Here is a 113,672-nt window from a genome sequence, read left to right on the forward strand (position 1 = left end):
GCATGATCTGAACCGCAGAGCCTCACCCGGACCGAGCTACACCACTCGACGGGACGCGACCCGCGTCCTCGTAGGGCAGTCTTCCTGCCGACGTTGTGTAGATCCAACGGAAGTACTGCGATGTTCCCAGCGGCTACGGCTTCCGACGTTGTTACGGCGTTGGATCGCCGTGCGAGAGCTCCGGAGCTGCCTGTTTGGTGTTGGTGTCAGCGTGACGCCTCCCACACCGTCAGAACATGGCGGGCTCCGCCTGCCACCTCGCATCGTGGTTGGCCTGGTTCCGCGAGAGCTCCGGCAGTCGACCGACCCGAACAGCCTCATGCGTCCTCGGCGCCCATGACGTCGGGGATGGCCACGGTGCCGGTTCAGTCAACCGGGGACGGCGTGGGCCCGGCTCAGCGGGAGCTCGGCGTGCACGGTGGTGCCTGTGCCGGGGGCGCTGAGCACCATGAGCCGGCCGCCCAGTGCTTCCGCCCGGTCCTTGAGCCCGAGCAGGCCGAATCCGCCGGTGACGTCGGCGCCGCCGCGGCCGTCGTCGCGCACCCGGACCCGCAGCAGGTCGCCGCCGGCGTCTCTGATGGTGTAGGCCTCGACGTGGACGGTCGAGGCGTGGGCGTGCTTGGCCGTGTTGGTCAACGCCTCGGCGACCAGGTAGTAGGCGGCGATCTCGATCTGCTCGGGCAGCCGGCCATCGAGGCGGACGTCGAGTTCGACCGGGACGGGGCAGCGGCGGGCGAGGGTCTTGAGCGCGGGGGGCAGGCCGCCGCCGGCGAGGATCGCCGGGTGGATGCCGCGGGCGAGCTCGCGCAGCTCGTCCAGAGCGGTGGTCGCCTGGGTGGCCAGGTCGTCGAGCTAGGCGAACACGACGAAGCCCCGGCTTAACTGAGTGAGCCGGGGGCTCTGCCACGTCGAGGGGCCGGTCTCCTCCTTGACGCGGCCGAGCCACACGCTGTGCTCGTCCGGGCGCCGGAGCCCCATGTCGGCCACGCAGTCCGCGCAGCAGCCGCCGGGCGTCAGCATGGCCATGTTCGGCCACCGGTGCTTGCCCGAGGTACATGTGTCTCTGGCCGTCCTCCTTCTCAGCTGCCCGTACGTGGCGCAGTACCACGCGGCCAGCAGGGACAGCACCTCCTGCGTGGGCAGGCACTTGTGCACTCGAGCACCGCGGCGATGTCGGCCAGCGGGTCGGCGACCGCCCGGAAGTCAGCAAGTATCAGCAGACTCCGTCAGCAGCCTTTCTTGATCACGTCTACGCTCATCTTCGAGATTCGGACCGAAACCGATGTAGTATTGTTACTTCGCGTCTCCTCCGTGAAAAAGCTCCTCGGATCGGCCGTTGCGGAGACGCAGAATTCGCCGGGGAGAGTCAGGCCGTCGAGGTAGACGAATTGACCTTCCAGATTCCACGCGTAGCGATCCACCCAGCCGACCGCGAGGCCCTGTTGAACGGTCAGGAGCTCCGGATGATCCTCCCCGCAGTCGCCGTAACCTTTCGGCACCTGCCCGTCCTGCCGAAGATCCTCCTCGATGCAGAAGCCTTCCTTATTCCCGCGACCCGCAGCGGCAACACCGACCGGGGCGAGCCAGTACCCCTCGAAGTCCTGGACGTGGAAATGATCGTGGTCGTCGAAAACGGAGAAGTGCATCACCGCATCGGTGGGGATGGTCTCCTTCCCTCCGTCGGCGTGATGCACCGTCTGAATTACGTCCATGTCAGTCGTACCGGTGCCGGGGCGGGAACCCGTCAACTCGAAAGGCCCTTCGCCGATGTTCTTGGCGAGCGCGGAGAACCTCAGTGTCGGCCGCCCATTGTCCTGAGCGAGGCGGAATTCGGTGAGCGGCAGCATCACAAGGTCGGGAAGCAGGGCGTTCGCCGCGACCGTGTTCACAGCAGGATCTATCGGTACCGCTGCCGACGAGCCCGGCGCCGGAACCGTGGGGCTCGTTCCGCCCGCACAAGCCGTTGTCGCGGCGAGCACGACGCCGGACATAATCGAGAAAGCACGATGTTCCAGTCTGACTCGATGGGTTCCCATCCGATCACCTTCATCAACCGTGGGGCACGAATGGCAGGGTACGCCGGACCACATTACTTCGCACGGTTGGAAGTGCCTGCCGCTTCCCTCGCGGGTTGACTGCCCCTTAGCGTGTTCAGTTCATTCCCTTCCGTACCAGCATCGTTTCTCTGCAGAGGTAGTACGGCTTGGTGCGACGGCGCAGGCCTGGTGACATCGTGGTCTCACTGCGATCGCCGGTAACGACGCTTGGACCGCTCCCGAGTGCCGACGGGGTTGTTCCGGCTAGCGAGGGTTTCGGGATGGCCCGGTCCGAGGATGCGCTCGTGGTCGCTGAGGACCTGCTGGTTCGGGTTGCGGCGCGGCGATGCTCACCCAGCGCATGCAGGGCGGCAAGGCGGCCGGGCGCGTGACCGCCGCGGCTGGGATCGAACGTGTGGCCGCGGCCAGCGGATTCGACTCCTTGTTATAGCTGCCAGCCGCGCCGCGGCTCACCCTATCGGCGGCGGCTGGGCGCTTCTGAGCCTTTCCGACCCACCTCTGACACCCTGGCCGGGTTGGCGCCTTATCAAGCGTCACTGCATGGGTCAGAGCCATCACAACAGGCGCCGCCGACACCTCCCGCCGATCGCATTTGCCCTTCGCGCACCCCGGGCGAGACGCTCACCGCATGGGCGCCAACGACGCTTGGTTGATCAGGTCCGCGAAGACCGGTGATGGCGCCGACCTCGCGAGCCTCGTCCCAGATCCCGACCGTCGCGCCTGGCGCCTCCGTAACGCGGACGAGGCCCGTGAGACGCTCCTGGTCGCCGAGCTGGACAGCCACGTCATCGGCGCTGTATCGATCCGCTGGAATGGCGGATGCGATGCCCCTAACCCATGGATCTACGGCGGCGAAGTATTACCGAACCAACGCCGCAAGGGGATCGGAACGAGCCTCTGGCAGGAGGCTCACCGACTGTGCCGAAATCGCGGTGCCAGGGCCACCAGCCTCGACGTGGACGTCACCAACGCTGGCGCCCGCCGCCTCTACGAGCGTTTGGGCTACGTAGTTGTCGGCCCGCACGAGCACCGCTGGGTGGGACGAGACAGCGAGACGGCGGCGGTCATAGCCCAAGGCACCGCCGACACCTGGCTGATGCGGTGCGCGCTGCCCGCCGAGGACGACTAGCCGACCCACAGCTAGTGGGGCCGCTGAACCATGAACCCCCGTCCCGGGAGGTGGCCCCGCGGAACGCCAGTGCAAGGCCGCAAGCGCAATGGCGAGCAGTGCACGAACCCCGCCCATGTGCGGCCAGCTGGTCTGCCGCAACCACGGTGGCGCATCCCCACAGGCCAAGGCCGCGGCGGAACGCCGGCTCGCGCTGCAGGCGATCGACGCCGACATCAACTCCTTCGGCCTGGGCGGCACGGACGTCGACCCCGGGGAGACGCTGCTGCGGCTGCTGGCGCAGGCCCGCGCTCGTGCGCCCGCACGGAAAGCTGGACCCACGAGGAGTTCCTCGCCGCCTGCCTGCAACGCGAGGTCGCCGCCCGCGAGGCCCACGGCGGGGAGGGACGCATCCGCGCTGCCCGGTTCCCTGTCCGAGAGTCCTTGGAGGACTTCGATTTCGACCACCAACGCTCGCTCAAACGAGAGACGATCTCGCATCTGGGCACGTTGGACTTCATCACCGCACGAGAGAACGAGGTCTTCCTCGGCCCGCCCGGCACCGGCAAAACCCACTGTGAGACTTCTGTTGGTTGCTCAAACCATGAGCGCCCCTGGTGCCGGCTTCGGCTATGAAGAGACTGACATTCTCCCGACATCGCGATCAGCGGTGGGATCTTCTTCGAGTCCGTCGTCTCGACACCGCTGCTGCGGACACCAGGTTTCGCGACACGCAGTCCGGCTGATGCTGGCCTGCGGCGGTCACTCGTTGATCGCTGCCATGGTCGGTGCCGGTGACCACGACTGACCCGAAAGATTCACTGGCCGAGACCATTCGTGCCCTGGCGTTGGATATGTCGTCGCTGGTCGCCGGCACCGGCCTGGCCCACCGAACCGCTGGCCTGATCAGAGGCCTGGCCGACCACATGAGTCGTGCCTCATCACAGTCCTGCCGCGCGGTGACCGCACCCAGGCCGGAGTTCCGCCCGGTCCGCGCGCGGATCGTCGACGACGAAGCGGTGGTCGACGCCCAGGTGTGCCCTGCGAGACGCAGGTGAACGGTGGGATTCGCCGGCTACGGGGTGGGCCGCTCGCAGCCGTCAGGCACCCATGAACTCCATGCGGTCCGGCAAACCGACCGACTTCAGGTGAAGCCATTCGATGCCCTTCTGATACCGCCCGGGTGCGTCGGGACCGTGTGCGGTCACGTGGTCGACGGCGGGCCTCACGGGTCGAAGGCCGACCGGAGTCGGTCGAGAAGCGAACCGAGTTCCACCTCGCCGTCCCGCGTCTGGCCGCCCATCTGCAGGAACGCGGTCATGACGGCTCGCGCGGCGTCGGTTTGCAGGAGTTCCTCGAACAGCCGGGCCTCCTCGATCAACCCCTCGCGCAGCGGGAGTTCTTCGGTGTTGAGGACCGACCGCTTGGCCCGCACGAGGGCGTCGACGGGATGGCTCGCGATGCTGTGCGCCAGGTTGTCGACGTGCTGGCGGAGCAGGTCCGGCTCGACGGCCGCGTTCAGATATCCCCACCGCTCAGCCGTCTCGGCGTCGAGGTCCTGGGCTCCGAGGATCATCTCCATCGCCCGGCCGCGCCCGATCAGCCGGGGAAGGCGCTGGGTGCCCGAGCCGCCGGGGAGGATGCCGAGTGCGACCTCCATCTGATTGACGACCGTGCGGCCGATAGCGCCGAAGCGCATGTCGCAGGAAGCGCTGAATTCGCTTCCCCCGCCCCCGACCCGTCCCCCGATCTCGGCGATTGTCACCTTCGGCATGGTGCACAGCCGTTCGCACATCTGTTGGAACGGGCTGAGCTCGTTCCCCACAGAGATGGGCTCCTCGCTCGCGGATAGCTCCAGCAGGAGCTCGACGTCGAAATGCGCTATGAAGAACTCGGGGTCGGCGCTTCGGAACACCACCACACGGACGTCGTTCTGCGTCGACACCCAGGTGCAAAACCGTCGAAGCTCGCGAAAAAGCTCACGGCTCATGACGTTGATCGGCGGCGCGTCGATCGTCACGGTCGCCACCCCGCGGTCCAACACGGTCGTGATCAGGCTCTCGTCGCTCACGGTTCCTCGTCTTCGCCAGGATCGTCCGGATCGGCGTTTCTCGGGGGTCCTGTGGTGTCTTCCGCCCTCACCTGCCAGCGACCGTACGCCGTGATTCTGTGCGTGGGTTTCCACCGCGGTGCGCCGGTGGTTGGCCGCGTAGCGCAGCTGTACGCCCGGCATCACGGCCGCGCCGAGCGCGGAGCCCCTGCCCCCGCAGAACAGATCCGCCACAATGATCAACACGCAGCCCCCGCCCCCCGTCACAGGGATCACCAGCACCTGCGTGGCAGCCTCGATCGTCGAGCTCATCGGGTGCCACCACGGTGGTTGCGGGCCCGGCAGGGCCGTGGTGGCTGCACGAACTTCGCGGGGATGTGTGGCGCCATCCTCAGGTGCTACCGCGCGTTCCGATACGAGTTGTCTGTCGGCGGATCCCTCCGTGTCTGATGGTCCACTCGCGGGTGGGCCATGATCCTGATATGGCCTTCATCCGATCTGCCTCCGATATCGACCTCGACGGCTTGCGGTTCGCCATGGTGTCGTCGACTGCGAGCGAGGTCGATCCGTCCTCGCCCACGGTCTTCGACTACCACGAGCGCGACGGCATGGTTTGGGGAGAGTACGAAGGCGATACGGTACGTATCGGCCGCTTCGTCGGCACGCGTGTGGGGCGGCGGATCTCTATCCGCTTCACGCACGTCGTCGACGCTACGGGTGAGGTGGTGGGCGGTGCGGCCGAGAGCCGTATCGAGCCGCACGACGAGGGCCTGCGGCTGGTGGAGGACTTTCGCACGGCCGACGGCGACCAGGTCAGTGTCTGTGCGGAAATCCGGTCCTAGTCGAGCCCGGCGTGGTCCTCGCCGGCCCGGATGAACCGCGTCATGCCTACCTGCTGTGTCGGGGGCGGAGAAGTCGGGACGTCGTGTGGCAGCAGGAAGGGCCGTCGGACCACCTCGTCCATCACGAGCACCGACTCCACCGCGCGAATCTCGGGGAGCAGGGACAGCACGTCGGTGACGAAGTGGTGCACCTCGGCCACGTCCCGGGCGCGGACGAGCAACATCGCATCGTGCTGGCCGGTGGTGACGGCGCAGTACTCGACCTGGCTCATCTCCGTCACCCGCCGCCGGAACGAGGCCCACGTCTGCGGGCTCACCGTGACGAAGACGAGCGTGCAGATCCCGAACCCGACCTTGCGCGGGTCGACCTGGGCGCTGAAGCCGCTGATCACGCCGGAGGTGAGGAGGTTCTCAACGCGCGTGTAGGCCGTGGCACGGGAGACCCCCACCTGATCGGCAAGCGCCGACATCGAGATTCGGCCGTCGCTCCGTAGTCCGGCGAGGATCCGCTGGTCGACGTCGTCCAGTGGAGCAGCGGTTCGTCCAGTTGATGGGGTGTCGGCATCCTTGCCTCTGGACATTTTTGCCCTCTCTGGCCGCGTCAGATCAAGTTCGTCCGACGTGATCGACTGTTACTGGACGAGCTGCGACCAGTGCAGCAGGATGCTGCCGAATCGTCTAGTTGACGCTGTCTGCGGGCGCAATCCGTCGAGCCGCGACAAGCGTGTGCGCGGAGGTACATATGACCGGTCCGATGTCCATCCGCGGCCGCGGCCGCTCGGTGGCGCTGGCTGCGGCCGCCGTGCTCGCGGCCGTGACCGTGGCCGCCTGCGGGTCCGGCTCGCCGGACGGCGGCGGTGGTTCTGGCGGCGGCACGCTCGTCGTCGACTCGAGCTTCGACCTCAAGACGATCGACCCCGGCCGCGAGTACGAGTTGACCGGTCAGATGCTCACCAAGGGCATGTACGAGACGCTGCTGACCTTCGCGAACAACGACCTGACCAAGCCGGTCGGCGAGCTCGCGACGTCCTACGAACTCTCGCCGGACGCGACGACGCTGACCCTGCCCCTGGCACAGGGGCGTGTCTTCTCCGACGGCACCCCGATCACCGCAGACGACGTGGTGTTCTCCCTGCAGCGCCTCATCGGCTTGAAGGGCAACCCGTCGTTCCTGCTCGACGGCGTCACCGTGGCCAAGAAGGACGCCACCACGGTGGTGCTCACCAGCGCGAAGCCGAACCCCGCCCTGCCGTTCATCCTGCCCAACCCGGCGCTGTCGATCGTCAACTCGAAGGTCGTGACGGCCCACGGCGGCACCACCGACGACAAGGACGCCGCCGAGGGGTACCTCAACAGCGCGTCGGCGGGATCCGGCCCGTACGTCCTCAAGTCGCTCGACGTGGCCAGCCAGGCCGTACTGACCCGCAACGAGGCGTACAACGGCCCGGACAAGCCCGCTTACGGCACTGTCGTGATCCGCAACGTCAAGGCCGCCACCCAGGCGCTCAACGTCCAGAAGGGCGACTCCCAGGTCGCTCTCGACCTCTCGGGCGACCAGGTGAAGGGTCTCGACACGAGCAAGGTCGCCGTCACCAGCGGCGCGTCCGCGTACACGATCTTCCTGCTGCTCAACCAGAGCGCCGAGGTTTCGCCCGCCACCAGCAACCCCCAGTACGTATCGGCGGTGAAGAAGGCCATCGACTACACCGGGCTGTTGGGTGTGGCCGGAACGGGCTCCGTGCAGCCCGCTGGCGTCATCCCGTCGATGATCGCGGGGACACTGCCCGCCGCCGACGCCCTCAAGCAGGACGTCGAGGGAGCCAAGGCGGATCTCGCCGCCAGCGGGATGGCGAACCAGAAGCCCAAGCTCGCCTACCCGAGCGACCTCACGCTGAACGGCCTGAGCTTCCAGACGCTCGCCGAGAGGCTGCAGTCCCAGCTCGCCGCCGCCGGCATCGCCGTGGACCTGGCGCCTGCCCCCGTGGCCACCGAACTGGACAACTATCGCAACGGCAAGGAGCAGATGGGGCTCTGGTACTGGGGACCGGACTTCCCGGACCCCTCCAACTACCTGGCCTTCGCCCCCGACGGCCTGATCGGCAAGCGCGCGAACTGGCCCGCCACCGCGGCGCCGGACATCAACACGGTGGCCACCACGGCGGGGGCGACGGTCGACACCGCGCAGCGCGATGCCGTCTACCAGCAGTTCCAGCAGAGCCTCAACGCCTCCGGCCCGTTCATCCCGCTCGTGCAGCCGCCGTCCAACATCGTCACGGCGACGTCGGTGACGGGAGCTGCGTACAACCCGATCTGGACGGTCGATGTCGGTGCCATCGGACCCAAGTAGTCCCGTCGAGGGCGCGGACAGGGATGCGTACCGGGCCGGCCACCCGCTGGCCCGATACGTGCTACGTCGCATCGTGGTGTCGGCGCTGCTCGTCGTCGGCGTCACGCTGGTGACGTTCGTGCTGACCAACCTCGTGCCCGGCGACACCGTCGCGGCCAACCTGGGGCAGCAGGCGGCCGAGGACCCGACGATCGTCGCGACCTACCGCGCCCACTACGGGCTCGACAGGCCGCTGCCGGAGCAGTACGTGACCTACCTCGGGAACCTGCTGCGTGGCGACCTCGGGGAGTCGCAGCAGACCCACCGGCCGGTCGTGGCGGACCTGTCGGGCGCAGTGCCCGCCACGTTGGAGATCGCGATCGGCGCGATCGTGCTGTCGATCCTGATCGGTGTCGGCCTGGGGGTGGTGGCCGCGGTGCGGCGCGGGCACCTGACCGACAGCGCGCTGCGGCTGGTGTCGTTGGTGGGCATCTCCGTGCCGACGTTCTGGCTGGCGATGGTGGCGTTCTACGTCTTCTCCTACAAGCTCGACATCGCCCCCGGGTCGGGCCGGCTCTCCCCGGCCACCACGCCACCCCCGGACGTGACCGGCCTGTACACGGTGGACTCGCTGCTCGCCGGGCAGTGGACCACGTTCGGCGACGCCGTCGCTCACCTGATGCTGCCCACGCTGGTTCTGACGCTCTACACGGTGGGGCTGCTCACCCGCTTCACCCGCTCCGCCGTGCTGGAGGTGCTCGACCAGGACTACGTCCGCTCGGCCCGGGCGAAGGGGCTGCCGGGGCACACCGTGCTCGTGCGCTACGTGCTGCGCGCTGCGCTGGTGCCGATCCTGACGGTGGTCGGCCTGGCGTTCGGCGCTCTACTGTCGGGCACGGTGTTGGTGGAACAGATCTTCTCGTGGCCGGGCATGGGCTCCTACGCCTACCAGGCGGCGTCGCACCTCGACCTTCCGGGAGTGATGGGTGTGGGGCTGGTCGTCGGTGTGATCTACGTCGTGATCAACCTGGTCGTCGACCTGCTCTACGGCGTGATCGACCCTCGGGTGCGGGTCACGTGAGTTCACTATCAGACGCGATCAGCACGGATCCGCTGCGCTCGAGCGGTCTGCGGGCGCGGTTCCGCAAGGGGGTCCCCCAGGCCTGGCGCACCCCGCTGGGCGTCACCGGCGCAGCGGTGGCGACTCTGTGGATCCTCGTCGCCGTACTCGGGCCCGCCCTGTGGCCTTACGGCCCGCTGGCCCAGGACTTCCCCCGCCTGGAGGCGCCCAGCGGCGCGCACTGGTTCGGCACCGATGAGCTGGGCCGCGACGTGTTCACCCGCGTGCTGGCCGGCGCGCAGGTGACTGTGCCGCTCGCGCTGCTGCTCGTCGGGCTGTCGGTGGTGGTCGGCGGCATCCTCGGACTGGCCGCGGGGTTCTTCGGGCGCTGGGTCGATGAGACCGTGATGCGGCTGACCGACCTGGTGATGGCGTTCCCCATCGTCATCCTCGCCATGGTGGTGGCCGCGGCGCTCGGGGCGAGCCTGGTCAACGCGGTGCTGGCCGCGCTGGTCGTGTCCTGGCCCGCGTACGCCCGCGTGACGCGGGGGCTCGTCGTGGGCGTCCGGACCGCCGACTACGTGCTGGCCGACCGGCTGCTCGGCTTCTCCGCCCTGCGGTCGCTGCGCACCGACGTCGTCCCGATGGTGGTGGGGCCGGTGCTGATCCTCGCGACCCTGGACATCGGCACCGCGACGCTGCTGCTCTCGGGCCTGTCGTTCCTCGGTCTCGGGGCGAAGCCGCCCACCGCCGAGTGGGGCTCAATGGTCTCCACCGCGGTCCAGAACTTCGACTCGTGGTGGCTCGGCGTGTTCCCCGGCCTGGCCATCCTCACCGTCGTGATGGCGTTCAACTTCCTCGGTGACGCGCTGCGCGACGCCCTGGACCCGCGCACCGCGGGCGTCCTCGGAAAGGCCGAGACACGATGACAGCGGCGACCCGATGACGGCGGCGACCCGATGACCGTGCTGGACATCGCCGGTCTCACGCTCTCCATCGGCGGAAACGAGATCCTGCGCGGCGTGGACCTGCGCCTGGAGGCGGGTCGGATCCAGGGGCTGGCCGGGGAGTCCGGGTCGGGCAAGACGATGACGGGGCTCGCGGTCATGGGACTGCTTCCGTCCAGTTCGCAGGTCACGGGGCGCATCACCTACGGCGACCAGGAACTCCTCGGGCTTCCCCCCGGCCGGCGCAACGCCCTGCGCGGCACGGAGATCGCCATGGTGTTCCAGGACCCGTCCACGAGCCTGCACCCGATGCTCAGCGTCGGCGCGCAGACAACCGACCACCTGCGCCACCACCTCCGGCTCGGCCGGGCCGCCGCGCGCGAGCGGGCCGTCGAGCTGCTATCCAGGGTGCGCATCCCCGATCCGAAGGCTGCGCTGCGCCGCTACCCCCACCAGTTCTCCGGCGGGCAGCGCCAGCGGATCGCCATTGCGATCGCGCTCGCCTGCTCGCCCAAGGTCCTCATCGCCGACGAGCCCACCACCGCACTCGACGTCACCGTGCAGGCTGGGGTGCTGCACCTGCTCCGCGACCTGGCGTCGGAGATGGGCCTGGCCGTGCTGCTCGTGACGCACGACCTGGGCGTCATGAGCGCGGTGGCCGACCGGGTCGCGGTGATGCGGCACGGCGAGGTCGTGGAGGACGGCGAACGCCATCAGGTGTTCACCGCCCCCGCGCACCCTTACACCGCGTCGCTGCTGGCGAGCCTGCCCGGCGCCACCGGCGGCGTGCAGAGCCTCGACGACGTGCGCGCGCTGGAGGCGACGTGAGCAAGCTGCTCGACGTGACGGGGCTGCGCGTGATCTACCGTGGCCGCCCGCCGGTGCGCGCCGTCGACGGCGTCGACCTCGCGGTGGAGGCCGGTCAGGTCGTGGGCCTGGTGGGGGAGTCGGGGTGCGGAAAGTCCACCATCGCCCGCGCCGTCTGCGGACTGGTGAAGCCCGCGTCCGGCACCGTGACCTTCGACGGCACACCCGTCACACCACTCGGGCTGCGCCGCCGCCCGGCCGCGCTCACCCGCGTCCAGATGGTGTTCCAGGACCCGTACGCCTCGCTGCACCCCCGGCGGGCGATCGGGGTGCAGATCGGCGACGGGGTGCGCGCAGCCGTCATCCGAGGTGCGGCGCCCTCCGAGCCCGCGGAGTGGCTGCGGCGGGTCGGGCTGGATCCCGGCGCCGCCCGCCGCTACCCCCACGAGTTCTCCGGCGGCCAGCGCCAACGCATCGCGATCGCCCGGGCACTGGCGGCGCGCCCGGACCTCCTCATCGGCGACGAACCGATCTCGGCGCTGGACGCGTCGACGCAGGCGGTCGTGGCAGCGCTGATGCGTGACCTCGCAGTGGACAGCGGGGCCGGGCTGCTGTTCATCTCCCACGACCTGTCGGTGGTGCGGCTCATCGCCGACCGGCTCGTCGTCATGTACCGGGGGCGGGTCGTCGAGTCGGGTCCGGCCCAGGAGATCTGGCGCGATCCGCAGCACCCTTACACGCGAGCGCTGCTGGCGGCGGTTCCGGTGCCCGATGGCTCTGGACGGCTGCCTGCACCGCCCGTCGACGGTGCCAGGTACCCGCAGGAGGCGGTCCTACGCTGACCGCCGGCCGACAGGACAGCGTCGGTCACGGGGATCGCCGTCCCGAGGGCGAGTGTCAGAACCGGGGAGTCGGGGAGCCGGTCGCCGTCAGAATGAACTGCGCGTAGGAGTCGGCGTTCATCAGGGCGCGCCGGCCCAGTGCGTACCAGTTCGGCTGCATCCGGGGCTGCGCCTCGTGCTGTCCGGCGTAATCGCCGGGGTCCCGCACGGCTCGTTTGCCGATCATGTCGACGTCCCGGAGGCCCGCCTGCTGCGGGCCGACCACCTGAGACACGCCGGCCAACAAGAAGATCCTGCGGAATGCGCTCGCGCGGGCCGTGCGACCTCCTCGCGTTCATCGCTCCTGATCAACAGAGTAGGAATGGATGCTGGCTCATCGAGAGAAGGCCGAGACCCTCAGCACCCGCACGCTGCAGGACATCAAGTCCATCCTCCGGCGAGCCATCACCCGAGCCCGAGCCCGCGACAAGATCAAACGCAACGTCGTCCTGCTCTGCGAAACCCCCACCGGGCAGGTCGGTCGCCCTTCGAAGGCCCTCACCCTGCCCCAGGCCCAAGCGCTCGTCGACCACGCCACCGGCTCAACAATGGGCGCCTACGCACTGCTGTCCCTACTCACCGGCGCCCGAACCGAAGAACTCCGCGCCCTCACCTGGAACCACGTCAACCTCGACGGCAACCCCCACGCGAGCCCACCGGTATTGCCCCACATGATGGTCTGGCGCTCCGTCCGAGCCGGCGGCGACACCAAGACCCGCACCTCCCGCCGCACCCTCGCCCTCCCCCAACGCTGCATCGACGCGCTCCGCGAGCACCAGACCAGACAACCACGCAACGCACCCTGGCCAAAGACCGCTGGGCAGACCAGGACCTCGTCTTCGCCTCCGAAGCCGGCACCCCACTCGACGCCGCGAACGTGCGGCGCGGCTTCCGCCGAATCGCCACCGCCGCAGGCCTCAACGCCAAAGACTGGACACCACGCGAGCTACGCCACAGCTTCGTGTCCCTACTGTCCGACGAGGGCGTCCCCATCGAACACATCGCCCGCCTGGTCGGACACGCCGGCGGCTCGACCGTCACCGAGACCGTCTACCGCAAACAACTCCGGCCCGTGATCAACGACGGCGCAACCATCATGGACCGCGTCTTCCCCACCCGAACCCGTAGTCACTCAGTTAGTCACACACCCCGACCCCGCACAGCAAAACGGCCCGGTCCTGAGCTCCATTAGAAGCTCCTGACCAGGCCGTTCGGCGGTGGGCGATACTGGGATCGAACCAGTGACCTCTTCGGTGTGAAGTGGGAGGGTCCGCTCCGAACCGCCCCGCCCGTTCTCAAGAAGCCCCTGCCCACCTGCGGTAATTGTCCGACGGCACCGAACTTGTCCCACGCGTGTAACCGCGTTTGCGGGCCTCTTGTTTACAGCTTCGTTTACAGGGCGAGTGCCACTCCGGTGGCCGGATTAGCGGTCCGCCCTGCGGAGTCTCCGATCCCTTCGACCGACTCGACCGCCCGCAGACACGTTGGGTCAACCTCAGAGCCGACGCCCGCATCCGGAGCCAGGTACGACCCGTTCGCGCCGCCGCGGGGCACGTTCGGGACCTGGGAGCCGTGGCTCACCATGATCGCTCCGGTCGTCGTGATCTGTGTGCCGTCGCAGGTCACTATCGCTCAGTCGCCCGACGAGGTTCCGGACACGTTCTTCGGCAGTTCGAACCAGCGGGTGCATGCGGTACACCGCTACGAACTCTCCGGTGATGGAGTGCGGTGCGGAGTGGTGGCGATGGCGAAGGGCCCGCCGACAGGTTGGCGGCAGCGACGGGGTCTGGTGGCCGCTGCGAGAGTCGTCTAGATAGCGGACCTGTCGTTCGACACATACACGAACACGAGGGCCTGGGACGCGCTCACACGCCGGGCCCGCTACCGCCGTGACCGATTATGGCCGGAAGGCGGCGACCTGCCCGGACAGGCAACCGGTGAGCGTGAAGCTGAAACACCTCTGGCAATAGTCCGGAGCCACATCCGCTCCTCGCCAAGCTGTCAGTATTGATTCGATCTCTCAGGAGCCTGGATCATAGCAACGATCTGCATGCATTCGTCCACTCCCTCCACCGCGGAGCCAAGACCAATATCATCGAGAGCCCGCCTAACGTGTTCCGCGCTCTCGAAGCGATGAGTAGTGGCGACCGACAGATCTAGCCGCGTGGCCAGGGCGAAGCTTGTCTCGAATTCGCCGCGGAACGAGTCATAGAACGCGCTGCTGGAGCTGTGAACGATGGCCGGATGTCCGGTGTTCGGTCCGCAGACTAGGACGTGTTGCGATGACAGGTCAAGTGAAACAACCCATACGTCAGGCTTCAGGGCCGGCTCGATTCGAAGGCGCGGGTATCGCTCCAGTGCCACAATACACGCGAGGACGGTGGCGCACGTTTCGAGCACGACACGTCGGACGTCCCACACCCCGGTTGCTGCACTATTTCGATATTGCAGATGACGCCGGACCACGTCCGGATCGCGCACGTCGAGAAGAGTTATCCTGATCCGAATGTCTCGGTTGTTTCGCGTGGATGCCTCTCCAAGCCAGCCGAGCGTTCGTGCTCGAAAATAAATGCCGGTGCGGGCGCGGATCAGCCATTCTCTGGTGCTATCAGATTCTGATCGAAGAAAGGAGCCGATTTGGCGCGAGGCGAGTGTCCTGGTTTCCTCCGACTCGTCCTGCTGAGGAAACGCAAAGATGAAGAGCGCAGCGATAGCAAGTGAGGCGGCCATGCCACCAATCAGCGCATCCGCGACCTGCGCAGCAGTGGTAATGGCCGCTGCACCGATGTCAGGACCAGGGGCTCGTAGCAGGGTGAAGCGCACAACGACAAGCAGGGCAAGTGCAAGTGCAGAGACGGTCAAGTAGGGGCGGCGCAGATCCCTGGATCGCATTGGATCCATCAGAGCGACCGCTCAACTTCTGAGAGACTTTGGGCGGGAGACCGGAAGCAGCGCGTGATCATCACGCGCATAGGCTGCCATCCGTGGCCGCGCTGCCGCCACGGCAACGAGGTCGGGGTCGAGCACCACAATCGAACACGTCCGCAGCGGAGCTCAGCCCATCCCCATACCCAGCTAAGGCGGTCAGGCGTGGGCGATCCCGTCGGGGTCTTCGTGACCTCGACCGCGGCGCACCTCCCTACTGCGACACGCGCCCGCTCGACCCGCCGCCGCCATCGGCGCCGCCGCAGCTGACCCCTCCGCCGCCTCGTCCCATGCCCACATCAACCGCGGCAGCGACAGATCGGCAGCCGACTTGCTCGCGCTGTAAACCACCGGCTCACCCGACGCGGTCATGTCTCCTCGACGGGCAGCCTTGTCCCCCAGCGGATCACCCGACGGTGCCCCACCGCAGCACCACGAGATAACCCGCCTTCTCCAACGCCGCACCGAACGACGCAGGACCATCCGCAGCAACCGCTGCCACGCGCACCGCCCGGGCCAGCTCGGCCCGGGCCGGCTCCCTGCCCTGCCTGCGCGCCTTCTCGATCTCCGCTCGCCCTGACGCACGCGCCGCCGTCCGATCGGCGGCATTGGTCACCGTCAGGCCCAGACGCTGTTCGATCCGCCGCTCTCTCTCAGCCGCGGAAAGTCCCGGCTCGGCCAGAACCTGCGACAGGAGTCCTGCCGCACCAGCACCACCGCAAGATGCACATGGTCATCGGCACGCCGAATCGCCACCCACCGGGGCCGCCCGCGTCCCCTTGCGTAGCGACGCCGGGGCCATCGAATAGTTCGCGTGCGACCGAAGCCCACTCCGCATCAGACAGCACCCGATCCCCCGCCGCGACCCGCGCCGAGCAATGCCACACATACCCACGCTTACCATCCACGTCGCCCTCCGGCAGACCGGCCGCGACAGCGGGCGCCCGCACTGCACGGATCAACGGCCCCAAATCCCGGTCGAACTCCCCCAGCCCGGACCGCACCGACTGCCAACCCGCGTTCCGCCCGTCCCAACTGGCGATCACCCGCGGCTGCACATGCTCCTGCGCCCGCCCCGGCCCCATCAGATAGGCGATCAGCCCACCGACCCGCCAGCCATGCACCACCTTCGTAATCACCGACTGCCCCGCTCGAACTCCGCCACAACCAGATCGATCACCACGTCCAGCCGCGCGAGGAGACACGCCACGCGCTCGGCAACTTCGACGGTGTGCGAACCGGCCATCTGCGCGGCGAGCGTGACGTCAGCATGCAGCCGCAACAAATCCGGAAGCCCGATCGATGTGATGGTGCCGCGCTCCGCCCGCATCGATCGCGGCCTGCCCGACCCAGGCACCAACCGCAAAGCCAGCAAGCGCCGCACGTTCTCGGAGCAACCCCAGTTCCGCACTGGAGAACCGGACGACCACCTGCCGACGCCGAGGCACCGACCCCCGCACCCGACGCCGCCGCACTCCCCCAGGGCCTTTCGTCGGGGATGAGCGCTCCGCAAGGCCCACACTCAACGCATCACGGCCTATCGAACCGTGGTCTCGCCAGCACCGCAGCTGGCCCGACCGACTACGTGACCGCAGACATACAGTGCTCATCCCAATCGAAATGTAGTTCGACCGCTTCACTGAGAAGCAATGCAAGCGGCCAGCCCGTCAGGGCGTTTCCGCAGGTCACCCGGCCGACTTGTCCGTAGACATCCGTCGCCGTCAATGAACGTGCGCACCGGTTGTCATGCAGTTAGTCACTCACCTCGGGAGTGCATGCGCGTCCACAGTCCGGACAACTCCCCGAGAGGACCTTGCGATGCCCCTGCGTCTCGCCAAGTTCGAGGTCACCCGCGTCCCGATGGCGCGCAGCCTCCGGCGCCGCTCCCGCCCCCACAAAGCCCTGGCAAGCTGGCAGCGCATCACCAGCCAGTACCCCAGGGTCTTCGCCCCCTGGGCATGGACATCGAATGCCTGGTGATCAGGGTGACAAGAGCGGGGTGACGGGAGACGGTCACGCTCCGTTCTGTGGGAGCCCAGGGGTGAGACTCGCCTGGGCCACCCGAACTAATCAGCCGTACTTCACGCTCAGGACCGGGCGATAGTCGGCAGGCGGCGACTCGGGTCAGAGGTCGATCGCGATGATCTCGTGATCGACGAGCCGGTCGAGCTCGATGGTCACCTGGCCGCCCTGCTGCCGGAACGGCAGCGACTCCCTACGGCGCGCCAGGCTCACCGCACGCGCCGTCACCGCTTTGGGGAGCCGGAGAGTTATCCGGAGCGGCCCGACCGGGTAGAGCTCCCGCACGAGCCCCTTCAGCGCCATGGGGTTGGTGAGGTTGACGAGGTGCACGGTCACCGACCCCGCCTGCTGCCACACGCTGACGTCGAGCAGACCCGGGCCCTGGACGTCGAGGACGCGCGGTCCGGGGGTCGCCCAGTCGAGCACGTTGGCGATGAGCCGGCCGTGGTCGGGGTTGAGGATCTCCCAGAAGGTGCGGTCGATGTCCCACGGCAAGTAAGCAACGCGCCCGTCGCCGTACTCGCGCAGCAGCACCTGCTGGTCGCCCGTCGGTTCGCGCGGGTACAGCTCCTCCATGGGCAGGTTGGGGTAAGCGGGGACGAGTCGCACGCCGCTGTCTACGCGTTCACCGGGTGCGGTCGTGTCGATGACCGGCACGCGGTACACGCCGTTGATGATCCAGTGGGCCCCGTCGAAGCCCGTGGCCGCCGGGCCGTCACCGAGTTCGAGGTAGGAGTTGCAGACCGGGCCGATCACCTCGCCCGCCCCGGTGGCACCGAACAGGTCGGCCAGACCGAAGTCGTCGCGGCGGACCCCCCGCTCGTCGTAGCGGGACGTCTCGTGGGTCGCTACGACCGCTCCACCACGCCGGACGAATGAGCGGATCTGCTCGCATTGCCCGTCGGAGAGCGCCGCGGCGTTCGCGAGCACGAGGGTGCGCATCCCGCGGAGGTGCTCCTCGTCGAGCAGGCCGTCGTGCACCATCTCGAAGGGGATCCGCGCCTCGACGAGCGCCTGGTACATGCCGAGGACGTGGTCCTCAACGCGCCCCTGCGGGTCAGCACCCCCGTAGTAGCGCGCGTTCTGCTGCGAGAACACGAGGCCGACCTCGGCGAGCGGACGCTCGTTACGCAGGTAGCGCTCGGCCCGCTCGGCGCCTTCGTAGATCTCCGCCACGGTGTCAATCCAGCGCGGGTCGCGAAGGTGGCCGCCGAACTTCGTGTACCACGGACGACTGCCGTGCGCGATGAGCCCCGCGACCCACAAGCGGAACTCGGACGGCGACTGCACCGAGTCCTTCCAGCGGTACCGCTCCTCGAGGCCCACGCCGAAGATGCCGCCCACGGGCTTCTCGCGCATGACCGCGCGGTACTCCTTGGCGCTCTTGCCGCTTGCCCAGAGTGCCATGAGCCCGTGCCGGGCCTGCCGGTCGGCGAAGAGGCCCGGCACGTGACCGGCGAGCCGGGTGGTGTCGAGCTCACTCAGCGCGCCGCCGCCGCCGTTGGGGATGAAGACGGTTCCGGGGCGCTCCTCGGCGACGGCGGCCGACCAGCGGTCGATGAGGGCCAGCAGCCGGTCCTCCCGCCACACGTGGAGCGCACGCTGCGCCGGGTCGGCCTGATCGGGCTCCACGGGGATCTCGTAGCCGGAGAAGGCGCGGAAGTCGGCGCGACACCGCTCGCAGTAGCAGATGCCGCTGCCCGCCCACCGGTTGCAGAAGATGCCGAGGACGTCGTATCGCCGCGCAATCTCGCGGTGGACCTCGGTCATGAACCCCTGGCCGTACGACCCGAGCACACAGGTCAACCACGCGCCGGGCATCGACTGGTGCGGCCGCGGGTTCCCGTCGGCGTCGACGGAGATCCACTCGGGGTGGGCGTCGAACGCGTCCTGGTGGACGGCGTGCGGATCGCTGCGGAGCAGCACCGAGATACCGCGCACGCGGGCCCCGGCGATCAGGTCGCCGAGGTGGTCGTGGTCGCCGAGCCACGCACTCCGGTGGTGGAGCGGGACGTCCGTCGGGTAGTAGGCCACGTAGCCCGCCGCCGACAGGCACACGCCGTCGACCCGCGTCCGCTCGAACAGCCCGATCCACTCGTCGGCGTCGAAATTCTCGAGATCGCGCTCCGCGAGGGTGAGCTGCCCCCACCGCATCGGCCCTGCGAGCCCGGTGGCGGAGCGAGCAAGACCGGGGAGCGTTGGCTCGACCGACCTGAGTTGCTGCATGGATTCGTCCTCGGATGTCCGGTGTCTCGTCGACTGTGGGGTGCGTCCTGTGGCTGCGCGGCACGCTGCCGACAACTTCGCCGGTCCGTGGCCCACGGCTCCGTGGACGGCAACGAGCCGGAGCGCCTCGAGTGGTTCCGCGACCTCGGAGGCCGATGACCCCGCGGATCCCACGGATCGCGAGCGGGAGCCGCACTGTCCGATCAGAGTCAGGTAAGGCCGCGGCTACTTGAACCCTGTCGTGGAGATCCCGCGGATCAGGTGCTTCTGCGCGAAGGCGAAGAACAGCAGCACCGGCACCAGCGAGAGCAGCGACATCGCCATCAGCGTGCCGATCCCTTGCTGCGACTCGGAGTCGACCAGCGAGCTGAGCGCCACCGGGACGGTGAAGGCCGCCGAGTCGGTGAGGTAGATCAGCTGGCCGAAGAAGTCGTTCCAGGTCCAGATGAAGGTGAAGATGGTCGTGGTGACCAGGGCCGGGCGCATGAGCGGAAGGATCACCGCGGTGAAGGTGCGGAAGGCGCCCGCACCGTCCAATGCGGCGGCCTCGTCCAGCTCCCGTGGGATCCCGCGGATGAACTGCACCATGAGGAAGACGAAGAAGGCGTCCACGGCGAGGAACTTGGGTAGCACCAGTGGCACGTACGTGTTCACCAAGTCGAGCTGGGAGAAGACGATGTACTGCGGGATGACCGTCACATGCATCGGCAGCATCACCGTCACCAGGACGACGGCGAAGTAGAACCGCCGTGCGCGGAACTGCAGCCGCGCCAGCGCGTAGGCGGTCAGCGAGCAGGACAGCAGGTTCCCGATGATGCAGCCGCCCGCCACGATGAGCGAGTTGACGAAGAACACCCAGAACGGCTGGTTGCCGCTGGTCCAGCCGGCGCGGAAGTTCTCCAGCGTGAGCTCGGTGGGGATGATGCTCGGGTCGGTCAGGACGAGGTTGGCCGGTTTGAAGGCGCTGACCGTCATCCACAGCAGCGGGTAGAGCATGAACAGGCCGAAGACGATCAGCCCGAGGTGGCGCAGCAGCGATCGGCGGGGCCGGGCCCTGGCCGGCGCCGCGACGGCAGTCGGCTCGGGTGCCGCGGCAGCGCGTTCGATGGTCTGTTCGGTCATGTCAGTCTCCGTAGAAGACCCAGTACCGGGACAGGGCGAAGTGCAGCGCGGTGATGAGGGCGATGATCACCAGCAGCACCCAGCCCAGGGCCGCGGCGTAGCCCATGTCGAAGTTCACGAACGCCTGTTGGTAGATGTACAGCGTGTAGAACAATGTGGAGTCCCGCGGCCCACCGGTGCCCGCGCTGACCACGTGCGCCTGGGTGAAGGACTGGAAGGCGCCGATCGTCTGCAGGATCACGTTGAAGAAGATGATCGGGGTCAGCATCGGCACGGTCACGCTGCGGAACTGGCGCAACGACGATGCGCCGTCGATGCGGGCGGCCTCGTAGAGCTCCTCGGGAATCTGGCGCAGCCCGGCCAGAAAGATGACCATGGGCGAGCCGAAGGTCCAGACGTTCAGCGCGACCAGCGTGGTCAACGCCAGCGACGGGTCCTGCAACCAGCTGGTGCCCTGGATGCCGATCAGCGCGAGCCCTTGGTTGATCAGACCGTCGTTGCCGAAGATCTGCCGCCACAGGACCGCGACGGCGACGCTGGTACCCAGCAGCGAGGGCAGGTAGTAGGCGCTGCGGTAGATCGTCAGGCCGCGCAGTCCGGTGTTCAGCACGAGCGCCAGCACCAGGGCGAACACCAGCTGCAGCGGCACCGAGAAGAACACGTAGACGAACGTGACCCGCAGCGACGTCCAGAATCGCGGGTCCTGCGCCATCCGGACGAAATTGTGCACTCCGGTGAACTCGGGACTGGACAGCACGCTGTAGTCGGTGAAGGCCAGGTAGAGCGAGGCGAGCATGGGCAGCGCCGTGATGGCCACCAAGCCCAGCAGCCAGGGCAGCATGAAGGTGTGCGCGACCAGCTCGTCGCGCCACCGCGTGCGCCGCGCGGTGGCGCGTTGGGCGACCGCCGGGGCTGCGGCCAGCGGAGTGGTCACCGGGCCGGCCTCACTGCGCCCTGGCAATGGCGTCGTTGATCTCGGTGATCATCGCGCCCGCCGCGGCGGGCACCGGCGTGTTGCCGAGCGCGATGTCCTCGATCGTGCGGGTCATGGTGGTGCGCCAGCTGCCGGAGCCCGCAGGCGCCTCGAAGCGCGGAGCGCGCGGCGCCGCGCGGTCCTCGGCGACCACCCGCAGCGTCTCCTTCTCGTCCGGGCTCGCGAACTGCTCCATCTCCCCGGCCACCCGCGGATTCGTGGGCGCGCCCATGGTCAGCCCGACGGTCTTGAGCATCTCCACCCGGTTGACGCAGTAGTTCAGCACCTGGCCGGCCAACTCGAGCGTCTCGTCCGCGGCGTTCTGCGAGATCGCCATCCGCGGGTAGTAGAGGTAGCGGAAGTCCGCTGTTGCGTCGGCCGCGACCGGAGGGTGCCGCAGGGCGAACCGGTAGTCCGGGAACTGCGGGGCGTCGTCGATGATGTGGTTGGAGTTGCCGAACACCATCAGCACCCGGTCGCCGATGGTGGGCCAGTCCGCGGTGACGCCGTCCTGTTCGCTGAGCGTGGTCGTCGCCCCGGCCTTGCGCAGGTCCTCCCAGTAGTCGAGCCACGAGGCGAGGCCGTCCTGGGTGAACCCGACCTTGCCGTCCTGGGTCCACAGCTGCTCCCCGCGCTGGCGCAGCCAGTACTCGAAGCCCAGGTCCGTGTCGGCGCTGTTGGCCAGCGCCTTGCGGCCCTGCGAGTTGTTCGCCGAGTAGTCCTTGGCGAACTCGGCGAGCGTCTGCCAGGTCCAGTCGGCGGGCGGCTCGACGCCGTCCTGCTCGGCGAAGGTGGCGTTATACCGCACGACTGGGACGAAGATGGCGAAAGGCAGGGTATTGAGCTGCCCGTCCAGCTCGAAGCCCGTCAGGTCCTCGGCGGGATAGTCAGAGAGGTCGAGATTCTCGATCTGGCTCAGCGGGCGGTACAGGTCGTTGGCGTAGTAGGTCATGACATTGGGGGAGGGCACCCAGAACACGTCGGCGACGGTGCCGGCGGCCATCTGGGTCGTCATCCGTTCCTGGAACGCCGTGTACTCGGCGAACTCCAGAGCGATCGTCAGACCCTGCACGGCCTGCTGCATCTCCGTGAAGGCCTGCTGGTAGTTCTGTTGACGGACGTTGTTGCCCCACATGGCATACCGCACGGTGCTCGCCGTGCCGCTGCGCCCTCCGACACCCGCGCAGGCGGACAGGCCCACCAACCCGGCCGCACCCAGGACACCGCCGAGCAACGCCCGCCGGCTGATCTTGTGCATGTCCTGCTCCCGTCGTTGGAAGATCACACCACTCTGAAGTGACGCAACTTGTCTGTCAATAGTGCATGTCAGGCGTGTGTTCAGACGAGCAGCCCGCGGCCTCACCAGGTCAGGTGCACGACCTCGAGCAGCTCGAGCCGGTCGACCGGAAGGCGGACGCAGCCGTCGTCGCCCGTCGCCACCCGCTGCTCGGAGCCCGCGACGAGGTGGCGCACCCGGACGGTGTCCACGCCTTCGGGCACGCGCATCAGCACCTGCTGATCGGTCAGCGGCAGCACCGCCCGGGCCTGGCCGCGCATGGCCATCGGCTCGGTGAGGTTGACCAGGGCCACCGCCAGCTCCCGCTCGCCGCGGCGGACCGCGACGTCGACGAGGCCGCTGCCCTCCACCCGCACCTGGCCCGGGTCTGACCCGAGCGCCCAACGCACCGACTGGGCGATGAGCTGCGCGTGGTCGGCTTGCAGTGCCTCCCAGTAGATCTCCCCGAGGTTGAACGCGGCGTACACGGTCCGCCCACCGCCCGGGTGGGTGCGGGCCACGACCGCCGGGGACTCCGGCCCGCCGCGTGGGTAGAGCTCTTCCATGGGCAGGTCCGGGTAGTCCGGGACGAAACGCATCGGCACCGTGACCTCGTCCGCCGCCTCCGCGGCGACCTCGATGCCCAGCACGTGCGTACCGCCGACGATGCGCTGCGCCCCCTCGTACCCGACCCGGATCGGATGCTCCTGCGCCAGGGACAGGTACGTGTTCTTCAGCGATCCGCGCACGTCGTCCGTCATTCGCACGCCGAACAGCGGACCGAGGCCGATCTCGCGACGCCCGTCCCCGTTCACCGTCACGGTCGCGTCGAAGGCGGCCACCACACCACCGCCCGCGGCGACAAAGTCCGTCACCACCTGCCGCTGCTGAGCGTCCAGGTCGGCACCGGCCGGCACCACCAGCACCCGGACGCCGGCCAGCCGCTCCGCGCTCAGCGCCTCGTCGGCCAGGTACTCGAACGGGATCCTCGCTTCCACCAGGGCCTGGTAGAAGCCGTCCTCGTGGGCCGTCGTCCGCCCGCTGTGCGCCGCCCACGGGTTGAGCCCGTTCGACCGCGGGCTGTCCAGGATGACGACCTCCGCGGTGGGAGTCAGCCGGGACAGCACGGGTTCGCACAGCTCGTGCAGGCGCATGGCGGCAGCGATCGGCTCGACCCAGCGGGTGTCGAAGCACTCGGCCTTGAACTTGGTGAACCAGGGCAGCGCCCCGTGCGCGAAGCCGTCGACGATCCAGCTGGTGAGCTCCTGGGGACTGGAGACCGCGTCCTTCCACCGCAGCTGGTGGCTCTCCGGGCCAACCGAGGTGATCAGCACGATTGGCCGCTCCGGGAACAGCCCGCGGCTGCGCTTGCCGATCCGCCCGGGAGTCCAGGACGGCTCGGTGCCCCAGCGGCCTTGCTTGTCCACGACGAACATCGGGTAGCGGTCGTCGACGAGCTCGCGCACCAGGTCGCGGGTGAGCATCGCGCCCCGGTTGGGCAGGAAGCGCACGTGCCCGCGCTCGGCGCGCACCGCGTCATCCCACCGCACCACCAGCTCGCTCAGCTTGCGCGCGCGCCAGCCCGTGTAAGCGCGCCACGCCTCGTCCGGGGAATCGGCACGGGGCAGCGCGAAGCCGGTGTCCGCGCGGAATTCCCGGGCGGCAGTCTCGGCGTAGGAGACCCGGCCGTGTCCCTCCCACCGGTTGGCGAACAGAGCGTCGACGTCGTAGCCGCGGACGATCTCCAGCGCGACCTCGGTAATGAACTCCCGGTGGTAGCTGCTGATCGGGTCGGTCCACCAGATGCCAGGTTGCGAGGGGTGCGGGACGGGTTCGCCGTTCTCGTCGCGGGCCAGCCACTCGGGGTGGGCGTCGGCGGCATCCTGGTGCACCGCGTGCGGGTCCACCCGGGCCATCACATGCATCCCCAATGCGCGGGCGCCGGCCACCACGGCACCGAACGGATCGGTGTCGCCGAGGTGGCGGCTGCGCCGGTGGTACGGGATGCGGGTCGGGTAGAAGGCCAGGTAACCACCCGCGCTGAGGCACAAGGCGTTGGACCGGGTCCGGCGCATGACATCGAGCCAAAAGTCGACGTCCAGCCGTGCCGGGTCGTCGTCGGTAAAGGTGAGCTGGGTCCAACGGGTGGCGCTGCGGAACCACAGCGGGGAGCGCAGGCGCTCGGCCGCAGGCTGCTCGTCGATCGACATCAAATGACCTCTCGCCGACGGTAATTGTCAGACATATGTACTTGAATGACGTTCTGTTGGCAAGGTTGGCCCCGAGTGTCTGACGTGCTGTCTCTACTGGCGTGCGATGATGCCCGGGAAGGGCGTTTGAGGAGGTGCAGCAGCGTGCCCACGCACATCAAGCTGGGGTCCGTCGTCGCTGGCAGAAGCCCCGTTTGAGTCGCTGCGCACCCGGATCATGAACGGCGAGATTCCCCCGGGTGACCGGGTGATCGAGCAGCGACTGGCCAACGAGTACGGGTGGCCCGAAACACTGCGAAAGTCGTGTCTGGAGCGGCTGACCGGCCTCGGGCCGCTGCGCCCCGCGGCTATCTTCAGCCGCACGACCTCCGAGACTGCGGCCACAGCGCACCTGGCCGGCCCCGCCGCCTGCCGGCCGAGCTGGCTCGCGCGCAGGCCACGATGTACAGCGCGGCCCAGCGCGGGGACTCCGCCGGGCAGCCTCGTTGACCATGCCGAACCGGTTGAGGTCACCCAGGTACCGGCTCCGGCGGTGATAGGGCACCCGGGTGGGATAGACGGCCACGTAGCCGCCGAGCGTGCATGACGTCGACCCAGAACGCCCGGTCGAACCGGAGCTGGTCGTCCTCGGCGAAGGTGAGCTGAGTCCACCGGCGGGCCTACTACAGCTGGTGCCGTCCGCATTCGCCGCGTCCACCGTTGCGAAGCCGTCGATTGCCACCTGCACCCCACACTCGACAGACAAGTAATCTCGCCAAGTCAGCATGCACGCCTGTCGGACTGACCGAGCTGTGGCATCATGCGCAGGTGCCTCCGTCAGCCCTCCCCCTTGCGACTTCGTCGCTGGTCGATGCCCTGTATGCCGCGCTGCGGACGCGCATCATCAACGGCGACATCGCGCAGGGCGAGAAGGTCACGGAGAACCGGATCGCTACGGAGTACGACGTCGCCCGCCCCACCGCGAAGGCCTGCCTCGAACGACTGATCATGGTCGGCCTGCTGGACCGTCCGGCGCACAAGACCGCGGTCGTGCCGACGCTGCGGGAGCAGGACGTCCAGGACATCTTCTTCACCCGTGACCTGGTGGAGACCTCGGCGGTGGCGCTGCTCGCCGGCCGCGGGCCGACCCCGTCGTCCGTGCGGCGCACCCAGGATGCGATGGAGATCGCGGCCCGCACCGGTGCGTTCCCCGACCAGGTCGCCGCCGACATCGACTTCCACTCGAGCCTGGTGAGCGAGACCGGCAGTCACCGACTGACCCGGATGCATCAGCTCATCCTCGGCGAGGTCCAGATGACGATGGGCCTCTACTCGGCGCACAGAACGGCCCCCGCGCTGTCGGTCGCGACTGAGCACGCAGAGATCATCCGAGCGATCGACGACCAGAACTCCGAGCTCGCGGTACGCCGCATGCGGGAACATCTCGACGCCGCTCGCGCGCGGATCCTCACCCGCATGCAGGAGACCGACGACGCGTGAGGCGGTAGCGCCCGCCACCGTCTCGCCCGTTGGTCCTCGCGACTTCGTTCGGTGATCCATAGACCATCGACTTCTCAACGATCCGCTCGAGTACTTGTCTTACAAGATCTGTTGGCGGTCAAATAGCAGGTAGTGCGCAGTCCCCTCGATCCCCTGGAGGACGACCAGCCATGCCCGATGCCTCGATGCCCGTCGCGGATCTGTGGTGGAAGCGCCCCTTCCGGATGTTCCAGACCAACATCCGGGAGATCGACGCCGCCCTGGACGTGGACCGGGTACTGGATCAGATCGAGGGCTACGGCGCGAACGCCTGGCTGCTGTCCGTCGGGGGGATCATCTCCAACTACCCGACGCAGCTGGCTCACCAGAGCCTGAACCCGGCGCTTCAGCAGCGAGCCTCCGGTGACCTCGTCGGCGACGCAATCACCGCTGCGCACCGGCGCGGGGTCCGGGTGCTGGCCCGGATGGACTTCTCGAAGGTCGCCAGGCCGATAGCCGAAGCGCACCCGGAGTGGTGCTACGTGGCCCCGGACGGGTCGCGTCAGGTCTTCGAGGGCCTGACCAGCGTGTGCCCGTCCGGGCTGTACTACCAGGAGAAGATCTTCGAGGTGCTCGGGGAGATCCTGGGCCGATACGAGATCGACGGGTTCTTCTTCAACTGGATGAGCTACAACGAGATCGACTACGCCAAGCGGTACCGCGGGGTCTGCCAGTGCCTGCCGTGCCGTGTCGTTTACGGCCCCGAGCTGGGCGGGACCCTCCCCACCGGCCCGGACTCCCCCGGGTACCTGCGCTGGCAGCGTCTGACCTCCGATGCGATCGACGAGCTGCTCGCCCGCGTGCGCCGGTTCATCGCGGAGCGCAGGCCGGAGGCGCCGCTGGTCATGCGGGACACCGCCGACATCGTGTTCCACGAGGCGAACAACGCGATCGGCCGAAGTCTGTGGCCGCACCAGACCTCGGAGCACGTGAGCGTGGCGCGCAGCTACCGCCCGCACGTGCCGGTGCTGGTGAACTCGGTGGCCTTCCTGGACATGCCGTACCGGTTGGTCAGCGAGGAACCGCGGATGTTCGAGCAGTACCTGCTGCAGGCCATCGCCCGCGGGGGCATCCCGTCGACCTACATCATGGGCACCAAGGACGACTTCGACTACGAGTGCCTGGCCGCCGGCTCCGGGGTGGTCCGGTTCCACCGCGACCACGAGGACCTCTACGCTGGCCTGTCGCCCGCGGCGCGCACGGCGATCGTGCGGCCGGACCCGGTCAAACCCACGTTCTCCAAGCCGGCCCTCGCCCAGGAAGAGTTCCGCGGGATCTGGACCGCACTGCTGGAGCGGCACGTCCCGTTCGACACGCTCCCGGAGAACCGCCTCGCCGCGCTGGGCCGGTCCGGTGACCTCGACCGCTACGCACTCGTGGTCCTGCCCGATCTCGGGGTGCTGGACGACACCGCGGCCAAGGAGCTCGACGGGTACGTCGCACGAGGCGGATCGCTGTTGCTCACCGGAGCCTCGGGCCTGGACGCGGAACGATCGCAGCTGGAGTCCAGCGGGGTCGGCGCGCGGCTGGTCACCATGGACACCCCGGAAACCACCTGGTCGTCGGCGGTGGTGCGGGAGGACGGCGGCGCGCTCCCGATCCTGGGGGCGTTCCACGTGGTGCGCGGCCGCGACGGCGCGCAGGCACGGATGTCGGTGCTGTCGCGGGCGCCGTACGGCCCGCCGGAGAAGTGCTACGGACACCTGCCGCTGGATCACCCGGCACGACTGGACCTCGCCCACGGGTCGGGGCGCACGGTGGCGCTGCCCTGGACACCGGGCCACGCCTACCGCGAGACCGGGCTCGGCGGGCTCGGCGACGTGATCGCGCAGGCCGCAACCGACCTGCTCGGGGAGCGCCTGGAGATCGAGACGGACCTGCCTGCGCAGGTCGAGGCCGTCGTCGGCCGGTCGGAGGCGGGGCTGGTGATCCATCTGCGGAACCTGACCGGCCTGCGCGGGCAGTCCTTCGGTGCCCCCGTCCCGATCGCCGCCGGGCGGCGTCTCACCGTCCGACACGACGCTGTCGATGGGGGCTCCGGCGGAGGCACCACCGTGCGGGCGGTCGTCGCCGGGACCACGCCACACGCCGCGACCACCGCCGACCGGACCACCGTCACTCTGCCCGAGATCGGCCTGTTCGAGGTCCTGGTCCTGAGCTGATCGCGTCCGTGGACCTCGAGCCGAAGGGGACTCGCACGCGCCCACCCACCCTCTCCCGGCGCCGGCTGCTACAGCTCGGTGGCCTCGCCGGCGCCGGGGTCGCCGCCTCCGCCCTTGTGTCCGGGTGCGGCAGCGCCCGGGAGGCCGACGGCACCGTCGCAGCGACAGGGTCGAGGTGACCACCCCGCATCCACCCGACCTTCACGTGCTCCACCCGCTCGACGAGGAGGAACCACCCATGGCAGGAGCCGACAGCGCCACTCGCAGCGAGGACGCCGCCCCCGGCCTGATCCTGGTGACCGGGCCGTCCCGCCCAGACACCGACCGCCGCCGCATCACCGAGGCGGCCGGTCCGCACGAGGTCCGGTTCGTCGACGCGGTCGATGCCACCGATCCCGCGCTGGCGTACGCCGTCGCCGTGGCAGGAACGGTCCCGGGCCCGGTGCTCGCCGCGGCCCCACGGCTGCGCTGGGTGCACGGCTGGGCGGCGGGCGCAGACGGGAACCTCACGCCAGAGATGCTGGCCAGCGAGGTCGTCCTGACCACCTCGGTCGGGAACGGAGCGATCCCGCTGGCCGAGCACGCGATGCTGCTGATGATGATGTTGAACCGGGATGTCCCTCGCTGGATGCGGGCCCAGCAAGACCACCGGTGGGACCGGTTCACCCACGGTGAGCTCGCCGGACTGACCCTGGGCGTATTCGGCGTCGGGCACTCGGGCGGCGACCTCGCTCGCAAGGCCCAGGCCTTCCGCATGCGTGTCCTCGGCTGCCGCCGCAACCCCGAGCGGACGGTCGAGGGGGTCGAGCGCATGTACGCCGTCAACGATCTGCACGCGTTCCTCGGCGAGTGCGACATGGTCGTGGTCACCGCCCCGGCGACCGACGAAACCCTCGGCGTATTCGACGAGAAGGCGTTCCGGGCGATGAAACCCACCGCCTTCTGGATCTGCTTCTCGCGCGGCGGCATCGCCGACGACGCGGCCCTGCTCACGGCGCTGCGCGAGGGCTGGATCGCCGGGGCCGGCATCGACGCGCACAGCGTCGAGCCACTGCCGGCTGACAGCCCGTTCTGGGACGCGCCGAACACCATCATCACGCCTCACAACGGCGCCACCACGGCGGCGACCGCACGGCGCGGGCTGGACATCTTCGTGGACAACCTGGCTCGCTTCGCCACTGGCCGCGACCTGGTCAACGTGGTCGACAAGGCCGCCGGCTACTGACTCACCCCTACCGGCGCCATCGGTGACGCCGGCCCCCACGTCAAAGCCCGCGGGGCGACGAGCCGCTCGGCGTGTTCGTCGCAGGAGAACGCGAGCCACGCCTCGGCCAGCCGGCGGGGCCGGGCGGTCGACGAGCTCGTACGCGCCGCTGACGGCCTAAACGCGGTTGCGGACGCCGAGCTTGCGGTTGAGGCGCCGCAGGTGTCTCTTGACGGCCGCCGAGGACATGACCCGGATCCTCCGAGCACTCGACGACGAAGACTCCAAGGACGCGGCTGGTGCGCGATGGAAGCCTTTCTGATGCCTCTCAGAAAACTACGACGACAAACGGCCTGGCCGGAAGCTCTTGAAAGAGCCTCTGACCAGGCCGTTCGGCTGTGGACGATACTGGGATCGAACCAGTGACCTCTTCGGTGTGAACGCGGATTGCCTGTAGGTCCAGGTGCTTGCGGTTGGCCTTCCGGCTGCTCAGCGTGCTGAGCCGTGCGACCTCGTGTTAGGAAATGTTATCCCTCGTGATGCCTTGCTGATGCTCGGCGATCTACCTTCAGGCGCCCCGAATGATCTTCATCTTCTGCTGGAACGAGGTTGTCATGGCGCGGCGGAGGGCGTGACCTGGGCGCTGGCGCCGCGGGGAGGTGTCCTCGTCGACAGCTGTTGACCCGCGGCAATGGCCACTAAATGGCCCACCGCGTCCCGGCTTCGCGCCTACTCTGGACTCCTGCGATTTCGTCACCCGGTCAATCCAGGTTCAGGTCGGCTGTAGAGATGGCCGGAGGTGGTGGGTCTTCGTCGCTGAGCAGTTCGAGGAGTTGGTCGGGCGCCAGGTTGGCGACATCAACGGGGCTGCTCTGGGAGATCACGCAGACGGTGACGTGCTGGGCGGAAAGTTGTTGGGCGCTATCGATCAGTTCCTGGGCTCGTAGCCGCTTGCGGATGCGGTCGGCGAGATCGAGCACGGCCAAGGCGGCTGACGGAATGGACATCACCAGGGCTGTGACCGCCACTGGGTCGACAGCCTTGTTTTCGTTTCGAGATTCCTCGGCAACGGACTGCGTGTCATCGGGCGCCTCGGCTACTTCATGGCCCCACGATTGGGCCAATGCTTCAAGGTCGCGCTTGGCGGCGTCAATGTTGGCGCCGGCAGCGCTTTGCAGTCGAATGATCATCGCTCTTTCGTCCCTCCGCCGGGCAGCGCTAGTAACAGTTCATTGATATGGATCATCAGTTCGAAATCCCCAATCTTGCTGGCGGCCGCCAGACTCAGCCCCAGCAGATCGCGGGCCTGATCCGCTTGACCTATGGACGCGAGTAGTTTACCGAGTGAAAATCCCACCACTGCGATCCCGTCAGATCGCCCCAGTTGGCGCATTGTTTGGAACGATTCGACCAGGCGCGGGCGGGCCGACTCGTAGTCGTCTCGTGCAAGGTCGATCCGGGCCAAGTCCCATGTGGCTGCACCGATTCCGTCGAGGTCGCCCAGCTGCTTGGTCACCTCGAGTCGCTTCTGCCGCAACTCGGCAGCTTCGTCGTAGTCCCCGCGCTGGTAGGCGATGTCGGCGATCTGACCCCAAGTGAGGGCCGTGGAGCGGATATCGCCGAGGCGTTCGTAGACCGGCAACTCGACTTCTCGGCGAACCCGAAGCGCTTCGTCGTAATCCCCGCGCTGGAACGCGATGTCGGCGATCTGACCCCAAGTGAGGGCCGTGGAGCGGATATCGCCGAGGCGTTCGTAGACCGGCAACTGAACCTCTCGGCAGATCCGGAGCGCTTCGTCGTAATCCCCGCGCCGGAAGGCGATGTCGGCGATCCGGCCCCAGGTGAGGGCCGTAGAGCGGATATCGCCGAGGCGTTCGTAGACCGGCAACTCGACTTCTCGGCGAACCCGAAGCGCTTCGTCGTAATCCCCGCGCCGGAACGCGATGTCGGCGATCTGACCCCAAGTGGTGGCCGTAGAGCGGGTATCGCCCAGGTGTTCGTAGACCGGCAACTCGACTTCTCGGCGAACCCGAAGCGCTTCGTCGTAATCCCCGCGCTGGAACGCGATGTCGGCGATCTGACCCCAAGTGGTGGCCGTAGAGCGGGTATCGCCCAGGTGTTCGTAGACCGGCAACCCGACTTCTCGGCGAACCCGAAGCGCTTCGTCGTAATCCCCGCGCCGGAACGCGATGTCGGCGATCTGACCCCAAGTGGCGGCCGTAGAGCGGATATCGCCGAGGCGTTCGTAGACCGGCAACTCGACTTCTCGGCGAACCCGAAGCGCTTCGTCGTAATCCCCGCGCTGGAACGCGATGTCGGCGATCTGACCCCAAGTGGTGGCCGTAGAGCGGGTATCGCCGAGGCGTTCGTAGACCGGCAACTGAACCTCTCGGCGAACCCGAAGCGCTTCGTCGTAATCCCCGCGCTGGAACGCGATGTCGGCGATCCGACCCCAAGTGGTGGCCGTTCCGAGGCTGTCGCCGAGGCGTTCGTAGACCGGCAGCTCGACTTCTCGGTAGATCCGGAGCGCTTCGTCGTAATCCCCGCGCTGGAAGGCGATCTCGGCGATCCGACCCCAAGTGGCGGCCGTAGAGCGGGTATCGCCTAGGCATTCGTAGACCGGCAACTGAACTTCTCGGTAGATCCGGAGCGCTTCGTCGCAATCCCCGCGCTGGAAGGCGATCTCGGCGATCCGACCCCAAGTGATGGCCGTTCCGAGGCTGTCGCCGAGGCGTTCGTAGACCGGCAACTGAACTTCTCGGTAAATCCGGAGCGCTTCGTCGTAATCCCCGCGCCGGAAGGCCATGTCCGTGAGATCGCCCATCACGGCCGCTGCTTCTCGCTCCGATCCTGCGGTCATGAAGACTTGATGGGTGCGTCGGAACAATTGTTCGGCCTGCTGGGTCTCCCCACGGGTGATGAGGCGACGCGCTCGCTCGACGATGACCCGGGCCTGGTCGAGCGGGTTGCCCAGCTCCTGTTCCCCGGCTACCGCCTCGCGCATCGCCCGGTCCAGTAACGCCTCACCGGCAGAGCCGTCGCCGCTGGTAAAGGCTGCATCAGCTACAGCTCGGAGCAAGCTGAGCGGCGCGTCTTGGTTGTGGCGGTCGAGAAGTTCGATCACGTCATGTCCGAACCGGAGTGCGTCAGCGGCCGGACCCACACGAAGTTCACGGATGGCGCCGACTGCGCATGCTGCGACGACAAGCGCGTTATCGCCCAATAGAGCGACCCGGGTCAGCTGCAGGTCCAATTCATAGTCGCGCCTGGGTCGCGGCGCCGTGCCACCCCAGGCGGCGAACAGCGAGGCGACTGTCACTGCGGCGAGGGCAGCCTGCTCACGGGTGCTCAGTGGATCGACCCTTCCCGCGGTCAGCGGGTTGGCGGCCAGCGCCGAGCGTGCCGGGTCGTACTGATCTTGGTAGGGGTCGAGTAACCCGAAGCCCCGCAGACGGTCCGGTGATCCACCCACCAGCTCGGCGAGTGTCTCGATCACCGACTGTGGGACTGGCAGATCGAATAGAGTGGTTGCCCGCAGCAGGGCGCGATCAGCCGGTCCGGCTTCCTGCAGCAGGGTGTCGAGGGCCAGGTTCTCCAGGAACACACGTACCTCTGCGTCGGACGGCAGATCGCCTTGGTGGAGGTAGGTCTCCATGCCTGCGACCGCTGCCTCGGCCCGCCGAAGCGGCACCTGCTCGCCATATACCAGCCGTAGACCGATCAGGTCTTGAAGACCGGGGTTTCCGCGGCTCACGCTCAGCGCTCGGGCGGCCAGCCCGGCTCGCTCGACCTGCTGTTGTGATGGGGTGAGGGCTTGTTGGCGGCGCTGGAGCTTGCGCTGAGCCACCGTCGACAGGGGCCGTAGCTGTACCGGCTGCAACTGGGCCTCCAACCCGTTCAGGGCGAAGGTGAAGCGGCTGGTGAGCAGGAGGCGGCTGTCGGTCTCGGCCGGGTCGAACGCCCGCAAAACTGCGGCCAGCACTGGCGCATGATCGGAGGCCACCTGGTGCGGGCCGGCGGCGTCGGCCACCAGGATCTGTTCCAGGTCATCGATGATCAGCAGCAGTGGCCGCTGCCCGTCCCCGGTCTGGGCGCAGGGACCAGCCAGGAGATCGATCAACACTGACTCGATCGCTTCGGGCCGTGCGCGCACCTCGGGCAGGCGTTGTGCGATCAGGTCCCGGGCTGCTGGGTTGGTGCGCACCGCTTCGGCCACCGCGTCCAAAATGGCCAGTGCGCTGTAGTCACCGAATACCACCGCGACCGCTCGGTCCGGGCACCGGTCGGCGATCCGGGCCGCCAAGCTGGACTTACCCAATCGGCCCTGCCCGTGCAGCAGCGCCCCCGAACGTTCGCCCGAGCGCAACGCCCGTAGCGCGTCCTGCATCTCCGGGCGTCGACCCACGAACATCTGTGCCGCGGCCACCGGAACCTGCCGTTTGCGACCCAGGAAGGTCTTGGTCCCGTGGGTGGCCGACACCAGCGACCGCTTCCGGCTTCCTGCCACCAGCGGTCCGCCGCCGCGCGGCCCCAGCCACAGGCGGGCCAGATGCCAGTCTTCTCGGAGCTGCGGGTTGTCCGATTCCAGCAACACACGGCGGGCATCACCCACCGCCACCGACAGTCGCGCCCGATCTGCCAAACTCCGATACAGCTGCTCGGCGAACAGCGTGGCCGCCCGATCACCGACCGAGCCGTCCCAGGCAATCACCGCCGGCACACCGGCGGTCACCAGCGCAGTCACGAACGAATGCGCCACCGGACGGCCACCACCCGCAGCCGGACCCGCCTCGCCCTTGCGCTCGCCACCCGGCGGCAGATGACCCGTAGCGTCGGCCCCCGTCGCGGTCAGACACGCCGAGACGAACAACAGCCGCGGCCCAACAGCCAGCAGACTCACCAGATCGGCGGCTGTAGTCGGACGCCCCTCACCGACGTCGTCCTCCATCATCAGCACCGGCACCCCCGGTGCGCCGGTCCGGGCCTGCCAGTTGTTCACCCCGTGGCACGACAAGTGCACCACGGGCATCCCGCCCAGGTCGGCCAAGCGGTGGCCCAGCTGCTCCGGGTCGCCGGTGTCGTCGACCACCAGATCTACACGGCTCTCACCCACAGCCTTGAGGATCGCCGCTTCCTCAGCCTCAAAGTCCAACTCATGCTGCCCGCGTGGGGAGGACGCCATGAACGCCAGACCCAACCGGAACTGATCCGGTACCGGCTGCTCGGTAGCCGTGCCCAGCCGCCGCACAACAGAGAACCGCATGAGCCCGTCCGCAGCCAGAAACCCCCCGTCAAGGCGGGCCAGTAGCTCGAACGGAGCCCGCAGCACCGCCCACGCCCGGTCCGTTGGCGACCCCTGCCCCACTATCTCGAACACCAACGGCGAGGTCGCTCGCTCCAGCACCGAGCTCAGCTGCCCATGCTCCCCGTCCAGCCATCGGTACAGCTCCCGACCCAGTCCAACGAACACCGCGGCATCGGAGCGGGTCTGCACCGCCCGCAGATAGCGGCCCGCCAACCCCTCCAACAGATCGACATCGGCCGGCTCGAGAACCCTGCGGGGCCCCATCCGCTCATGATCGGCCAGCACCTCGAAGCCGGTGCCGTCGACAACCACACCGGTAACCACCACAAGCCCCCATGTGAATCACGCTCTCAACGCTGCGTAACCTATCGACCCGATCTGGTGAGCGCTATCACGGCCTGGCCCGTGGTGGCGCAGCAGCAGCGAGCCTCTCGTTGAACCGCCGTCTGCTGATTTTTCGGTGTGAACGCGGTCCCACGGTGCCGGCCAGCGCCGACCAGGACGCCTCTGGCCGGTCAGCGTGCGGAGACGTATTGATGAGAGGCGGACCGTGTCAGGGCTCGTGATGCCTTCCTGCTGCCTCGCCGCAGATTCCGGTGCTTGCCAGTGCCATCCCGTCGATCTGGCGCAACTCGACCGCGCGGACGCTCGTGGGCGGCGCTCGATGCAGCCGCCTGCGACATCGTCAAGCTCCGCCCACGAGCGGCCGCGTGGTAGCCCTCAGGAATGATTGACGAACGGTGCCACCATTCTCCTGCGGGCCTGGGCAGACTGCAGCAATGGCATTCGAGTCCGCGGATCTCCACGCGACCATCGTCGCCCTACACACGAACCTCGTCCGCCCCTGGAAAGTCCGGATGCTGACACCCTCCGCCCCCGGGCTGTACGCGTGGTGGGCCGCACCGTCGATCCTGCCTGATCTCAGCGGTCCCCGTGCGCCCGTCGATGCCGGACACCCGTCTCCTCTACGTAGGACTGGCGAAGCTGCGCTCACGGCTCGGCTCGAACCACCTCCGCGAAGCGGTAGCTCGACGCTCCATCGCACGTTGGCCAGTTTCCTGTAAGACGAACACGGGTACAAGACTTGCTGGACGGATCGCGTCGTACTTGGTCGACGAGGACGAGACCCGCCTGCCGACATGGATGAGCGAGAACCTGCGGGTCTCGTGGTGTGAGCATCCCCGCCTACTGGACGTAGATTAATGCCCTCCGCCCTCCACTGAACATCGATCACGCCCCGGGCACACCGTCGAGATCATCAAAGCGGCCCGATGCCATTACACCCGCAGCGCAGGACCACGGTAGCCACCGCGCTGGCCACCGCGCTGGCTTCAGTGAATGGTGGTCTGTACCTACCTGCCCTCAACCCAGTTGCCGTATCAGCCTAGTCCAGGTAGAACTCAGCAAATTCGCGCGGAACTTGGAAATGTGTAGCGAGCACACCCTTCCGATAGACCGCGACGAGCGGAGGTGGCGCGTCTGGATCGAGTTGGCCCCTGGCGATCAGCTGCGCCGCAATTCGCCGTGGCGGCTTAGTAAAACCCCGGAGGGTTCGGTCAGGCGAGAAGCCAGCGATCTGGTACACCAAATCCCGCGAGATCCTCCCGCCGCGACGGGCGGCCTCGACAATGACCTCGGCTTGTGGCCGCCTCTCATCACGAAGCCGCTTCAGAAGTAGCTCCATGGCTTCATGCGTCCAGATATCGATCGGCAGATCGACGTAGTCAATATCATCTCTATATAGGTAGCCCGGGTCGAACGCACTCGCCTGTCGGGACTCACGAGTCACCTCGTCGAGCGGCTCAAAAAGCAAGGGAGTTCCGCCGGCCCCGTCCATGATTGTGATCGTCCGAGTCCCTGCATGTCGCGATCTATCACCGGCCTCGTAGGAAAGAACGGCTCGCTCGACGGACGGCGTGGTGCTGAAACGAACAATCTCCTGGTCGCTGGTGACCAGCGCCCACTCCGCGTCCGCTGATGTCCGGCTAGTGGACGTCAGGCGCGCCGGTCTCGGCAACCGCGGCCCCTCGAATTCTGCCTGCGCACTCACCACCGACTCGCTGCTGTCATCACTCTGTACGCCTTCCCGATGCACCACGATCAGAAACGGAGTGTTCGTAACGGCGAAGTAGAGTGACCCGTCAACAGCCTCAACCAAGTCTGCGGCGACCTGCGCAAGGCCAGAGAGTGGAAGTAGATCGCCGTCCTGCATTGACGACGCTGAAGCTCGACTATAGGCCGCTTCGAAGCCTTCGCTATATCGTGAGCCAGTTCCGGAGTCATCTGACAGCGGCCAGGTCCCAAGAGCTCGGCGGAATGCTTCTCGCATTTGGTTAACCGGAAACTTCCGCAAACCGCTATTAAAGGCCATCTCGCGGAGGACCTCGGCCGTCTCGAACGCCGTCCTCAGAATCCTCCGACGTGCAGGTGCACTGAGATCGACAAGTGAGATTTGCTGAGTGAAGGCGAATTGCTCTGCATCGGCCGTGAAACCGCTCGCAGAAAAGAGGGAGTATCGGTAGTGGAAGCGACGGAAGTAGCCGGGCGCAGCGCCTCTTGCCGCCGCCGCTGAATAGTGCTCGTTTACGTCATTGATCACACCTACCGCGTTTCGAACGTCGGATATCCCGACTGGCGCATCGCGATACTTCGCCTCCACGAACAATCTAACGGGGAGGCTGAATGGGATTTCCCATTCTAGTTCACCGAGGACATCCACCTGGTGATCGGCCCCTCGACCTCGCACCCGAAGACCGTTAGATGCCTGCGCTAGAGCCAGCGGATCCTGCGAGGAGTCCACCAGCAACAAGAAGCCTGTGTGCCTTAGTTCTCCCGCGAGCAACTCCTCTAGGACGTAGCCGCGTAAAGCCGAAGGTGAGATCACAGGACAATGATCTCATCCTTCGTCCGCATGCGCGACCATCGGTGCCCTCGGGTCTGCCCCATGGAGGGAGCTGATGTGCTGCGCCTATGCCTCTCTGCGCGGTGAACATGATTCTGCGGACGCATCCGACGCCTAAGACGACTGCCGTCAGGAGCGTCCCACTGTTGTCGCGGGAACAGCGGCGGCAGTGACCTTCGTGCCTTACATCGCCGGTCGAATTCAGGCCGGTCGACAACTGCCTGGACGGTCTGCCAGCGAACCCCCTCGTCAGCTCGGGCAGGCGCCGGGAGAGTTCGTCGAGGACCGCGGCGAGCCCGAACGCAACTTCCTGCCGCGCAGGCCGGCGTACTGCGACTGAATGGCGTGGTGCCGCGGGAACTTGGCGGCCTCGTCGATCAGCGCCTGGTCGGCCCTGATGGTTCCCAGCGGCGGCGCTCTTGCTCGTAGGTCATGCGTGTTCACCTCGATGCCTGGCCGTGCGGGTCGAGCTCCAGGGGAAGTCGAGCCGGTACAGCCTGCCGCGGCCCGCGGCTTGATCGCCATCGCCGCGGCGAGTGAGACCCCACACGGATATAGGAACGGCTCGAAGCGACCTTCCCAGCTCTTCGCGTCCGCCAGGCGTCCGAACCGGGCCAACCGGTGGCGGAGGAACCTCCTGCCGCCCCGGCCGCCCTCCTCCTGCGTGGCGCAGCTCGGACGAGCCAGGCCGGTGCTACCAGTTGGGGCCGAACTGGTTGGCCCACCCGGCTGGCTGAAGTCCGGCCTTCCGGGCAGTGCGGGCATTCAACCTATCCAGCCCGAGCCTGGACGAACACGATCGGATAGGGAGGTTGACTCAGGCCTCGGTTTCGTCGATGGCTGCGGTGAGGTCCGTCCAGGTGTCTGACAGAATCTTGTTAACGACGGTGCTGATATGGGCGGCCGTGTTCTGAGCCTTGCCTTCGACGATGAGCTTCTTCCTACCGTCTGTCCCGTCTTTGATCTCGCGGGTCTTTTTATTGCCGTTCCGGTCCAGTTTGTACCCTGTCAGAGCGATCCAGTGCTTGCGGTAGCGAAGCCAGTCGATGGCTTGAATTCGGTGTACGAGTTCGTCGTAGCCGATTGCAGGGTCATGAGCCTCGTTCTCGGCCGCCTTCTCCAAGAACAGAGCTTCTGACTCGTCCGCCGTTCGATGCTCATCGCCGGAATCAGGCCCTATGGCTGCTGCCAATGGTCCAATGACGTCCCTACGACAGTCGTGGTAGGCGATCGCGAGGGCCTTCAGTGCAAATGCCCAGCCGTGTACATAAATCAGCCTGTAGGGTTCATTGGCTTTGAGGGTTGGGTCTACCCATTTGTCGCCGAACTGATCGTCCAGCAGTTCAAGGAACTCCCGGCAGAATGGCAGGAAATGCTTGATGTGGTACTGCTTGATCTGTTCTTCTTTTCTCGCGCCGCGCGAGATTACATTTAGTAGTATCTGGTCCATAGTTGAGAGATCTGCGATGTTCTTGGTTGCGGTCTCGCTCGCCCCGCCCGTTCGGCCGTCAGCGAGACGATCTTGGAAGACGGTTCCGTCTATGGCTTCGCGGCGAAGGCGGGCCATAGCAGAGGAACTGTCCAAGGTAGCTACGAGATTCTTGTTCTTCTTTGAGCCGCGGCCATTGCGGTCAGCGAAGCTCTGTGCAGCCCGTTCTGCAGTGACGTTCAATTCGATTTCCAGAGTTGTGCCGAACGTCTCAAGGGCGCCAGACTTGATGGCGAGGCCGGTTTGGGCGGCCTGGAAGAGGGCGGCGGTCTGAGTTTGCCCGTCCGACTGCATCACCGGCTTCTTTGGCAGATAGAGGATTCCATAAAGCGCCATGGGGTTGGTCTCATCCAGGGCGACGAAGATCGTTTCTGGGAAGACCGCTGCCGACTGCCAGCCGCTTATGGTCGGGAGGTACGCGACACGGTCGTCGCGAATCGCTTCGACGTTGTACTGTTTGAAGTTGGCCAGGTTCTCCTTCTTGGCGCCTTTGAAGTCTTGCTGGGTCTGTTCGTGGGCTTTGAGCATGCCCTGCGCCTCCCAGTCCTCTGTCGGAGGGGCTGAAGGATCGTATCTGACAATTTCGATGAACTGCCGCAACGTCGGATGAAGCGTCGCCGTGACTCGATACCTCGGCTTCGCACCCTTGAGCGCCAGAACAACCCCTTGAATCAAGTGGCGCTTGCCCAGGTCATGCTGGAACTCGTATTGATTCTGGATAATTGCGGTCTGCGCTTTTGGGTCGGTCTGGTATCTCACGATCCTGAGCCCGCCGAATTCTTCATTTTCCGGGATGGTCGAGTCGGGGATCAGATTAATCTGCGGGAACGTCGGGAGGGGGGACATCAAGACTCCTTAATGTGTCGTGGCAGTAGGTCGCTAAGGTGAGGAATCGTAGGTATAGATGCGTGGGAATTGATTTGGGGTACACGGCCAGCAAGTCGAAATTTGGCGGGCAGTTCGACGAGTTCGATGCCCAAGTTGAGGACTTCGACGGCCGTTCGTACCTCGGACTGGAAATCGAAAGCGGCCAGAACTCCCCGAAACGTCCGCTCGAATCCCTCTCTTTGTCTCGCCACGGCGAGGTAAGTGAGGGCCTGGCCCAGTCCGGCGTAGCTCGCGGTGATCTTGAACTCCCAGATCCGGATGACCCCATCGCTACTCAGCGTCCGCATGTCGGCGCGAACGCGGGACCCCGCGTAGGTGTGTTCCGTCTTGATCAACATCTCGCCGGGGCGGAACTCCGGGAGCCGGCGGGCGTAGAGGTCGCGGATACGGCACTCATGCGCGAACCCCTCTTCGGGAGCGATGGGTAGCTCACCCAGGTCTTTACTCACATCTTGAAGATAGCATGCCTCGTCTTGGTGTTAGTGCGGCCCCTCCGAGAGAGGATCCCGCCGCTGCTGGACTCGGATGAGTGACGTCTCGCCCCACGTATCCCGACGCGCGCGCACGTGGTTCGGGGGTCTGACCTGGCGTCTCGTACCGAGGCGTCGGTGGCTGTCCAGGCCCACGACGGCGAGGCGGAGCACCGGGTGGGTCGCCTGACCGCGTGCGGCGCTGTGCATAACGGCCGGCAGGCAGTACGGCTAGCGCTCATGGCCCAGGCGACCTTCTTGCAGGCCGAGCCATCCGCCAGACCGAGCACACGCGCGGCCCGACAAGATCACCGCTGGAGTCGAGGGACATGGGTAACAAGTCCGCCGCGGTGACAGCGGCTGTGCACTTCCATCCGGGCCAACTGGTCGCCAGCGTTCAGACCTTCGAGCATCGTGCGGTGGACCTCCCCTTCGTCGCCGTGTCTCGCGGTGCTTGAGGATCGATCCGTTGTTGCCGTTCAGCTTCTGGTCACCGCGCTGTCCCGCGCCGACATAGTGAAACAGGCCGTCGTCACCCCATCCGTCGTAGTACCCGTGCTGGTGTCCGGTCTCCGGGTCGGTGAAGAAGAACAGGACGGTGTCGGAGCCGTTCGAGGGCGCGATACCGCCCTGGTTCGAGCCCCCATACCTCGTCGACCACTACTTCACCGACGCGCACGAGACCGAGGACAACGCTGCGCTACGCCAGGTCGTCGTGTTCCGCCTGCGACCCAAGAACAAGGTCACTGTCGACCTGCCGCACCTGCCGTTCACACCCGAACCTCGCCCGATCGTCGACGTCTTAGCCGTTGAGGAGCAGCACACCGAACGGGCCTACATCAGCCCCGATCGAGAGCCCTACGAGGCGGAACGACGCGAGGCCACCCTGGTCGGCCGCTACCGCGACTACCTGCAGTCCCAGGGCCACCAGGTCAGCCGCCTGCGCGTCCTTCCACCTGGCGAGTCGAGGCCTCTCTACAGCGACCTCTGGGACGAGACCACAGGAGAGCTCGTCGAGGCGAAAGGCACCGTCACCCGTGACCACCTCCGGCAGGCCGTTGGTCAACTGCTCGACTACGGCCGATTCGCCGACGCCAAGACTCACGCCATCCGAGGTCGAACTCCCCGACGTAGGTGACGATGCCGCGCGAGCCCCGAAGCCCTCGAGCGTGCGGCCCATCTCGTTGCCCTCCAGGCCGCGCGCTGATCTCCTCGCCTATCTCGCCGCCGCCGGACTCTCCGTCATTTACCCCAACGGAGACGACTGGGGAAGGGTAAACCCCGACTGCCCAGGAGGCAGACCTGCCAGATAAGCACGGGGAGGTCGAGTTCGTCGTGTTCGTCGGCGTTGATTTGTTAGGTCGCCGCCGGTCTGCCTGCCTCCCGGCACTGACCGGAGGCCCGTACTGAGCGCCCAGGCACCGCCGTGGGCAACATCAACCCGTCGCCGCCCGAGGGGCCGGGATCGCGTAGTCGGCCCACTCCCGGCCGGGGGTCGTCATCGACGCCCCACCGGGCGCGCAACTGCGACCCGCCCTGCACGGGATCGACCACTGCGCCGGCACCGGGGTGTGCGCGGCGTGGCCGGCCTCGTGCCGGGTGTTGAGGTCCGTACTCACGGCACGCGCCACCCGGCCCGTCGGCCCGCCGCGGCCAGGCGGGACGGGGCGCGGGGTGTCCGTTCAGCGGCGCGAGGCAGTCAGCGAGTTCCGCCGGTTGGGTCGTCCTGTCCATCAAGCGGTTACGGTGTGTAGCGGTCGGTAGGCGTGCGGGGTCGAGGGAGGACTTCACCGCTGCGTGGACGGTCAACGGGCATGCCTAACAGCGACGCGTGCTCTGCTGCGGCGCCTGCCTTAACCCCGAATCCCGGGCCGGCCGCGCGGGTTGAGCCTCCGCAAAGTAGGCGTCAGGGGCCTCAAGTTCACGCCCCCGACCAGCGTGATCGCCGAGTTGATGACCAGCCTGCCGCGGCGGTGGACTTGACAACCTTCTCGGCTGGCTCGTCGTCGACCGCAGCCTCTGGAATCGACGCGGCCGCTAGTAGCGCTCGTCGTCAAGAAGATCGAACCGCAGGTCGACAATCAGCCTTCGAAGCCCGCCGTCGTCAAGAAAGCTGCGCAGATCCGCCCATGAGGGGTAGTCCCGGCATATAACGGCGACATACGGTGCGGTGAAATCCCAGAATTCTGGATCTTCATCTCCATCGAAATAGGCAAGGCCCTGCTCCTTCAGCTGACCCACCAACCCGCGGAGCTCGAATGGTGTCACGTGCGCAACGTCCTCGAGTTCTGCGGCGTGCACACCGATGAAGCCCCCCGCAAGCCGACCCCGCTTTACGGCGATATAGAGCAGCTCGCGGGCGGGGAGACTCAGCGTGCGAAGGACGTCAGCAAACTCCTGCAACGCCTGAAGGCTGCGGTCAAGCTCGCCTCTATCGGACGGGCCTCCCCACCCCATGTGAAGGTGGAAACCCCGGAGGGACGTTGCTGGCGTGATGACGCTGCTGTCAGTCCAGTCCTGAACGCTCCGAACCAGAGCAGCGACCCCTGCCATGAACCGTGCCTCGTGGTCCCGCTTGATGGCGTGCATGCGAGCTACGTCAAAGAGGCTCTCGTCGTCCGTCACCACGTGATGTTCGTGACACAGCAGCAGCAGATTGGCCGCCGCTCGCCGCGCCTCGTTGTCCATCTCCGAGTTGAACCTCTCGCCGCCCGGCAGCGCGCCTTCGATGTGGCACACCTCCGCGATGAAGGCGCCATCCTCGTTGATCACGGCGTGCTCGCAGCCGGGGAACGCACATCGGTTGCCGGACAGGAGGAACAGCTCGCGCAGGGTCACCGGCCTGGGCTTCAGCCTCTTCGGTGTCTCGTTGATCGCCATCACCGGCATCTAACCGTGAGTGGTCCCGGTACGCGACGAGGGAACCAGCCCGCTTTAAGGGCACGTGATCTATGTCCCAGCCACCTCAACGCTGCAGACGTCGACCCATCGAGCGAACACGCTCAGGGCTGCCAGTTGCTCGAGAGCCTCTTGCTGCGTCAACGGGTAGTCGTGCTGATGGGCGACGGGGTTGCGGATAGCGATGAAGCAGCCGGCGCCGAAGCGGCCCGCCCCGTTCTGTAATGCCTTCCACGTGTCGGTATTCCTGTCGCCCGGGAAGCGGAGCCTTGGCCTACCAGGCTTTGCATCTTCGGCGCTGAACGCCTCCTGACAAAGTCCAGCCTCGCTCGCGTCGAGCCGACCGAGCTTCTGCTGGATCCGGGAGTTGACCGACTGAGCCGCGTGCAAGACGGCGACCTGCGGACTCCCCGCTTCCCACATGGGCCTAGCGGCCTCCCAAACCCATGGGTGGAGCTGGTCTGCAAGCAATTCAGGGCTGTCTGGACGCATCCGCCGCTTGGCCTCAGTTGCAACGGTGTGGAGCCCGAGTGCTCGCTGCGCAGCCCACCTAGCTTGGTCCCACCAGAGAGATGCCGACGTCCACTGGTCTTCAGGATCGCCTCGGCCGTAATTCCGGAGCTCAGGATCGACCGCATCCATCATGACCTCGACGGCGGGTTCCAGCCGTCGGATCTCCCCATCGACCTCGTCCACCTGGCTCGACAGCTGGGCGTAGACGCGTTCGTTGCCACCGCCGGTGACACGGATCTGCTCATGGAGCTCCCTGTATTTGTCGATCTTTGCAATGAAAAGCTCCAGTTGCTCAACGGCCCACGCCTGATCCACGCCGACAACCTACGGAGGCCGAACCTCGGCCAGTCGGCTGCCTACCGCCGTGTCAGCGCGCGACCGTTCACGAGTTCTGTCCGCTAGCGAGCGCGTGATAGCCCTCCGGCAGGTCGGGACCGCAATCGTTCGCGCACCCCCGGCGGTGCTCAACGGGCGTTGCGGTTGCTCGGCGACGACGAACGGGTCGGTAGCCAGTCAGTGAGTCGCTCAGCCGCCCACGGGCTGCGTGCATCGGAAGCCCCAGCCACGACAGGAGATCATCGACGACTCCCCTGCCAGCTGCGACGATCGATGCCATCCTTGCCAGGCGGCCCGCGCCGTGATGGCCCTCCGGAGGTCGGCAGGACGGCGCGGGCACCATCCTGTTGATCTGCCCGCCCAGCGAGGGGCTACCTATCAGCCCCCGGTCATTCATGAGAGCCCGAGTTGATCTTCGTGCCCTGCGAGCCGCTACTCTCGATCCGCAAGTCCGACCGAATCTGGAACTGGTGACGATGCGCGCTATCTCTCGCGTGGGGATTGGGGACGTATCCCTACGGCTACGTTCATGATGCGAAAGGGACCCTAAGAAGATCACTGGGCACGCCTGGGGCGCCAAGAACATTCTGTCGGATTCTTTTCGCATCATGATCATCGAGCCGAACCAGCGTCCGAAATGCAGCTAAGCAGGAACCCACCTCTGACTTTCCCAACGCGGGAGCAGCTTGCATTTAATGGCGCAGGGCCGGCTCAGCATAGATGAGGGCAAGCTCCACATAACTAGCCACCGACGCAGGAGGTGCGTTAACCAGGAGAGGAGGTTGCGGCGGAAGTGTCACATAGTCGTCACCCATATGCATGTCAATTTGCCACCCCTTATCGTACAAGAAGAGGCAGAGTGTTGCGTAGTTGTCATCGTCCCTACTGATATCGAGCCACGTTGTTGCGTCGATTTCATATATAGCCCAGGCGCTATCCGATTCCTCATCGGCGGTATTAGCATCGATACTGACAATATTGTCCCCTATTGGCCGCCATGCATTAAGAAGAGCTACGACGACCTCAATCTTGCCCAGCAGTTCCGCGTAGGTGTACATCGACCGAGTCTATGGCGACGCAGGCCGATGCGGACGACAGGGTGGCAGCGACGACGACCAGACTCTCGTAGATTCGGCGGGCTAGTGGCCGCCCAGTTGGAGCACAGCGCGTTACGGGTCCAGACAGCGATGACACGGCTTCACCGGAGGCTCGTCGGCGCTCACACTTGCGGGTGCAGAAGTCTGCCTATTAGCACGACCAATCGCTACGAGCGCGAGGAGTCGGGTCGGCAGGATAGAACTCTACGCAGCCAGTCTGACCAAGGAGCACGGACACAGATGGGCAAGCTCGTCCGCGACAAGATCCCCGGCATCATCCGCGCTGGTGGCCGGGAGCCTGACCTGCGCAGGCTCGACGAGCAGGAGTACGTGCGTGAGTTGCACGCCAAGCTCCTCGAAGAAGCCACCGAGCTAGCCAACGCGTCGAACAGCCAGGTCGTCGAAGAACTCGCCGACGTGCTGGAGGTCCTTCGTGCGATCGCGCGAATTAACGGGGTCAGCATGGGGGAAGTTGACGACGTGACCAAGCAGAAGCGCGCCGAACGGGGCGCGTTCGATCAGCGCTGGTACCTCAACTCTTGGTAACAGCAGCGGAGATTCGCGTCGGTCGGAGACCGCACGCACTCGGCGTACGGCTCACCGCTGCGGAGCGCCAGGAAGGACCGGTCGACGAGCACTTCGCCCTCGCTTCAGCGACTCCCGCTCGACGGCAGTGGCCGGGCGGAACGCGTCGCCGAAGAAACAATCAGCCCCGTCAGGGGCTACAGATGATCATGCGGTTCTCCCCGAGGCACCTCGTGGTGCCTCACGACGGCCACCACCTCACCGAGTGCTCCGTACTCGCGGCGAACTGCTCGGTACGGTGCCGCAATGCGCGACTTCGAGGACTTGGCTGATCGCCTGCGGGCTTTCGCGGCCGAGCGGGAGTGGGAGACGTTCCACTCCCCCAAGAACCTCGCCATGGCACTGGCTGGCGAGGTCGGTGAACTCGCCGCGGAGCTTCAGTGGCTGTCGGAGGCTGATGCGCAACCACACCGGTTCGACGACAGCCTCCGCCAACGGCTGGCCGACGAAGTCGCGGACGTGCTGATCTACCTCGTCCGGTTCGCCGACGTGTGTCGGATTGACCTTTTTACCGAGGCCTATGCGAAGATCGGCCGAAACGAGTCGAGGTACCCGGTCGAGCTGTCGCGCGGCAACGCCGTCAAGTACACGAGCCTGCCGGGGCACGACCGCCATCTCGGGGATGATCCCCCGACGGGTGATTGGGAGCGGTAGCCGACGTGGCTCAGGTGGTCATTCAACCGTCATACGGTAGTACGGATGCGCGCAAGCATTGGGACCGCACGCTCAAGGCGAAGATCACTTTCAGCGATGGTGAGTTGCAAGAGGCGTTGACCGATGAGCAGCTCACCGCCCTGATGGCGATGCACCCGGAAGGCGTCGCACGGTTTTGGGGAGCAACGCCCAACCATGACAAGCGGATGAGCACGCTTCGGCCCGGCGACGTTATCCCTTCATCGGGCAGCAGATCGTCAGGGGTGTCGGCGAGGTTGGGCACAGCTTCCGCAATGCCCCGTTAGCCAACGCGCTGTGGAATCCACACCCCACCAACGGAAGCTTCCACAACGTCTACAGTCTGTTGACCTTCCAGCCCGTGCACATCCCGTACGAGGAGATCTGGGCCCTGCCAAGCTTCAACCCCGGTGACATGTTCATGGGGCTGCGTTTCCTCGACGAAAGCAAGGGCGAGGAAATCCTCGCCGGCCTGGCGATCGACACCTTTGTGGCCGGGCGGCTCGCGAACGAGCAGGAGCAGATGGTCGAATCCGCCCTCGCCGGCGGCACGGTCATCCCTGCCGAGGCGTTAAACGCGACCCACACGTCCTACGACAAGACTGGCGGGACGGTCCTCGTCCACCGGGCCGAGGCGCTGCTCGTCAAGGAGTACATCGAGTCGCTCAACCTCGACGCTGGGAAGCGGTTCAAGACGCCCGAAGGAGGCATCGCCGACCTCTACATCGAAGGACAGGAAGGCATCGAGATCGTCGAAGCCAAGCGGGGCGCCGACCGGCAGTTCGTGCGCCAGACGCTTAGCCAACTACTGGACTACGCCCCGCACAGCCCGAAACCTGCCGATCTCCTTACTGCGCTGTTCCCATCGCAGCCCGCCAGCAGCAGCATCGAGTTACTGCACCGCTACGGGATCGACTGCGTCTACCGCACCGGGCCTGGCGTGTTCACGCGGCTTGCGGCACCCGACGATATCCGCTTCTACCTTCAGCAGCGTTGGTCCGCCGTGACCTGAGTAGCCAGGCGTCCATTGTCGCGATGGGAGCTCCAGGCCGAAGCGTGCGGGACGAGCAACGCGAGTCCAGGCAAACCGGCTTACAGCATGGACTCCCCGGACAAACCACGAGCCAATCGTCGGCGGTGAAGGGTCTAGCGTTCCGGGACCATGGCTCCCGGCTGGTAGCGCGACCGTCTCCGCCCATCCATCACTTCGTCGGCTCGCTTTGGGCCCCGAACTGCTGGCGTTGACCGAGACAGCGCGGCCTGTAGAGGCCCGCGAGTTGGGTCGACGCGCTCGGCGTCGAGTGGTGGATGCCAACTGGGCTTACCAACCAGCGGCGCAACAGTGAAGCTCCCGGCACGAGGTTGCGTACCTGCTCAACATCTCGCGCGGCATCGCCTACCAACACGTCCGCGACGGGGTGATCCCGGCCGAGCGCGTCGGCCGGCGCTGGCTGATACCGCGCAAACGGTTCCACGCCTGGCTCGACGGGCAGGCGGCTGCGTGATGGCAGGCGGGATCCGCAAGACCCCCGCGGGCAACTGGCGCGCGTACTGGCGTGAGCCGAGCGGGCGCCAGACATCCAAGACCTTCAGCACCAAGCGCGAGGCGACGGTGTTCCTCGCACAGATCTCGGCGGCCGCCAGCACCGGGGGCTATGTGTCCCCACATGCGGGCCGGGTGCTGTTCGGCGACCATGCCCAGCAATGGATGGAATCGTGGAACAACGAGAAGACGACTCACGCCCGTGATGGGTCGATCATGCGCACGCACGTGCTCCCCCCACTGGGGAACGTGGCAACTGGCCAAGATCGACCACCTCTCAGTACAGACGTGGATCACGGAGCTGAGCAGGCGTCTATCCCCGGCCACAGTCGCCGAGCGCCGACGCCTGACCAGCGCCGTGCTCCGGTCCGCGGTACGCAACCGGCTGATCGCCTTCAACCCTTGCGAGGACATCAAGGTGCAGAAGCGTCGGCGCCGCGACACCGACGAGCAGGTCATCGACCGCACCGCGTTCCGACAACGGCTGCTGCCCGCCGTTCCAGAGCGGCACCGCGGCATCGTCGGCGTAGCCGGCGGGTGCGGGCTGCGGTGGGGCGAAGCGGCGGGGCTCTGCATCGATGCGCTCGATCTCGACCGCCGGACGCTCCGCGTGATCCGAACAGTGATCGAGGTCGCAGGACACACCTCGTTCAAGCCCTATCCCAAGTCGACCGCCGGACGCCGCACGGTTCCCCTGCCGGGCTGGCTCGTCACGATCCTGCGGGGTCACCTCGACCAGTATCCGCTTGGCGAGGGTGACCTGATCTTTGCCAACGAGGTCGGTGGAGCACTGCGCCGCACCCTGTTCCGCTCGCGCGTTTGGCGGCCATCGCTCGTCCGCGCCGGCCTTCTCGGCTCGGTGATCCAGGACGGCGACGCCTACCTCAGCCGCTGGGTCGACGCCACCGGACAGCGGCACCGAGAGCGCTTCGGCACCGAGCCGGCGGCCGTGAAACACGTCGTGCACGAACACGACGGCGGGCTGCGATTCCACGACCTCCGGCACTCATACGCCACGTGGCTCGTCGACGATGGAGTGCCGCCCAACATGGTGCAACGGGTGATGGGACACGAGCGCTCGTCGACGACCCTCGACCTCTACACCCGCCGCACAGCGGACTCGACGCGGATCCTGCAGGCGCTCGACGACGAGGACCCGGACGACGGGACTGCCGGTGCGCTAGTGCCCGCGTGATGCCTTTCACGCCAATACAACGGCGAACGGCCTGGCCGAAAGCTCTAAAAGAGCCTCTGACCAGGCCGTTCGGCGGTGGGCGATACTGGGATCGAACCAGTGACCTCTTCGGTGTGAACGAAGCGCTCTCCCCCTGAGCTAATCGCCCCTGCCGTCGAAGACCCTACATCACCCGAACAACGGGCTCTGCAACCAGGTCCACCGATCGAGCCCCACCCAACCCGCCACCAGGTAGAGGGCGTTGAGCAGGTAGAGGGTGGCCAGCACGACCAGGCCCGTGGCCAGGAGGACAGCGATTCGGACGATGAGGGACTGTCGTCCGAGCCAGTCCGTCCAGGCGTCGTACTTGCCGCGGGCGTAGTGCAGCACCCGCTTCGCCCACATGAACTCGGTGGCGAGGATCGCGAGGCCGCCGAACACGATGAGCCAGCCAGGCCCGGGGTACGGGATGGCGACGATGCCCGCGATGAGCACGAGGCCGCCGAGGATCGCCACACCGATGCGGTAGGTGCGTCGCAGGGTTGGCTTCTCCTCGAGCCGGGCCCGGAAGCCGGGGCGCGGCTCGTCCTCCTCGGCGCTGCTCAGGTTCTCCACCCGCCCTCTGCAATCCGACGTCGACCGGTGAGGCCGTCCGATCCAGGCCCAGGATCCTACTGTGCGCAGCTCACCAGGGCGTCCGGACGGCCTCACCGCCGAAGCGGAGGACGGCAACCGGGTGGATCGACTCCAGGCGCCCCGAGCACGGCTGTCCCAAAAGCGCAGGTCAGGCGTTTGTCGGTTGGCCCAAACGGGTGAGGTTTGCCGATCTACACATGTGACTTGGGTTCTCCACCCGTCACATCTTCGCGGCGCCGTCGTTTTTCCTGATGACGAACCACGCGGGACCATGAAAGAGGACGCAGGATGCGCGACGAGCCCACGGTCATCTGCTCACCGGCGGTGTTCGAACTGATCGCCCCGGACGCCCCTGTGGTGCCCGTCAACGTCGATCTGACGTACAGCAGCCGGGACCCCTACGCGGTGCAGGCGTCGTTCCGGACCGGCAACGGTACGGCCGTTGACTGGGTATTCGCCAGGGATCTGCTGCACGACGGCCTGATCGGCCCGGCGGGCACCGGTGACGTCAGGGTGCAGCCCATGCCACTCGAGCCCCACAAGGTGCAGCTGGAGCTGTCATCGCCGTCCGGGCACGCGGTCTTCACCACGTGTGCGCAGACGCTCGGCGACTTCCTCCACCGCACCTACGTCGCCGTGCCGGCCGACACCGAGTACTCGTGGCTCGACTTCGACGTGGCGTTGTCGGACCTGCTGAACGACCCTGCGCGCGACTAAACCGCAGGTCGGAGGTCCTCGGCGCAGAACGTGGGGGGTGGTTTGAAGCCCCTCTAGCGGCTGCGCTAAGGTTCTCCCATCAACGCAGCGGACACGCTGCACATGCGGACGTAGCGCAGCTGGTAGCGCATCACCTTGCCAAGGTGAGGGTCGCGGGTTCGAATCCCGTCGTCCGCTCGGAGGAACCTCGGGTCCCGTCAGACCTCCACGGATCGAACTCCACGGAAGCTCCGCGGATTTCGGCGGAGTGGCCGAGTGGCTTAGGCAAGGGCCTGCAAAGCCCTGTACGCGGGTTCGATTCCCGCCTCCGCCTCGGGCGATTAGCTCAGTGGGAGAGCGCTTCCTTGACACGGAAGAGGTCACTGGTTCAATCCCAGTATCGCCCACCAATCCCATGAAGGCCCCCCGACCAGCACGGTCGGGGGGCCTTCATCATGTCCGAGGTCGCTCGACCCCAGCGCCGTGGGCCCGAAAAGGCACCAGAAAGGCACCACCCGCGTCACCGGGGAACTAGAAACAATCGCGGCGCCATCGTCGGGGTCCTCGTCATCGAGCTCGCGCAGGACTCGCGACGGATCATCGGTCCGCGGGGTGTGGAGATCCAGTGATACCCGAGGCGATGTGCAAGTCGACCGCGTTCAGTGCCGCCGCCTCGACCTTGACGAGCACGAGGTTGCCGGTGGCCGGCGATGGGTCGGCCTAGTCGATCACGCGCGGTGTGGTGCCGAGCGTGTCGATCACTGCGGCCTTCATGGTTGCTGCTGCTCCTTCGTAGCGGACGGGCGGCACCGAGCGTCGTTTGTCCATATTTCGCTGCCAAACGCGACGGTCGCGAGGTCTGTGAGCTCGGCGGCGACAGCGGCCGGGTTGGTCGTGTACGGGAGGTGGCCGCTTTCGATGACCACGAGCCTCGATCCGGGGATCAGGTCCCTGGCCGTCTCGGCGGCGCGGAACGGAAGGACGGGGTCATGTCGCCCCCAGACCAGCACGGCCGGGGCGGTGATCCTCCCGGCCTCGGCCCGGAGGTCGTGCTCGGGGAGGCTGAAGCTGTGCCAGATCTCGGTAACCGCCGTCACCCCCGGCGTGGTGCGCGTGATCGCGATGGCGCTGGCCCGCGCCCGGTGGTCGGCCGTGGTGCGCGGGCGCATGTATGCCTGGGAGAACAGGGGATAGATCAGGCGGACGAACCAGGGCCGGCTCATCAGCGCGCAGAACACGCGGCCAGCGAGCGTGGAGCCCTCGAAGCCGCCGCCGTCGATGATCATCAGGCCCCTGACCAGGTCCGGTCGTCTGATCGCTAGCCGGGCGGCGACGTTGCCGCCGACCGAGTTGCCGACCAAGACGGCGCCGTCGGGTGTGAGCGATTCCAGAAGTTCCTCGACGATCTGGGCCAGCCGCAGTTCGGTGGACGGCGCCGTACCGGCCGGGGACCGACCGTGACCCGGCCAGTCGACGCCGATGCTGCGGAACCCGTCGGGGAGCAGCTTGCGGATCTCGTCGTAATCGCGGAGGTCATGGCCACCGCTGGGCAGCAGGACGATTGGGTCGCCGGTGCCGTGAGAGTCGTACGCGACCGTGCCTGCGGATGTCGACAGTGTGGGCATGGGCTCAGCCTAGCTCGGTGACCGACCGGTCGGTCAGCGAGTTCTGTTCCCCGGTATCTGCAGGCATATGCTCCGGGCGATGACAGGGGGAACCAGGGCGTCCAGCGCGCTGCAGACACGCGAGGCGCTGCTCGACGCCGGCGCGGCACTGGCGGAGGAGCACGGCCTAGCCGGTGTCAGCGTGAACATGGTGGTCGCCCGCGCAGGGGTCGCCAAGGGGACCTTCTACGTCCACTTCAAGGACCGCGCGGCGTTTGTCGATGCCATGCACGCACGCTTCCACGCCCGGGTCGAGGCCGCTGTCGGCGAGGCGATCGCGGGACTGCCGCCCGGCGCCGAGCGACTCTTCCGCGGTTCCGAGGCATACCTCGACCTCTCGCTCGCGAACAGGGGCGTGAAGGCACTGTCGCTCGATGCCCGCTCGGACCCGGCTGTGCAGGGCTCGATGGAGGCGCGGCGCGAGCGCCTCGCGGCAGCGGGCGTGGCCGACCTGGAGGCCATGGGCTGGGACGACGCCGAAGAGGCGGCGCAGTTGCTGGGAGCGATGACCCGGGAGATCTCGGTACTGGAATTCGATGCCGGCCATCGGCTGCCGGCATCACGTCGCGTGCTGAAGCGGTTCCTCGGGATCTGAACAACCCCTTGGCCCGTGTCCCCGGCCGCTTCGCGTTCGCCGGTGCGCAGTGCTTTGCCAGGTAGACCCGAGACGCACAGGTCAGCCGACGGCGCAGTCCACCGGCCGGGATCGGTCGCCGCCGCTCTGCTGCGCGAGATAGAACTGCAACCGGCCGTCGTTCTCGGCCGCCACACGGCAGGCGATCGGCCAGCCGCGCACGGCGTACACGGGAGTGCCGGGAGGAAGGAAGCCGGTGTCGCCGTTCTGCGCCGGCGGCGTCATCCGGCCCGTGCGGTCGTTCAGTTCACGGAAGGAGCAGCGCGACCTCATGACCACCTCCCCGAGGTCGGAGCGCTCGACCACGTCGCGACTGCTCAGGTACGTGGTGGTGCCGATGACGATGAAGTCCACGTAGTCGACCATCGCCATGTCGGTTCCCGTCGTCGGCACCGCCGGGCAGCCGTCGGTGACCATGGGAGCAGCGGGCGACGGCGGCGGAGCAGGCTCGGGACGTGCGGCGGGCGGACTCGCCGAGCACGCCGCGGCGGCGAGCAACGCAAGCACCATGGGCGCGCGGACACGCGGTCGTGGAGCGCGGCGCCGATCAGGGGCTCGCACCGATCGGGTGTTCACGGCACGGGCGCCGGCGTGCGGGCCTCGAGCTCGGCGAGCTCGTCGGCGCTGAGGGTGAGGTCGGCGGCGGCGACGTTCTCCTCCAGATGCGCGAGCCGGACGGTGCCGGGAATCGGCACCACCGGAATCCCCCAGACCTCCGCTCGTTGCTGCACCCAGGCCAGAGCGATCTGTCCGGGCTTCGCCCCGTGGCGTTGCGCCACCTGCCGGAGCAGATCGAGAAGGGGTACGGCGTCGGCGGGAGGCGGCCCGGCGTCGGCGGATCCGGTGAGCAGGCCCGCACCCTGCGGGCAGTAGGGCACGACACCGACACCGAGCTCGACGCACACCGCCACCACCGCTTCGACGCGACGGCTCCACAACGACCACTCGGACTGGAGCGCGGCGATCGGATGGATCGTCTGGGCAGCGCGCAGCTCGTGACCCGTGACCTCGCAGAGCCCGAGGTGGCGGACCTTGCCTGCCGCGACCAGCTCCGCCATCGCCCCGACGGTGTCCTCGATCGGGACGGCGGGATCGCGGTGGTGCAGGTAGTAGAGGTCGATGACGTCGACGCCGAGCCGGCGCAGGCTCGCCTCGCAGGCCGCGCGCACGTGGTCGGGGTCGCCACGGAAGTACATCTCGCCGTCGGGGCGGCGGAGGGCGCCGAACTTGGTGCCCAGGACGACCTCGTCCCGTCTGGACCGCACAACCCGTCGACGAGCTCCTCGTTGCGCCCGTCGCTGTAGAGGTCGGCGGTGTCGAGGAATGTCACGCCGAGGTCCAGCGCCCGGTTGAGGACGGCCGGGGCATCGCGCTCGCGGGAGGGCACCATCCGCATGCAGCCGAGCCCCTGAACCGGGACCGTCAGCCCAGGAGCCAGCACCGTTGTTCGCACGACGCCATCGTGCCCGTTCTGCCCGACAAAAAGGACATGCAGTCCTCCGACCCTCAGTTGAGCGGCGCGGCGACCGCCCTCCGGTGCAGGGCGAGCAGCCGGGCCGGGAGCCCCGCCGGATCCAGGTGGCCGGTCCGCAACCAGGTGACCAGCGCGTCGACGTCGGCGCCTGTCCGGAGCGGGCCGATGCGGAGGGCAAGGCCGGTCGGCCGCCGATCCGGATCGCAGGCCTGCACGAGCACCACCGGCGCCCTCGGCCGCACCCCACACGCAGTCTCACCGAACAGGCATCCGGTGGTGACGAGCACGCCGTACCGGCTCGCCCGCACCACGCCGCGCAGCGCGTCGATCAGCTTGCCCGCGACCGTGCCCTCGTCACCGGCCCCACACGCCGGCGCCGTGCACAGCACCACGGTGAACCCCGCCCCGGACGCGCTCCGCATCCCGCACCCCCTCGGAAACAAAATGACAATCGTTGTCGTTACGGTGACTGTAGCAATCAGCGACGACCGAGGGAGATCACGATGCGCCCCGACATCCACCCCGCCTACGGACCCGTCGTCTACCAGGACAGGGCCACGGGTGAGGCCTTCCTCACCCGCTCCACCGAGACGTCCGGGGAGACGATCGAGTGGACGGACGGCAATACGTATCCGCTGGTCCGCATGGACATCACGGCCTACTCGCACCCGTTCTGGACGGGCGCGGCGCGCGTGCTCGACTCGGCGGGCGCGGTCGAGAAGTTCCGCCGCCGCTACGGCGAGCGCGGACGGCGATGACGTCTATGGGGTTCGCGCCCGACAGCCGGGCACGAACCCGTCAGGGCGTCGGCAGGACCTGGCGCGGGAGCAGGTCGGCGACCGCAGTGCCGTTGCGTTCGTCGCGGGCCTTCCACTCGCGCGGGTAGCCGAGCGACGCCTCAACGAAGCGCACCCCGTCCTCCCAGGTGACCCGCGGGATGTGCAAGTGCCCGTAGACGACGGTGGTCGCGCGGTATCGGACGTGCCAGTCGGCCGTGCGTTCCGAGCCGCACCAGAGTGCGAACTCCGGGTAGCGCAGCACGCGGGTCGGGAGCCGGGTGAGTGGCCAGTGGTTGACGAGCACCGTCGGGATGTCCGGGTCGCACTCCGCGAGCCGGCGCTCCGACTCGTCGATCCGCGCGGCGGACCACGCGGCCCGGCTCGGAAACGGGTCGGCGTGCAGCAGATGCTCGTCGGTGCAGACCACACCCGCCGCGTACGCGGCCTCCAGCCCCTCCTCCGAGGTCGTAGTGCCCTCCGGGAGGAACGAGTAGTCGTAGAGCGTGAACAGCGGAGCGACGGTGGCGGGACCGCCCGCCCCGTCCCAGATCGGGAACGGGTCCTCAGGCGTGAGCACATCGAGGGCGCGGCACCTCTCGACGAGCAACCGATAGCGGTCATCGCCGCGCAGCCGCACCGGGTCCTTGCTCTTGGTCCACAGCTCGTGGTTGCCCGGCACCCAGATCACCGTGGCGAACCGCTCCCGGAGCAGGCCCAGGGCCCACTCGACGTCTCCGACCTGCTCGGCGACGTCACCCGCGACGATGAGCCAGTCTCCGTCGGAGGTCGGCTGCAAGCTCTCGACGATGTCGCGGTTGTCCGGGTAGTGGACGTGCAGGTCGCTGACGGCGAGCAGCCGGGGGATCGTCACAGACTCAGTCGTACCGGACGCGAGGCACCTCCGCGCGCCGCCCCTCGCTGATCACACCGGCACAGCTCTGTCGGCCCGCGCGGTAACGTCGGACGAAAGCGACGGGGGGTCGAAAATGTCCGTGATCGCGGGCGCACGTCAGACGGTTCGATGGGGGCTTCGACACGCGCTGATCCGGCGCACGCTCGAGCGGAGGATGCGCGAGGGCGACGTGAGCGCGCGGCTCATGTTCGACGCCGAGGTGGTCGCCGACCCGTTCCCGTTCTACGACGTCCTGCGCGAGCAGGGGCGGCTGGTCGACAACGGCATCGTCCTCAACACCGCGCACCATGATCTCGCCACGGCCGTGCTGCGCAGCCCCGACTTCGGAGTGGTCGGCGGCCCGAGCGGCCGCGCCCCTGTCGCGTTGCGGATCGCAGAGCGCATGGCAGGCTCCGGACCGGTCGGGCCGGTGGAACCGCCGTCGATGCTCGCGGTCGACCCGCCCGACCACACCCGCTACCGCAAGCTCGTCACCAGGGCGTTCAGCGCCCGTGCGGTGGCCGCCCTGCGCAGCCGCACGGAGGAGGTGGCGGCCGAACTGCTCGACCAGATGGCAGCGAAGGGACGCACCGCCGACCTCGTCGACGATTATGCGAGCCTGCTCCCGGCCACCGTGATCGCCGAGATGCTCGGCGCGCCCGTCGAGATGCGTCGGCAGTTCCTGGAGTGGGGCGCGGGCGGCGCTTCGTCGCTCGACGCGGGGCTCTCCTACCGCGACTTCCGGCTCTCCGAGCGCCACCTCGACGCCCTGCAGAACTGGATGCTGGGCCACTTCGAGCACATCCGCCGCCACCCCGGCGACAACATCTTCTCCGCGCTCGTGCACGCCCACAGCGAGGAGGGGAGGCTCACCGAGACGGAGCTCACCAGCATCGCGGGGCTGCTGCTCGCCGCGGGGTTCGAGACCACGGTCAACCTCATCGGCAACGGCGCGGCGGCGCTCACCGCCCATCCCGACCAGCTCGACCTGCTCCGGGCCGAACCCGAGCGCTGGGCCGATGCCGTCGAGGAGATCCTGCGCTACGACTCCCCCGTGCAGCGCACCGCCCGGATCGCCGGGGCCGACGTCGAGATCGCCGGCGAGCAGGTTCAGGCCGGTCGGATCATCGTGATGATGGTCGGCGGCGCCAACCGCGACCCAGCGGTCTTCACCGATCCCCACCGCTTCGACGTCACCCGGGAGAACGCGGACGCGCATCTCGCCTTCTCCAGCGGCATCCACTACTGCCTCGGCGCTGCGCTCGCGAAGATGGAGGGCGAGGTGGGCCTGCGCGCGCTGTTCGACCGCTTCCCCGACCTCGCACTCGACGGTCCGCCGCGCCGCCGCCCCACTCGCGTGTTGCGCGGTTTCGATGCGATGCCCGTGCGGCTGACCGCCGCCACCGTCGACGCCTGACCTACCCGCCGCCGAACCATCCCGGTGCGTCGAGTCGGAACGGGGTGGTTCCGGTCATCGTGCGCAGGTCGGCCTCGAGTGCGGTCAGCCGCTCCGAGCCGAGCGTCTGCGCCCACTCGGCGCGCAGCTCGTCGAAGATCCGGGCGGAGCGCGCGAGGCTGTCGACCCCACGGTCGGTGAGCTGCAGCAACTTGCGGCGTGCGTCGTCCGGGTCGGTGGCGCGCCGCAGGTAGCCGAGCCGTTCCAGCGCGTCGACGTGCTTGGCGGCGGCCTGTTTCGTCACGCCCAGGCGACGACCGAGCTCGACGGCGGTGGTGCCGTCCCGGCCCACCGCCTGCAGGACGAAGCCGTGCACCGGCCGGACGTCGGGATGGCCCTGGTGGGCGAGCTCGGCATGCAGCCGGTCGATCAGCACGCGGAACCCGAGCAGCAGGCGCAGCGGCAGCTCGAAGCCGGGTGGATCACTTGACACGTTCGACAACCAGGTTCACTATTTCGACAACCACGTTGTCTACCTTAGGAGTTCGACCTCATGCCTGTCATCCGGCACGCCGACAGCCGCCGCACCACCACCCCGAACGCCGTGATGACCACGCACGCCTCGCCCACGCAGGGCGGAAGCACGCTCGCCGTCTGGCGCGTCGAGATGGCGGCAGGCGCGGCAGGCCCGCAGCACTCGTTCGACACCGAGCAGGTGTGGACCGCGGTGGACGGCGGCGCCACCGTCGAGCTGGACGGCGAGGCGCTCAGCATCCGGCCCGGCGACACCGTGGTGATGCCGGTCGGGGCGCAACGCCGGGTGGTCGCCGACGCAACAGCCGGGTTCGCCGCGGTCGTGGCCGCTCCGGCCGGTACCCGCGCGTCGGTACCCGGCGGCGGCGAGCCGGTGCTGCCCGCATGGATCGCCTGAGCCGCGGTGATAGTCGTCAGCCGCCGAGGGCGGCCAGCGCCGCCTCGGCCTGGCGCTGGATGGCCGCCAGCCGGGCCACCCCGACCTCGGCCTCGTCGGTGGCGCCCATGACGCCCCCGGCATAACGGCTGTACACGCCAGCCCCGATGCAGGCCCATCGCCAGCGCGCGAAGGCCACGTAGAAGTCCAGGTGGGAGACGTCGCGGCCGGAGCGCTCGGCGTAGCGGTCCACCAGCTCCGCGCGGTCGGCGTAGCCCTCCACGAGGCTCGGCCCGGCGATCGTGGGTGGCACCTCGTCGCCGGGACGGCCCCAGGACGCGATCAGCCAGCCGAGGTCGGCCAGCGGATCACCGAGCGTCGCGAGCTCCCAGTCGAACACCGCGCGCACCCGCCCGTCCGGACCGACCGCGAGGTTGCCCAGCCGGAAGTCACCGTGCGCGATCCGCACGTCGGCCTCCGGGAGCGCCGTGGCCTGCTCGACGAGCCGGGCGTGCACGGCGTCCACGGTGGACAGATCCGGTACCGACGACTCGTGCACCTGCCGGTGCCACCGGCGGAGCTGCCGCTCCAGATAGCTGCCGGAGCGGCGCAGATCACCCAGGCCGACGTCGTCGGGGTCCACGGCGTGCAGCGCGGCCATGACGTCGACGGCGTCGAGGCCCGCCGTGCGTCGGGGCGCCCCCGGTTCGAGCCGGTGTCCGGAGGCCTCGTCGCCGAGCACGTCGCCGTCGACGAACTCCATCAGATAGAACTCGGCACCGATGACGTCGGTGTCGGCGCAGAAGGCGACCGGTGGTGCCACCGGCACCGGGGTGGGCGCCACCGCCGTGATGAAGCGCCATTCGCGGTTCATGTCGTGAGCGGTCGCGAGCACCATGCCGGTGGGCGGGCGGCGCAGCGCCCAGCGGCGACCGGTGGCGTCGGTGATGCGGTAGGTGAGGTTGGAGTGCCCCCCGGAGATCCGCTCGATGTCGACGGGCTCGTCCCCCACCTTCATCTGGGGCACCTCGGCGCGGAGCCACTCGGTCAGCGGACCGGCGGGCACCGCATCGATCTCCGGTGATCGGCTCATGTCGCCATCCAATCCCCTCACCCCCCACCCCTCGCAAGCCGACCCCCGCCGGGGGCCGGGCGGCAGGGTCAGGTGGGGAGAGGGAGGACCAGGGTTTGCAGGAGGCGGTCCAGCTCGGCTTCCGGATCGGCGGTGATCCCGGTGTGCACAGGGCCTGCCTGCACGATCGTGCTGCGCGGAGCGGTCAGGCGGCGGAACCGGCGGCCGCGGTCCTCCTCCCCCGCGGGCCCGGCGTAGCGGGCGGCCTCCGCGCCTCCGTCGTCGCACACCGCCACGACGGCGTCGAGGGCGCGGGCGATCACCGCACTGTCGGCGGCGGGGTCGAGTGCGCAGAGGCGCCCGCTGTCGAGGTGCACTCGCGCCCCGAGGTAGTCCAGGGGGCGGCAGTACAGCAGTACGCCGGCGTTGATCGCCTCGCCGCGCTCGATCCTCGGGACCACCCGGAGCAGGGCGTACTCGAAGGCGTGCCGGCTCATGCGCGGTGCTCTCTCTGCGCGACGCGGAACGGGGGCTTCGGTCCCCGCGTGGGTGGCGGTTCGGTGCGCCCGTCCGCGCGGGCGGCGGCCGCCGCCTTCACCCCCGGCAGCCATGCCTCGCGTGCGTCACGGCGGGCGAGCACCTGCGCCACGATCGCCGCGCGGACGTCGTCGGGGCCGGCGAAACCCGGCTCGTCGGCGAGCCATCGGTCGGGCACGGCGTCGACCGCGCCTTGTAGCAGTTCGGGTGTGATCCGCGGGGCGAGCGCGGCGTCGGCTGCGTCGAGGTCGGGAGCGCAGCCGAGCAGCACGTGGTCGGCGGCGTCGAACGGCCTGTGCACCCAGCCCTGCGCGGCGGACCAGGCGTGCTGGAACGTGAGCGTGGCGCCGTGGTCGATCAGGTACGGCGCACCGTGCCAGAACAGCATGTTGGCGTTGCGCCACGAGCGGTCGACGTTGCCGACGAGCGCGTCGAACCACAGCACCCTGCCCGCGAGTTCGGGACCGACGGGGAACGCTCGGGGGTCGAGGTCGAGCGCGCCGGGCAGGAAGTCGATGCCGAGGTTGAGCCCCGGGCTCGCCCGCAGCAGCTCCTGCACCTCCTGATCGGGCTCGGAGGCGCCCAGGGCCGGGTCGAGCTCCACCGTCACGAGCTCCGGAACAGGCAGGCCCAGCCCGCGTGCCAGCTCCCCGGACACGATCTCCGCGACGAGGACCTTGCTGCCCTGTCCCGCGCCGTAGAACTTGACGACGTACGTGCCGAGATCGTCGGCCTCCATGAGCCCCGGCAGCGATCCGCCCTCACGCAGCGGCGTGACGTAGCGGATCGCCGTGACATGGCGCAGCATCCACACCCCCTGCTCGACGGGACAGTGACCGGGCGTCGCGCCCGCTCCGGGCCGGTCGCGCAACGGGCCCATCCTCGCACCGCGGCGCGCAGGCATTTCCGGCCCCGTCACACGGACTTGACGACCTCGCTTACCGTCATCGCACCACGACGACGACGATGAGAGGCGGGCGTTTGACTGCTCCCCGCCCTGGAGGACGGGGATTCTCCCAGTCGCCTGGGAGAGTTCCTGTTTCAGCGACCGCTGCCCGCAAGCGCTTGCGCGCGTGCAGGTCTTACGCCGTCTCCGCAGGCGAGCACGGCCAGCCCGGCCGCTCGTATGTTCAGCGCCGCGTTCACGTCGCGGTCGTGGTGCGCGCCGCAACGGCACGTCCACTCCCGCACGTTCAGCGGCATCTTGTCCCGGAGCGCACCGCACGCGGAGCACACCTTGGACGAGGGATACCAGCGGTCGATGACGACGAGGTCACGGCCGTACCACTCGCACTTGTAGCCGAGCATGCTCCGCATCTGCGACCAAGCAGCATCAGAGATAGCGCGCGCGAGGGAATGGTTGCCGACCATGTTCCGAACTGCGAGGTCCTCGATCACGATCGTTTGGTTCTCACGAACGAGACGAGTGGTGAGCTTGTGCAGGTGATCCCGGCGCCGGTCGGCGATGCGGGCGTGGACACGCGCGACCTTGACCCGGGCCTTCGCCCGGTTGTTGGAGCCCTTCGACTTCCGCGCCAGCCTGCGCTGAGCCAGCGCGAGCCGCTTCCGGTCCCGACGCTCATGGCGCGGATTGGTGACCTTCTCGCCCGTGGACAACGCGACCAGCGACGTGATCCCCGCGTCGATCCCCACCACACCCGCGGTCGGGGCTGCGTCGGACACGGTGGCTTCGACCAGCAGCGACACATGCCAGCGGCCGGCCACGTCCCGGGACACCGTGACCGTGCTCGGTTCGGCGCCCTCAGGCAGGGGCCGGGACCAACGAATGTCGAGTGGCTCGGACATCTTCGCCAGAGTGAGGCGCCCGTCGCGCCACCGGAACGCAGACTTGGTGTACTCGGCGGACTGGCCTCCACGCTTGCGGGACTTGAACCGCGGGTACTTGGCCCGCTTGTCCCAGAAGTTGGTGAACGCAGCCTGCAGGTGCCGGAGGCTCTGTTGAAGCGGGACCGACGAAACCTCGCCAAGGAACGCCAGCTCCGGATCCTGCTTCCAACCGGTGAGCAGGGCCGACGTCTGCACATAGGAGACGCGCCGCTGCTCCCCGAACCAGGCTGCAGTGCGGGCTTCGAGGGCCCGGTTGTAGACCAGCCGGACGCATCCAAAGGTCCGCGACAACTCCTGTTCCTGCCGGTCGGAGGGGTAGAAGCGGTACTTGAACGCCCGCTTCACCACCCGCTCCGTCACGCTCACACAATACGACCTCGCCGTGTGAGGCGCGGTTCACCCCTACGGACAGAACGGCTCCTCCCCAGCCTGAATGCAGGGGTATCCGCCGGTTTGGAGTCCCGATGACCGACGCGCAACCCATCGCCGCGACGAGCCCGGTCGATGAGGTGCCACCCACGGGGCGCCTTCTGGTGCTCGGCGTGCAGCACGTCCTCGTGATGTACGCGGGGTGTGTCGCCGTGCCGCTGATCGTCGGCACAGCGCTGCAGCTGGACACCCGCACGATCGGGCTACTGGTGAACGCCGATCTCGTGGTGGCGGGGATCATCACGCTGATCCAGACCCTCGGGATCGGGAAGATCCTCGGCGTGCGGCTGCCGGTCGTGACCGGCGCCACGTTCACCGCGGTCACCCCGATGATCCTGATCGGACAGAACTTCGGCCTGCCCGGGGTCTACGGATCGATGATCGTCTCGGGGATCTTCGGGATGCTGATCGCGGTGCCGTTCTCGAAGATCATCCGCTTCTTCCCGCCCGTCGTGACCGGCAGCGTCATCACGATCATCGGACTCTCGCTGATCTCGGCGGCGGCGGGGCTGATCGCCGGGAACGACCCGACCGCCCCCGATTACGGCAACCTCTCCGGGCTGGCGCTCGCCGGAGGGATCGTGCTGGTCATCATCCTCATCACGCGGTTCGTGCGGGGGTTCGTCAGCCAGATCGCGGTGCTCACCGGGCTCGTCATCGGGGCGTTGGTGGCGATCCCGATGGGGATCGCGGACTTCTCCGGCGTCGCCGAAACACCCTGGTTCGGGGTCTCCCCGCCGTTCCTCTTCGGGGCACCGGAGTTCCCGATCGCCGGCGTGATCTCCATGTGCGTGGTGATGCTGGTGATCTTCGCCGAGTCGACGGCCGACATGCTCGCGATCAGCGAGACCACAGGTGAGCGGCTGTCACCCGGGCGGATCGCGCGCGGGCTGGCCGCCGACGGGTTCTCCGGCGTGCTCGGGGGCGTGCTCAACTCGTTCCCCGACACGATCTTCGCGCAGAACGTCGGCCTGGTGCAGCTCACCGGCGTGCGGAGCCGGTTCGTCCCGGCCGTGGCCGGCGCGATCCTGCTGATTCTGGGCCTCGTGCCCAAGTTCGGCGAGGTGGTGGCGTCGCTGCCCGGCCCTGTGGTCGGGGGCGCCGGGCTGATCATGTTCGCGACCGTCACCGCCGTCGGCATCCGCACACTGCACAAGGTGCGGTTCGAGGGCACGAACAACCTCATGATCGTGGCCGTCTCGATCGGCGTCGGGATGCTGCCCGTGGTGGCGCCGTCGTTCTACGCGAAGGTGCCGGGCGCCTTCGAGATCATCGTCGGTTCCTCGATCACCTCGTGCGTGATCGTGGCCTTCCTGCTGAACCTGCTGTTCAACCACCTGCCGTGGCGACGGCCNNNNGCCGCCCGCCATCCGGCACGCAGCGGAGCCGCGCGCCGACGCGTGATCCACGCGCTTCGCCCGCCTCTCGGCGAGGAGCGCGGCTCGGGACGGCGGGGTCAGGCTTCCGACCTGCCCTTGACCGGGGTGCTGCGCCAGATCGAGGACTCCGTGTGCGCCGCGGCGCGCCGGGTGGGCGGCTGCATGTCACGCCGGTGCTGCTGCTGCCGCACGCGCACCAGGTGGTCGACGCTGTAGCGGCCCGGCCCCGTGGCGGCGATGGCGATCAGCCCGGCGGCGATGACGCCGACCAGCTCCCACCCACCGTTGGCGACGAAGATGCCGTTGGGGATGTGGACGAAGATCGCGGCCCCACTCATGATCACCAGCATCAACGCGCACACCACCGGCGTGAGCGCTCCGGCGATGAGCATGACGCTGCCGGCGAACTCCACCACCGTCACGAACGACGCAGAGATGATCGCGAGCGGGATGCTCAGCGTCTCGAATCCCTCTGTCGTGCGGCCGATGCCGTTGAGGATCAGCTTCTGATACCCGTGGGCGAACATGACGACGCCGATGAGGACGCGCGCCAGCAGGAGCGCCCAGTCGCGCGCGGGCGGTGACAGGGCTCGGTTCATCGGGTCCTCCGAAGCACTGGGTGATCAACCTGACTCGGTGCGTAACGACAGTCAACCCCACGTAGGCGAGTGATCACGCAAGGTCACCCGGAGGCCTCGGCGGCCGTACCGTCATCCGCGATGAGCAGTAGCCGCGACGGCTCGGTCGCGCATTTGTTCGACACCCGACCGGTTGCCGCGTTCGATCCGCCGTTCGCCTGGCTTTCGGCCGCCGATCGGCCGCCACCGCAGTGACGGCGAGTCGCGATGGCCACGTTCGCCGCAGCAGGAGTACCTGCCGCCGCGTGATCGGCTACGGAGAGTTTGGCGGCCAACCCTGTCTGCACCGGCCTCCTACGGAGTCACGCGCTGACAGCTGTCGCCGGGCCCTACTACCGTGCGAACGAGTAACGGCACGAGGAGGACTGAGCCATGGACGGACCGCTCACCCTGGCGATCGACGTCGGAGGCTCGGGGCTCAAGGCCTCCTTGCTGTCCCCGAAGGGCGAGATGCTCTCCGACCGTCAGCGCCGTGAGACGCCGTATCCGTGCACACCACCGGTCCTGCTCGACGAGCTGGCCGAGCTCGCCGCCACCCAGCCCACCTACGACCGGGTGTCCGTCGGCTTTCCCGGCGCGATCCGGCGGGGCAGGGTCCGCGAGGTGCCGGCGTTCTCCCGACGCGGGCCCGGCCAGGATCCGGATCCGGAGCTGGTGGAGCAGTGGACCGGCTTCGAGCTCGAGACCGCCCTCGAGAAGCGCTTCGGCAAGCCGACACGGGTCGCCAACGATGCCGACGTGCAGGGCAGCGCCGCGATCAGCGGCCACGGCATGGAGCTCGTGATCACCCTCGGCACCGGCGTCGGCTGCGCGGTCTTCTTCGACGGCATGCTGCTGCCGCACATGGAGTTGTCGCACGGGCGCTTCGGTGAAGGCCTGTCCATCGAGGTGTCCTGCGGCGACAACCAGCGGCACAAGGTCGGCAAGGAGCACTGGCGCAAGCGCGTGATGAACGCTCTCGACGCGCTCGAGGCGATGGTGCTGCCCGACCACACCTACATCGGCGGCGGCAACGCCAAGCGGCTCGACGAGGACAATATAGGGCCTAACCGCACACTGGTGCCGAACATCTCGGGCCTGCTCGGCGGCATCGCGTTGTGGGAACGCACCCTCGGTGCCCAGGAGAGTGTCCCCACACCCGCCAAGACCTGATTGGCGGCAGGATGACAGGCGTGCCTGCAACCGACATCACGACAACCGCCGAGTGGTCCGCGCTGGCCGAGCACCACAAGGCCGTGGCCGGCCTGCACCTGCGTGAGCTGTTCGACACCGACTCCGATCGCGCGAACGCGATGACGACGTCCGGTGCCGACCTCGTCCTCGACTACTCCAAGAACCGCATCACCCGCGACACCCTGCCGCTGCTGGCCGCGCTCGCCCGCGCGGCGGGGCTGCCCGAGCGCACCGAGGCGATGTTCTCGGGCGAGCACATCAACACCAGCGAGAACCGGGCGGTGCTGCACACCGCGCTGCGCCTGCCCCGGGACGCGTCCCTGGTGGTGGACGGCCAGGATGTGGTGGCCGACGTGCACACGGTGCTGGACCGGATGGGCGCCTTCTCCGACGCGATCCGCACCGGGAAGTGGACGGGCCACACCGGCGAGCGGATCCGCGCCGTCGTCAACATCGGCATCGGCGGCTCCGACCTGGGTCCGGTGATGGCCTACGAGGCGCTCAAGGCCTACGCCGACCGTGACCTGACGATGCGCTTCGTCTCCAACATCGACCCGAACGACATCTCCGAGGCCACGCGCGACCTCGACCCCGCCACCACCCTGTTCATCATCTCCTCCAAGACCTTCACCACGCTCGAGACGCTGACCAACGCGCACGTCGCGCGGAAGTGGCTGCTGGACGGCCTGGGCGGCGACGAGTCGGCCGTGGCCAAGCACTTCGTCGCGGTCTCGACGAACGCGAAGGAGGTGAGCGCCTTCGGCATCGACGAAGAGAACATGTTCGGCTTCTGGGACTGGGTCGGCGGGCGCTACTCCCTCGACTCCGCGATCGGGCTCTCGCTCATGGTCGCCATCGGCAAGGACCAGTTCGACGAGTTCCTCGCCGGCATGCACGCGATCGACGAGCATTTCCGCACATCCCCGCTCGAGCAGAACCTGCCGGCCATCGCCGGGCTGCTCAACGTCTGGTATTCGAACTTCTTCGGCGCCCAGACCCACGCCGTCCTGCCCTACAGCCAGTACCTGCACCGGCTGCCCGCCTATCTCCAGCAGCTCACGATGGAGAGCAACGGCAAGTCGGTGCGTGGCGACGGCTCGGCCGTCACCACCGTCACCGGCGAGATCTTCTGGGGTGAGCCGGGCACCAACGGGCAGCACGCCTTCTACCAGTTGCTGCACCAGGGCAGGCGGCTCGTTCCCGCCGACTTCATCGGGTTCGCCGAGCCGCTGCACGTGGTGCCGGTCCCCGACGGCGGAACGAACGGCGACATGCACGACCTCTTCATGTCGAACCTGTTCGCCCAGACCTCGGCACTGGCGTTCGGCAAGACCGCACAGGAGATCGCGGCCGAGGGCACCCCGGCGGAGATCGTGCCCCACAAGGTGATGCCCGGAAACCGGCCGTCGTCCACGATCATGGCGCGCAAGCTCACCCCGTCGGTGCTCGGGCAGCTCATCGCGTTCTACGAGCACATGACGTTCGTCGAAGGCACGATCTGGGGCATCGACTCGTTCGACCAGTGGGGTGTGGAGCTGGGCAAGGTGCTGGCCCGGCAGCTCGGCCCGGTGCTCACCGAGCCGCAGGCCGACACCAGCGGGCTCGACAGCTCCACGGCGGCGGGGATCCGCCGCTACCGGGAGTGGCGCCACCGCTCCGTGTGAGTCCTTCAGCCCACAGTCCGGCCTGGTCATCGGGCCGGGCGGAGGCGGCGCGGGCACTATGGAGCGATGACTGACGTACAGGAGGAGGACGGGGGCCCGGTCGAGGGTGCCGCGGCCGACACGGTCGCGGACGCCACCGATGCGCACCGGGCCACTGTTCCGGCCCGCACTGATCCGGCCGACGGTTCCCCGGGCGGCGCGCGCGTCGCCCCGTCCGGCCGACCGCTGCGGATCGACGACGTAGCCGACTACCCGTCCGTCGGCGCCGGCAACGGACTCGAGAACGCAACGCCCGCCGGTCTTCGCGAGCGTGTGCTCGTCCCCGCACCGCAGCCGGGAACCGGCGCGCTCGTCACGGCGTTGCTGGCGTTCGCCGCCGCGGCCGGCCTGTACGCCGCGTTCACCGGTGGCGGACCTGCGCTGGCGGATTCGGCGCTGCTGAGCGAGTCGATCGAGGTCCGCTCCGGTGGTCTCACCCAGCTGGCTGTGTTCGTCACGAACGTCGGGAACACCACGTCGATGGCCGTTCTGGCCGTCGTCGTCGCCGGCTGGTGCTGGTACCGGGGCCGCCGAGCGGACGCGGTGCTCGCCGTCGTCGCCATGGCCGGATCCGCAGCCCTGTTCAACCTGTTGAAGGACGCGTTCGGCCGCCCGCGGCCGCCCATTGCGGACCGGCTGGTCGACGCAGGGAACGAGTCGCTGCCCTCGGGGCACGCGACGATGTCGATCGTGGTGATCGGCACCATCGTCGTTCTGGCGTGGGCAGGCCGGTCCGTCATGACCCGTGTGGTGATGGTGGTGGCCGCCGCGGTGTGGGTGGGTGCGGTGGGGGCCACCCGGGTCTATCTGGGTGTGCACTGGTTCAGCGACGTGGTGGCGGGCTGGCTCGTCGGCGCGGCCTGGCTCGCGCTGTGCGTGGCGGTGTGGAACTTCGTGAAGAGTCGGTCGCCGCGTACGAACGGCACTCCGGTCCGATAGATCAGCCCGAACGCGCCGCTCGTTCGAGCCGGGGTCGCCCGCACCCGCGTCAGGACTGTTCCGCCGAGCACCACCACGTCGTGCGTCCCCCGACCGTGCCGTGCACCATCGGTGCTCCGCAGCGCGGGCACGACGCGTCGGCGTGCCGGAACGGGTTCACCTCACCCGTGTGCGCACCGCCGTTCGCGATCGCCCCGGCGATCGCCCGCTGCATCGCCGCGTACAGCCGGTCGAGGGTGTCGCCGTCCAGATCACCGGCAGGCGCCGATGGCGACACGGCGGCCTGCCACAGGATCTCGTCGGCGAGCAGGTTGCCCACGCCGGCGAGCACCGACTGGTCGAGCAGGCGCGCCTTCACCGGCGCGCGCCCTCGCCCGACGCGGGTGCGGAACTCCTCGCGCGTGATCGTCTCGGCGTCGGGGCCGAGCTCCGAAAGGTCGGGGTCGAGGCGGACGCGCCCGAGGCGGCGCTTGTCGAACAGCCGCAGCTGCCCGCCGTCGGTGAACGTCATCGTGAAGCGGTCCCACTCGGCCTTGCGCGGGGTGCGGTCGGGACGCACCGGCTCTCCCCCGCCCCGCTCGCCGTCAGGGCCTGTGACGATGATCCGCCCGCCCATCCCGAGGTGGACGCCGAGCGGCGGACCGGCCTCGCCGTCGGGGCCGACGGTGTCGAGCCACATCGTCTTGCCGCGGCGGTGCGCCGCCACGAGCCGACCCCCGACGAGCGCCCGTGCGATGTCACCGGGACGATGCGGGCGGCTGACCCACTCGTCGTTGTCGTCGACGGCCTGGATCTCCCGGTCCAGGGCGCTTTCGAGGGCCTGACGCGCACTCTCCACCTCGGGCAGCTCCGGCACTCCCCCAGTCTGACGGTGGCGCGGAACACTCGCGCACCTCGCCGTGTTGGCCCGCTCATGGGCCGATCACGGGTGCGGGCACCGGAGCTCACCGGACGTCGCTGGTTGAACACGGGTGGTGAGCCGCTCTCCCTCGCGACACTGCGCGGCAAGATCGTCTTGCTCGACTTCTGGACTTTTTGCTGCGTCAACTGTTTGCACGTGATCGACGAGCTGCGGGAGTTGGAGGAGCGGTTCGCCGACGTGCTGGTGACGATCGGTGTGCACTCCCCGAAGTTCGTGCACGAGGCCGACCCGGACGCCGTCGAGGCCGCGGTGGAGCGCTACGGCGTACACCATCCGGTGCTCGACGATCCCGAGCTCACCACGTGGGACGCCTACGCCGCGCGGGCCTGGCCGACCCTGGCCGTCATCGACCCGACCGGGTACGTCGTGGCGCAGATGTCCGGTGAAGGGCACGCGAACGGGCTGGGCGTGCTGATCGAGGAGCTGGTGGCCGAGCACGAGGCCGCCGGCACGCTGCACCGCGGCGACGGGCCGTACGTGGCGCCGCCGGAGCCGACCACGGCCCTGCGTTTCCCCGGGAAGGCGATCAAGCTGCCCGGCGGCACGCTCCTCGTGTCCGACACCGCGCACCACCAGCTCGTCGAGCTGGACGCCGACCTCGTCACCGAGCGTCGGCGCATCGGCACCGGCGAACGCGGCCTGGCCGACGGGGACGAGCCCCGGTTCGCCGAACCGCTCGGTCTCGTGCTGCTGCCCGACGCGGTGGCTGCGACCACCGGCTACGACATCGTGGTCGCCGACAGCGCCAACCACGCCCTGCGCGGGGTGCGGCTCGACGACGGCCACGTGACGACGGTGGCCGGAACGGGCGCCCAACTGCGCGAGCGGGTCGATGTCGGTGCGTCGGCGGCCGAGCTGTCGACGCCGTGGGATCTCGCGTGGTGGGAGGAGCGGGTCGTCGTCGCGATGGCGGGCAACCATCAGCTGTGGTCGTTCGATCCCGTCTCCTGCGCGGTCACGGTGCTTGCCGGCACGACCAATGAGGGCCTGCGCGACGGGCCACCGGACGAAGCGTTCTTCGCGCAGCCGTCCGGGCTCGCGGTCGCCGCGGACGGGACGCTCTGGGTGGCGGACGCGGAGACGTCCGCGTTGCGTGCGATGGTCGACCGGCCCGCGGCGGGAGCGGCGGTGACGACGGCCGTCGGGCTGGGCCTGTTCGACTTCGGGTTCCGGGACGGATCGGCCGACACCGGCGACGAACCCGCGCTGTTGCAGCACCCGCTCGGCGTTGCAGTGCTCCCCGACGGGTCGGTGGCGATCGCCGACACCTACAACGGCGCGATCCGTCGGTACGACCCCAGCACGCGCACGGTCGGTACGCTGGCGCGGGGCCTGCAGGAGCCGAGCGATCTCCTCGTCGACGGCGACGCGCTGGTGGTGGTGGAGTCCGCGGCGCACCGGCTCGTGCGGGTGCCGGTGCCGGCGAGCTCCCGGGTGGACCGGGGCGCACACCGCGTGCGGCGGGCCCGCACCGACCTCGCGCCCGGCGGACTGTCACTCCGGATCGACTTCATGCCGCCCACCGGGCAGCACCTCGACACACGCTTCGGTGACCCGACGTCGTTGACCGTCACGGCCTCGCCGCCGGAGTTGCTCACCGCGGGCGCCGGCACGGCTACCGGGCTGGCGCGAGAGGTGCGGTTCGCTCCCGACGGGCCGGTCGAGGGCGTGCTGCAGATCAGCGTGGCGGCCGCGGCCTGTGACGACGGCGACGGGGTGTTCGCGGCGTGCCACCGCTACCAGCAGGACTGGGGCATCCCCGTGCGTCTCGTGGACGGCGCGCCCGACGAGCTCGTCCTGGACCTGCGCGCGGTGCGGGAGTAGCGAAGAACAGGTACCCCCGTGTGGCGGCGTGCTCCTCACGCCGCGCGGCCGGGGTGTCCTCGGCGGACGCGACGGAATGCGGGCGCGGATCCGGACCATTCCGCTCCCGGTACGTACGACTCGTAACGTAATGCGCTGCGCGAGTGTATGTTCGGACTCAGCCAGGTGATGACTCTGCGATCAATCACCGTTCGATTGACATGACACCGGTTAGTCTCACTGAAATAAGCGCGAGTACTAGCAGAAGTAGCGTCTCGCCCTCGGATGGATCGACCCGAATTCTTGGTGCCATGCCAGTACCGAGAGTGCGCGGAAATCAGGACTCGCCGGCACACTACGGGCTTGCATGGCCATTTCGGCGCGGTCGAGACGTACGCGCCGAGCGAGACGTGATGTCCGAAACGGAGAATTGAGGCGGCCTCCCGCGGGAGGATTCCGATGCCATCCGCTCCCACTCGAGCACTCCGACCCGATGACCAGCATCGAGGACAGCCGACGATCACCTCTTCACGGACCCGGGTGCGCATTCGACGCTGACACCCCCGGTACCGGAGAACACCCAGGTACTGCTATCGGGAATAGCACCCCATGACCGCTGTCGGCGTCGATCATTTTCGTCATCAATGAGGGACCATGTCTGAAATCGGAAGAGAAACACGGCCGGATCCTTTCGTGCGCCCAGCCGGGATGATTGTCGACGGAGGCAGTCCGGCAACTGGCGCCGAAAAGGCGCTCCTGGAGATCCTGACGGACGTCGCACGCGCGGAGCGGGCGACGGTCGAGAGCAACTTCTTCCACGACCTCGGCGCCGACTCGATGGTCATGGCCCGGTTCTGCGCCCGCGTCCGAAAACGACCCGACCTTCCGACGGCGACGATCAAGGACGTCTACACGAACCAGACGATCAGAAGTCTGGCGGCTGCACTCGCGGAGACACTGCCTACCGCTCCGGTGGCAACGGTGCCTCCCGTGCCGAAACCCTCACCACGGCCCCGGGTCTCCGCCGATCTGGGCAGCCCGACGACCGGCCCGCCGATCAGCACGGAACATGCACTACTGGACATCCTCAAGGGCGTCGTAGGCGTGGAGCAGGCGGCGGTCGACAGCGACTTCTTCCACGACCTCGGCGCCGACTCGATGGTCATGGCCCGGTTCTGCGCCCGCGTCCGAAAACGACCCGACCTTCCGACGGTGACGATCAAGGACGTCTACACGAACCCGACGATCAGGAGTCTGACCGCGGCAGTCGAGAGCACATCGCCGGCCGCCCTGGCGGCGCCGGCCCCCGAGGAGGCGCCCGCGGAACCCGCGGCGCGGCGACGGGCCGGTACCCCGATGTACGTGCTCTGCGGAGTGATCCAGCTCCTGGTGTTCGTCGTGTACCTCGCCTTCACCGAGGCGGCCGCCCAGGTGGGCGACGACTGGATCTCCGCAGCCCCGAACGTGGTCGAGCTCTTCCTGCGGGCGGCCGTGTACGGCGACGTCGCCGTTCTCGCGATGTGCATCCTCCCGATCATCGCGAAGTGGGTGCTGATCGGGCGGTGGAAGGCTCAGGAGTTCCCGGTCTGGAGCCTGGCCTACGTCCGCTTCTGGCTCGTCAAGACATTGACGCGGTCGAACCCACTCGTGCTGTTCGTCGGTGGCCGGTCGCGTACCACCGCGACGTCCCCGGTCATCAACTTCTACCTGCGGGCACTGGGCGCGAAGATCGGCCCCGGCGTCGCGATCTACACCCGAACCCTGCCGGTCTGCACCGACCTGCTCACGATCGGTGCGGGGACGGTCATCCGGAACGAAGCATTGATCTCCTGCTACCGGGCGCACGACGGGAAGATCCAGATCGGCCCGGTTCATCTCGGGAAGGACGTGTTCGTCGGCGAGGCGTCGTTGATCGACATCGGAGCGTCCATGGGCGACGGCGCCCAACTCGGACACGTCTCCTCGCTCCACGCGGGGCAGAACGTGCCGGCCGGCGAAAGCTGGCACGGATGCCCGCCGGAGCGCACGGACTCGAACTACCGGATGGTCACGGAAATCCCGGGTTCGCGGCGCAGGGCAATGTCCTTCGGAATCTCGCAACTGCTGGGCATATTCGTCGTCTCCGTCCCACTGACAACCGGCCTGCTGACTCTGGCCGTCGACAGAATCCCGCAGTTGACCAGGCTCCTGGACCCCGAGCCGGGGGCACTCACCACCTGGTCCTTCTATCTCGACCTGGCCACCGTCTCCGCTGTGGTCGTCGTGGGCACTCTCGTGCTCGCACTACTGGCCGTCGGCACGATTCCCCGCCTACTCAACCGCTTGATCGAGCCGGATACGGAGTATCCCTTGTTCGGCTTCCACTACGGGATTCACACAGCGATCGCGCGACTGACCAACAGTCAGTTCCTCTTGAATCTCTTCGGCGACAGCTCGTACGTGGTCCCCTACCTTCGCTGGATCGGATACGATCTCTCCGCGGTGGTGCAGACCGGGTCCAACTTCGGCACGAAAGTCAGGCACGACAACCCCTACCTGGTCACGATCGGGAGCGGGACGATGGTGGCCGACGTGCTGGCAATGCTCAACGCCGAACTCTCGAGCACCTCGTTCCGTCTTTCGCGGACGAGGATCGGGGCGAACAGCTTCGTCGGAAACAATCTCTACTTCATCCCGCAGAGCAGAGTGGGCGACAACTGCCTCATCGGGTCGAAAACCATGATCCCGATCGACGGTCCACTCCTGGAGAACACCGGACTCATGGGCGCTCCCGCCTTCCCGATCCCACGGACCGTCGCACGGGACAAGGCGCAACGCATGGGACGGTCCGACGAACGCCGGGGCCTCAGCGCCAAGAACAGACACAACATCGTCACCATATTGCTCTTCCTGTTCCTGCGGTGGTCCTTCCTGCTCTCCACACTGGTCCTCGTCGGAACCCTCTCGGCAGTCTACGAGGAGGGCAACGTCCTGCTGGCAGTGGCATTGTCCGGGGTGTCCTACCCGGTGTGGTTGATGGTCGTCTGGGTACTCACCGAACGCCTCGTCACTCCACGATTCAGAAAGTTGCGACCGCAGTACTGCTCGATCTACGACCCATATTTCCGCAAGCACGAACGGTACTGGAAGGCCAACTGGCAGGACTACTACATGCTGTTCAACGGCACCCCGTTCAAGAGTTTGCTGTGGCGCATGCTCGGTGTGCGGGTCGGGCGCCGTTTCTTCGACGACGGCATCTTTCTCACCGAGCGGTCTCTCGTCACCATCGGTGATGACTGCACAGTTAATCAGTCGTCAGAACTTCAGGGCCACTCCCAGGAGGACGGCATCTTCAAGTCCGGCTACATCACGCTCGGCTCCCGCGTCACCGTGGGCAGCGGCGCGTGGCTGAACTACGGCACGACGGTCGGCGACGACGTCATCATCGAGCCGCACGCCTATGTCATGAAGGGTGAGGAGATCCCCGCTGACGCCCGCTGGGGCGGCAATCCGGCTGTCGAGGTCCGGGACGGCCACGAGCACGGCATCGACCTCACCCGCCCGATCGGACGGGTGACCGTAGGGACGGCGGGTGTCTGACGGAGAGCCCGAAGCGGGGGCCTGCGCATCCGTTCGAGGCCCCCGCACCGGTGTCGACCTGGCCAGAGGCCTCGCGCTACTCGGTCTGATGGCAGCCGGCGTGTTCCATGCCGCCCCCGGCAACGGCCCGTCGGCGTTGGGCCCCATGAGCGCAGGTGACTGTCCCGCAGTGGCGTTCGCACTGGTCGCGGGCGTCAGCCTCGCGCTGACCTCCGGGGGATGCCGGATCCCGGATCGTCGGCACCGCGCTTCCGCCCGCGCGGGCGTCGCCGTGCAGGCCGTGCTGATCGCGGCGATCGGTCTCGCGCTCGGGTTCAGCGACGCCGTGCCGGTCGTCCTCCCCTACTACGGCGTGCTCTTCCTGCTCGCCACCCTGTTCCTCGGGCGCAGGCCATGGTTCCTGGCGCGTTTCGCGGCCGTGGTGCTGCTCGTCACCCCGATCATGGTGACCTCCACTCTCGACAGCGGCGTCCCGCAGCCCCAGGGGAATCCCACCTTCTCGACCGTGGTCGCCGATCCGTCCGGGCTGCTCATCGACGTGTTCGTCACGGGGCTCTACCCCGTGCTCGTCTATCTCGCCTCCATCTGCGCGGGTCTTGCCATCGGCCGCATGGACCTGTCGTCGGTGGAGCTCACCCGCGGACTGCTGATCGGCGGACTCGCGGTCGTGGCCGTTTCGTGGGTGTGGTGGCTTGCCTTTCCGGCATCGCGTTCGCACGGCTGGGTCTATCTCATTCGCAGCATCAACAGCCTCGGCTCAGCAGTTGTGGTGGTCGTGGCCGCGCTGCTCCTGGTGCGCACTCGCGCGACGGAACGTCTGCTGCGGCCGTTCACGGCCGTCGGAACGATGGTGCTCACGCTCTACTGCGGGTACGTGGTGGTGGTTGCCACCGGTGTGCTGGGAAGCAGCCCCGCTGAGCAGTACCCGGTGCTGCTCGCCGGTGCGTTGCTGTTCGCCGTGCTGTGGCGACGGTTCCTGGCGGAGGGGCCGCTGGAGTTTCTCGTGGCGCAGCTCGCTCGCAGGGCACGGCATGCCGTGCTGGCGGCCGGCACGGAAGAGCCGGAGTGACCGGACGCCGATCGCCCGCCCGCGCCGGCAGCTCATTCCTGCGTATCGCGCGGAGCGTCAGCCGGCGTCGACAAGGCGTGGTGCGCCACGGCGCACACCACGGCGTAGCGACTGCTCGGAGCTTCGCTCAGAACGCCGTCTCTCCCACCGAGCTGCTCCCGCACCCGGTCGACGTCCCACCGGTGGTGGCCTCCGGGTGTGGTGACGTCCGGCACGAGCAGGCCGATCCCCACCCACCTGTTCACGGCGGCGCGCGAGACGCCGAGTGCCTTCGCGAGTGCCCCGGTGCTCACTAGTTCCACGCTGCGGACAGTAGGCGCTGATCAGCAGCGGTGTGTGCGCTTCCCGGCATGGCGTTTGCAATCGTTCGTTCGAGCCCGCACGAGCGCAGGCCGCGTCCTACTCGTCGCGCTTCCGCTGCCCACGCAGCTGCTCTCGCACGCGCTTGACGTCCCAGCGGTGGTGTCCGCCCGGCGTGGTCACATCGGGCGTGATGAGCCCCGCGTTCACCCAGCGGATCACAGCTCCCCGCGAGACTCCCAGAGCCTTCGCGAGGTCTCCGGTGCTCACCAGGTCCTCCACGTTCTCAACGTTAGGCGCTGGTCAGAGCCAATGTAGCTGCTCCGGGACAGTCTCAGCGAACATCTCAACTCAGAGCAAGTATCTCGACTCGTCACAGCTCGGGTTTGTTCGGTACGATTCTGAACGTTCCGAGCGGGCGAGACCCTGGGGGAGACGTGACCGGTGAGTACAGAGCTGACGCTCCTCCGGACGAGCGGGAGATCAGCCCGCGAAACGGCGAGGCTCGACGTGGCGAGTGACCCGCAGGTCTCGTGGGCGGCCCTGGTTGCCACGGTCGCAGCAATGCCGGACGTGGCGGCGCGGCTGCTCGCCGATCACGTCGACGACGGAACCGGCAGGTGCCGCGGGTGCACGCGGGGTGGGTGCGGCACACCGAGCGCGCGGTTCCCCTGCACGCTGGCCGCGCTCGCCGCGCAGGCCACTGCCCGCACCAGGTTGCGCGTGGTGAGGTAGCCGGGCTCGCGCGTTCTCAGCTGCCGAGGGCACGCAGGGTCGAGGAGTTCAGATCGCCCGGCACGGACGGCCACGCAGCGGCCGCCCGTGCCGTCTCGACGAACCGGTGGACCACCGGGACGTCCATGTCCGTGCGCCACGCGATGGACAACGAGGAGGCGGACAGCTCCCGCACCGGGATGAACGCAAGGCCCGGTCGGTCGTAGAAGCGCTGAGTCGAGGCCTGGGTGAAGGCCATCCCGCGCCGGGCCAGGATGGCCTCGAAGCACTCGTCCACCGTGGTCACCTCCGCGCCCAGCTGCACCGGCCGGCCGTCACGGGCGTCGGTGGCGAGCCAGAAGTCGCGCCAGTAATCCGGTGCCCGGCGCGCGACGAAGGGCTGATCGGCCAGCTGTTCGAGGGTGACCTCGTCGAACTGCGCCAGCGAGCACTCGCTCGACACCACGAGCAACCGCGGCTCGACGAACAGGGTCTCGACTGCCAGCCAGTCCTGCATCAGCAGCGGCGGCCGCACGAAGGCGACGTCCGAGCTGCCCGTGGCCAGGCCGACGTAGGGGTCGGAGAAGTCGTGCGAGCGCATCTCGACCTGGATGCCCGGATGGCGGACCTGGAACGCGGAGAGGATCTTCGGTGTGAGCTCCGCCGCCGCGTTGGCCTGGAAGCCCACCACGAGCGAGCCTCGCGCCCCGTGCGCCGCGGCGCGGGTCAGCTCCGCCGCGCGATCGGCGGCGTCGAGCAGGCGCCGGGCCTCGCCGAGCAACACCTCGCCCGCGGCGGTCAGCTCGACGTGTCTGCTGGTGCGCAGCAGCAACGCGGTGCCGATGCCGTGTTCGAGCTTGCGGATCTGCACGCTCAGCGAGGGTTGCGCGATGTGCAGCCGGGCCGCTGCCCGACCGAAGTGCAACTCCTCCGCCACCGCGACGAAGTAGCGCAGGAGGCGCAGCTCCAACGGCGTGTGCACCCTACCGACGATAGGCCGCGGATCCGCGGTCCTACCAATTGCTGGGAACTATCGGTCGGTGCACGACAGGTATTGGACCGGCGCATCCGGCGGGGAGTCAGATTGACGGCGAACCGCTCAGAGAGGAGTACCAGGATGGCCACCGCCACCCAAGCCCCGGCGCCCGCCGACTGGGCCCGGGCCTTCATCGAAGCCAACGACCAGGATCCGGAGATCCAGGCCCACGGCAAGTACTTCACGTGCGCCTACCTGCTCGACATGGCGGAGCACACCTTCGTGGTGCGCATCGTGTCGGGGAAGGTCGCCCAGGTCGCCGTGGATCCCGGCCCACTCGACGTGCCCTACCAGTTCGCGATCCGGGCCAGTGCCGAGACGTGGCGGAACTTCGGCGTGGCAACGCCCCCGCCGATGTACCACGGCATCTGGGCGGCCACCTTTCAGCGGGACATGAAGCTGGAGGGCGACATCCTCGTCCTGATGCAGAACCTCCGCTGTCTGACGCGCCAGATCGAGTTGCTGCGCGGCATCGGCGTTCCCGTCTGACATCCCGAAAGCGGAGAGGAATCGATCATGGCGAGGATTTCCCCGGTGACGGGGCACTACGTCGACGTGGACGTCGACGGGCTTTCGTACAAGGTCTTCTATCTGGAGAACGGATCCGGCACGCCGCTCGTGTGCCAGCACACGGCGGGCTGCCACAACCACCAGTGGCGCGGCCTGCTCGAGGACGAGGACATCACCGCGAACTACCGGGTGATCGCCTACGACCTGCCGCGGCACGGCAAGTCGGATCCGCCGGAGAACAGCGAGTGGTGGACCGAGGAGTACAAGCTCACGGCCGACCACTACGCGAAGTTCATCGTGGCTCTCTGCGACGCCCTCGAGCTGGAGCAGCCGGTCTTCATGGGCTCCTCGTTCGGCGGCAACATCGCACTGCAGCTCGCCCTGCGGTATCCGGAGCGGTTCGCGGGCGTGATCCCGGTGGAAGGCGCGGACTACTCCCCCGGCTTCTACCTCGACTGGTGGCAGCACCCGCACGCCAACGCTGCGCAGGTGTGCGCGAGCGGCGTCTGGGACCTGATGGCACCACAGTCGCCGGTGGCCGACCGCTGGAAGACCTGGTTCTACTACAGCCAGGGTTCGGAGGCGTTCAAGGGCGACCTGTACTTCTACTCGGTCGACCACGACCTGCGGGACAAGCTCGGGGCGATCGACGGCGAGCGGTGCCCGGTGGTGATGTTGACCGGCGAGTACGACTACCTCACCACCCCGGACGACGGTCGGCGCACCGCAGCCCAGATCAAGAACGCGTCGTTCATCGAGATGAAGGAGATCGGGCACTTCCCCATGAGCGAGAACTACGGGGTGTTCCGCGGTTACCTCAAGCAGGCCCTGGAGCAGCTGCGTAGCAAGCAGTCGGCGTAGCCCTCACCGGAGCGCGTCGTTCGGCAGCACGGCGTGCACACCCCAGGTGTCGTTGGCCACCTGGGTGATCCGCATGTCGACCGTCGCGCTCGCGAGCGCGAGGGCCGCGGCCTTGGGGTTCTCGCCGTCGAAGTCGATCAGGGTCTGCATCCACGCGAGCATGGCGTCGAGGGCCTCGGCCATGGCCTCGTTGAGGTCCTCGTGGAAGCCGAACGTGATGCGGCCGCCGGGGGTGACGGCGTGGATGCCGGGTACGGCCGGATCGGTGACCAGGTCGAGCGCGACCGTCGTGGTCATCGGGCACTCGATCGCGGTGCCACCGACCTCTCCATCGCCCTGCGCGGCGTGGCCGTCCCCGAGGTGCAGTAGCGCTCCCGGGACCGTGACCGGTAGGTAGAGGGTGGATCCGGCGACGAGCTCACGGCAGTCGATGTTCCCGCCGCCCTCGGCGCGGGGCGGGATCGTGGAGTGCTCCCCCGCCGCGGCCGGGGGCAGTCCGATCACCCCGAGGAACGGGGCGAGCGTCACGCTGTGGCCGCGGTCGTTGACGCCGACGCCGCGCTCGGCGTCGAGCGCCCAGAGCAGGTGGGACGGCGGGCCGTCCGCGAGGCCCAGCCGGCGCACCAGCCACTTGTCCCTCGCCGCGGCGATGGTCCAGCCCCAGTCGCCGGGCCGCATCGAGACCAGGTGCACCGCGAGCACCATGCCCGGCTCCGCGCCGCGCACCTCGATCGGACCGGTCAGGCAGTGGCCCCCGCGGGCGGCGAACATGAGCGGCCGCTCCTCGCCCGGCTTCTGCTGGCGCTCGAGATGTCCCTTCGCGTCCAGCGATCCCACCACCAGCGTGTCCCCCGGCTCGACGGTGAGGACGGGCGCCGTCTCGCGACTGAGGACGTTGATCGTCGTCTCCGGGGTGGGCCCGAGGTGGTGCTCGGTCATGCGACTCCTTCCGGGAGTACCGGATCGCGTGCGGCGGACGCGACGCCCGATGATCACGATCCAACGGGATGGTCGCACGCCGCGGCGCGGCCGGGCGCATGCGCCGAGCCAGTAGAGCAGGCCGAGGTGTGGCGGGTCGGTGGCGTATTCGCCGACGTGCCGTGTGCCGGTGGTGCGAGGCAGGTTCGGGGCGGCGGCCGGCGTCGCGAGCGGGCATCTCGTTCACCGGTTCACGTGGTCGGCCGGTTCTCTGCCCGTCCGGCCGGAGCCGAAGTGGTGCCCGTCCGCGATGTTTCCGATTGCGACTCGCCGCGGGTCGAGGAGATTCTGTCGAGGGCCCAGATCAGGAATGCCAGCGTGGTGAGGCCGGCGCCGAGAACGCAGACGGCGCTCCAGCCCGCGACGCTGTAGGCGGTGGTTGCCGCGATCGCGCCACCGCCGGTGCCGATGGCGTAGTAGACCGTGTTGCTGCCGATGAGCCGGCTGCTGGCGTCGGGATCGATCGCCACGATCACGTGCTGGTTGGTGACGCTGATGGCCTGCCCCGCAAAGTTGAGGATGATGATTCCGATGATCAGCGGGATCAGGGACTGCGGTAGCCAGCCGATCGGCGCCCAGGACACGGCGAACAGCACGAGGGCGACGCCGGTCACCCACTGCGCCCGACCGCGGTCGGCCAAGGCGCCTGCGCGGGAGGCGCCGATGGCTCCCGCGACGCCGGCGAGACCGAACAGGCCCACCTCGGTGGTGGACAGGTGCCACGGCGCCGCTGTCAGCGGCAGTGCGACGGATCCCCAGAGGGCGCCGAAGCCCGCGAACACCAACAGCGTGATCAGGCTGCGGACGCGGAACGCGCGCTCGTGAATCGTCAGGGTGACGACCGATGTGATCAGCCGCCGGTAGGAGACTGCTCTCCTGGTGGTTTCCGGTGGCAGCTTGCGGGCCAGTACGAGCGCGAGCCCGAGCATCAGCAGCGCCGAGACGACGTAGATCGAGCGCCAGCCGAGGGCATCGGCGAGCACACCGGACACGGTACGGGCGAGCAGGACGCCGAAGACGACGCCGCTGGTCACGATGCCGAGGATCCGGCCCCGCGACTCGGCACTGCTCAATGCCGCTGCGTAGGCGTTGATGACCTGCTGCACGACCGACACCACCCCGACGATGGCGCTGGCGATGAGGAACATCAGTGAGCCGGGAGACACGGCCACAGCGACCAGGGCTGCCGCGGCGATCACGCACCCCGCGACGATGAGCATCCGCCGGTTGATCAGATCGCCCAGTGGCACGATCAGGATCAGGCCCAGCAGGTAGCCGACCTGGGTCACGGTCGTGACCAGCCCGAGTCCGGCCGGCCCGACTCCGAGGTCTCGTCCGATCTGCTCCAGCAGAGGCTGGGCGTAGTAGATGTTCGCGACTGCCATCCCGGAAGCGATGGCCAGCATGACCGCGAGCTTGGTGCTGATTCCGCCTGGTGCGTCGCCGGGGGTTTTCCGGGCAGTGGGTGGACTCATCGATCTTCCTCGTGGCTTGCCGGCGTCTCGAGGGCGGCCACTACAGGGACAGCACGACATCGTTCGGGAGACCCAGGAGAGCCTTTCCGTAGACCTCGGAGCTGATGCCGGGCAGCAGAGTCACATGCCGCGCCGCGACGTTCGCGTCCTGCCAGATCCGCTGCAGCGGGCTGGAGTCGACGAAGCCCCCGGAACCGTGCACGTTGAGCAGGATGGTGATCGCTTCCACCACCTGTGCCGCAGCCCGGCTCGCGTCCGCCCGCACCCGGGCCCGCACGGGGAAGGACGGCGGCTCGCCTCGCGCGGCGTGGTCGTCGAGATCGTCGGCAGCCCGGTACGCGTGCAGGTGCGCAGTGTCGATCAGCAGCGCGGCGTCGCCGAGCTGCATCTGGAGGCTGGCGGAGTCAGCCTGCCGGCGGAACACGGTGCCGGCCACTCGTTTCGTGCCCGCCGCGTCCAGCACGTGGTCGAGCGCCGCCCGCCCCAGCCCCAGGAGCGGGCCGATGAGCCCCATCGTGTGAGTCGGGTAGAAGCCGCTGCGATAGGTGATCTCGTCCTTGTGCTCGGTCGGGTAGTCGCCCGCGTCCAGGCGCGCCCGCGGCACCACGCGATGCCACGGCACGAACACGTCCTCTGCGCTCAGCGTGTTGCTCCCCGACCCCCGCATCCCGGCCGTGAACCACGTGTCGGTCACCGTGTAGTCGGCGGCCGGGACGGGCGCGAGCGCGCCCTCGATCACAGCCCCGGTCTCGTCGACGAGGTTGAACCCGAGCATTGCCCACTGGGCGTGCAACGAGCCCGAGACGTAACCCCAACGGCCGGACAGCCGCACACCTCCCTCGACAGCGACAGCGGTGCCCACCGGCGCGAGCGAGCCACACACCCGCGCATCCGGGTCGGCGCCGAAGACGTCGTCCTGCACACGGGTCGGACACAGCCCGATGTCCCAGGCTGAGTGGTTCACCAGCGATACCACCCAGCCCGCGGCGCCGTCGCCGTACGCGACGGCCGCCATCACATCGAGGCTCGTGCGGACGCCCGCCTCGTATCCGCCGTATCGCCTGGGCAGCATCACCTTGAACAGGCCCGCACCCGCGAGGGCGGCGATGCTCGCTTCGGTGACCCGTCGATCAGCGGCCCCCTGCTGGGCGTTGTCCGCCAGAAGCTGCCGGAGCCGCTCCGCGCGGGCAACCAGGAAAGATCGGTCATCCATCGACCGGCCCACTGATTCCGAAAAGTCCGTACTCATCGGGCTTTCCTTCAGGAAATGTGAAGTCATGTTCCTTCAACCATCCGAACAGGATGAGGTCGGACCGTTGACGATTCATGTCGCACGCTTTCGCCAACGGAATGGGAATACCGGGTTCGAGGTGTGCCCGGCTGGTCAGTCGGTGGTGACGAGCAGCCCTGTCGCGAGTTCGCCGATCGCCTCGATCGCGTACTGCTGCATCTCCGGGCCGAAGGTGATGCGCGTCGCGCCCAGCCGTCCCAACTCGGCCACGGACCTCTTTACCGGTCCGGCAGCCATGTTGATGGGACCCTCGATGCCCTCCCGCAGCGCCGGGAGCACCTCGGGCGGGGCCAGGAGCGGGTACACACAGTCGGCGCCGGCGGCCACGTACAGACGGGCGCGTTCCACGGCGTCGGCCGGGTCACCCGTCCCGAACAGGAAGGTGTCGACACGCGCGTTGATGAAGAGATCGTCACCGGCCTCGGCCCGTACCTCGGCCAGCCAATCCGCGTGCCGCTTGGGTTCCTTCATCGTGGTGTGGTGCTCGGAGTCCTCCAGGTTGCAGCCGACGACGCCCGTCTCCAGTAGCCGCCCGACCAGCTCCCTGGGTGCGAGGCCGTAACCCCACTCGACGTCGGCGGATACGGGCACGGAGACGGCCCGGACGATCCTGGCCACCGCGGTGAACATCTCGTCGCGCGGGGTCGAGCCGTCCTGGTAACCGAGCGAGGCGGCGACCCCGGCACTCGGGGTGGCGAGGGCGGGGTAGCCGGCGTCGGCGAAGACCCGCGCGCTCGCAGCGTCCCACGGCCCCGGCAGGACGAGCGGGTCGCCGGCGGGGCGGTCATGGTGCAGGGCACGGAAGATGGAGACGGTCATTATTTTTTTGTCCCGAGGAAAGCGAGGGGGTGATGGTGCGGACTCGAGATACGTGCGCAGTTCGGCACGGTGCTCTATGCGCCCGGTGTGTAGTGACCGGGGACCATCCGGGTGGACACCCCGAAGCGGTTGAACGCGTTGATCGTCGCGATCGCGGCGATGAGGTGGGACAGCTCGGTCTCGTCGAACTCGGCCGCCGCCTTCGCGTACACCTCGTCCGGAACGAATCCCTCGGTGAGCACGGTGATCGCCTCGGTCAGTTCGATCGCCGCGATCTCCTTCGCCGTGAAGAAGTGCTTCGACTCCGTCCACGCGTTGAGCTGGATGATCCGCTCCGCCGATTCACCGGCCGCCAGTGCGTCCTTGCTGTGCATGTCCAGGCAGAAGGCGCAGTGGTTGATCTGGGACGCGCGGATCTTGACCAGGTTGAGCAACGTCGTCTCGACGCCGTTCCGCACGGCGGTGTCGAGACGAATCATGGCCTTGTAGACGTCGGGAGCAAGCTTGATCCAGTCCACGCGCTGTGCGTGTTCTGGGAGGTAGTTCGTGTCGTCCTGCGCGCTGTTCGTCGTCACGTCCGTGACGCTACGTGCCCGGTACTGCTCGAATCTGGGTCATTCCCACGACGGATTCCTGGGCCAATTCTGCTTGCCGCCGCCCGTCACCGCGTTCCGACGGACTCCTCCAGGTGAGCCAGTGCGGCGGCGCCCTCGTCGGCGACGAAGACCAACTCGGCCAAGGGCACCGGCAGGAAGCCCTCCTTCTCCATCCGCTGGAGCTGGAGTGTCAACCCGTCGTAGAAGCCCGCCGTGTTCAGTAGGACAACCGGCTTGTTGTGCAGTTTGTGCTTCTTCAGCTCGAGCACCTCGGTCGCCTCGTCCAGCGTGCCCAGACCGCCTGCCAGCACCACGACCGCGTCCGATCCGGCCAGCAGCAGCGCCTTCCGTTCTGCGAGATCCTTGGCGATCACCATCTCGTCGGCGTCCTTCCTGGCCCAGTCCCGGAGAAAGCTGACCGAGATCCCGACGAGCCGCCCTCCGGACTCCCGTACTCCGTCGGCGACGACCTTCATCAGCCCGGTATCCGATCCGCCCCACACCAGGGTGTGGCCGCCCTTGCCGATGCGCTCGGCGAACTCCCTGGCCGGCCGCGTGTAGCGCTCGTCGAGATCTGCACCGGAGAGGAAAACACAGATATTCACACGTGAACTATAAGATCTGAGAAGAGCACAACGATGCGTGGCCAACGGATCGATCGGGGTTCACGGAACAAAAGGTCCGAGGCCGCCGACGATCGGCGCGCTCACACCCCGAGCCAGGTGAGCACGGCCATGACGCGGCGGTGATCGTCGCCGGACGGGGGCAGCCCGAGCTTGGTGAAGATCGAGGAGATGTGCTTCTCGACGGCACCCTGGGTGATCACGAGGGTGCGGCCGATCGCGGTGTTCGTGCGGCCCTCGGCCATGAGTCCCAGCACCTCGCGCTCGCGGGGGGACAGTGTGGAGAGCGGGTCGCGGCGGCGGCGGTGCGCGAACAACGCCGAGACGACCTCGGGGTCGAGCACCGTGCCGCCGTCGACCACACGCTCGAGCGCGTCGGACAGGTCGGCGAGCTTCGCCACCCGGTCCTTGAGCAGATAGCCGACGCCCCCGCCCGCGGTGAGCAGGTCGGAGGCGTAGGACTCCTCGACGTACTGCGACAGCACGAGGATCGCCGTGCCCGGCACCGTCCGGCGCACCTCGAGGGAGGCACGCAGCCCCTCGTCGGTGAACGTCGGTGGCATCCGGACGTCGACGACGGCGACGTCGGGCCGATGCTCGTGAACGGCCTCGACCAGCGCCGTGCCGTCCCCGACCGCCGCCACCACGGACGCCCCTGCCTCGTCGAGGAGCCGGACCAGCCCCTCCCTCAGCAGGAGCGAGTCCTCCGCCAGCACCACACGCACCTAATGACCCTCCCTCGATGTTCGCTCCCCCAGGCCGGCGAGCGGGATCTCGGCGGTGAGCACCGTGGGGCCGCCCGCCGGGCTCACGACGTCCAGCGCGCCCTCGACGGTGGCGAGCCGGTCGGCCAGCCCGGCGAGGCCGTGGCCTTTGCCGAGGTGGGCGCCGCCGCGTCCGTCGTCACGCACCTGGACGAGCACCCGCTCGGCGTCGGCACTCACCTGCACGGTGCACAGCGTGGCCTGTGCGTGTTTCGCGACGTTCGTGAGGGCCTCGGTCACCACGAAGTAGGCCGTGTTCTCGACGGCAGGGGCGAGCCGTTCGCGCTGCGGCAGCGCCACGTCGAGGGAGACCTGCACCGGGCACCGGGCGGCAGCAGCAGCGAGCGCCGGCCCGAGCCCACGGTCGGCGAGGATCGGCGGGGCGATTCCGCGGGAGAGGGCGCGCAGCTCACCCAGTGCCTCCCGGCTCTGCTCCAGTGCCTCGGCGACGAGGGGGCGTGCCTTGTCCGGGTCGTCGTCGAGGCGGCGGGCGACCGCTTCGAGATCCATGTTGAGCCGGACCAGGCGCTGCTGCGGGCCGTCGTGGATGTCGCGCTCCAGCCGCCGCAGCGTCTGCGCCTCGGCCTGCACGGCGGCGCGCCTGCTCGTCTCCAGTTGGGCGGCGCGAGCGCGCAGCGCGGCGGTCTGGTTGGTGAGCAGGCCCCGGGCGAGACCGGCACGCGCGGCGACGAGGCCACGCACCACGAGCGGCGAGGTCGCCAGCATCACCGCGCCGAGCACCGTGTTGACCGCGATCTCCCCGGTCCGGCCCTGGTCACCGGTCAGCAGCCAGTACAGCCCGCCGCCCTCGCTGTCATCGGGCAGGGACCACTGCCAGGTGACGTACAGCAGCCCGCCCAGCCCGCCCACGGTCCATGCGACGGTGATGACGAACGTCGCAATCCGCACCGGGAAGGCGACCACGGCGTGCAGCATGTCCCGCCACGACTGCGGTTCGAGCAGCGCACGGAACAGCCGTCCGATTCCCCGGCCCCGCGGCTCCCGGTAGTGATGCGGAGGCAGGGCCCGGCCGGTGGCCCACTCGGTGGATCGCCGTTCGACCACCGCGAGCCCGCGCGCTGCCCGCAGCGTCAGTACCAGCACGGGTAGTCCGATCCAGATGACGAAGGTCCCCAGGCCGACCGAGAACCCGGCGATTGCGACGACGAACGCGACGATGCCCACCGGGAGCCCGCTGAGGAGATAGCCGATGCCCCGCCAGAACCTGCTGATGCCTACGGCCCCCGTGGCGGGCGACGGCGCCGTGACGTACTCCACTCCGGTCATGCGCCTACCCTCGCCCCCCGTGGTCGCCGGCCCCAGCCGGTGCACCTCCGCAGGGAGGGTAGGGCCAACCCGACATTCTGCGCGCCCGAGATCCGGCGCGGAACCGATCTCCGGCGCCCTAGGCTCGGTCACATGGTTGAGGACGTGTGGTCGACGGTGGACGACTACTTCGGACAGTTGCTGCTCGGACGCGATCCGGTGCTCGACTCCGCGCTGGAGGCCAACACAGCCGGTGGCCTGCCACCGATCGACGTCTCCCCGCACCAGGGCAAGATGCTGCACCTGCTGGCGCGCTCGATCGGCGCGCGGCGGATCCTCGAGGTCGGCACCCTGGGCGGCTACTCGACGATCTGGCTGGCCCGTGCTCTCCCGCCGGACGGGCGGCTGATCACGTGCGAGATCGACCCCAAGCACGCCGAGGTCGCCCGGTCGAACCTGGCCGAGGCCGGACTCGCCGGCGTCGCTGAGGTGCGGGTCGGGCCCGCCGCCGACACTCTCGCCGCTCTGGACCCCACAGCGGACGGCCCCTTCGACCTCGCGTTCATCGACGCCGACAAGGCATCCAACGCCGTGTACTTCGAGCAGGCCCTGCGGCTGTCCCGACCGGGCTCCATGATCATCGTTGACAACGTCGTGCGCAACGGCCGCGTGGCCGACGCCGGAAGCGATGACCCTTCGGTCGTCGGCACCCGCCTGCTCGCCGAGGCCGTCGCACGGGAGGAACGGGTGAGCGCCACCGTCATCCAGACGGTGGGCACGAAGGGGTACGACGGCTTCCTGCTCGCGCTGGTGCACTAACTCGCCCTCTGACTTGCATGACGACAGCCAGTTCGCTTACCCTCGACCCGGCTAGCTTTCATTGTGCATGTCAAAACTGCGAGGTGAGAACGCATGACAGACACAGCGACGGCGACCCATGCCGTGCGCAGGCTCTCGGTGCCGCTCGGGCTGCCCTACGCCGAGGCCATCAGCCGGTTCGAGGACTTGCTGCCGGTCATCGACCTCGAGCGGTTCACGGCGCTCGAGAACTGGGACGACGTCGTGCGGCTCGCCGGCCGTACGGCGCCGCTCGGCCTCATGCGCTTCTGGGCGCTCGACGCGCCGTCGCTCATGGTGGGCGGCCGGGCATCGTGGGACTGCGCCGAGTACCTCGTGGGCAACCACGTGATCGCGGAGCGGATGTACCGCTACGACCCGGTGGCCATGATGTACGCCCCGCTGCGGTTCCTGATCTACGCCGACCCGTCGGGTGAGGCGGTCTGCGTCTTCGACCAGCCGAGCACGCAGTTCGACAGCCTCGGACGGGCAGAGATCTCGGCCGTCGGGCGGGAGTTGGACCGCAAGGTCGCCACCCTGCTGACCACCCTTGGCGCCACACCGCCTGCCGACCTCGCCGGCTGACCGGAGATCCCGTCCCACCGTCGCTCCCCGTCGTCGCGGGCCGTTAGCGTGGCCCTGGGCGACGAACGACGGGAGATCGACGTGGAGCCTTCCGACCTGGCCGACGTGCTGTCCGCGGTGCGCACGTTCATCCGCAAGGAGGTCGTGCCGCTGGAGGAACAGATCGACGCCGAGGACGCCATCCCCGAGCGGATCATCGCGACCTGCAAGGAGATGGGCCTCTACGGCTTCGCGATCCCGCAGGAGTACGGCGGCCTCGGGATGACGCTCGTGGAGGAGGCACAGCTCGCGTTCGAGCTGGGTTGGACCACCCCGGCGCTGCGCTCGCTCTTCGGCACCAACAACGGCATCGCCGGTCAGGTGCTGCTCGTGGGCGGTACCGACGAGCAGAAGAAGACCTGGCTGCCACGGCTCGCGTCGGGCGAGGTGACGGCGTCGTTCGGTCTCACCGAGGCCGACGCGGGCTCCGACCCGTCCGGGCTCGTCACCGCGGCCCGGCGCGACGGCACCGGCTGGGTGATCAACGGCTCCAAGCGCTTCATCACGAACGCCCCGGTCGCCGACGTGATCATGGTGTTCGCCCGCACCAACCCCGACGCCGCAGGCAACCGCGGGATCTCGACGTTCCTGGTGCCGGCCGGCACGCCCGGGCTCACGATCGGCCCGAAGGACCACAAGATGGGCCAGTTCGGTGCGTGGACCGCCGACGTCCACCTCGACGACGTGCGCGTCCCGGCCGAGGCGCTCGTCGGCGGCGAGGCCGGACTCGACCAGGGGTTCCGGACCGCCACGAAGTGCCTGGCGCACGGCCGCGCCCACATCGCCGCGCTGTGCGTCGGGATGGCCGGGAGGCTGGTGCACGAGTCGGTGGAGTTCGCGAAGACCCGCCAGCAGGGTGGCCGGCCCATCGCGTCCTACCAACTGATCCAGGGCCTGATCGCCGACTCGATCACCGACCACTATGCGGGCCGCGCACTCGTGCTCGACGTCGCCCGCGCCTACGACGCCGGCACCGACAAGGTCCAGGGCCCCTCGGCGGCGAAGTACTTCGCCAGCGAGATGGTGGGCCGGGTGGCCGACCGCGCGGTGCAGGTGCACGGCGGAGCCGGGTACCTCCGCGGCGTCGCGGTGGAGCGCTTCTACCGCGACGCCCGGCTGTTCCGGATCTACGAGGGCACCTCGCAGATCCAGCAGGTGATCATCGCCCGCCTGGCACTCGGGGCGGCTGCCCGCGGCTGAGGTGGGGCGGGCGGCTCAGCTGACCTTCAGTTCGGTCGTGCGGCCCGTCATGCGCAGCACGACCAGCACCACCACCCCGACCGCCAGCCACACCAGCCCACCGATCTTCGCGTTGGCATCGGCGTTCACCAGCACATACCCGATGATCACGAAGCCGAGCAGCGGCACGATCAGATGCAACCCGTAGGTCCGCTGCCGCTGCTTGATCAGATACCACGCCGCGACCGAGACGTGCAGCAGCAGGAACGAGAACAACGCACCGAAGTTCACCAGTGACGACAACAACCCGATCTGCCCCACGAAGAACAACCCGAGCACCAGACTCACCACCGAGACCAGCAACACCGCCCGCTCCGGCACCCGCCGGGTCGGGTGCACATGGGCGAGGAACCGCGGCAACTGCCGGTCACGGGCCATCGAGAACAACAACCGCGATGTGGCCGCCTGCGCCACCAGCGCGTTGGCGATCGCCGACCCCAACGCGACGGCGATGGCGACCACCACCTTGAACCACGCCCCGCCCACCAGATCCGCCACCGTGTAGAACGCCTCGTTGGTGGCGGTCTCACCGGCGAACTCGGTCTGGCCCGGCAGCAGCAGCGCCGCGAGGTAGGTCTGCACGATGAACAACGCGGCCACCATCGCGAGTGCGATCACGGTCGCTCGCCCGACTACGCGGGCTCCGCCCTTGGTCTCCTCGGCCATCGTGCTGATCGCGTCGAAGCCGAGAAACGACAACACCGCCACCGACAAGGCCGCGAAGATCAGGCTGGGCTGGAACACCTCGGGGTTGAAGAACGGCGTGAACGTCCAGCTCGCCCCGTTCACCCCGCGGGAGATCGCCACCACCGCCAACACCACGAACAACGCCAGCACCAACAGCTCGCCGACCAGGAAGATCTTGTTCGTCCGCGCGGTGGTCTCGATCCCGCGCAGGTTGACCACCGTGTTGATGACCACGAACAGGATCACCCACACCGCCTGTGGCACCGCGGGTAGCACCGAACCCAGCGCCGCCGCGCCGGTCACATACAGCAGGGTGGGCACCAGCAGGTAGTCCAGCAGGATCGCCCAGCCCGCCAGGAACCCCGCCGCCGGATGCAGGCCGCGCCCGGCGTAGGCGTACACCGAACCCGAGATCGGGAACGCCCGCGACATCTCCCGATAGCTCAACGCCGTGAAGATCATCGCAACGAAACCGATGACATAGGTCAGCGGCACCATGCCCAGCGACGCGTTGAACACCACACCGAAGATCGCGAACGGCGCGATCGGCACCATGAACACCAGCCCGTAGACCAGCAGGTCTCGCAGGGTCAGGCTGCGCCGCAGCTCCTGCTGGTAGCCGAACTCGCGCAGCTCGCCGTCCTCGGCGGCCTCGCTGACGGGACGCTCGGTGGTCATCGAGCCACCCGCTCGTCCACGGTGGCCAGGAAGCCCGCGAGCAGGGTCATGAAGTCGTCTCGCTCCTCGACGTGGGGCAGGTGGCTGGACTCCGGGAGGACGTCCCAGCGGACATCAGGAATGGCGTCCGCGAACGGCTGGACGCATGCGGGGGTCGCCTCGTCGTGCGCACCGGAGATGAGCTGGGTGGGCACGGCGATCCGGTCGAGCCGGTCGATGATCGACCAGCTCCGGAGCGTCCCGAGGACGTGGAACTCGTTGGGCCCGTTCATCGTGCCGTAGACCGTGGGGTCGGTCTCGAGGGCGGCGAAGCTGGCCGTCACCTCTGGCGGGTTGGGCACCACCCGGCACACGTGCCGGTCGTAGAAGACCTGCACCGCTTTCAGGTAGTCGGGGTGGTCATAGGTCTCGTCCGCCTCGTGGGCGAGCAGCGTGGCCTGCGCCTCGGGGGGCAGCAGGGCGCGCAGCCGGTTGGCCTCGGCCACCCACAGCTCCATCGACGCGGGCGAGTCGGCGATCGTCAGGCTGCGTAGCCCGGCCGGGCGCCGAACCGCGTGCTCGGCGCCGAGCATGCCGCCCCACGACTGCCCGAGCAGGTGGTAGTCGTCCGTGATCCCCAGCGACTCCAGCAGGTTGTCGAGCTCGGCGAGGAACAGCTCGACGGTCCAGAAGTCGGCGCCCTCCTCCGGGAGGTGGGTGGACCGGCCGTTCCCCAGCTGGTCGTAGTGGATCACCGCCCGGCCGGTGCGCTCGGCCAGATCCGCCATCGTCAGCAGGTAGTCATGGGTGCAGCCGGGGCCGCCGTGCAGCGTGACGAGTGGGGTCCGGTCCGGGCGGAGCTCGCCCGTGATCCGGTACCAGGTCTCGTACTCGCCGAACGGGACGATGCCCTCTCGGTCGGCAGCAACGAGGGCGCGGGGAGCAGTCACGATGAATCGCCTCCGGAAGTCCGCGAGATCATGACTCTCAATTGGTACTCCTACAAGCACCATTTAGATATCGAGGTGGGATGATTCGGACATGACGCCCGATTCGGCAGGCGGATCCGCCTGGCTCGGTCCGCTGCGGGCAGGACGAAGCGTCGACGCCGTCACCGACCGACTGGTCACCGCCATCGCCGTGGGCGACTTCTCGCCGGGTGAGCGCCTGCCGCCGGAACGGGAGCTGGCCACACTTCTCGGGGTGGGCCGCGCAACCTTGCGCGATGCGCTCGCGCGCCTGCGCGACGCCGGCTACATCGTGACGCGCCGCGGCCGCAACGGCGGCGCCGTCGTACTGGAGGGCTGGGGACGACTGAGCGACGACGCGGTGCGCCGCACCCTCGTGCCCGCCTGGGACGAGCTCGTGGAGCTGTCCGACCTACGCTGCCTCGTCGAGTCGGTGATCGCGCGTACGGCGGCCGAACGCCGCACACCTGCCCACCTCGCCGTGATGCGGGCCGCGCTCGCCGAGCACGAAGGCGCCCGTGACGCCGTGACCGCCCGGCGGTCGGACCACGACCTTCACCAGGCGGTGCTGGACGCCGCCGGCAACCGCCACCTGGCGCGGCTCTCCCGCGAGCTGTTGGCCCGAATGAACGTCGGCCTGGCGATCGAACCGGTCACCGAGGAGCTCCGGAAACGCGCGGCGCCCCAGCACCGCGCGCTCGTCGACGCGATCGCCGAGGGCGACCCGGAACGGGCGGGAGCGATCGCGCGGGTGCACTTCACGATCACCCACGACGCACTGCGGCACGCCGTCGAGCGCCTGGCGCGGCGCCGCCCCTGCCCGGGGGGATCTCACTCTGACGAAAGCACCGTCTCGGCGTCCGCCACGCGATGACCGCCCCGCCCGCGCTACACGACCTCGACGTTCGCCATCATCCCCTTGTCGGCGTGATTGAGAATGTGGCAGTGGTAGACGAACTTCCCGGTGAAATCCCGGAACGGGATGCGAATCACGGTCTCCCCGAAAGCCGGCACGTTGACGGTGTCCTGAAAACTGACAGCGTCGTACGGCACGCCGTTGATCGACATCACCTGGAAATCGTTGACGTGAATGTGGAACGGGTGCTGCTGCTTGTCCTGGTTCTTGATGGTCCAGTCCTCGACGGCGCCGAGCTTCACCTGCTGGTCGATGCGCGCCTCGTCGTACATCCGGCCGTCGACCATGAAATGCCCGGTGGCCTGGTCCTTGGCGAAGGTGATGGTGCGGGAGTTGTCCACCTTCGTCGTGGAGAGATCGTACGGCGCAACCACTTGCGCAGGTATCGCGGCAGGCGTTCGGGGCGACGGCACAACAGTGAGCGTGGCCAGCGGGGCTTCGGGGTACTGGTCGCCCTGCTGGTCGTACGCGAGCGTTCCCAAGATGTGATCACCGGGCTCGCCGCCCTGGACGAGCACATCGAATCGGGTGCCTGGGGGCATCACGATCGAGTCCTTGCTGTCCACCCGCCACACCGGATTGCCGTCGACGGCCAGCACATGGAAGGGGTGCCCGTCGAGTTGCACCTGGTAATAGATGTCCGCGCCGATGTTGGCCAGCCGCCACAGTTGCGTCTCGCCGGCTTCGATCTCGAGCGACGGGTTGATGGCGCCGTTGACCGTCCTGGTCGTCGGCGCGTTGCTGTCGATGTTCTCGGTGAGGATGGCTCCGTTGACGGCCTGGAAGTCCTTGAGAACAACCGTCCGCTCCTCGATACCGCGAAGCTCCGGTGGCAGCTTGTCCGTCAGTCCGTCGACGATGAGGAGGGCCGCCAGGCCACCGAACACCTGTTTCTCGGTGTAAGGGTGCGCGTGCGTGTGGTACCAGAACGTCCCCGACGGATGGTTCTGCGGAACCTCGACGACGTAGTTCTGAGTCTGCCCCTGATGGATCATGATGAAGACGTTGTCGGAAACGCCGGACGGCGAGACGTGCATACCGTGGAAGTGGATGTTCGTCATCTCAGGCAGGTTGTTGGTAACGGCAAGCTCGAGCCGCTCCCCAGGACGCAGGCGCAGGGTCGGGCCGACGAAGGAGCCGTTGTAGACGGTGCCCACAATCTGCTGGCCGCCGATGTCGACCGGTTGGCGGGTCACCGTCACCGCCGCCGACAGAACACCGTTCTTGCTGACGATCTGCTCCGGCTCCGGATACCTCTCAGCCATGACGGAAACCGGAGCCGACTGGCATCCGGTCGCAGCGGTCGCAGCGCCCACACCCACCAGCAGGATGAACTGTCGACGATCGATCCGTGGCGGCCGGCCGCTCTCGGTCAACGGCATTGATCGATCCTCTCTCCCATGGACAAGGTGGTATTACCACGCAACGGACCGATCGAAGAAGCTTCGGGCCGCGTGTTGCGGGCAGCACACCCCCCACGTGAATCGACCGAACTCTCGCATAGCGGCAGTCCATAAGCCACGGGCGAGCGACGCCCACCGATCTTGTTCAGCGTCCCCTGATCGAATCCAGCACGCTCGTGGTGTCCACGACCTCGACGAGCGGTGCGTAGAGGCCGAGCACGTGCAGGGCCGCGGCGTGGCTGCGGTCGTCGACACCGGCGCAGGCATCCGCCACCACCCGGACCGGCACGCCCGCATCCGCCGCGGCGACCGCCGTGGACAGCACGCAGCAGTCGGTGGACACCCCGGCGAGCACGAGCACGTCCGGCCCGACGCGGGAGGCCAGTTCGGGACCCCACTTGGAAAATGTCGTGGCGTCGAGGGTCGGATCGGGGCCGGCGAAATCGGGCACCAGCTCGTACAGCGGCGCACCGGGCGGCACCAGCGCGAAGGGCCAGCGCGCGTAGTACTCGCTCCACGCCCCGGCTGGTTCTGCGGGTGCCACGAACCGCGTGAACGTCACCTTCGGTGCAAGCGCCTGAGCCAGCACCCTGATCCGCGGCACGATCTCGGCGAACCGCGGCGTGGCCCACGCGCTTGCGGGGTCACCGAACACCCGCTGCATGTCGATCACCGCCAGATGGGCCTTCACGACGTGCGGGTCTCCTGGGCACGCACGGCGGACCGGGTGCCGATCAGCGCGGCCACGAAGGACAGCACCAGCGCCACCAGCACGCCGAGGTTGGCGCCCGCCCACGCCCCGTCCCGTCCGCCGAGGCCCAGCGGACCGAGCAGGTATCCCTGCCAGTCCAGCCAGCCCGCGGCGCTGTTCGTGACCAGGCCCCAGCCGAGCACGGTGCCCACGAGCACCACCGCGATCGGGAACGGCCGGACGTCCCCGTAGCGGCCGGACGGCGAGTACAGGTCGGCCTCGGCGTAGTCCCGGCGGCGCAGCGCGATGTCGGCGAGCATCACCCCGCACCACGCCGCGATCGGCACTCCGAGGGTGATGAGGAAGCCGGTGAACTCGCCGAGGAACTCCCCCGCGAAGAAAACGACGTACACGGTGCCGATCACCATGATCACGCCGTCGATCAGCGCGGCCACGTAGCGGGGCGCGCGCAGGCCGACCGCGAGCAGCGCCAGCCCCGACGAGTAGATGTCCAGCACCGCGCCGCCGACGAGACCTAGCACCGCCACCACAACGAAGGGGACGAGGAACCAGGTGGGCAGGGCGGCGGCCAGCGCCCCGATGGGGTCGGCCGCGATGGCCTCGCTGAGCTCGGTGGACGAGCCGGCCAGCAGCAGGCCGAACACGAACAGCAGGACGGGTGCGAGCGCGCCGCCGAACGTCGTCCAGGCCACGACCCCGCGACCCGAGGAGCTGCGCGGGAGGTACCGGGAGTAGTCCGCGGCGGCGTTCGTCCAGCCCAGGCCGAAGCCGGTCATGAGGAGCACCACCGCTCCGAGCACGTTCTGCCCCGATCCGGCCGGCAGCGCCGTGACCGTGGACAGCTGTACGTGCCCGGCGACGAGCACGATGTAGACGACGGTGAGCACCGCTGTGACGACCGTGATGACGGTCTGCAGCCGGATGATCAAGTGGTAGCCGAGCACGCCGGCCAGCACGATCAGAGCCGCCACCACGACCAGTGCGATCACCATCGTCGACGTGCCACCGCCCCAGCCGAGCCTGCGGACCACCGTGGCGGTGGCCAGGGTGGCGAGGACCGTGAGCACGGTCTCCCAGCCGACCATCAGCAGCCAGGAGATGGCGGCGGGCAGACGGTTGCCGCGCACCCCGAACGCAGCGCGGCTGAGCACCATCGTCGGTGCGGAGCCGCGCTTGCCCGCGAGTGCGATGAAGCCGCAGATCAGGAACGAGAGGACGATCCCGAGCACGCCGGCGACCACCGCTTGGGCGAACGAGATGCCGAACCCGAAGGCGAACGCCCCGTAGCTCAGCGCGAGCACGGAGACGTTGGCGCCGAACCACGGCCAGAAGAGCTGGTGCGGCTTGCTCGTGCGTTCCTCGTCGGCGACGACGTTGATGCCGTTGCCCTCCACCCGCAGGACGCTCGCCCTGGCGTCCTGAACGGCGGCCGACGGGCTGCCGTCCTCCTGCGTCACCACGGCGCCTCCCGGCATCTTCGCTCTCCGCGCGCACCGTAGGTCGATCATTGCGCTATGCGGGAGCGGCGGTGATCGGGATCACGCCCGCGGACATGCCAGAGCCCTGGTCGGCGACGGCCGGCCAGGGCTCTGAACAGGTCAGTGCTTGCGGGTCAGTGCTCGGACGGCCTGATGTGGTACTCGAACACCAGGCCACCAGCAGCGAGCAGCACCACGATGACACCGATGACGATCAGCCACGCGTAGAAGAACGCGAGCCCGACTCCGAGGATGGCGGCCGCCCCGGCCACCGTGATGGGCCAGTAGCTCCCCGGGGAGAAGAAGCCGACATCGCCCGCACCGTCGGAGACCTCCGCGTCCGGGTTGTCCTCCGGACGCGCCTCCAGCCGCCGCGAGACGAACCGGAAGTACGTGCCGATGATCAGCGACAGGCCGCCGGTGAGGAACAGCCCGACCACGCCGACGACCTCACGGGTGAGCACCGTGTAGACGATGCCGGCGATGAAGAAGAAGACCGTGATGATCTCGAAGATGCGGGATTCGACCTTCATGGCGTGTCTCTCAGCTCCCCGAGGGCGGCTCGGACGCCGAACGCTGCGTGCGGTCGGTGGTGAACGGGTAGGTGGTGGTGGCCTGGGGCGCGCACAGCTCCCCGCAGTTGAGGGCGCCGAGCGCCTCGCCCGCCGTGTACGGAGCGCCCGTGGCCGGGTTGACCTGCTCACGCAACGTGACCCACCGGTCGAACAGGTCCGGAGGAAGGGCCCTGACCTCGAAGTTCATCATCGCGTGGTACGCGCCACAGAGCTCGGCGCAGCGCCCGACGAACGCACCCGTGCGGTCGATCTTGTCGATCTGCCAGACGTTGTCCTGGTCGTTCTGCTTCGGGTCCGGGAAGACGTCCCGCTTGAACAGGAACTCCGGCACGAAGAAGCTGTGGATCACGTCGGTGGACTGCTGCGTGAACTGGATGCGCCGGTCGGTGGGCAGCACCAGCAGGGGAATCACCTCGGAGCTGCCCTGCGTGCTGATCGGCCGGCCGCTCGCGCCCTTGTCGTCGGGGTAGTCGAAGCGCCAGTTCCACTGGAACGCCGTGACGTCCACCCGCAGGTCGGGGTTGGGCAGGTCCCGGTCGACGTAGTTCTGCACGTTGACGGTGAAGCCGAACAGCACCGCGACGATGATCGTCGGGATGACGGTGAAGACGATCTCGATCGGCAGGTTGTACTGCGTCTGCCGCGGCGGGGTGTCGTCGTCGCCCTTGCGCTTGCGGTGGAAGATGATCGCCCAGAACATCGCGCCCCAGGTGATCACGCCCACGATGAGCGCGGCGACCGCGGACCAGGTCCACAGGTTTCGCATCGCCTCCGCCTGCGGGGTGACGCCCACCGGCCAGCCGAAGCGCAGTACCTCGTCCACCGAGCAACCCGTGGTGAGCGGGATGACCAGCGCGGCCAGAGCGACCAGCTTCGCCACCCGACCGCGACCCGGGAGCCCGGACCAACGGGGCTCTCTCCCGCGCTGTGCTCGGCCCACTGCGCGCCGCCTCCAAACCCGTCGTCTTCCGTCGGCCGCCGGGTACCCCGGCTGGGCGCGCCTTCACGCCTTCGACCTCGCGTAGAGACTAGCCGAGCAAACCCTCCATCCGGGGGTCGGGTCGGCACGGGCGGTGCGGCGCGCCGTCGGCATACTTGCTCGCTGTGTGTGGACTGCTGGGACTGCTGACCGCCAGGGCCGACGCCGCTGGGCGCACCGGGTCGATCGCCGGGGCGCTGCGCTGTGCGCGCCACCGCGGCCCCGATGAGAGCGGTACCTGGAACGACGCCGAAGTGGTCTTCGGATTCAACCGGCTGTCGGTGATCGACGTCGAGCACTCCCACCAGCCGTTGCACTGGAGTCCGGACCACGGGCCGAACCCCCGGTACTCGATCGTCTTCAACGGCGAGATCTACAACTACCTGGAACTACGCGACGAGCTCCGGCAGCAGTACGGCGTCACGTTCACCACTCAGGGTGACACCGAGGCGATCGTCGCGGCGTACCACTACTGGGGCCCGGCCGCCGTCGGCAGGCTGCGCGGGATGTTCGCGTTCCTCATCTGGGACGCCCACCAGCGGGTGCTGTTCGGAGCGCGCGACCCGTTCGGCATCAAACCGCTGTTCATGGCCACCGGGCCGGCGGGCGTAGCGTTCGGGAGCGAGAAGAAGAGCCTGCTGGAGCTCGCACCCTCCCTCGGGCTCGGGAACCCCGCCGCCGACCTCGACCCCGCGGCCCTGCACCACTACCTGCTGATGCAGTACGTGCCGGAGCCCGCCACCCTGCACCGCTCGATCCGGCGCGTGGAGTCCGGCACCCACTTCACGGTCCGGCCCGGCGGCGAGGTGGAGCAGGAGCGCTACTTCACACCGACGTTCCACTCCGGTGCCGCCGGCGGGTCGTCCGCCCTGCACTCGCGGATCGCCGACGTGCTCAGCGACAGCGTCGCCAAGCACATGCGCGCCGACGTCACGGTCGGCGCGTTCCTGTCCGGCGGTATCGACTCCACCGCGATCGCCGCGCTGGCCAAACAGCACAACCCGAACCTGATCACCTTCACCACGGGCTTCGAGCGCGAGGGCTACTCCGAGGTGGACGTGGCGGCCGAGTCGGCTGCGGCGATCGGCGTGCGGCACGTCGTCCGCACGGTCAAACCGGACGAGATGATGGCCGCGTTGCCGCTCATCGTCTGGTACCTCGACGACCCGGTGGCCGACCCGGCGCTCGTACCGCTCTGGTTCATCGCGCGGGAGGCGCGCCAGCACGTCAAGGTCGTGCTGTCCGGGGAGGGCGCCGACGAGCTCTTCGGCGGCTACACGATCTACCGCGAGCCGCTGTCGCTCGCCCCGTTCGAGAAGGTGCCCGGTGCCGTGCGCGGGCTGCTCGGCCGGGCATCCACCCGACTGCCCGAGGGCATGCGGGGCAAGGACCTGCTGCGCCGCGGTGCGCTCCCGCTGGAGCAGCGCTACTACGGCAACGCCCGGATCTTCCGGGACGACCAGCTGGCCGGCGTCCTGCGCCAGTACGACCCGCGCCGCTCGCACACCGACATCACGGCTGCCCACTACCGCGACTCGCAGGAGTGGGACCCGGTGTCCCGGATGCAGCACGTCGACCTGTTCACCTGGCTGCGCGGCGACATCCTCGTCAAGGCCGACAAGATGACGATGGCCAACTCGCTCGAGCTGCGGGTGCCGTTCCTCGACCCCGAGGTCTTCGCCGTGGCGTCCGGGCTGCCGCTGTCGGAGAAGCTCGCCGAGGGCACCACCAAGTACGCGCTGCGCAGGGCACTGCAGGGCATCGTCCCCCCGCACGTGCTGCACCGGCGCAAGCTCGGCTTCCCGGTGCCGATCCGGCTGTGGCTGCGCGACGAGATGTACCTCTGGGCGCGCGACATCATCCGCGACTCGCAGGCCGACCACCTCGTCGACCTCGCCGCCGTCCAACGCATGCTCGACGCCCACCGCGAGGGTCCGATCGACCACAGCCGCCGCATCTGGACGCTGCTGGTGTTCCTGCTCTGGCACGGCATCTTCGTGGAGCAGCGCATCCGGCCGGAGGTTCCGGAGCCGGCCTACCCGGTGCGCCTCTGAGCGGTGTGACGGAACGGACCCGGGCGGCGGCTCGGATCTCGTTACGTTCGAGGGCATGCTCTCCGTGCCGTTGTCCGCGATGGACCTGTCGTGGGTGGAGCGGGGACGTGGGGCACGCCACGCCCTCACCAGCACCGTCGAGCTGGCCCGCCGGGTGGAGAAGTTCGGCTATCGCCGGTTCTGGGTCGCCGAACACCACAGCTCGGCCTCGTCGGCCAGTGCCGCCCCGGCCGTCCTGATCGGGCAGATCACCGCCGCCACGTCCGGAATCCGGGTCGGCTCGGGCGGTGTGATGCTGAACAACCACGCGCCCCTCGCCGTCGCCGAGCAGTTCGCCACGCTCGACGCCCTGCATCCCGGCCGGGTCGACCTGGGGATCGGCCGTGGACCGGGGACGCGGAACGCCGCAGCCATCCGTTCACTGCGGCGAGGCGACCCGGACACCGACGGTGACGACTACGAACAGCACGTCCGCGACCTGCTCGGGTTCATCGCGCAGGACACCGCCGAGCCGGCCGTCACGGTGCTCCCGGAGTTCGAGAGCGCTACCGCACCCTGGCTGCTGTCCTCGTCCACGGCCGGTGCCGCCCTCGCCGCGGAGCTGGGCCTTCCGTTGGCGTTCGCCCACCACCTGCGCCCCGACAACACCGACGCCGCCATCGCCGTCTACCGGGAGAATTTCCGGCCGTCGCGATGGGCGTCCCGGAGCTATGTGCTGCTGGCGGTACACACCATCTGCGCCGACACGGACGGCAGGGCCGACGAGCTGGCCCGGCCCGCCTACCTGTGGCGAGCCCGTCTCGCCACCGGGAAGTCCGGCTCGCTGCTCCCGCGGGCGGAGGCCGCGGGGTACGCGTTCACGGCGGAGGAACAGCAGTTCGTGGACGGCTACCGGACGAATCAGGTGCTGGGTGATCCGGACTCCGTGACCCGGAAGCTGACCGATCTCGCCGAACGGACCGGGGCGGACGAGCTGATGCTCCTCACCCCCGTGTACGACATCGAGGACCGGGCTCGATCCTTCGAACTGGTGGCCGCACGGGCCGGCACCGCAGCGGCCGCTTCGGGCGGGTAGCCCTGCGCATACCTCTACGTCACGCCGGTCGGTTCAGCTCGGCGGCAAGGCCGGCGAGTCGGGGCAGGACGGCGTCGCGCCAGCCTGGCCCCATGCGATCGAAGGCGACACGTTCGCGCCCGTCGTCGAGGTCGAACCCGGAGTGTTCGAGCAGGAGGCGGGTGCCGTTGCCTTCGGCGACCAGGCGCCAGGTGAGAGTCCAGTTGGCGAAGGTGTAGACGAGCCGCTCATGGGGTTCGACCTCCAGCACCTCGCAGGGCTGCGGGCCGTAGCCGGGCATCTGCAGGTGGAATCGGTGGCCGACGACGGCGGCGATGTCGCTGGGCACCCACCAGCGGGCGAGCAGTTCGGGGTCGGTCAGGCCGCGCCAGACCTTCTCCGGGGGTGCAGCGATGAACTGGTCGACCTCGATGGCGGCGCTGCGGGTCTCGGTCACGGCGTTTCCTCGTCCTCCATGATGTCGGCGAGAGCGCGCAGACGCTCACGCCAGATCCGTTCGAACGGATGCAGCCAGTCGCTGAGCTGTTCGAGCGGTTGCGGGGTCAGGTGGTAGTGCCGTTGGCGTCCGATCGGCTCGTCACGGACGAGGTCGGCACGCCGCAGCACCTGCAGGTGCTCGGCGACGGCAGGTCGACTCAGGTCGAACTGCCCAGCGAGGTCACCGGCGGTGCGAGGTCCGTCGGCGAGAAGTTCCAGCAGCCGCCGGCGTACCGGGTTGGCCAAGGCGAGGAACACGGCGTCGTCGGACACGTCCCAAGATTACGTCGGGAATTTCCGACACGTCAAGTATTTCCGACGCTTTCAGGGCGGGCACGGATGACAAGGCGTACCGCGAGCACGGCGACGGCAGGGCGCGCGCGGCTGGTTCGGGTTCGCATGGCGAAGCCGATCCAGCGGGTGAACGTGCTCACCCGGTTGCGGCGAGCTGCTCCCTGCCCACGTTCACCGCAGCAGGGGCGGGGTCGGGGTCAGGCAGGCAGAACCCGCTCGATCTCGGTGGCGGCGTCGGGGCCGTAGGCATCGCGCAGCCGCTCCAGGGCGTGCGCGCGGTCCCACACCCACTCCTGCGGGCCGTCGGTCTCGAGCACCTGCACGGCGACGAGCGAGCCGAGCTGCGCGGCCCGCTCCATGGACAGCCCGCCCGCCTCGGCGGCGAGGAACCCGGCGCGGAAGGCGTCGCCCACGCCCGTGGGGTCGACCTTGCTGGTCTCCGGGACGACGCCGACCTTGAGCGTCTCCCGCCCGTAGATCTCCACGCCCTTCTCGCCGTGCGTGGTGACCCGGATGTCGATCTTCTCCGCGACCTGCGCCTCGGTCCAGCCGGTCTTCTTGAGCAGGAGCTCCCACTCGTAGTCGTTGGTGAGCAGGTAGCGGGCGCCCTCGACGAGCCTGCGGATCTCCGGGCCCTCCATGCGTGCCAGCTGCTGGCTCGGGTCAGCCGCGAAGGGCAGCCCCAGCTCACGGCACTCGTCGGTGTGGCGCAGCATGGCGTCGGGGTCGTTGGCCCCGATGAGCACGAGCTCCACCCGGCCGACGAGCGGGGCGAGGGAGATCTCGCGGGAACGGGCCATGGCGCCGGTGTAGAAGGACGCGAGCTGGCGCATGTCGTCGTCGGTGGTGCAGACGAAGCGGGCGGTGTTGACGTCCTCGCAGACGAGCACGGCGGAGCAATCCACACCGTTGGCCTCGAGCCGGGCGCGGTACTCGCCGAAGTCGGCGCCCACGGCGCCCACCAGCAGAGGCGACTGGCCCAGCACCCCGAGCGCGTAGGCGATGTTGCCCGCCACCCCGCCCGGGCGGATCACCATGTCGTCGACCAGGAAGCTCAGGGAGAGCCGGTCGAGCTGGTCAGCGACCAGTTGATCGACGAACAAGCCCGGGAAGTGCATGAGCTGGTCGGTGGCAATGGATCCGGTGACGGCAATAGGCACGATCAGGAACCCTACCGGGCCCGCTACGCAACGAACCCCGGCTGGGGAGCCAAAAGCTCCTAGCCGGGGTTCGTGGTCCGGCACAACGTGCCGGACGAAACCGTCAGTTGAACGAGTCGCCGCAGGCGCACGAACCGCCCGCGTTGGGGTTGTCGATCGTGAAGCCCTGCTTCTCGATGCTGTCGACGAAGTCGATCACGGCGCCCTGCAGGTAGGGCGCGCTCATGCGGTCGACGCCGACCTTGAGGCCGTGGAAGTCGCGGAACAGGTCGCCGTCCAGCGACCGGTCGTCGAAGAACAGCTGGTAGCGCAGGCCGGCGCAACCACCCGGCTGAACGGCGATGCGCAGGTGCATGTCGTCGCGGCCCTCCTGGTCGAGCAGGGCCTTCGCCTTGGCGGCGGCGGTGTCGGTCAGCTCGACGCCGTGCGTCTCGGTGACGACATCGGTCGTGTTATCGACGGTCATGGCTCTCCCAACAACGATCGGGGCGGTGCTGTTCCGGCGATGCCGGTCCGGGATGTTCCGGTTTCTACCTTCATAGTAGGCCCTTGCGCAGTGGTGGGCCCCCCGCCACGAACGGGGTGACCCCGGCCACTTTCAGCGGCTCCACTGGGCGGCGACACGCTCCGCGAGCGCGGCCAGCGTGCCCGCGGGGTCGGCCATCGACTCCTCCACACCACCGGCGTCCTCGGCCACCGAGTACGCCGACTCGACGCCCACGGCCGCCGCCTCCCGACGGCCGACGGACACCTGGCCCGCCATCACGATGCAGGGCACCCCGCGCTCGGCCGCCCCCTTCGCCACGGCGGTGATGAGCTTCCCGCGCAGCGACTGCCAGTCGAAACTCCCCTCCCCCGTGATGGCGAGCTGGGCCTTGTCGAGCTCCGCGTCGAGACCGACGAGCTCGCGCACCAGGCCGGCTCCGGACACGCGGCCTGCGCCGCAGGCCAGCAACGCTGCCCCGAGGCCGCCCGCCGCGCCCGCTCCCGGCTCGTCCCGCACGTCGGTGCCGAGGCCGGCAGCCAAGACGTCGGCGAAACGGGCCAGTGCGGCGTCGAGCTCGGCGACGGTGGCGTCGTCGGCCCCCTTCTGCGGCCCGAAGACAGCGGCGGCGCCGTGCTCACCGAGCAGCGGGTTGTCGACGTCGGCCGCAGCGACCAGCCGCACCCCGCCGAGCTCGGGCCGGCCATCCAGGCGCGCGCTGCGGGCCAGCGCCGCGCCCCCGGGCGGGAGAGGCTTCCCAGCGTCGTCGACGGTCACCGCGCCGAGGGCAGCCAGCATCCCTGCGCCGCCGTCGGTGGTGGCCGAGCCGCCCAGCCCGATGACCACCTCGGTGACGCCGGCGTCCCTGGCCGACGCCACGAGCTCCCCGACGCCCCGCGTGGTGACGGTGCGGGCGGTCTCGGGAACGCGCCGGTCGCGCGGCACGAAGTGCAGGCCGCACGCCGCCGCCGACTCCAGGTAGGCGGTGGAGCCGATCCGTAGCCAGCGGGCGTGCACCGGGTCACCGAACGGGCCGGTGACGTCGAGCTCGTGCCACTCTCCGCCGAGGGCGGTGTACAGCACCTCGACGAAACCGGTGCCGCCGTCGGCCAGCGGGAGCAACCGCAGATCGTCGTCCGGCGCGCTGCGCCGCCAACCCGCCGCGATCGCGTCGGCCGCGGCCGTCGCGCTCAAGGTTCCGCCGAAGGAGTCGGGAGCCACAACCACTCGCATGCCCGGCACCGTATCGCCCGTATGGTTACAGCCGTGAGGTTCCTGCGCCGCTCAACACCGTCCGCCGTCAGCGCGGACGCTCCCGACACCGACGCCACGCAGGGCCCCGGGGAAAACGGCCGCACCGCCGGCAAGGGCCGGCCCACGCCGAAGCGCCGCGAGGCGGAGACCCGGCGCCGTGGCCCTGCCCCACCCCCGCCCCGCACCCAGCGCGAGGCCTCCCGGTTGGCCCGGGCCAACCGGCCCGACAAGGACCAGCGCCGCCGCGACGCCGCCGAGCGGCGCGAGCGCATGGCCGCGGGCGACGAGCGGTACCTCATGCCGCGGGACCGCGGACCGGTGAAGGCCTACGTCCGCGACGTCGTGGACTCCCGCCCGCACATCATGGGCCTCTTCATGCCGCTCGCGGTGATCGTGGTGCTGTCGCTGCTCGTGCCGTTCCCCGCGGCGCAGCAGTACCTCAGCCTGTTCAGCCTGATCGCGCTCTCCGTGATGGTCGTCGAGGGGATCTTCCTCGGCGTCACGGTCACCCGGAAGGCGCGCGCGAAGTTCCCGAACGAGACGATCAGCCCGCTGTCGGTCGGCTGGTACGCCTTCACACGCGCGAGCCAGCTGCGCAAGTTGCGGATGCCGAAGCCACGCGTGCAGCGGGGCGCCAACCCCTAGTGTCGTGGAAACGGGGTTCCTTGCCCGGATCCGGTGTCCAGGCGGATGCATCGCAAGGCGGAGGAGGCGCCGATACCGCTGTTGTATCGGGGCCGACGACAACGCCGCGAGGCGCCGCCTGGGCGCCGGAGGCGGGTAAGACGACCTCGTTTCCACGGCACTAGGTCCGCCTGCGGCGGCACCCCGCGGCGGGGCGGTTCAGGCCTCGTGCAGGCTCATCGGGCCGTAGACCTCGTGGTCGTCGTCCAGGAGCGTGACGGCGTCGACGCCCGTCTCGCGCAGCAGTTGCCATTCGGCCGAGAACCAGTCCTCGGCCTGCTGCTGATCCTCGAACTGCTCGTCCGGCCCGTCGACCTGGTCGCCGGCCGCGTTCAGGTACCGCCACCGGAATGCCATGGTGGTCAGGTTAGCGTGGCGCGTGGTCACCGGACGTCGCACGCTCGTGCTCGGTGGCACGCGGTCGGGCAAGTCGCGCTATGCCGAGGACCTGCTACCCGCCGACGCCCCCGTCCGCTACGTGGCCACTGCGCGGCGCCGCGAGGACGACGCCGAGTGGTCGGCCCGGATCGACGCGCACCGCGCCCGCCGGCCCGACGGCTGGACCACGGTGGAGGATCCCGACCTCCCCCGGCTGGTGCGGGCGGGAGGCGGTCCGCTGCTGGTGGACGACATGGCGACGTGGCTGACAGGTCTGCTGGACGACTCCAGCGCGTGGGAGTCCGCGCAGGTCCCGCCGGCCGTCGGCGCCGAGGTGGCCGACCTGGTGGACGCCGTGGCCGCCTGTCCCGGCCGACTCGTGCTGGTCTCCGCCGAGGTCGGGCTGGGTGTCGTACCGCCGACCCGGGCCGGGCGGCTGTTCCGCGACGAGCTGGGCGCCGCCAACGCAGCGCTCGCCGCGGTGTGCGACGAGGTGCTGCTGCTGGTGGCCGGTCTGCCGCTGCGACTCAAGTAGGCCCCGCGGCGGGCTTCGGGTGTTCTGCGCTGTTGGATGGGGACGTGGACCTGCCTGCCGTCACCGCCCCGGACGTCGACGCCCGCCGAGCAGCAGTCGCCCGGTACGCCGAGCTCGCGGTCGCCGACGGCGCCCTCGGCCGCCTCGCCGAGCTGGGTGTGTGGCTCGCCGCGGCGCAGGGCGTCTGCCCGCCCCGCCCGCCCGCCCGGCCGCGGGTCGTCGTCATCGCGGCCGACCACGGCATCGCCGCGGCGGGAGTGTCGGCCCATGCCGGCGACGCCACGGTGCGGCAGGTGGCCGCGGTGCGCGAGAGCACCGCCCCGGTCGCCGTGCTGGCCCCCGTCGCCGGGGTCTCGGTGCGGGTCGTCGACGTCGGGCTCGACCACGACGCCGACACCGTCGACCGCTACCGGGTGCGCCGCGGCTCCGGGCGCATCGACCGCGAGGACGCGCTCACCGCCGAGGAGGCCGACCGTGCCTTCCGGATCGGGCGGGCGCTGGCCGACGAGGAGGTGGACGCCGGGGCCGACCTGCTCCTGCCCGCCTCGATCGGCGTCGGTGCCACCACCGCAGCCTCTGTGCTGGTGGCCGCCCTGACCGGTACCGAGCCCGTCGCCGTCGTCGGGCGCGGTAGCGGCATCGACGACAACGCCTGGATGCGCAAGGCCGCGGCCGTCCGCGACGCGCTGCGCCGCACCCGGGAGCACACCCGTGACCCGCTGGCGCTGCTGCGCGTCGGCGGCGGCTCCGACCTCGCCGCGCTCACCGGGTTCTGCCTGCAAGCCTCCCTGCGCCGCACGCCGGTGCTGCTCGACGGGCTCGTGGTGGGCACGGGTGCGCTGCTGGCGGAAGAGCTCGCGCCCGGCGCCCGCGAGTGGTGGCTGGTGGCCCAGCGCTCGCCCGAACCGGCGATGACGCTCGCCGTCGAGCACATGGGCCTGACGCCGGTGCTCGACCTGGGCATCCGGGTGGGCGACGGCACGGGCGCCACCACCGTCGTCCCGCTGCTGCAGATGGCGGCACGGCTGCTCGCCGAGACCGCGACGGCCGCGGATCTCGGCCTCACGTGACCATGCCCGCCGCGAGTCGCCCGTTCCACGAGCGCGAGTCGCCGGGTTCCGAGCTTGCGTGCGCCGGGCCCAGGACGTGACGTGAAGGGCTTGGCGCTGGCGCTGAGCTGGCTCACCGTGCTGCCGGTGCGGACGGACGCGCCGGCGGCGCCGGTCGCCGCGGCAGCGATCCGGTGGGCTCCGATCGTCGGCGCGCTGCTCGGTGCCGTGGCCGGCGGGGTCCTGCTGGGCCTGACCGCGCTCGGGGTGCCCGGCCTCGCCGCCGGGCTACTCAGCGTCGGGTTCCTGGCCGTGGCCACGCGTGGGATGCACGTGGACGGGCTCGCCGACACCGCCGACGGCCTGGGCTGCTTCGGCCCGCCCGAGCGCGCTCTCGCCGTGATGCGCGACGGCGGTGCGGGGCCGTTCGCGGTGGTCACGCTGCTGGTGGCCCTGGGCGCCCAGGCCTCGGCGCTGGCCGCCCTCGCGCCGCGCGGTGTCGCCGCCCTCGCCGCCGTAGCGCTCGCGTGCACGGCGGGCCGGGCGGCGTTCGCCTGGGTGTGCCGGCGCGGAGTCCCCGCGGCCCGCCCCGGCGGACTCGGGTCCACGGTCGCCGGCTCTCAACCGTGGTGGATGGCCCCGGCCTGGTGGATCGTGCTCGCCGTCGCCGGTTTCCTGGGGTGGGGATGGCGGGGCCTGGTGGCGATCGGCGTCGGTGCCCTCCTCGTGGTGGTCCTGTCGCGGCACACGGCCCGCCGCTTCGGCGGCATGACCGGCGACGTGCTCGGCGCGGCGAGCGAGGTGGCCACCACCGCGGCGCTGGTGCTGCTCGCGACGGGAGGACCGACGAGCTGGTGAGCGCCGGGCCAGGTATCGGCGAGAGACCGCCGACGCTCCCGAAAACTCGCTCCGCGTCCGCTTGCCCCCGAAACCCCTCCTTGGGCCGGGCCCGGAAAATCGGTGGCGGGCGAGGGTGCCTGCACTGATACCGTGCGGGCGATCGCGACCCGGCCGTTGGAGGTGAGACCCATGCTCGTTGTACGCACGTGGGTGCTCCCCTCTCCGTCACGATCGGGCGATTGACGTAGGTGTCGCCAGGAGCGCCTCTCACCAGGCACTTCTGAGAGGGCAAACCTATGGACTCTGTGCATTTCAGCGCGGGCGCACCTCCGACCGTCGGCACGCACGCGGTGATCACCCGGGTCGACGACCTGCTGTGGCGGGCCGTGGAGGACGACCGGGTGATCGGCCACGGCGAGGCTTCCCGGCGACCCGACGGCCGGGTCTTCCTCAGCATCGACACGTGGCACGGCGCGGTCTTCGACCGGCTCGCGACCGCGATGGTGGCGGACCTGCCGATCCCGCTGCACACGATGGTCGACGAGGCCGACCACGACCTCACGGCCCGCTGGGAGCGGGCAGGCCTCACCGTTCGGCGCCGGGAACGGGAGTACCTCGTGGCCACCGACCCGCTGGTCACCGGGCTCGACACCGCGCCGGCGCCGTCGGACGTGACGATCCTCGGCCTCGGTGCGGCGCGGGAGCCCGCGCTTAGCGAGGTGTACGAGGCGGTCCGCGCCGAGGTCGACGCCCGCGTGGGCTGGGACTCGATGCCGGTCGAGGTGCCCCACCGGCCGGACGGGGCTCCCATGGACCCGTCGAAGCACGCGGTGGCCGAGGCCGCCGATCGGTACGTGGGGCTGGTCCGGGTGGTGGCGCGCCGCCGGCACGCGCGGATCGGGTTGGTCGCGGTCCGCGAGGGTCTGCGCCGCCGCGGCATCGCCCGGGCGATGCTGGCCGAGGTGCTCGGTGCGCTGCACCGCGGCGGGGTCGAGGCGGCGTCGGCCGAGGTGGACGAGCGCAACAGCGCGGCGACGGCGCTGTTCGAGGGCATCGGCGCGCAGCGCGTGAGCAGCGCCGTGGAAATGGTGCGTGGCGTATGACGAAGACAGCAGGAGCCATCGAGGTCGAGGGCACCGTCGTCGACTGTCTGCCCAACGCCACCTTCAGGGTGGAGCTCGAGAACGGGCACAAGGTGCTCGCGCACATCAGCGGGAAGATCCGGAAGCACTACATCAAGATCGTGCTGCTCGACCGGGTACTCGTCGAGCTCAGCCCGTACGACCTGAACCGGGGCCGGATCCTGTTCCGGTACCGGACGTAGCGCCGGGCCTGATCCGATCGCGGTACCGGCGGCCGGGCGGCCGCCGGTACCGCGCGTTCACGCCGAGCCGGGCACAGACAGTGGCCCGGAGGGGGTGGCTGCCGCCGACCGGCTGTGGGACGAGTCGGAACGCCTACTCGCCTCGGTCCGAGGGCGTCAGGCGGGCAGCAGCGTGCGCATCCAGGAGTGCGTGTCCGGCGCGGTGCCGCACTGGATGCTCGTGAGCATCTTGCGCAGCTTCATCGTGACCTCGCCCGGCTCACCGCCGGCGATCCGCACCTCACCACCCGCGTGCTTGACCCCGCCGATCGGCGCGACCACGGCAGCCGTGCCGCTGCCGAAGATCTCGGTGATGCGGCCGTCTGCCACGCCATCGAGCACCTCCTGGCCCGACACCCGGCGCTCGGTGACCTGGCAACCCAGCTCCTTGGCCAGCACGAGCACGGAGTCGCGGATGATGCCGCTCAGGATGGTGCCGGTCAGCGAGGGGGTGACGACCTCCGCCTGGTCACCGGAGCCGAACACGAAGAACATGTTGTTCGACCCCATCTCCTCGATCCACGTGCGCTCCACGGCGTCGAGGTACGCCACCTGCGCGCAACCGTGCTCCGCGGCCTGGGCCTGCGGCAGCAGCGAGGCCGCGTAGTTGCCGCCGCACTTGGCCGTGCCGGTGCCGCCGAGCGCGGCCCTGGTGTAGTCGGTGGTCAGCCACACGTCGACGGGCACGATGCTGCCCCCGGGGAAATAGGCCCCGGCCGGGCCGCCGATCAGGATGTAGAGGTACTCCGCCGCGGGCCTGACTCCCAGCCCGGGCTCTGTGGCCAGCATGAACGGACGTAGGTAGAACGAGTGGTCCCCGCCCGCGGCCGGCACCCACTCGTGGTCGACGGCCAGCAGCTCCGACAGCGACGTCAGGAACAGCTCGTCGGGGAGCTCGGCCATCGCCATCCGGGCGGCGGAGCCGCGGAAGCGGGCCGCGTTGGCGTCGGGCCGGAACGTGGCGATCGAGCCGTCGGGCTGCCGGTAGGCCTTGAGGCCCTCGAAGATCGTCTGTCCGTAGTGCAGGGCCATCGCTGCCGGGCTGAGCTGCAGCGGCGCGAAGGGCACGACTGCAGGGTCGTGCCAACCCGCTCCCGCAGACCACTTCACCGTGACCATGTGATCACTGAAGTGCCGGCCGAACCCCGGGTCGGCGAAAATGGCGTCGCGCTGGGCCTTCGTGGCCGGGGCAGGGTTGAGCGTCCGGGAGAACTGCGGGTCCATGGTTTTCACATTATCTGGTCGAGCAAGCCCAACAATCGGACGTCCTACTTATGTGGGCCGTGGTGCGTCACCGCACGTGCGAGGGGACGAACGGGGGCTTCACCACGGTGCACTCCAGAGCTCGTCCGCGCACGTCGACCGTCACCTCCGCGTCCGCACCCACCCCGGCCGCGGTATCGACCAGAGCCAGCGCGATGCCCGTCTTCAGTGTCGGCGAGAACGTGCCTGACGTGGTGATCCCGACCTGCTCGCCGCCGAGCAGCACCGCCATCCCCGCGCGGGGGACGCCGCGTCCGGTGGCCCGCAACCCCCGCAGCCGGCGGGCGGGGCCGGCCTCCTTCTCGGCGATCAGGGCGTCGCGGCCCCAGAACTCGGGCTTCGACCATCCGACCGCCCAGCTGCTGCCTGCCTGAACCGGGGAGATGTCCACCGAGAGGTCCTGGCCGTGCAGGGGGTAGCCCATCTCGGTGCGCAGGGTGTCGCGGGCAGCCAGGCCGGCCGGACGCCCACCCAGTGGCCCGGCACCCGCGAGCAGCGCGTCCCACACGCCTGGCGCCTCGTCGGCGGGCACGAGGAGCTCATAGCCCCGCTCGCCGGTGTAGCCGGTGCGGCACACCCGCACCGCCCCGGCGTCGGTGAACGCCATGTAGTCGAGGCCGGTCACTCCGCCGAGCCCGCCGAACGCGGTGGTCAACAGCTCGGTCGAACGGGGGCCCTGCACGGCGATCACGGCCAGGTCCCGGTGCCGGTCGCGGATCTCGATGCCGGCCGGGGCCGCTGCCCTCAGGAGTGCGGCGACCTGGGCGGAGTTGGCGGCGTTGGGCACGGCGAGCACCTCGTCCGGCCCGACGACGTAGACGATCAGGTCGTCGACGACACCACCCTCTGGCGTGCAGCAGAGCGTGTACTGCGCGTGCCCCGGGCCGATCTTCCCCAGGTCGGCGGTGAAGCAGCGGTTGACGAACTCCGCCGCACCCGGGCCGGTGATCGCGAGCTTGCCGAGATGGCTCACATCGAAGACACCGACGGCCTCGCGCACCGCCGTGTGCTCGGCCACCGTGCCGTCCGGGTAGGACAGCGGCATCGACCAGCCGCCGAACGCCCCGAGGGTGGCCCCGAGCGCTACGTGCCGATCGTGCAACGGGCTCGTCAGGAGGTCGTCCACGACCGTGGACGCTACTGCTCGCACCGCCGTTTCAGGCCGTCGGCCTCCATCGCGAGGTAGCGGCGGGTCAGACCGCCCGCGATCAGTCCGAACACCGCACCCACCGGACCGTGCTGGACCACCCGCAGCAGCACGACGGTGGCACCCGGTGCGCCGTCGGTCTCGATGAGGTGCTCACCGACGGTCCGGACCCCGGGACTGGTCGACTCCCAGATGAAGCCCCTGGCCGGGTCGATCTCCGTGACCTCCCACTGCGCGACGGGAAGGCGGGGCTGACGTACCTCGGCACGGCTGCCGACCGCGAACGGCCCCTCGTCCAGCCGGCGCACCGCGGTCATCGAGGCGGTCCACTCCGGCCAGCGCTCGACGTCGGTCAGCACCGCGAACACGCGGTCCCGATCCGCCTGGATCGTCACCGATCTCCGGAACTCCATGAGGTGATCATCGACGGCGGGCGAAGACCGTGCAAACAACCCAGCCGACGACCAGTGCCACGGCCGTGGTGAGCACCTGCTGCAGCGCCAGCATCACCGAGAGCGAGACGCACAGCAGCAGCCCCACCACCGACGTCCAGACGGGCCAGCGCCGTTGCGACGCAGGCAGCCGCAGGGCGGCCAGGTTGATCACGGCGTAGTAGACGAGGACGGAGCACGCCGACAGTGCGATGGCCGCCATCGGGCCGGCGAACACGGCGAGCACGATCGCCGCCACGCCGCCCGCGAGGTCGGCCCAGAACGGGGTGCCCCGCGAGCAGACCACCGCGAGCGCGGACGGCAGCTCGCGACGCTGAGCCATCGCCAGCTCCGTGCGACTCACCCCCACCAGCACGGCCAGCAGCGCGGATGCGGCCGCCATGGCGGCCCCGACCCGGACGATCACCCCGAGAGCGCTCGCCTCCCCGGCGTCGACCAGTGCCACCAGCGGCGTGGGCTCGGTGGCCAGCCGTTCGCTCCCGAAGCCGACCAGCAGCGCGATCGCCACCAGCATGTACGTGACGAGGGCGATGCCCAGCGCGATGGGGATGGCGCGGTGCAACGTGCGATCCGGGTCGCGGACCTCGGCCCCCAGTGTGGCGATGCGGGCGTAGCCGGCGAAGGCGAAGAACACCAGCCCAGCCGCCGTGAGCACCCCGATGACTCCGCCCCGTATCGCCACCGGCTCCACGTCCGGGGTGACGGCGGAGGCCACGGGATCGACCTGTGTGCCGAACAGCCCGACGACGACCACGACGAGCAGGACGGCCAGCGTGCCGCCGACCAGCGCGTACGCCCCGCGCGCCGTCCACCGCACGCCCGCCGTGTTCAGCACCGTGGCGGCGATGATCACGAGGATCGCGGCCGGCAGGGGGTGCGACGGAAGGACGTAGGCACCGAACACCCCGGCCGCCGCAGCGGCCGATGCCGTCTTGCCCACCAGGAACGCGACACCCGCCAGCCTGCCGGCCCCGTGCGAGAGCCGCTCGCGCCCGTAGACGAACCCGCCGCCGCTCTCGGGATGGGCGACGGCAAGGTCGGCGGTGGAGGCCGCGTTGCACATCGCGACGACCCCGGCGAGCAGGACCGCGAGCA

Annotated in this window: 113 protein-coding genes, 4 tRNA genes and 3 pseudogenes (1 of these 120 running past the window's edge); 52 read left to right on the forward strand and 68 right to left on the reverse strand. The window is 68.7% G+C overall.

Annotation, left to right across the window (positions count from 1 at the left end):
• Positions 1-369 precede the first annotated feature (369 nt).
• Positions 370-636, reverse strand: a complete 267-nt coding sequence (locus ABD743_RS00005; protein WP_344717424.1) for a sensor histidine kinase — start codon at positions 634-636, stop codon at positions 370-372.
• Here ABD743_RS00005 and ABD743_RS00010 point away from each other — a divergent pair.
• Positions 610-882, forward strand: a complete 273-nt coding sequence (locus tag ABD743_RS00010; RefSeq protein WP_344717426.1) for a hypothetical protein — start codon at positions 610-612, stop codon at positions 880-882. The genes ABD743_RS00005 and ABD743_RS00010 overlap by 27 nt on opposite strands.
• Here the strand turns inward: ABD743_RS00010 and ABD743_RS00015 are convergent.
• Together ABD743_RS00015 and ABD743_RS00020 are read right to left on the reverse strand one after the other, a co-directional pair.
• Positions 853-1,155, reverse strand: coding sequence for a hypothetical protein (locus ABD743_RS00015; RefSeq protein WP_344717428.1), 303 nt, complete (start codon positions 1,153-1,155; stop codon positions 853-855). The two genes, ABD743_RS00010 and ABD743_RS00015, sit on opposite strands and share 30 nt — an antisense overlap.
• A gap of 71 nt (positions 1,156-1,226) precedes the next feature.
• The gene (locus ABD743_RS00020) at positions 1,227-2,036 is read right to left on the reverse strand and encodes a lysyl oxidase family protein (protein ID WP_344717429.1); all 810 of its coding nucleotides are present in this window, start codon (positions 2,034-2,036) and stop codon (positions 1,227-1,229) included.
• A 649-nt stretch (positions 2,037-2,685) separates the two neighbouring features.
• Here ABD743_RS00020 and ABD743_RS00025 point away from each other — a divergent pair.
• On the forward strand, positions 2,686-3,186 hold the full coding sequence (locus ABD743_RS00025; RefSeq protein WP_344717431.1) for a GNAT family N-acetyltransferase: 501 nt from the start codon (positions 2,686-2,688) through the stop codon (positions 3,184-3,186).
• A gap of 30 nt (positions 3,187-3,216) precedes the next feature.
• Complete coding sequence (locus ABD743_RS00030) at positions 3,217-3,801, forward strand: ATP-binding protein (RefSeq protein ID WP_344717433.1); 585 nt, start codon at positions 3,217-3,219, stop codon at positions 3,799-3,801.
• A 589-nt stretch (positions 3,802-4,390) separates the two neighbouring features.
• On the opposite strand, the gene ABD743_RS00035 is transcribed toward ABD743_RS00030, so the two are convergent.
• The gene (locus ABD743_RS00035) at positions 4,391-5,236 is read right to left on the reverse strand and encodes an enoyl-CoA hydratase/isomerase family protein (protein WP_344717435.1); all 846 of its coding nucleotides are present in this window, start codon (positions 5,234-5,236) and stop codon (positions 4,391-4,393) included.
• Between the two features lie 461 nt (positions 5,237-5,697).
• On the opposite strand from ABD743_RS00035, the gene ABD743_RS00040 reads away from it, so the two are divergent.
• The gene (locus tag ABD743_RS00040) at positions 5,698-6,057 is read left to right on the forward strand and encodes an avidin-fold protein (protein WP_344717437.1); all 360 of its coding nucleotides are present in this window, start codon (positions 5,698-5,700) and stop codon (positions 6,055-6,057) included.
• Here ABD743_RS00040 and ABD743_RS00045 read toward each other — a convergent pair.
• Positions 6,054-6,638: an Lrp/AsnC family transcriptional regulator gene (locus ABD743_RS00045; RefSeq protein WP_344717438.1), complete on the reverse strand. Its 585-nt coding sequence runs from the start codon at positions 6,636-6,638 to the stop codon at positions 6,054-6,056. The two genes, ABD743_RS00040 and ABD743_RS00045, sit on opposite strands and share 4 nt — an antisense overlap.
• A 161-nt stretch (positions 6,639-6,799) precedes the next feature.
• Between ABD743_RS00045 and ABD743_RS00050 the strand changes: the two genes are divergently transcribed.
• Genes ABD743_RS00050 through ABD743_RS00070 form a run of 5 tightly spaced genes read left to right on the forward strand, consistent with a single transcriptional unit; the run spans position 6,800 to position 12,039 of the window.
• Positions 6,800-8,404 (forward strand): ABC transporter substrate-binding protein, encoded by a 1,605-nt coding sequence (locus tag ABD743_RS00050; protein ID WP_344717439.1) that lies wholly within the window; start codon positions 6,800-6,802, stop codon positions 8,402-8,404.
• Positions 8,379-9,464: an ABC transporter permease gene (locus ABD743_RS00055; protein ID WP_344717441.1), complete on the forward strand. Its 1,086-nt coding sequence runs from the start codon at positions 8,379-8,381 to the stop codon at positions 9,462-9,464. The genes ABD743_RS00050 and ABD743_RS00055 overlap by 26 nt, the downstream gene beginning before the upstream one ends.
• A complete protein-coding gene (locus ABD743_RS00060; protein WP_344717443.1) occupies positions 9,461-10,372 on the forward strand; it encodes an ABC transporter permease in 912 nt (303 codons plus the stop codon). Before ABD743_RS00055 ends, ABD743_RS00060 begins: the two co-directional genes overlap by 4 nt.
• Before the next feature lie 30 nt (positions 10,373-10,402).
• A complete protein-coding gene (locus tag ABD743_RS00065) occupies positions 10,403-11,218 on the forward strand; it encodes an ABC transporter ATP-binding protein (protein WP_344717445.1) in 816 nt (271 codons plus the stop codon).
• Positions 11,215-12,039: an ABC transporter ATP-binding protein gene (locus tag ABD743_RS00070; RefSeq protein ID WP_344717448.1), complete on the forward strand. Its 825-nt coding sequence runs from the start codon at positions 11,215-11,217 to the stop codon at positions 12,037-12,039. The genes ABD743_RS00065 and ABD743_RS00070 overlap by 4 nt, the downstream gene beginning before the upstream one ends.
• A gap of 55 nt (positions 12,040-12,094) precedes the next feature.
• On the opposite strand, the gene ABD743_RS00075 is transcribed toward ABD743_RS00070, so the two are convergent.
• Positions 12,095-12,322 (reverse strand): hypothetical protein, encoded by a 228-nt coding sequence (locus ABD743_RS00075; RefSeq protein ID WP_344717450.1) that lies wholly within the window; start codon positions 12,320-12,322, stop codon positions 12,095-12,097.
• 78 nt (positions 12,323-12,400) lie between these two features.
• Here ABD743_RS00075 and ABD743_RS00080 point away from each other — a divergent pair, with 78 nt between their 5' ends.
• Complete coding sequence (locus tag ABD743_RS00080; RefSeq protein WP_344717452.1) at positions 12,401-13,270, forward strand: tyrosine-type recombinase/integrase; 870 nt, start codon at positions 12,401-12,403, stop codon at positions 13,268-13,270.
• An 809-nt stretch (positions 13,271-14,079) separates the two neighbouring features.
• Here the strand turns inward: ABD743_RS00080 and ABD743_RS00085 are convergent.
• The 9 genes from ABD743_RS00085 to ABD743_RS00125 form a co-directional block, all read right to left on the reverse strand.
• Positions 14,080-14,901: a hypothetical protein gene (locus ABD743_RS00085; protein WP_344717454.1), complete on the reverse strand. Its 822-nt coding sequence runs from the start codon at positions 14,899-14,901 to the stop codon at positions 14,080-14,082.
• Between the two features lie 261 nt (positions 14,902-15,162).
• Positions 15,163-15,375: a hypothetical protein gene (locus ABD743_RS00090; protein WP_344717456.1), complete on the reverse strand. Its 213-nt coding sequence runs from the start codon at positions 15,373-15,375 to the stop codon at positions 15,163-15,165.
• Between the two features lie 34 nt (positions 15,376-15,409).
• Positions 15,410-15,619, reverse strand: a complete 210-nt coding sequence (locus tag ABD743_RS00095) for a hypothetical protein (RefSeq protein ID WP_344717458.1) — start codon at positions 15,617-15,619, stop codon at positions 15,410-15,412.
• A 519-nt stretch (positions 15,620-16,138) separates the two neighbouring features.
• Positions 16,139-16,333 carry a hypothetical protein gene (locus ABD743_RS00100; protein WP_344717461.1) on the reverse strand — a complete coding sequence of 65 codons (195 nt, stop codon included), beginning with the start codon at positions 16,331-16,333 and terminating at the stop codon, positions 16,139-16,141.
• Between the two features lie 794 nt (positions 16,334-17,127).
• A complete protein-coding gene (locus ABD743_RS00105; RefSeq protein WP_344717463.1) occupies positions 17,128-19,251 on the reverse strand; it encodes an alpha-amylase family protein in 2,124 nt (707 codons plus the stop codon).
• A gap of 225 nt (positions 19,252-19,476) precedes the next feature.
• Positions 19,477-20,373, reverse strand: a complete 897-nt coding sequence (locus tag ABD743_RS00110) for a carbohydrate ABC transporter permease (protein WP_344717465.1) — start codon at positions 20,371-20,373, stop codon at positions 19,477-19,479.
• Position 20,374: 1 nt separating this feature from the next.
• The gene (locus ABD743_RS00115; RefSeq protein WP_344717467.1) at positions 20,375-21,307 is read right to left on the reverse strand and encodes a carbohydrate ABC transporter permease; all 933 of its coding nucleotides are present in this window, start codon (positions 21,305-21,307) and stop codon (positions 20,375-20,377) included.
• Positions 21,308-21,317: 10 nt separating this feature from the next.
• The gene (locus tag ABD743_RS00120) at positions 21,318-22,604 is read right to left on the reverse strand and encodes an ABC transporter substrate-binding protein (protein WP_344717469.1); all 1,287 of its coding nucleotides are present in this window, start codon (positions 22,602-22,604) and stop codon (positions 21,318-21,320) included.
• A 101-nt stretch (positions 22,605-22,705) separates the two neighbouring features.
• The gene (locus tag ABD743_RS00125; protein WP_344717471.1) at positions 22,706-24,832 is read right to left on the reverse strand and encodes a family 10 glycosylhydrolase; all 2,127 of its coding nucleotides are present in this window, start codon (positions 24,830-24,832) and stop codon (positions 22,706-22,708) included.
• Between the two features lie 807 nt (positions 24,833-25,639).
• Here ABD743_RS00125 and ABD743_RS00130 point away from each other — a divergent pair.
• The 3 genes from ABD743_RS00130 to ABD743_RS00140 all read left to right on the forward strand — a co-directional run bounded on the left by ABD743_RS00130 (position 25,640) and on the right by ABD743_RS00140 (position 29,737).
• A complete protein-coding gene (locus ABD743_RS00130) occupies positions 25,640-26,311 on the forward strand; it encodes a GntR family transcriptional regulator (protein WP_344717473.1) in 672 nt (223 codons plus the stop codon).
• A 170-nt stretch (positions 26,312-26,481) separates the two neighbouring features.
• Positions 26,482-28,512 (forward strand): alpha-amylase family protein, encoded by a 2,031-nt coding sequence (locus ABD743_RS00135; protein ID WP_344717475.1) that lies wholly within the window; start codon positions 26,482-26,484, stop codon positions 28,510-28,512.
• 238 nt (positions 28,513-28,750) lie between these two features.
• On the forward strand, positions 28,751-29,737 hold the full coding sequence (locus ABD743_RS00140; protein ID WP_344717477.1) for a D-2-hydroxyacid dehydrogenase: 987 nt from the start codon (positions 28,751-28,753) through the stop codon (positions 29,735-29,737).
• A gap of 740 nt (positions 29,738-30,477) precedes the next feature.
• On the opposite strand, the gene ABD743_RS00145 is transcribed toward ABD743_RS00140, so the two are convergent.
• Positions 30,478-30,906 carry a hypothetical protein gene (locus ABD743_RS00145; RefSeq protein WP_344717479.1) on the reverse strand — a complete coding sequence of 143 codons (429 nt, stop codon included), beginning with the start codon at positions 30,904-30,906 and terminating at the stop codon, positions 30,478-30,480.
• Positions 30,903-35,333, reverse strand: a complete 4,431-nt coding sequence (locus tag ABD743_RS00150) for a tetratricopeptide repeat protein (RefSeq protein WP_344717481.1) — start codon at positions 35,331-35,333, stop codon at positions 30,903-30,905. The genes ABD743_RS00145 and ABD743_RS00150 overlap by 4 nt, the downstream gene beginning before the upstream one ends.
• A gap of 633 nt (positions 35,334-35,966) precedes the next feature.
• On the opposite strand from ABD743_RS00150, the gene ABD743_RS44365 reads away from it, so the two are divergent.
• The gene (locus tag ABD743_RS44365) at positions 35,967-36,224 is read left to right on the forward strand and encodes a GIY-YIG nuclease family protein (protein ID WP_379659486.1); all 258 of its coding nucleotides are present in this window, start codon (positions 35,967-35,969) and stop codon (positions 36,222-36,224) included.
• A gap of 181 nt (positions 36,225-36,405) precedes the next feature.
• Here ABD743_RS44365 and ABD743_RS00155 read toward each other — a convergent pair whose 3' ends face one another.
• The 4 genes from ABD743_RS00155 to ABD743_RS44690 all read right to left on the reverse strand — a co-directional run bounded on the left by ABD743_RS00155 (position 36,406) and on the right by ABD743_RS44690 (position 41,394).
• Positions 36,406-37,905, reverse strand: coding sequence for a hypothetical protein (locus ABD743_RS00155; RefSeq protein WP_344717482.1), 1,500 nt, complete (start codon positions 37,903-37,905; stop codon positions 36,406-36,408).
• 835 nt (positions 37,906-38,740) lie between these two features.
• Positions 38,741-40,258: a ParB N-terminal domain-containing protein gene (locus tag ABD743_RS00160; protein ID WP_344717484.1), complete on the reverse strand. Its 1,518-nt coding sequence runs from the start codon at positions 40,256-40,258 to the stop codon at positions 38,741-38,743.
• Positions 40,258-40,749, reverse strand: a complete 492-nt coding sequence (locus ABD743_RS00165) for a hypothetical protein (RefSeq protein ID WP_344717486.1) — start codon at positions 40,747-40,749, stop codon at positions 40,258-40,260. Before ABD743_RS00165 ends, ABD743_RS00160 begins: the two co-directional genes overlap by 1 nt.
• Before the next feature lie 252 nt (positions 40,750-41,001).
• Entirely contained in the window at positions 41,002-41,394 is a 393-nt protein-coding gene (locus ABD743_RS44690; protein ID WP_465270081.1) for an SRA domain-containing endonuclease, read from the reverse strand.
• Here ABD743_RS44690 and ABD743_RS00170 point away from each other — a divergent pair.
• Positions 41,351-41,908: a hypothetical protein gene (locus tag ABD743_RS00170; protein ID WP_344717488.1), complete on the forward strand. Its 558-nt coding sequence runs from the start codon at positions 41,351-41,353 to the stop codon at positions 41,906-41,908. The two genes, ABD743_RS44690 and ABD743_RS00170, sit on opposite strands and share 44 nt — an antisense overlap.
• Before the next feature lie 298 nt (positions 41,909-42,206).
• Here the strand turns inward: ABD743_RS00170 and ABD743_RS00175 are convergent, their stop codons facing one another.
• From ABD743_RS00175 to ABD743_RS00190, 4 genes are all read right to left on the reverse strand, one after another.
• A complete protein-coding gene (locus ABD743_RS00175) occupies positions 42,207-42,389 on the reverse strand; it encodes a hypothetical protein (RefSeq protein ID WP_344717490.1) in 183 nt (60 codons plus the stop codon).
• 418 nt (positions 42,390-42,807) lie between these two features.
• Positions 42,808-43,650: a hypothetical protein gene (locus tag ABD743_RS00180; RefSeq protein ID WP_344717492.1), complete on the reverse strand. Its 843-nt coding sequence runs from the start codon at positions 43,648-43,650 to the stop codon at positions 42,808-42,810.
• A gap of 69 nt (positions 43,651-43,719) precedes the next feature.
• Entirely contained in the window at positions 43,720-44,496 is a 777-nt protein-coding gene (locus tag ABD743_RS00185) for a TIGR02391 family protein (protein WP_344717494.1), read from the reverse strand.
• A 713-nt stretch (positions 44,497-45,209) separates the two neighbouring features.
• Positions 45,210-45,575: a hypothetical protein gene (locus ABD743_RS00190; RefSeq protein ID WP_344717496.1), complete on the reverse strand. Its 366-nt coding sequence runs from the start codon at positions 45,573-45,575 to the stop codon at positions 45,210-45,212.
• A gap of 279 nt (positions 45,576-45,854) precedes the next feature.
• On the opposite strand from ABD743_RS00190, the gene ABD743_RS00195 reads away from it, so the two are divergent.
• The 7 genes and pseudogenes from ABD743_RS00195 to ABD743_RS00220 all read left to right on the forward strand — a co-directional run bounded on the left by ABD743_RS00195 (position 45,855) and on the right by ABD743_RS00220 (position 49,609).
• Positions 45,855-46,160, forward strand: coding sequence for a nucleoside triphosphate pyrophosphohydrolase (locus ABD743_RS00195; protein WP_344717498.1), 306 nt, complete (start codon positions 45,855-45,857; stop codon positions 46,158-46,160).
• Between the two features lie 285 nt (positions 46,161-46,445).
• Positions 46,446-46,853 carry a nucleotide pyrophosphohydrolase gene (locus tag ABD743_RS00200; protein WP_344717499.1) on the forward strand — a complete coding sequence of 136 codons (408 nt, stop codon included), beginning with the start codon at positions 46,446-46,448 and terminating at the stop codon, positions 46,851-46,853.
• A gap of 5 nt (positions 46,854-46,858) precedes the next feature.
• The gene (locus tag ABD743_RS00205) at positions 46,859-47,158 is read left to right on the forward strand and encodes a hypothetical protein (RefSeq protein ID WP_344717502.1); all 300 of its coding nucleotides are present in this window, start codon (positions 46,859-46,861) and stop codon (positions 47,156-47,158) included.
• Between the two features lie 59 nt (positions 47,159-47,217).
• On the forward strand, positions 47,218-47,883 hold the full coding sequence (locus ABD743_RS00210; protein ID WP_344717504.1) for a hypothetical protein: 666 nt from the start codon (positions 47,218-47,220) through the stop codon (positions 47,881-47,883).
• Positions 47,884-48,241: 358 nt separating this feature from the next.
• Complete coding sequence (locus ABD743_RS00215; RefSeq protein WP_344718745.1) at positions 48,242-48,376, forward strand: helix-turn-helix domain-containing protein; 135 nt, start codon at positions 48,242-48,244, stop codon at positions 48,374-48,376.
• Positions 48,376-48,495 (forward strand): annotated as a pseudogene (locus tag ABD743_RS44695) (hypothetical protein); the annotation flags it as partial. The gene ABD743_RS00215 and the pseudogene ABD743_RS44695, both read left to right, overlap by 1 nt.
• A gap of 124 nt (positions 48,496-48,619) precedes the next feature.
• Positions 48,620-49,609 carry a tyrosine-type recombinase/integrase gene (locus ABD743_RS00220; RefSeq protein ID WP_344718747.1) on the forward strand — a complete coding sequence of 330 codons (990 nt, stop codon included), beginning with the start codon at positions 48,620-48,622 and terminating at the stop codon, positions 49,607-49,609.
• A gap of 76 nt (positions 49,610-49,685) precedes the next feature.
• On the opposite strand, the gene ABD743_RS00225 is transcribed toward ABD743_RS00220, so the two are convergent.
• Positions 49,686-49,757 (reverse strand) — tRNA-Val (locus ABD743_RS00225).
• A 20-nt stretch (positions 49,758-49,777) separates the two neighbouring features.
• Positions 49,778-50,203, reverse strand: coding sequence for a TIGR02611 family protein (locus ABD743_RS00230; RefSeq protein WP_344717506.1), 426 nt, complete (start codon positions 50,201-50,203; stop codon positions 49,778-49,780).
• A gap of 309 nt (positions 50,204-50,512) precedes the next feature.
• Between ABD743_RS00230 and ABD743_RS00235 the strand changes: the two genes are divergently transcribed.
• The 4 genes from ABD743_RS00235 (at position 50,513) to ABD743_RS00250 (ending at position 51,330) form a co-directional block, all read left to right on the forward strand.
• Positions 50,513-50,941, forward strand: a complete 429-nt coding sequence (locus ABD743_RS00235) for an SsgA family sporulation/cell division regulator (protein WP_241042071.1) — start codon at positions 50,513-50,515, stop codon at positions 50,939-50,941.
• A 104-nt stretch (positions 50,942-51,045) separates the two neighbouring features.
• Positions 51,046-51,118, forward strand: a tRNA-Gly gene (locus tag ABD743_RS00240).
• Between the two features lie 64 nt (positions 51,119-51,182).
• Positions 51,183-51,254, forward strand: a tRNA-Cys gene (locus ABD743_RS00245).
• A 1-nt stretch (position 51,255) separates the two neighbouring features.
• A tRNA-Val gene (locus ABD743_RS00250) sits at positions 51,256-51,330 on the forward strand.
• A 360-nt stretch (positions 51,331-51,690) separates the two neighbouring features.
• Here the strand turns inward: ABD743_RS00250 and ABD743_RS00255 are convergent.
• Positions 51,691-52,545, reverse strand: coding sequence for an alpha/beta fold hydrolase (locus tag ABD743_RS00255; protein ID WP_344717508.1), 855 nt, complete (start codon positions 52,543-52,545; stop codon positions 51,691-51,693).
• Between the two features lie 79 nt (positions 52,546-52,624).
• On the opposite strand from ABD743_RS00255, the gene ABD743_RS00260 reads away from it, so the two are divergent.
• A complete protein-coding gene (locus tag ABD743_RS00260) occupies positions 52,625-53,179 on the forward strand; it encodes a TetR/AcrR family transcriptional regulator (RefSeq protein ID WP_344717510.1) in 555 nt (184 codons plus the stop codon).
• Positions 53,180-53,260: 81 nt separating this feature from the next.
• Here the strand turns inward: ABD743_RS00260 and ABD743_RS00265 are convergent, their stop codons facing one another.
• The 4 genes and pseudogenes from ABD743_RS00265 to ABD743_RS00280 form a co-directional block, all read right to left on the reverse strand.
• Positions 53,261-53,728, reverse strand: a complete 468-nt coding sequence (locus tag ABD743_RS00265) for a molybdopterin-binding domain-containing protein (RefSeq protein WP_344717512.1) — start codon at positions 53,726-53,728, stop codon at positions 53,261-53,263.
• Between the two features lie 62 nt (positions 53,729-53,790).
• Positions 53,791-54,483, reverse strand: a complete 693-nt coding sequence (locus ABD743_RS00270) for an aldo/keto reductase (RefSeq protein ID WP_344717514.1) — start codon at positions 54,481-54,483, stop codon at positions 53,791-53,793.
• 68 nt (positions 54,484-54,551) lie between these two features.
• Positions 54,552-54,614 (reverse strand): annotated as a pseudogene (locus tag ABD743_RS00275) (hypothetical protein); the annotation flags it as partial.
• A 110-nt stretch (positions 54,615-54,724) separates the two neighbouring features.
• On the reverse strand, positions 54,725-55,114 hold the full coding sequence (locus ABD743_RS00280) for a hypothetical protein (RefSeq protein ID WP_344717517.1): 390 nt from the start codon (positions 55,112-55,114) through the stop codon (positions 54,725-54,727).
• Between the two features lie 81 nt (positions 55,115-55,195).
• Here ABD743_RS00280 and ABD743_RS00285 point away from each other — a divergent pair, with 81 nt between their 5' ends.
• Complete coding sequence (locus tag ABD743_RS00285; protein WP_344717519.1) at positions 55,196-55,450, forward strand: type B 50S ribosomal protein L31; 255 nt, start codon at positions 55,196-55,198, stop codon at positions 55,448-55,450.
• 40 nt (positions 55,451-55,490) lie between these two features.
• Here the strand turns inward: ABD743_RS00285 and ABD743_RS00290 are convergent, their stop codons facing one another.
• A complete protein-coding gene (locus ABD743_RS00290) occupies positions 55,491-56,342 on the reverse strand; it encodes a metallophosphoesterase family protein (protein WP_344717521.1) in 852 nt (283 codons plus the stop codon).
• A 211-nt stretch (positions 56,343-56,553) separates the two neighbouring features.
• On the opposite strand from ABD743_RS00290, the gene ABD743_RS00295 reads away from it, so the two are divergent.
• Positions 56,554-57,780, forward strand: coding sequence for a cytochrome P450 (locus tag ABD743_RS00295; RefSeq protein ID WP_344717523.1), 1,227 nt, complete (start codon positions 56,554-56,556; stop codon positions 57,778-57,780).
• A 1-nt stretch (position 57,781) separates the two neighbouring features.
• On the opposite strand, the gene ABD743_RS00300 is transcribed toward ABD743_RS00295, so the two are convergent.
• The gene (locus ABD743_RS00300; RefSeq protein WP_344717525.1) at positions 57,782-58,252 is read right to left on the reverse strand and encodes a MarR family winged helix-turn-helix transcriptional regulator; all 471 of its coding nucleotides are present in this window, start codon (positions 58,250-58,252) and stop codon (positions 57,782-57,784) included.
• 60 nt (positions 58,253-58,312) lie between these two features.
• Between ABD743_RS00300 and ABD743_RS00305 the strand changes: the two genes are divergently transcribed.
• Entirely contained in the window at positions 58,313-58,690 is a 378-nt protein-coding gene (locus ABD743_RS00305) for a cupin domain-containing protein (RefSeq protein WP_344717527.1), read from the forward strand.
• Positions 58,691-58,706: 16 nt separating this feature from the next.
• Here the strand turns inward: ABD743_RS00305 and ABD743_RS00310 are convergent, their stop codons facing one another.
• The 4 genes from ABD743_RS00310 to ABD743_RS00325 form a co-directional block, all read right to left on the reverse strand.
• Positions 58,707-59,762: a phosphotransferase family protein gene (locus tag ABD743_RS00310; RefSeq protein ID WP_344717529.1), complete on the reverse strand. Its 1,056-nt coding sequence runs from the start codon at positions 59,760-59,762 to the stop codon at positions 58,707-58,709.
• 68 nt (positions 59,763-59,830) lie between these two features.
• Positions 59,831-60,238 carry a DUF3037 domain-containing protein gene (locus ABD743_RS00315; protein ID WP_344717531.1) on the reverse strand — a complete coding sequence of 136 codons (408 nt, stop codon included), beginning with the start codon at positions 60,236-60,238 and terminating at the stop codon, positions 59,831-59,833.
• Positions 60,235-61,158, reverse strand: coding sequence for a HipA family kinase (locus ABD743_RS00320; RefSeq protein ID WP_344717533.1), 924 nt, complete (start codon positions 61,156-61,158; stop codon positions 60,235-60,237). Before ABD743_RS00320 ends, ABD743_RS00315 begins: the two co-directional genes overlap by 4 nt.
• Before the next feature lie 161 nt (positions 61,159-61,319).
• Entirely contained in the window at positions 61,320-62,486 is a 1,167-nt protein-coding gene (locus ABD743_RS00325) for an RNA-guided endonuclease InsQ/TnpB family protein (protein WP_344717534.1), read from the reverse strand.
• Positions 62,487-62,590: 104 nt separating this feature from the next.
• Between ABD743_RS00325 and ABD743_RS00330 the strand changes: the two are divergent.
• Positions 62,591-63,877: pseudogene (locus ABD743_RS00330) on the forward strand (nucleobase:cation symporter-2 family protein); the annotation flags it as partial.
• Positions 63,878-64,011: 134 nt separating this feature from the next.
• On the opposite strand, the gene ABD743_RS44370 reads toward ABD743_RS00330, so the two are convergent.
• Complete coding sequence (locus ABD743_RS44370) at positions 64,012-64,533, reverse strand: DoxX family protein (protein WP_379659484.1); 522 nt, start codon at positions 64,531-64,533, stop codon at positions 64,012-64,014.
• Positions 64,534-64,944: 411 nt separating this feature from the next.
• Between ABD743_RS44370 and ABD743_RS00340 the strand changes: the two genes are divergently transcribed.
• From ABD743_RS00340 to ABD743_RS00350, 3 genes are all read left to right on the forward strand, one after another.
• Positions 64,945-65,724 (forward strand): ROK family protein, encoded by a 780-nt coding sequence (locus ABD743_RS00340; RefSeq protein WP_344717536.1) that lies wholly within the window; start codon positions 64,945-64,947, stop codon positions 65,722-65,724.
• A gap of 20 nt (positions 65,725-65,744) precedes the next feature.
• Entirely contained in the window at positions 65,745-67,409 is a 1,665-nt protein-coding gene (pgi, locus tag ABD743_RS00345) for a glucose-6-phosphate isomerase (protein ID WP_344717537.1), read from the forward strand.
• Positions 67,410-67,475: 66 nt separating this feature from the next.
• Positions 67,476-68,387, forward strand: coding sequence for a phosphatase PAP2 family protein (locus ABD743_RS00350; protein ID WP_344717539.1), 912 nt, complete (start codon positions 67,476-67,478; stop codon positions 68,385-68,387).
• 49 nt (positions 68,388-68,436) lie between these two features.
• On the opposite strand, the gene ABD743_RS00355 is transcribed toward ABD743_RS00350, so the two are convergent.
• Positions 68,437-69,243 (reverse strand): Fpg/Nei family DNA glycosylase, encoded by an 807-nt coding sequence (locus ABD743_RS00355; protein ID WP_344717541.1) that lies wholly within the window; start codon positions 69,241-69,243, stop codon positions 68,437-68,439.
• Between the two features lie 57 nt (positions 69,244-69,300).
• Here ABD743_RS00355 and ABD743_RS00360 point away from each other — a divergent pair, with 57 nt between their 5' ends.
• The 3 genes from ABD743_RS00360 (at position 69,301) to ABD743_RS00370 (ending at position 75,760) form a co-directional block, all read left to right on the forward strand.
• On the forward strand, positions 69,301-71,133 hold the full coding sequence (locus ABD743_RS00360) for an NHL domain-containing thioredoxin family protein (RefSeq protein WP_344717544.1): 1,833 nt from the start codon (positions 69,301-69,303) through the stop codon (positions 71,131-71,133).
• Positions 71,134-71,820: 687 nt separating this feature from the next.
• Positions 71,821-74,691 carry a Pls/PosA family non-ribosomal peptide synthetase gene (locus ABD743_RS00365; protein WP_344717546.1) on the forward strand — a complete coding sequence of 957 codons (2,871 nt, stop codon included), beginning with the start codon at positions 71,821-71,823 and terminating at the stop codon, positions 74,689-74,691.
• On the forward strand, positions 74,684-75,760 hold the full coding sequence (locus ABD743_RS00370; RefSeq protein WP_344717548.1) for a DUF418 domain-containing protein: 1,077 nt from the start codon (positions 74,684-74,686) through the stop codon (positions 75,758-75,760). The genes ABD743_RS00365 and ABD743_RS00370 overlap by 8 nt, the downstream gene beginning before the upstream one ends.
• Before the next feature lie 32 nt (positions 75,761-75,792).
• On the opposite strand, the gene ABD743_RS00375 is transcribed toward ABD743_RS00370, so the two are convergent.
• Complete coding sequence (locus ABD743_RS00375; protein WP_344717550.1) at positions 75,793-76,062, reverse strand: hypothetical protein; 270 nt, start codon at positions 76,060-76,062, stop codon at positions 75,793-75,795.
• Positions 76,063-76,159: 97 nt separating this feature from the next.
• Complete coding sequence (locus tag ABD743_RS00380; RefSeq protein WP_241042043.1) at positions 76,160-76,342, reverse strand: MerR family DNA-binding transcriptional regulator; 183 nt, start codon at positions 76,340-76,342, stop codon at positions 76,160-76,162.
• A 162-nt stretch (positions 76,343-76,504) separates the two neighbouring features.
• Here ABD743_RS00380 and ABD743_RS00385 point away from each other — a divergent pair, with 162 nt between their 5' ends.
• Positions 76,505-76,795, forward strand: a complete 291-nt coding sequence (locus ABD743_RS00385; protein ID WP_344717553.1) for a hypothetical protein — start codon at positions 76,505-76,507, stop codon at positions 76,793-76,795.
• 16 nt (positions 76,796-76,811) lie between these two features.
• Here the strand turns inward: ABD743_RS00385 and ABD743_RS00390 are convergent, their stop codons facing one another.
• Positions 76,812-77,756, reverse strand: coding sequence for a LysR family transcriptional regulator (locus ABD743_RS00390; RefSeq protein ID WP_344717555.1), 945 nt, complete (start codon positions 77,754-77,756; stop codon positions 76,812-76,814).
• 135 nt (positions 77,757-77,891) lie between these two features.
• Between ABD743_RS00390 and ABD743_RS00395 the strand changes: the two genes are divergently transcribed.
• Both ABD743_RS00395 and ABD743_RS00400 read left to right on the forward strand, forming a co-directional pair.
• Positions 77,892-78,299, forward strand: a complete 408-nt coding sequence (locus tag ABD743_RS00395; protein ID WP_344717557.1) for a hypothetical protein — start codon at positions 77,892-77,894, stop codon at positions 78,297-78,299.
• A gap of 27 nt (positions 78,300-78,326) precedes the next feature.
• Positions 78,327-79,181 carry an alpha/beta fold hydrolase gene (locus tag ABD743_RS00400; protein WP_344717559.1) on the forward strand — a complete coding sequence of 285 codons (855 nt, stop codon included), beginning with the start codon at positions 78,327-78,329 and terminating at the stop codon, positions 79,179-79,181.
• Between the two features lie 3 nt (positions 79,182-79,184).
• On the opposite strand, the gene ABD743_RS00405 is transcribed toward ABD743_RS00400, so the two are convergent.
• The 8 genes from ABD743_RS00405 to ABD743_RS00440 form a co-directional block, all read right to left on the reverse strand.
• Positions 79,185-80,120, reverse strand: a complete 936-nt coding sequence (locus ABD743_RS00405) for an acetamidase/formamidase family protein (protein ID WP_344717561.1) — start codon at positions 80,118-80,120, stop codon at positions 79,185-79,187.
• A gap of 230 nt (positions 80,121-80,350) precedes the next feature.
• Positions 80,351-81,634 carry an MFS transporter gene (locus ABD743_RS00410; protein WP_344717563.1) on the reverse strand — a complete coding sequence of 428 codons (1,284 nt, stop codon included), beginning with the start codon at positions 81,632-81,634 and terminating at the stop codon, positions 80,351-80,353.
• A 40-nt stretch (positions 81,635-81,674) separates the two neighbouring features.
• Positions 81,675-82,883 (reverse strand): acyl-CoA dehydrogenase family protein, encoded by a 1,209-nt coding sequence (locus ABD743_RS00415; protein ID WP_344717565.1) that lies wholly within the window; start codon positions 82,881-82,883, stop codon positions 81,675-81,677.
• A gap of 135 nt (positions 82,884-83,018) precedes the next feature.
• Positions 83,019-83,744, reverse strand: coding sequence for an isocitrate lyase/PEP mutase family protein (locus tag ABD743_RS00420; protein ID WP_344717567.1), 726 nt, complete (start codon positions 83,742-83,744; stop codon positions 83,019-83,021).
• A gap of 74 nt (positions 83,745-83,818) precedes the next feature.
• Positions 83,819-84,319 (reverse strand): carboxymuconolactone decarboxylase family protein, encoded by a 501-nt coding sequence (locus ABD743_RS00425; RefSeq protein ID WP_344717569.1) that lies wholly within the window; start codon positions 84,317-84,319, stop codon positions 83,819-83,821.
• An 86-nt stretch (positions 84,320-84,405) separates the two neighbouring features.
• On the reverse strand, positions 84,406-84,945 hold the full coding sequence (locus tag ABD743_RS00430; RefSeq protein ID WP_344717571.1) for an LOG family protein: 540 nt from the start codon (positions 84,943-84,945) through the stop codon (positions 84,406-84,408).
• A gap of 101 nt (positions 84,946-85,046) precedes the next feature.
• Positions 85,047-85,688 (reverse strand): response regulator transcription factor, encoded by a 642-nt coding sequence (locus tag ABD743_RS00435; RefSeq protein ID WP_344717573.1) that lies wholly within the window; start codon positions 85,686-85,688, stop codon positions 85,047-85,049.
• Positions 85,689-87,014 carry a sensor histidine kinase gene (locus ABD743_RS00440; RefSeq protein WP_344717575.1) on the reverse strand — a complete coding sequence of 442 codons (1,326 nt, stop codon included), beginning with the start codon at positions 87,012-87,014 and terminating at the stop codon, positions 85,689-85,691.
• Between the two features lie 132 nt (positions 87,015-87,146).
• On the opposite strand from ABD743_RS00440, the gene ABD743_RS00445 reads away from it, so the two are divergent.
• The 3 genes from ABD743_RS00445 (at position 87,147) to ABD743_RS00455 (ending at position 89,654) form a co-directional block, all read left to right on the forward strand.
• On the forward strand, positions 87,147-87,812 hold the full coding sequence (locus ABD743_RS00445; RefSeq protein WP_344717577.1) for an O-methyltransferase: 666 nt from the start codon (positions 87,147-87,149) through the stop codon (positions 87,810-87,812).
• 93 nt (positions 87,813-87,905) lie between these two features.
• Positions 87,906-88,415 (forward strand): DUF302 domain-containing protein, encoded by a 510-nt coding sequence (locus tag ABD743_RS00450; protein WP_344717579.1) that lies wholly within the window; start codon positions 87,906-87,908, stop codon positions 88,413-88,415.
• 81 nt (positions 88,416-88,496) lie between these two features.
• Positions 88,497-89,654, forward strand: coding sequence for an acyl-CoA dehydrogenase family protein (locus ABD743_RS00455; protein ID WP_344717581.1), 1,158 nt, complete (start codon positions 88,497-88,499; stop codon positions 89,652-89,654).
• Positions 89,655-89,669: 15 nt separating this feature from the next.
• On the opposite strand, the gene ABD743_RS00460 is transcribed toward ABD743_RS00455, so the two are convergent.
• On the reverse strand, positions 89,670-91,058 hold the full coding sequence (locus ABD743_RS00460) for an APC family permease (protein WP_344717582.1): 1,389 nt from the start codon (positions 91,056-91,058) through the stop codon (positions 89,670-89,672).
• The gene (locus tag ABD743_RS00465) at positions 91,055-91,987 is read right to left on the reverse strand and encodes a proline iminopeptidase-family hydrolase (protein ID WP_344717583.1); all 933 of its coding nucleotides are present in this window, start codon (positions 91,985-91,987) and stop codon (positions 91,055-91,057) included. The genes ABD743_RS00460 and ABD743_RS00465 overlap by 4 nt, the downstream gene beginning before the upstream one ends.
• A gap of 91 nt (positions 91,988-92,078) precedes the next feature.
• On the opposite strand from ABD743_RS00465, the gene ABD743_RS00470 reads away from it, so the two are divergent.
• Positions 92,079-92,879 carry a FadR/GntR family transcriptional regulator gene (locus tag ABD743_RS00470; protein ID WP_344717585.1) on the forward strand — a complete coding sequence of 267 codons (801 nt, stop codon included), beginning with the start codon at positions 92,079-92,081 and terminating at the stop codon, positions 92,877-92,879.
• A 14-nt stretch (positions 92,880-92,893) separates the two neighbouring features.
• Here the strand turns inward: ABD743_RS00470 and ABD743_RS00475 are convergent, their stop codons facing one another.
• From ABD743_RS00475 to ctaC, 5 genes are all read right to left on the reverse strand, one after another.
• Positions 92,894-94,303, reverse strand: coding sequence for a multicopper oxidase family protein (locus ABD743_RS00475; RefSeq protein ID WP_344717587.1), 1,410 nt, complete (start codon positions 94,301-94,303; stop codon positions 92,894-92,896).
• 166 nt (positions 94,304-94,469) lie between these two features.
• The gene (locus tag ABD743_RS00480) at positions 94,470-95,015 is read right to left on the reverse strand and encodes a cysteine hydrolase family protein (protein ID WP_344717589.1); all 546 of its coding nucleotides are present in this window, start codon (positions 95,013-95,015) and stop codon (positions 94,470-94,472) included.
• Positions 95,012-96,511: a purine-cytosine permease family protein gene (locus ABD743_RS00485; RefSeq protein ID WP_344717591.1), complete on the reverse strand. Its 1,500-nt coding sequence runs from the start codon at positions 96,509-96,511 to the stop codon at positions 95,012-95,014. The genes ABD743_RS00480 and ABD743_RS00485 overlap by 4 nt, the downstream gene beginning before the upstream one ends.
• Positions 96,512-96,648: 137 nt before the next feature.
• A complete protein-coding gene (locus tag ABD743_RS00490; RefSeq protein ID WP_344717593.1) occupies positions 96,649-97,047 on the reverse strand; it encodes a cytochrome c oxidase subunit 4 in 399 nt (132 codons plus the stop codon).
• Between the two features lie 10 nt (positions 97,048-97,057).
• On the reverse strand, positions 97,058-97,969 hold the full coding sequence (gene ctaC, locus ABD743_RS00495) for an aa3-type cytochrome oxidase subunit II (RefSeq protein ID WP_344717595.1): 912 nt from the start codon (positions 97,967-97,969) through the stop codon (positions 97,058-97,060).
• Between the two features lie 224 nt (positions 97,970-98,193).
• Here ctaC and asnB point away from each other — a divergent pair, with 224 nt between their 5' ends.
• Together asnB and ABD743_RS00505 are read left to right on the forward strand one after the other, a co-directional pair.
• Positions 98,194-100,122: an asparagine synthase (glutamine-hydrolyzing) gene (asnB, locus tag ABD743_RS00500; RefSeq protein ID WP_344717597.1), complete on the forward strand. Its 1,929-nt coding sequence runs from the start codon at positions 98,194-98,196 to the stop codon at positions 100,120-100,122.
• A 55-nt stretch (positions 100,123-100,177) separates the two neighbouring features.
• Positions 100,178-101,197 (forward strand): LLM class flavin-dependent oxidoreductase, encoded by a 1,020-nt coding sequence (locus ABD743_RS00505; RefSeq protein ID WP_344717599.1) that lies wholly within the window; start codon positions 100,178-100,180, stop codon positions 101,195-101,197.
• Between the two features lie 19 nt (positions 101,198-101,216).
• On the opposite strand, the gene ABD743_RS00510 is transcribed toward ABD743_RS00505, so the two are convergent.
• From ABD743_RS00510 to ABD743_RS00530, 5 genes are all read right to left on the reverse strand, one after another.
• Positions 101,217-101,633 (reverse strand): SRPBCC family protein, encoded by a 417-nt coding sequence (locus tag ABD743_RS00510; RefSeq protein WP_344717601.1) that lies wholly within the window; start codon positions 101,631-101,633, stop codon positions 101,217-101,219.
• Positions 101,630-101,947: an ArsR/SmtB family transcription factor gene (locus ABD743_RS00515; protein ID WP_344717603.1), complete on the reverse strand. Its 318-nt coding sequence runs from the start codon at positions 101,945-101,947 to the stop codon at positions 101,630-101,632. The genes ABD743_RS00510 and ABD743_RS00515 overlap by 4 nt, the downstream gene beginning before the upstream one ends.
• 218 nt (positions 101,948-102,165) lie before the next feature.
• Positions 102,166-103,086 carry a carbohydrate kinase family protein gene (locus ABD743_RS00520; protein WP_344718749.1) on the reverse strand — a complete coding sequence of 307 codons (921 nt, stop codon included), beginning with the start codon at positions 103,084-103,086 and terminating at the stop codon, positions 102,166-102,168.
• A gap of 145 nt (positions 103,087-103,231) precedes the next feature.
• Positions 103,232-103,594, reverse strand: coding sequence for a HesB/IscA family protein (locus tag ABD743_RS00525; RefSeq protein ID WP_241042839.1), 363 nt, complete (start codon positions 103,592-103,594; stop codon positions 103,232-103,234).
• Between the two features lie 132 nt (positions 103,595-103,726).
• Positions 103,727-104,845: a glycerate kinase family protein gene (locus tag ABD743_RS00530; protein ID WP_344717605.1), complete on the reverse strand. Its 1,119-nt coding sequence runs from the start codon at positions 104,843-104,845 to the stop codon at positions 103,727-103,729.
• 33 nt (positions 104,846-104,878) lie between these two features.
• Between ABD743_RS00530 and ABD743_RS00535 the strand changes: the two genes are divergently transcribed.
• Positions 104,879-105,511, forward strand: coding sequence for a DUF3043 domain-containing protein (locus ABD743_RS00535; protein WP_344717607.1), 633 nt, complete (start codon positions 104,879-104,881; stop codon positions 105,509-105,511).
• Between the two features lie 198 nt (positions 105,512-105,709).
• Here ABD743_RS00535 and ABD743_RS00540 read toward each other — a convergent pair whose 3' ends face one another.
• The gene (locus ABD743_RS00540) at positions 105,710-105,907 is read right to left on the reverse strand and encodes a hypothetical protein (RefSeq protein ID WP_344717610.1); all 198 of its coding nucleotides are present in this window, start codon (positions 105,905-105,907) and stop codon (positions 105,710-105,712) included.
• A gap of 22 nt (positions 105,908-105,929) precedes the next feature.
• Between ABD743_RS00540 and ABD743_RS00545 the strand changes: the two genes are divergently transcribed.
• From ABD743_RS00545 to infA, 5 genes are all read left to right on the forward strand, one after another.
• Positions 105,930-106,463 carry a bifunctional adenosylcobinamide kinase/adenosylcobinamide-phosphate guanylyltransferase gene (locus tag ABD743_RS00545; protein ID WP_344717612.1) on the forward strand — a complete coding sequence of 178 codons (534 nt, stop codon included), beginning with the start codon at positions 105,930-105,932 and terminating at the stop codon, positions 106,461-106,463.
• Positions 106,464-106,507: 44 nt separating this feature from the next.
• Positions 106,508-107,533: a nicotinate-nucleotide--dimethylbenzimidazole phosphoribosyltransferase gene (locus tag ABD743_RS00550; protein WP_425566865.1), complete on the forward strand. Its 1,026-nt coding sequence runs from the start codon at positions 106,508-106,510 to the stop codon at positions 107,531-107,533.
• Positions 107,534-107,614: 81 nt separating this feature from the next.
• The gene (locus ABD743_RS00555; protein ID WP_344717614.1) at positions 107,615-108,370 is read left to right on the forward strand and encodes an adenosylcobinamide-GDP ribazoletransferase; all 756 of its coding nucleotides are present in this window, start codon (positions 107,615-107,617) and stop codon (positions 108,368-108,370) included.
• 278 nt (positions 108,371-108,648) lie between these two features.
• Positions 108,649-109,455 (forward strand): GNAT family N-acetyltransferase, encoded by an 807-nt coding sequence (locus ABD743_RS00560; protein WP_344717616.1) that lies wholly within the window; start codon positions 108,649-108,651, stop codon positions 109,453-109,455.
• Positions 109,452-109,676, forward strand: coding sequence for a translation initiation factor IF-1 (gene infA, locus ABD743_RS00565; protein WP_344717618.1), 225 nt, complete (start codon positions 109,452-109,454; stop codon positions 109,674-109,676). The genes ABD743_RS00560 and infA overlap by 4 nt, the downstream gene beginning before the upstream one ends.
• Positions 109,677-109,832: 156 nt before the next feature.
• On the opposite strand, the gene ABD743_RS00570 is transcribed toward infA, so the two are convergent.
• The 4 genes from ABD743_RS00570 to ABD743_RS00585 all read right to left on the reverse strand — a co-directional run.
• Positions 109,833-110,939: a branched-chain amino acid aminotransferase gene (locus tag ABD743_RS00570; RefSeq protein ID WP_344717620.1), complete on the reverse strand. Its 1,107-nt coding sequence runs from the start codon at positions 110,937-110,939 to the stop codon at positions 109,833-109,835.
• 67 nt (positions 110,940-111,006) lie between these two features.
• Positions 111,007-112,104 (reverse strand): glycine cleavage system aminomethyltransferase GcvT, encoded by a 1,098-nt coding sequence (gene gcvT, locus ABD743_RS00575; protein ID WP_344717622.1) that lies wholly within the window; start codon positions 112,102-112,104, stop codon positions 111,007-111,009.
• Between the two features lie 11 nt (positions 112,105-112,115).
• Positions 112,116-112,538: an SRPBCC family protein gene (locus tag ABD743_RS00580; protein WP_344717624.1), complete on the reverse strand. Its 423-nt coding sequence runs from the start codon at positions 112,536-112,538 to the stop codon at positions 112,116-112,118.
• Positions 112,539-112,545: 7 nt separating this feature from the next.
• Positions 112,546-113,672: the 3' portion of an APC family permease gene (locus tag ABD743_RS00585; RefSeq protein ID WP_344717626.1), read on the reverse strand. Its footprint extends 127 nt past the window's final position; the window shows 1,127 of its 1,254 coding nt (coding positions 128-1,254); the start codon falls outside the window, past its right edge; the stop codon is at positions 112,546-112,548.

It is taken from the genome of Pseudonocardia yunnanensis (genome assembly GCF_039534065.1).
Classification (GTDB): domain Bacteria; phylum Actinomycetota; class Actinomycetes; order Mycobacteriales; family Pseudonocardiaceae; genus Pseudonocardia; species Pseudonocardia yunnanensis.

Coding starts and splice junctions, on each gene's coding strand:
- ABD743_RS00020 (WP_344717429.1), bottom strand. CDS start 2,036: ATGGGAACCCATCGAGTCAGACTGGAACATCGTGCTTTCTCGATTATG.
- ABD743_RS00025 (WP_344717431.1), top strand. CDS start 2,686: ATGGGCGCCAACGACGCTTGGTTGATCAGGTCCGCGAAGACCGGTGAT.
- ABD743_RS00030 (WP_344717433.1), top strand. CDS start 3,217: ATGAACCCCCGTCCCGGGAGGTGGCCCCGCGGAACGCCAGTGCAAGGC.
- ABD743_RS00040 (WP_344717437.1), top strand. CDS start 5,698: ATGGCCTTCATCCGATCTGCCTCCGATATCGACCTCGACGGCTTGCGG.
- ABD743_RS00045 (WP_344717438.1), bottom strand. CDS start 6,638: ATGTCCAGAGGCAAGGATGCCGACACCCCATCAACTGGACGAACCGCT.
- ABD743_RS00050 (WP_344717439.1), top strand. CDS start 6,800: ATGACCGGTCCGATGTCCATCCGCGGCCGCGGCCGCTCGGTGGCGCTG.
- ABD743_RS00055 (WP_344717441.1), top strand. CDS start 8,379: ATGTCGGTGCCATCGGACCCAAGTAGTCCCGTCGAGGGCGCGGACAGG.
- ABD743_RS00065 (WP_344717445.1), top strand. CDS start 10,403: ATGACCGTGCTGGACATCGCCGGTCTCACGCTCTCCATCGGCGGAAAC.
- ABD743_RS00080 (WP_344717452.1), top strand. CDS start 12,401: ATGGATGCTGGCTCATCGAGAGAAGGCCGAGACCCTCAGCACCCGCAC.
- ABD743_RS00090 (WP_344717456.1), bottom strand. CDS start 15,375: ATGACCGCGTCGGGTGAGCCGGTGGTTTACAGCGCGAGCAAGTCGGCT.
- ABD743_RS00100 (WP_344717461.1), bottom strand. CDS start 16,333: ATGCGGGCGGAGCGCGGCACCATCACATCGATCGGGCTTCCGGATTTG.
- ABD743_RS00105 (WP_344717463.1), bottom strand. CDS start 19,251: ATGCAGCAACTCAGGTCGGTCGAGCCAACGCTCCCCGGTCTTGCTCGC.
- ABD743_RS00110 (WP_344717465.1), bottom strand. CDS start 20,373: ATGACCGAACAGACCATCGAACGCGCTGCCGCGGCACCCGAGCCGACT.
- ABD743_RS00120 (WP_344717469.1), bottom strand. CDS start 22,604: ATGCACAAGATCAGCCGGCGGGCGTTGCTCGGCGGTGTCCTGGGTGCG.
- ABD743_RS00125 (WP_344717471.1), bottom strand. CDS start 24,832: ATGTCGATCGACGAGCAGCCTGCGGCCGAGCGCCTGCGCTCCCCGCTG.
- ABD743_RS00135 (WP_344717475.1), top strand. CDS start 26,482: ATGCCCGATGCCTCGATGCCCGTCGCGGATCTGTGGTGGAAGCGCCCC.
- ABD743_RS00140 (WP_344717477.1), top strand. CDS start 28,751: ATGGCAGGAGCCGACAGCGCCACTCGCAGCGAGGACGCCGCCCCCGGC.
- ABD743_RS00145 (WP_344717479.1), bottom strand. CDS start 30,906: ATGATCATTCGACTGCAAAGCGCTGCCGGCGCCAACATTGACGCCGCC.
- ABD743_RS44365 (WP_379659486.1), top strand. CDS start 35,967: ATGCCGGACACCCGTCTCCTCTACGTAGGACTGGCGAAGCTGCGCTCA.
- ABD743_RS00160 (WP_344717484.1), bottom strand. CDS start 40,258: ATGTCCCCCCTCCCGACGTTCCCGCAGATTAATCTGATCCCCGACTCG.
- ABD743_RS00180 (WP_344717492.1), bottom strand. CDS start 43,650: ATGGCGATCAACGAGACACCGAAGAGGCTGAAGCCCAGGCCGGTGACC.
- ABD743_RS00190 (WP_344717496.1), bottom strand. CDS start 45,575: ATGTACACCTACGCGGAACTGCTGGGCAAGATTGAGGTCGTCGTAGCT.
- ABD743_RS00195 (WP_344717498.1), top strand. CDS start 45,855: ATGGGCAAGCTCGTCCGCGACAAGATCCCCGGCATCATCCGCGCTGGT.
- ABD743_RS00200 (WP_344717499.1), top strand. CDS start 46,446: ATGCGCGACTTCGAGGACTTGGCTGATCGCCTGCGGGCTTTCGCGGCC.
- ABD743_RS00220 (WP_344718747.1), top strand. CDS start 48,620: ATGGGTCGATCATGCGCACGCACGTGCTCCCCCCACTGGGGAACGTGG.
- ABD743_RS00235 (WP_241042071.1), top strand. CDS start 50,513: ATGCGCGACGAGCCCACGGTCATCTGCTCACCGGCGGTGTTCGAACTG.
- ABD743_RS00255 (WP_344717508.1), bottom strand. CDS start 52,545: ATGCCCACACTGTCGACATCCGCAGGCACGGTCGCGTACGACTCTCAC.
- ABD743_RS00260 (WP_344717510.1), top strand. CDS start 52,625: ATGACAGGGGGAACCAGGGCGTCCAGCGCGCTGCAGACACGCGAGGCG.
- ABD743_RS00265 (WP_344717512.1), bottom strand. CDS start 53,728: ATGGTGCTTGCGTTGCTCGCCGCCGCGGCGTGCTCGGCGAGTCCGCCC.
- ABD743_RS00280 (WP_344717517.1), bottom strand. CDS start 55,114: ATGCGGAGCGCGTCCGGGGCGGGGTTCACCGTGGTGCTGTGCACGGCG.
- ABD743_RS00285 (WP_344717519.1), top strand. CDS start 55,196: ATGCGCCCCGACATCCACCCCGCCTACGGACCCGTCGTCTACCAGGAC.
- ABD743_RS00305 (WP_344717527.1), top strand. CDS start 58,313: ATGCCTGTCATCCGGCACGCCGACAGCCGCCGCACCACCACCCCGAAC.
- ABD743_RS00310 (WP_344717529.1), bottom strand. CDS start 59,762: ATGAGCCGATCACCGGAGATCGATGCGGTGCCCGCCGGTCCGCTGACC.
- ABD743_RS00315 (WP_344717531.1), bottom strand. CDS start 60,238: ATGAGCCGGCACGCCTTCGAGTACGCCCTGCTCCGGGTGGTCCCGAGG.
- ABD743_RS00320 (WP_344717533.1), bottom strand. CDS start 61,158: ATGGGCCCGTTGCGCGACCGGCCCGGAGCGGGCGCGACGCCCGGTCAC.
- ABD743_RS44370 (WP_379659484.1), bottom strand. CDS start 64,533: ATGAACCGAGCCCTGTCACCGCCCGCGCGCGACTGGGCGCTCCTGCTG.
- ABD743_RS00340 (WP_344717536.1), top strand. CDS start 64,945: ATGGACGGACCGCTCACCCTGGCGATCGACGTCGGAGGCTCGGGGCTC.
- ABD743_RS00350 (WP_344717539.1), top strand. CDS start 67,476: ATGACTGACGTACAGGAGGAGGACGGGGGCCCGGTCGAGGGTGCCGCG.
- ABD743_RS00360 (WP_344717544.1), top strand. CDS start 69,301: ATGGGCCGATCACGGGTGCGGGCACCGGAGCTCACCGGACGTCGCTGG.
- ABD743_RS00365 (WP_344717546.1), top strand. CDS start 71,821: ATGATTGTCGACGGAGGCAGTCCGGCAACTGGCGCCGAAAAGGCGCTC.
- ABD743_RS00395 (WP_344717557.1), top strand. CDS start 77,892: ATGGCCACCGCCACCCAAGCCCCGGCGCCCGCCGACTGGGCCCGGGCC.
- ABD743_RS00400 (WP_344717559.1), top strand. CDS start 78,327: ATGGCGAGGATTTCCCCGGTGACGGGGCACTACGTCGACGTGGACGTC.
- ABD743_RS00405 (WP_344717561.1), bottom strand. CDS start 80,120: ATGACCGAGCACCACCTCGGGCCCACCCCGGAGACGACGATCAACGTC.
- ABD743_RS00410 (WP_344717563.1), bottom strand. CDS start 81,634: ATGAGTCCACCCACTGCCCGGAAAACCCCCGGCGACGCACCAGGCGGA.
- ABD743_RS00415 (WP_344717565.1), bottom strand. CDS start 82,883: ATGAGTACGGACTTTTCGGAATCAGTGGGCCGGTCGATGGATGACCGA.
- ABD743_RS00420 (WP_344717567.1), bottom strand. CDS start 83,744: ATGACCGTCTCCATCTTCCGTGCCCTGCACCATGACCGCCCCGCCGGC.
- ABD743_RS00440 (WP_344717575.1), bottom strand. CDS start 87,014: ATGACCGGAGTGGAGTACGTCACGGCGCCGTCGCCCGCCACGGGGGCC.
- ABD743_RS00445 (WP_344717577.1), top strand. CDS start 87,147: ATGGTTGAGGACGTGTGGTCGACGGTGGACGACTACTTCGGACAGTTG.
- ABD743_RS00450 (WP_344717579.1), top strand. CDS start 87,906: ATGACAGACACAGCGACGGCGACCCATGCCGTGCGCAGGCTCTCGGTG.
- ABD743_RS00460 (WP_344717582.1), bottom strand. CDS start 91,058: ATGACCACCGAGCGTCCCGTCAGCGAGGCCGCCGAGGACGGCGAGCTG.
- ABD743_RS00470 (WP_344717585.1), top strand. CDS start 92,079: ATGACGCCCGATTCGGCAGGCGGATCCGCCTGGCTCGGTCCGCTGCGG.
- ABD743_RS00475 (WP_344717587.1), bottom strand. CDS start 94,303: ATGCCGTTGACCGAGAGCGGCCGGCCGCCACGGATCGATCGTCGACAG.
- ABD743_RS00485 (WP_344717591.1), bottom strand. CDS start 96,511: ATGCCGGGAGGCGCCGTGGTGACGCAGGAGGACGGCAGCCCGTCGGCC.
- ABD743_RS00490 (WP_344717593.1), bottom strand. CDS start 97,047: ATGAAGGTCGAATCCCGCATCTTCGAGATCATCACGGTCTTCTTCTTC.
- ABD743_RS00505 (WP_344717599.1), top strand. CDS start 100,178: ATGCTCTCCGTGCCGTTGTCCGCGATGGACCTGTCGTGGGTGGAGCGG.
- ABD743_RS00520 (WP_344718749.1), bottom strand. CDS start 103,086: ATGCACTTCCCGGGCTTGTTCGTCGATCAACTGGTCGCTGACCAGCTC.
- ABD743_RS00525 (WP_241042839.1), bottom strand. CDS start 103,594: ATGACCGTCGATAACACGACCGATGTCGTCACCGAGACGCACGGCGTC.
- ABD743_RS00530 (WP_344717605.1), bottom strand. CDS start 104,845: ATGCGAGTGGTTGTGGCTCCCGACTCCTTCGGCGGAACCTTGAGCGCG.
- ABD743_RS00540 (WP_344717610.1), bottom strand. CDS start 105,907: ATGGCATTCCGGTGGCGGTACCTGAACGCGGCCGGCGACCAGGTCGAC.
- ABD743_RS00560 (WP_344717616.1), top strand. CDS start 108,649: ATGGACTCTGTGCATTTCAGCGCGGGCGCACCTCCGACCGTCGGCACG.
- infA (WP_344717618.1), top strand. CDS start 109,452: ATGACGAAGACAGCAGGAGCCATCGAGGTCGAGGGCACCGTCGTCGAC.
- ABD743_RS00570 (WP_344717620.1), bottom strand. CDS start 110,939: ATGGACCCGCAGTTCTCCCGGACGCTCAACCCTGCCCCGGCCACGAAG.
- ABD743_RS00580 (WP_344717624.1), bottom strand. CDS start 112,538: ATGGAGTTCCGGAGATCGGTGACGATCCAGGCGGATCGGGACCGCGTG.